This window comes from Bacillus sp. AFS077874, from assembly GCF_002566505.1.
Classification (GTDB): Bacteria; Bacillota; Bacilli; order Bacillales; family Bacillaceae_G; genus Gottfriedia.
On the sequence record NZ_NUYF01000010.1, the window covers coordinates 189,534 to 271,317 of the forward strand.

Sequence of the window (81,784 nt, forward strand, 5' to 3'; positions counted from 1 at the left end):
TTCAATAACAACAGCATCAAATCTTCCCGCTTTTAATTCTTCTACCATCTCTGGAATACGGTTTCTGTTTTCAACTTTAAATCCAATCTTTTTAGAAACTTCAATTGCTTTTGTTTCTTGAATTGAACCAGCTTGTACACCGACTGTTTTTCCTTTTAAATCTTCAACACTTTTAATGTTTGAATCTTTATTTACAACTATTTCATTTTGATCAGTGAAATATGGTTCAGTAAAATCTGCATTTTTCGCACGCTCAGGTGTCTTTTTCATACCGGCCATAATAAAATCTACTTTATCTGCATTCATCGCAGTAATTAATGAGTTAAAATCAATATCTTTTACTTTAATTGTGTATCCAGTTTTTTTACCAAGCGCTTTAGCTAGATCAACATCAAACCCGACTATTTTGTCATTTTTTGTGTCAATAAATTCATAAGGCTTATAATCCGCACTTGTTCCTAAGATTAAGGTTTTATCATCTGACTTGTTACAAGCAGATAACATTCCAATTGATAATGCTGATGCAGCTAAAACTCCGACTATTTTTTTCATTAATGCTTCCCCCTAATTTTTGTAAAATTCAAACTTATTATTTCTATTATCTTTTTTAGTATTCTATTAAACAACCATTTTTTTCGAATGAATAATTATTCTACAAAATGAATTTTAACACATACTAATAAATATGCAACTATATTTTTCAGTATTTCGACAAAAAAATTAGATATAGCTTAATTTTACAGGGATATTATAATAAAATTTTTTTTATTAATATTCATTATGTTTATATATTTATTCATTCAATTGAATGAGTTTATTGTTATTAGACTTTTCAAATCTTTCAAAAAGTTTTCGACAAATCTCGCAAATCACTACATTTTTTATGAGTGAATACTTGAATCCCCCCAAATTTAAGCGTTTTCAACATTATTCTTAAAAAAAATACCATTTTGGAAATGGTATTTTCATAAAAATGATTACATTATTCATTTATAAATTATTTTATTATATTAAAACTTCCTCTTCTATTACTACATCAACAACCTTATTCTCCTTATAATAAAAGGAATAATGATGATTTTGCTCGTTTTTTAATAGTATTGGAAGAAAATAAGGAATACACTCACCTACTCCTTGATTTTTTACATCTAATACCCAATCAATTTTTTTCCAATCTAAAATTCCTTCATCTGTTTTTAAAGGCGTATCATATTTTAAGCGATTAGAAACCTCGGCCAGGAATACATACATACCTCCGAAATCCGCATCTTCTTCATGCCAGGTCACTTTACCTTTATAAGTTATATCTTTCAACTCAATCTGTATTCCGGTTTCTTCTGCAATCTCTCTTTGAACGGATCTTTCGATTGTTTCCCCTTTTTCTATTTTTCCACCAACACCATTCCAAATTCCCATTGTAGGAGCATTTATACGATTTAACATTAATAGTTCATCATTTCGTTTGATAAAACATAAAGTATATTTCACAAATTCCCACTTACCTTTCAAACATTTTAGCAAATTTTATTTCTATTAATTATGGCATAATTTGCTATTAATTTGTTTGCAAAACAACTTTACTAATTATTTAGAATATTTTAAAATTTAATTAATATATTAGAACTACAAAGGAGAGGTGTGTTGTGGATCAATCAAATATTATCGATTTAAACCAGTATAGAAAATTTAAAAAACATAGATCAGAATCCTTCGCTTTTCGCGTAAAATTTGATGAAACGGCATATAAGGATGCATTAATGTTATTAATTTTTACATGCTCTTTAGCTGTATTATCTTTCTTTTTTATCTTTTATTTTATTTACAAAATAATTAATTAAAACGCTTCATTTGAATTATAGTTTACATAATAATAATATTATGTACAAAAAAAGTACAAAAATTTATGNNCATAAATTTTTGTACTTTTTAATTAAATTTCTTCACAAAATTGATCGAAGTAATTTTGAAGTTTTTGAATGACTTGCATTGGATCATGACCTTCAATTTCATGACGCTCAACCATCGCTACAAGCTCACCGTCTTTTAAAAGTGCAAATGACGGAGATGATGGTGCTTTACCAGTAAAAAATTCACGAGCTCTTGCAGTAGCTTCTTTATCTTGCCCAGCAAACACAGTTACTAATTGGTCAGGTCTTGCATCATAGTGCACTGAATGTGCTGCTGCAGGACGAGCAATACCACCAGCACAACCACATACTGAGTTTACCATTACAAGTGTAGTGCCTTTCTTTTCTAGAGCTTGCTCTACTTCCTCAGGTGTTTTTAACTCTGCATAACCAGCCGCTACGATTTCTTGACGTGCAGTATGGACAACATCATTCATAAAAAAATTAAAATTCATATTCATTTCATCTACTCCTTACATGCTTTTTTTCATCTTACCAATTTAGCGGCTATTAATTCAAGCTTTTGAACCTGCTAGTTTTATTATTTCAAATGAATCTTTTAACGCCGTAATTATTCATCCACTAACTCTACAATTAAATTCGGTAAATGAGCTAATGTAGATATGGCGTATTGGTAATCTTCATTTAATTCTTCAACAACACGTATAACAGTGACGAAAGGATTTTTTACGACAAACTGATCAATCTTTTCCACATCACCTGCAATAAATAAAACTTTTGCATCAATTTTATTTTTTAATCCGATTGAATGTAATGTGGATAATACATTTTTCATTAGCTCTTCTTCTTGCTCACTAGCACCTTCTAATATTATACAGTCCCAACTTAATAACTTAAGCTGATCAAAAAGAAGTTCGTCCATATCTCTCCCTCCATATCGCTTGTTTATACAAATATATGAGGAAATGAACGAAAGCATACTTTAATAGTATGAAATCAAAAAACTCTAATATTTAAGCTTCTCCGATGCCAAATGCCAATACTACTAAGAAGAAGAAAATGCATGTGACAATATTTAGGACTACGCCAAGAATAATATTTGTAAGTTTTTTTGAGAGGAATGCAAAAATTACCCCTGTTACTGATAAGATTAAGAAACATAAAAGGAATATGCCTAGTTGTTGAGGGTGATCATTAATAAAAAGAGCTATAACTATACTGATACCAACCATCATTAAAGAAAGCCAACCAAATTTATTCAATATAACTCACCATCCTAGCTATTTTTATTCTTACATTAAATGTATCACAATTTGTTACTGGAAATGAATGGAAAAAATACTTAATCTTACAAAAAAAGAACGCTTATTTGCGTTCTTTTAAGAATTAACAGTTAATTTTGTATCCGATTCAACCTTGACTGCATTTCTTTTTTGAAAAAGTCGATTTACAAAATACATCATTGGAAAACTTATAAAAGCGATTGCACTAATAATAACAAATCCACGTCCGCCATTTTCATATCCGAAGTAAGCTAATAAACTTCCACCAAGCGCTGGACCGAAAACGAAACCGAGTTTTGAGAATCCCATTGCCCCAAAATAAGTTCCCTTTAATTCTTCTGGAGCAAGCTGATCGACAAATACATCTGTAAATGTAAATGCAAATATTTCGCCTACAGTTAACACTATCATAACGATTGCTAATAAGAAAAAGTTTGTAAATAATCCAAATCCAGCAACAGCTAAACTAACAATCACATTACCAATCATCATCGATACAGTAGGTGAAAAATTCTTCATTCTACTTACAATTGGGAATTGAAGTATGACTACAGTTACTGCATTGATTGTTGTCAAATACGCATACAGTTTAACCCCATTATGAAACTGTGGTGCATTCGCAAAATATTGAGACATTGTTGAAAAGCTTTGTGAATAACCGAGTCCATAAAAACAGATTGTTAGAATCGTTAAAGCAAAGATGATATCCTTACGTAAAATTGAAAACGACGCCTTCATCGAAACTTTGTTAGATGCTGAAGCAGACTTACCTTCTCCAATTTTATACTTTGATAACATAAATAATAATGTTAAACCATAAAAAAAGTACACAATCCCAGATAATACAAATGGCAATGTGCTTTTTGAGCTTCCTAGATATAAACCAACTAAAGGACCTACTGCAACTCCAACATTAATAGCGGCATATCGCAAATTAAAGACTAACAGTTTTGATTTCTCGTCGGTTAAATCAGAAAGTAAAGCTCTTGAAGAAGGTTCGAAAAATGATGAACAAATATTTAAGATCGAGTTCAGCACAAAAAACCAGGCGAATGAATTTCCTAGTCCAAAACCAACTAATGTAATAGACCATAAGAAAATACTCGATAATAAAATAGTTTTCCTTCCAATACGATCAGAAAGAGTTCCTCCTATAAAACTGAAAAATACCCCTAAAAAAGATGAAACTGTTAACATAAGCCCAACCATTGCAGGTGAGATATGTTTAACTGAAGTTAAATAAATAGCTAAAAACGGCATACTTACTGTGCTAGCAAATCTAACGAATAACGTTCCAATAACGATATTCCAAGCAACAGGATGTACGGCAGATAAATTTTTAAACATCTTATCCCCCCTAATTCTCTAAGATGTCACATATTTGTAAATTATCTTACAAATGTTACAGTTTGTAAAGATTTTAGTTCAGGGATCTAAAATTGAGCTGGAGGTTGTGTAAAGGAAAAAGGTATAGCATGAAGCCATGGAAAAGAGGGCTATAGAGAAGAGGAGTGATATCCTATTCCCTATTGTTTTTCATATTTCGATACAGATTGTCTTTTAATATTGCCATGAATCGGTTTTTACTATTATCAATCACTTCGAAGCCGTATTTGCGGTATAAGTTGTGAGCATCTCTTGTTTTAAGCATGAATGTCCTTACTGTTGATAGTTTTTCATAACCCATGATTTCTTCCATAAGCCATTTTGATAAGCCTTGTTTACGGTATTCTGGGAGAATAAATACGTCTGCTAAATAAGCAAATGTGACGCCATCTGATACTACTCTTGCGAAGCCTACTTGGGTAGAATCACTTTCTCCTGGTTTCCCCGTGTAAACACCAAAACAGAATGATCCTTTGATAAATCGATCAATATATTCGTAAGGAATTTCATTTGCCCAATATGATTCTTTGTCTAAAAAGTTATAAATAACGTCTCTGTTTAATAATTCTTTATTCGTTGATATGTAATAACCATTTTGTTCAACTAGCATAAATTCCACCTCCACCCATTTTTAAAAAATACAGAATTTTATAATTATTAATTTTATCATAAATCACTAAAAAAGAGCTATTTTATAATTCAGGATAGAGGCTCAATTTTATTGAAAAAATAACTTGTTTAATTACATGGGGTATCTCGATGGCGTTTGTCATTATGCGTGATTTTATTTTTCCTTTATTATAGATAATTTGCGTAATTCATCACTATTTTTGTACACAGAAGAAAGAATTTAGAAAAAACCTAATTGAATGGGTCTATTTTCGACTATTATTAAGTTAAAATACGATAACCGGTATGGGTAATTTCTTATTTTATTTGCGATACTGTGGGATTTAATTGCAGTTTCACTAATTTTAATTGCAATTTTGCTTTTTTTAATTGCGGTTTTGCTATTTTTATTTGCAGATTCTCTATTTTTATTTGCACCTACACTTTTAATTGCTGTTTTACTAATTTTATTTGCAGTTTCCCTATTTTTATTTGCAGATTCTCTATCTTTATTTGCACCTCCCACGACGATCAAAATAACATAAAAAAAGAGGCCGCCCTAATGACAACCTCTTTCGTTTATAAATTAATATACATTCGTATTTTCTTTTGTTGTATTTTCTAGGATTTCTTTTACTCTTCCTAAGAATTTACCACAAATGAATCCATCAAGTACACGGTGATCAAGTGATAAGCATAGGTTAACCATATCACGAACACCAATCATTCCGTTTACAACAGCTGGACGTTTTACGATGCTTTCAATTTGTAAAATTGCAGCTTGTGGGTAGTTAATGATACCCGCGCTTTGAACACTACCAAATGATCCAGTGTTATTTACTGTGAATGTGCCACCTTGCATTTCGTCTGATTTTAATTTACCAGTACGAACTTTTGTAGCTAATTCAGTAATTTCACGTGCGATACCTTTGATTGTTTTCTCATCAGCATTTTTAATTACTGGAACAAATAATGCATCGTCTGTTGCAACAGCGATCGATAAGTTAATATCTTTCTTTTGGATGATTTTGTCTCCAGCCCACATTGAATTAATCATTGGGTATTCTTTAAGTGCTTGCGCTACAGCTTTAACAAAGAATGCGAAGAATGTTAAAGAGAAGCCTTCTTTTTTCTTGAAAGAATCTTTCAGGCTGTTTCTGTAATTTACTAAGTTTGTAACATCTACTTCGATCATCATCCAAGCATGTGGAGCTTCATGTTTACTACGTAACATATTTGATGCAATTGCTTTACGTACGCCTGTAACTGGAATTTCAATATCACCAACTGCTGTTGGAATAACAGGTGCTGGTGCTGCAGCAGGTGCTGTCGCTACTTGGGCAGCAGGAGCAGTTTGTGCTACAACTGGTTGAGCTGGAGCTTCAACTGCAACAGGTGCTGGTGCCGCTTGTGGTACACCATTTGCGATTGCATTTAAAACGTCTTTTCGAGTAACTCGACCTTCATTTCCTGTACCTGGAATTAATGAAAGATCAAGATTATTTTCTTGTGCTAAACGAAGTACAGCTGGAGAAAAACGTACTTTACCAGACTCATCAGTTTTAGCAATAGTTTGAACCGGTGCAGCAGCTACAGGAGTTTGTGCTGGTGCTACAGGTGCTACTTTTTCAGCTGGTTTAGTTTCTTCGATTGTTGTAGCAGCCACTTCACTAGAAGCTCCTTCAACTTCAATCGTACAAATGATTTCACCAACAGCTAAAGTTTCACCTTCATTTGCGATTAATTCTTTAATCACACCAGAAAATGAAGATGGTACTTCAGCATTAACTTTATCTGTCATAACTTCAGCAAGTGGATCGTATTTATTTACACGATCTCCTACTTTTACTAACCAAGTACTGATTGTACCCTCTGTTACACTTTCACCTAATTGAGGCATTTTAATATTTTCGATCATCATTATGTCCCCCTTTTTCAAACAGTGCCATTAAAATGCTGCAAGTTCTCTAGCCGCTTTTTCTACTTTATCTGGATTAACCATGAAGAATTTTTCCATTGTTGGAGAATAAGGCATTGCCGGAACATCAGGGCCAGCAAGGCGTGCGATTGGCGCATCTAATTCAAATAAGCAATTTTCAGCAATAATTGCTGCAACTTCGCTCATTATACTTCCTTCTTTATTATCTTCAGTTACTAATAAAACTTTTCCTGTTTTAGAAGCAGCTTCGATAATAGATTCTTTATCTAATGGATAAATTGTACGTAAGTCTAAAACATGTACAGAAATACCATCTTGAGCTAATTTTTCAGCAGCTTGAAGAGCAAAATGTACACATAATCCATAAGTGATGATTGTGATATCTTCACCTTCACGTTTTACATCAGCTTTTCCAATTGGAAGTACATAATCAGTTTCAGGTACTTCACCTTTAATTAAACGATAAGCACGTTTATGCTCAAAGAAAATTACTGGGTCGTTATCACGAATTGCTGCTTTTAATAAACCTTTTACATCATAAGGAGTAGAAGGCATTACAATTTTTAATCCTGGTTGACCTGCAAATACCTTCTCAACAGATTGAGAGTGATATAGTGCACCGTGTACACCGCCTCCATAAGGAGCACGAATTGTAATAGGACAAGTCCAGTCATTGTTTGAACGATAACGAATTCTTGATGCCTCAGAAATAATTTGGTTTACTGCAGGCATAATGAAATCAGCAAATTGCATTTCAGCTACTGGTCTAAGTCCGTACATTGCAGCACCAATACCAACACCAGCAATTGCAGATTCTGCAAGTGGTGTATCTAATACACGATCCTCACCAAATTGATCATAAAGACCGTGAGTCGCTTTAAATACTCCACCTTTTAATCCAACGTCTTCCCCTAATACAAATACCTTTGGATCGCGTTCCATTTCCTCTTTTAACGCTAAAGTTACTGCATCAATATAAGACATTACTGCCATATTGTCCTACCCCCTCTTATTCTTCGTAAACAAACTTCAATGCATGCTCAGGTGCTGCATATGGAGCGTTTTCTGCGTAGTCAGTTGCTTCATCAACGATCGCACGAATTTTTGTATCTAATTCTTTTTCTATATCTTCTGTTAATACACCAACTTCATGAAGGTATTTCGCAAATGTAAACAAGCAATCTTTGCTTTTTGCTTCTTCTACTTCTTCACGAGAACGGTAAATACGATCATCATCATCACTTGAGTGTGCAGTTAGTCGATAAGATACAGCTTCGATTAATGTTGGACCTTCTCCACGACGAGCACGGTCAACTGCTTCTTTTGTTACACGATAAACTTCTAAAGGATCATTTCCATCAACAGTGAAACCAGGCATACCGTATCCAATTGCACGATCAGATACTTTTTCACATGCTAATTGCTTCTCAATAGGTACTGAGATAGCATATTTGTTATTTTCACACATGAAAATTACTGGTAACTTATGTACACCAGCAAAGTTTGCACCTTCATGGAAATCACCTTGGTTAGAAGAACCTTCACCAAATGAAACCCATGAGACAATGTCTTTACCTTCCATTTTTGCAGCTAGTGATACACCTACAGCGTGAGGTACTTGAGTTGTAACTGGAGATGAACCTGTAACGATACGATTTTTCTTTTGTCCAAAATGACCTGGCATTTGACGTCCACCAGAGTTTGGATCTTCTGCTTTTGCAAAACCAGAAAGCATTAATTCTTTTGCTGTCATTCCGAATTGTAAAACAACACCCATATCACGGTAATATGGTAATACGTAATCTTTTGTATTATCTAATGCATAAGCTGATCCAACTTGAGCTGCTTCTTGACCTTGACAAGAAATAACGAACGGAATTTTACCAGCACGATTTAATAACCACATACGCTCATCAATTCGACGTGCCATTAGCATTGTTTCATACATACTAAGAACGTCATCATTTGATAGACCAAGCTGTTCATGACGGTTTGAAGTTGTAACCTTTTCCATAAATATCCCCCTTTTACCACATACATGTGTGGAAGCGTTTTAAATCATTATAGTGATGAAATGTAGAGATTGCTCTCTACATTTCAATTTTTTAAATTAAGAGTGAATTGCTAATCCTTCTACAGCAAGTGCTGCTTCTCCAATAGCTTCAGATAATGAAGGATGTGGATGAATTGTATGAGAAATTTCCCAAGCAGTTGCATCTAATACTCGTGCTAAACCAGCTTCAGAGATCATATCAGTTACATGAGGTCCAATCATATGAACACCAAGAAGATCATTCGTCTCTTCATCAACAATTATTTTAACAAATCCATCATGCTCACCATAAACTAAAGCTTTACCGATTGCACGGAATGAGAATTTTCCTTTTTTAACTGTATAACCTTTTTCTTTTGCTTCACGCTCAGTTAAACCAACAGATGCAACTTCTGGATTACTATAAACACACTTACTAACCATTGTTGGATCTAATGGAAGTGGTGAATTGCCTACAATATGCTCAACTGCAATTGTACCTTCTCTAGAAGCAACATGTGCTAATTGTAAGCCACCAATTACATCACCAATCGCATAAATATGTGTTTCTTTAGTTTGGTAATTAGCATTTGTTTGAATAAATCCATTTTCAACTACGATCTCAGTATTTTCTAAACCGATTCCTTCAACATTCGCTTGACGGCCAACAGATACTAACATTTTTTCAGCAGTGAAAGATTTCTCAGTATCTTTGTGAAGTGCATTAATTCTTACACCGTTATCGATTACTAAAGTTTCAGCTAAAACTTTTGCATCAGTAACTAATTTAATTCCTTTTTTCTTTAATAATCTAGTCATTTCTTTAGAAATTTCTTCGTCTTCTAAAGGTAAAATTGTTTTACTATACTCGATTACTGTTACCTCAACACCAAAATCTGCTAACATTGAAGCCCACTCAATACCGATTACACCGCCACCAACGATAATAATTGACTCAGGAAGTGACTCCATTTTTAACGCCTCATCAGATGACATTACATGCTCACCATCAATAGTTAATCCAGGTAAAGACTTTGGTCTTGAACCAGTTGCGACTAATACGTTCTTAGGAATTAGCATTTCGTTCTCGCTACCATCGTTCATTTCTACTGAAATTGTTCCTGGCATTGGAGAGAAGATTGAAGGACCTAAAATACGTCCTAAACCATTGTATACATCAATTTTCCCTTGTTTCATTAAGTGCTCAACACCTTTATGAAGCCCGGCTACGATATTTTCTTTTCTTTGTTGTACTTTGCTAAAGTTTAATGTTACGCCTGATGTTTCAACACCAAACTCTTCACTTTTCTTAGCAGTTGAAAAAACTTCTGCACTACGTAATAATGCTTTACTTGGGATACATCCTGCATGTAAGCAAGTTCCACCTAGTTTATTTTTTTCTACTACCGCTACTTTTAATCCTAATTGAGAAGCACGAATAGCAGCTACATAGCCGCCTGTACCGCCACCGAGTACGACTAAATCATATTCTGTTGCCATGATGAAATTCTCCTCACATTTATACTAAAGATTTAACTGCAAATTCTCCAGGATAGATTTTTGCTTCTTCTTCTTCTCGAAGTACGCGAAGTGCACCTTCACAAAGAGCTTGAAGTTCATTTTCACCTGGTAAAACAATTACACGTGCCATCCATTTAACTCTTTTTGTTATTTCATTAACGATAAAATCACTATAAGCAATTCCACCTGTTAATATAATTGCATCAATATTGCCTTCAAGTACAGCTGCCGCACTTCCAATTTCTTTTGCGACTTGGTAAGCCATTGCTTCATATACTAATGCAGCTTTTTCGTCACCATCTTCAATCATGTTTTCGACTTTAATTGCATCTGCTGTTCCAAGATAGCTAACTAATCCACCTTGACCAACCATCATTTTTTGAACTTCGTTAATATAGTAGTCACCAGAGTAACAAAGTTTGATTAAATCACCAATTGGTACAGTTCCAGCACGCTCTGGACTGAAAGGTCCTTCACCATCTAAACCGTTATTAACGTCAATTACGCGTCCTTTCTTATGAGCACCAACACTCACACCTCCACCCATATGGGCGATGATAAGGTTTAAATCGTTATATGACTGTTCTAACTGTTTTGATACTTTTCGTGCTACAGCTTTTTGGTTTAAAGCATGGAAAACACTTCTTCTTTCCATAAGTGATTGTCCACTGATTCTTGCAACTGGATCTAATTCATCAACAACTACTGGATCAACGATAAATGCTGGGATGTTTAATCCTTGTGCAATCTCATTAGCAATGATTCCACCAAGATTTGAAGCATGCTGGCCACTATAACCAATTTTCAAATCTTCTAACATGATTTCATTTACTGCATAAGTTCCACCTTCGATTGGTCTAAGTAGTCCACCTCGACCACAAACTGCACTTAATTTAGAAATGTTAATGCCTTCTTTGTGTAATACCTCTAAAATAACATTTTTTCTAAATTCATATTGATCAATTATTGTTTTGTATTTATTTAATTCTTCATCGTCATGGCGTATTGTTTGTTCAAAAATTGGTTTTTCATCATCAAATACACCAACCTTTGTGGATGTGCTGCCAGGATTAATTACTAAAATACGATGCATTGTCAACACTCTCCCTTCTAAGTTTACCTTACCTTTATAACTAGAAAGAAAGAGGTACTATTACTTCACTCTTTCTTTCCATCTAAAAAATAAAGGAATGTTAATTAAATTTTATTCGGTCAATTATCTTCTGCTTAAGATGTTGTGACCATTTGATAAGAATTGGCTACGAGATTTTGCCATTGTAGCAATACGCTCTTCAGCTAAACGGTCTGCAGCTAAATAAGTTGGAATACCGTCACGTTTTGAAATTTCAATAACTTTTGCAATGTTATCGTATAAGCCTTCAACTTTTTTCATTGCACGGTCGTAGTTATATCCGTATAACTCATCAGCAACGTTGATTACTCCACCAGAGTTGATTACATAGTCAGGAGCATAAACGATACCTAATTCATGGATTAAATCACCATGACGAGTTTCTTTTAATTGGTTATTTGCAGAACCTGCAATAACTTTCGCTTTTAATTGTGGGATAGTTTTATCATTAATTGTTGCACCTAAAGCACATGGTGCATAAATATCACATTCTACTCCATAAATATCATCTGGATCTACTGCTGTAGCGCCAAATGCTTCTACTGCACGTTGTACAGCTTCTTTATTAATATCAGTTACGATTAATTGAGCGCCTTCTTCATGTAAGTACTCGCAAAGGCTGTAAGCAACATTACCAACACCTTGGATTGCAACTTTTTTACCTTCTAAGCTGTCAGTACCAAACGCTTCTTTTGCAGCAGCTTTCATACCACGGTAAACACCAAATGCAGTAACTGGAGATGGATTACCTGAAGAACCGAATGATGGTGAAATACCAGTTACATAATCAGTTTCTTCGTGGATTAAATCCATATCAGCAACAGTAGTACCTACGTCCTCAGCAGTAATATATCGACCATTTAAGCCTTGGATATAACGACCAAATGCACGGAACATTGCTTCGTTTTTATCTTTACGTGGATCACCGATGATTACAGTTTTTCCTCCACCTAAGTTTAAGCCAGCAGCAGCATTTTTATAAGTCATACCTTTTGCTAAACGTAGAGCATCTTCAATTGCAGCTTCTTCTGATTCGTAAGTCCACATTCTTGTTCCACCTAAAGCTGGACCTAATGTAGTATCGTGGATCGCAATAATTGCTTTTAATCCTGATTCTTTATCTTGGCAGAAAACAACTTGCTCATAGTCATAAGTTTCTAAGTATTTGAAGATTTCCATGTAATAACAGCTCCCTTAAAATGTGTAAGTTTAGTTTTTAGAATTACATATAGCTAATGCTAATGAATATAATTTTGTCATTGCAGAGTCAGAACGCGATGTTAAAACAATCGGTGCCTTTGCTCCAGCAATAAGTGCAGCCACTTCTGAGTTAGCCATAAAGACTAAAGATTTATATAAAATATTTCCAGTTTCTATTGTCGGTACTAATAAAATATCAGCTTGCCCAGCAACTTCTCCAGTTAAGCCTTTATGTTTAGCTGCTTCAACAGAAATGGCATTATCAAGCGCTAATGGTCCATCAACAATACAATTTTTAATTTGTCCTCTTGTATTCATGACAGTTAATGATGCTGCATCTAGTGTTGCTTGCATTGCAGGATTTACTACTTCAACAGCTGCTAGTACAGCAACTTTAGGGGTTTCTATTCCTACTTTCCTTGCAATTTCAACACTGTTTTCAATAATTTTCACCTTTTGATCTAACGTAGGTGCTATGTTCATCGCAGCATCTGTTACGATTACTGCATTTTCTCTACCTGGTACATCGAATATTGCAACATGTGATAAAACACTTTTATCTCTTAAACCATATTCTTTGTTCAATACTTCCTTTAGAAGAACTGAAGATGAAAGATTACCTTTCATTACAATTGAAGCTTCACCAGAGCGAACAGCTACAACTGCACTTTTAGCAGCCTCTTTGTTTGAATGAGTATGAACAATTTTTAGTCTTTCTGCAAATTGTTCGTTTTTTAATAAATCTTCATACATTTCATAGATCGCTTGCTCGTTTCCGAAAAGTAAAAAGTTTGCTAAATCATTATCTAACGCAATTGAAACTGCTTCTTTTACTTCGAAGTCCTCAGCTACAGCTACAGCAACAGTTTGCCTAGAATGATTTTTCGCACGTAACATTATATCTGTTAAATTCATTGAAAGCCCTTCCTTTCATCCCCCTGCACTATATAAAGCAATTTGCGTGCCAACTTTCCAAAAAGGATAAAACTATTTTAAAAATAGTTGAAAAGCCTTACATAACCAACATTCTAGTACCAGGTACTAGTAACACCAATAAATCTATTCTACAACAATATTTTGAAAAATGACAGTAATTGTATGCAAAAATGTTCATAGCACGCAAATTATTGCGTGCTATTTTTTGCAGTGTGGTATTTTTCCAATTTATAATACAAATTCCTTACTGATATTCCAAGCTCTTTTGCTGACCTTGTTTTATTGCCATTATTTTTCATTAATATCTTTTCAATAATTTCACCTTCATAATTTATAACCATTTCATCAAGGGAGCTTATTTCTTCAGTATGAACTTCGTTATGATGAACAGTTTGTTCTTGCTTAACTTGTACAATCGCTGATAAATGTTCCGGTAAGATTTGCTTTTCATTAAATTTCATAAATATAACTGCTCTACCTAGCACATTTTCCAATTCCCTAACATTACCAGGCCAATTGTAACTTTTTAATTTATTTAATGCTGATAAAGAGATCCCCTCAACATTTCGACCGTAGTCCTGATTAATTTTTGCTAATAACCTTTCGCCAATTGGTAAAATATCTTCAATTCGATCCTTTAGCGCAGGAATAATAATAGGAAGTTTATTTAACCGATAATAAAGATCTTCTCGAAACTTTCCTTCAATGATTGCTTCCTCGAGATGAACATTCGTCGCAGCAATCACTCGCACATTTATAGGAATAGACTTTGTCCCACCAACACGTCTTATTTCTTTCTCTTGTAGGACCCTTAATAGTTTGGCTTGCATCGCAGGTGATAATTCTCCAATTTCATCTAAGAAAATACTACCATTATTAGCTTCTTCAAAAAGTCCTCTTTTCCCACCACGTTTCGCGCCAGAAAAAGCACCTTCTTCATAACCAAATAATTCACTTTCTAATAAAGTTTCAGAAATCGCAGCACAATTCACACGAACGAATTTATTATATTTGCGATCGCTTTCATTATGAATCGCGTGAGCAAACAATTCTTTTCCTGTTCCAGATTCCCCACGTAGTAAAACCGTAGCAGGAGTGCTCGCAGCTAATTTAGCCTGCATGATCGCTAAACTGATTCCTTCAGATTCACCAGCTATATCCTCGAATGAATATTTTGCCTCTAATGTTCTAATAATTTGACGTGCTCTATGTAATTCATTCGTTAACTGTGAAATTTCTGAAACATCATGAATTACTCCAACACTGCCTTTTAATTCTCCGTCTACAATTACTGGAGCTACATTAACTAGTACATCACGATTTTGCTTTCCGACTTTCATGCGTACTCCACGAACTGCTTGTTTTGTTTTCAACACTTTTAAATGAACACTTTCACCTTCAGCAATATCAATCGTTGCATGTTTACCTAGTACTTGTTCACTTGATAGTCCAGTCAGTCTTGTGTATGCCGGATTAATAATAATTCCATTTCCTTTTTCATCTACAACTGAAATTGCTTCATCCGAACTTTGAATGACTGCTTCAAGCATGCTATAAACTTCTTTTAAATTTGTAACCTCTTCTGCTAAATCGATTACTTCAGTATCATCTTTAAAAACAGAAATTGCACCTTCAAGTTCACCATCTTCTCGAAAGATTGGAATTCGAGTCGTAAAAATCTTACTTCCATTAATTAAAATATGCTCTTGATTAATTTCCTTCTTTTTCGTTTGAAGAACCCGAGGTAATTTACTAGTTGGGACAACATCCAATATATACCTACCAATCGCAGCATCTTTATCAGTATGTAACATTCTTTCTGCAGAGCGATTAAATAAAAGAATTTTTCCCCATTTATCAACAACAATCATCCCATCATGAGTGTTGTCCAAAATTAGTTCTTGTTGTCTTTTTTTATTATTGATTAAATTAAAAAGTGATTCTTTTTCTTGAACAAGATCAGATATCATTTTTGCAACAGAACCTGGAATCACTAAAGTATTCTTAGCTTTAAACTCGATTATTTCCTGGTATATGGTTTCATCTCCAGTAGTATTAATGACAACATCAATCTCTTCGTTTAAATTAGACTTCCAATCCTTTAGTATTGGAATATGTAAGCTTTTAGCAAATTCTAAACCTTTAGCCTCTTTTATCATATCTACTACTGCAACAACATGAAATAAATCAGAATGTGATAGAAGTTTTAAAACAGCTGTACCTCCAGTTCCCATTCCAACGATCATTACGTTTTGTTTCATCTTAGTTCACCTACTAATTTCAACAAATTATTAAACACATTAGACTATTATATATATAAAGTCATTCTTTCGTCTATTTCAAATGTTTTATAAGTCTTGACAACACTATCCTTGTATAAGATTATGAAGAAAGAGAATTTCGTAAATTTATTGTTACTTTTATCGGAGGAATTAATAAACATGAAAGAATCATTTACACGTATGTTAGCATTCGTTGTGATTGTTGTACCAATAGCTTTAGCAGTTATCGGAATTAAATTACTTCGTGATACGGTATTTCTAATCCATTCTTTTGGCATTCCAAATCTTCCATTGCAATTATTAATCGGACTTGTTTCATTAGGAGTCGGTTTTTATTTAGTCGGAAGCTTTGTCTTATTTAGAGATCGTAAACGAAACAAAGTTCAAGGCAGATTTTTAAAAAGATAAGTTTTGTGAGAGTTTAACTTAGGGTCTCATTAAAACCAAAAGATAAATAACAAAACAAAAAAAGTGCTGATGAGAGCACTTTTTTTATTTACTAAGAAGTTGACTTCTGACTTGGAAAGCTAGCTCTGGATAGTCAGTAATAATCGCCGTACATTTAACTTCAAATAATCGTTTCATAACAGCTGGTTCATTGATTGTATACGGTCTTACGGCTATGTGATGTTCCATCGTTTCTTCTATTTGTTCATCAGTAATTATACGATAATTAGGATGAATTGCATTTGCTTTATAATCTTCAGCAATCTTCCAAGGTTCTTTACTTCTTCTATTAAACAGAACTGCTGTTTCAATATCCGGTGCCATCAAGTGGAATTTAAGCATACTTTTATGGTTAAAGGAAGATAAAACGATTCTTTTTTCATACTCATATGAACGGATTAAATTTATTACTCGTTCCTCAAGTCCATGGTATTCGATTTTATCATTTTTCAATTCAACATTGATACTAAAGTTATTTCCTTTTGCCCAATCAAATACTTCTTTTAAAGTAGGGATCGTGCATCCTTTAAATTGACGTTTAAATCGATAGCTTGCGTCAAATTGCTTTAATTCAGCTAAAGAATAATCTTTAACGAAACCTTTACCGTTAGTTGTACGATTTATTGTTTCATCATGAATTACAACGATTTCACCATCTTTTGATAAGTGTACATCTAACTCTATTCCGTCTGCCCCTAAATCTTCACATGCCATAAAAGAAACCATTGTATTTTCTGGGTAGGTTCCTGCAGCACCTCTATGACCAATAATATCAACCACTCAAATTCCCCCCTTGTTGAGAAAATATGTACTTTCTTCTTTTTCTTATTGTATACTAATTTTACGAAACTAAGGAGGATTATTATGCGACCATTGCAAATTTCGCCTGAAACGGCAATTTTACTTTCTAAGAAGTTAAACGTTCCTTTAGAACAAATTATGCATATGCCACAGCATATATTAATGAAAAAGTTGATGGAATTAGATTTGTCTAAAAGCGAAGAAGCTTCTGAGAATAATGAATCTAAATAGTAAATGTAAGCAGAAGTAGTTTTTCTACTTCTTTTTTTGCACCTTTTTTATTAAATTTAATCCTAAATTACATTTTTATGTAAAATTGTACAAATAATTAACAATTATGAGCTAATTTTAATTTAAACTTCCTTTCATATTAATTAGTTTTCAAGTAAAATGTAATGTATTGTGTATATTTTATAACGAAAAGTATTTATGGAGGTATTTTTAAATGTTACCTGATTGGTTAATTGGTTTGATCATGGGGATGGTAGAAGGATTAACAGAATTTTTACCGGTTTCTTCTACTGGTCATATGATTTTAGTTGCTGATTTATTAAATTTCACAGGAGAGAAAGCTTCATTTTTTGAAGTAATTGTTCAACTCGGTTCAATTCTAGCAGTAGTTGTTGTTTTTTGGAAACGACTATGGTCAGTACTAGGGGTTAAATCAGATGGTTATAGACAAACGAACCTCAACTTAATTCATATTATTATCGGTGCTATTCCAGCCGGGATTGTAGGGCTTATATTCCATGATTTCATTAAAGATGTTTTATTCTCACCTAAAACTGTTGTAATCGGATTAGTAGCAGGCGGTATTTTATTAATTGTTGCTGAAAAAGTTTCTAAACATCCTAAATCATCTGATTTAGATCACATCTCATATAAACAAGCTTTTATTATTGGTTGCTTCCAAATGCTAGCTTTATGGCCAGGATTTTCACGATCAGGCTCTACAATAGCTGGGGGATTATTATTTGGATTAGATCGAAAAACTTCTGCAGAATTTACTTTTATTTTAGCAGTACCAATGATGATTGCAGCAAGTGGATTAGATTTTGTTAAAAATATCGATATTTTAAGTGCTTCAGATCTACCATTATTCGCAACTGGATTCATCACTGCATTCGTAGTTGCATTACTTGCGATCGTTTCCTTCCTAAAATTATTAGAGAAAGTAAAACTAACAGGTTTTGCAGTTTATCGTTTTATTGTAGCGATTGTTTTTACGATTGTATTCATATTTTAATTAAAACTACAAAGTGATAGGACAACCATATTGGTATGTCCTATCTTTTTTATTTGTATCTTCAATTCATCAGATTATTTTACGAATGGAAAAAGGCTATTCGTACAACGTATACGAATAGCCTTTGTAATATATATGTTAGTTATTTAAATTTAAAAATTGTTGTCTATTGGCGAAAGCCCTACCTCTCTTTCGCAATTCGGCTCCAGGGCCGTTCCATTAGGCAGCTTGTTTCACAACAATCTTCACTAACAGACACTACTACTCATTTTTAAATAAGGTTGAAATAGCTGACGCGTCATGGAATACGTCCAATTTTCTCCCAAATTTCGTAGTAATAATATCGTGTATCTAAACCTTTCAGTGGCGCAGTGAATATTATAGCATACTAAAAATTATTAGGCAAACTAATTTTTATAAAATATAAATTTAATGGATACTATTTTTCACTGTCGTTAAGAAAATTCATATAAAATATTGTTCCTTCATTGATGTAGTAATGTGAACATTTATTTAATGATGAAATTATCATTTTTTGGATGATCTATCAAGGTTTTAAATGTTAATATGTTTGAGCAATTTCATGATTCCAATAACATTAGTAATGATTTTATTAGAAGTTAAAGAACTATTTTTAGAAAACAATTTCGATTGTTTAGTTTAATAAATGTTCAATATCAATTGACCTACAAGCTGATTAATATACAATAGTTAGGTGACTCTAAGTAAAAGCTATCTGATAAGGGTTTATCGCAGCCATTTTTTGATGAAAAAGTTGATTGGAACAAAAGGGATGCTCGACTCCTATGGGATTAGCGGGAAGGCTAAAGANNGCCCCATGGAAAGCGAGCATCCTGTAGTGGAAATCAACATCACTCTACTCCTTTTACGAAAAATTGGTAATTTAATTGACATGGTTGTTTTTCAAAAACAAATGAAAACGTTGTCTACAATAGACAACGTTTCCTTTTTACAAATAATATAATTGCTAATGCGAAAAAGTACCGAAGATCTCATAAGAAGTTATTCGCTAAGAGAAATGTCTGTGGAATCACTATTAGAAGTTAATCGGGATTTAATTTTCTGAATAATTAGTTATAAAAATAAATTAAGATGCTTTATGTTCTAAACGTAATTTATCAGCAACCATTGCAATAAATTCTGAATTTGTTGGTTTTGCCTTTGACATTGAAATAGTATAACCAAATAATGTAGAAATACTATCGATATTTCCACGGCTCCAAGCTACTTCAATCGCATGTCGAATTGCACGTTCAACTCGGCTAGCTGTTGTATTAAACTTTTTAGCGATATCTGGATATAAAACTTTTGTAATTGAACCTAGAAGCTCAATATCGTTATATACCATTGAAATCGCTTCACGTAAGTACATATATCCTTTAATATGAGCAGGTACCCCAATTTCATGGATGATACTTGTGATACTAGCATCTAAGTTACGTGGCTTGCTTTCGTAATTAGAAACTAAAGAAGGTGCATTACGTTTAGTTACCGCACTACCCTTTCCAACTACTTGACGGATATTGCTGATTAAATGCTCCATATCAAATGGTTTTAAGATAAAATATGATGCACCAAGGTCAACAGCTTTTTTAGTAACATCCTCTTGACCAAATGCTGTTAGCATAATAACGTTTGGAATTTTTTCAACTAAGCCAGCGCGTAAACGATCTAAAACCGCTAATCCATCTAAATGTGGCATAATAATATCTAGGACTAGTACATCTGGCTTTTTATCCTTCACTAGAGGTAAGCAGTCTTGTCCATTAAACGCAACCCCAACCACTTCCATATCTGTTTGTGCGTTAATGTAGTTTTCTAACATAATAACAAGTTCTTTATTATCATCAACTAATAATACTTTAATTTTCTCCACGCCCGTTCCTCCCTACATCCTCTATAGTGAATTTTCATTACTTATTACCGATAATTTCGACAATAAAAATTTATTTCCTGTTTTTATTATAAATTCTGAATATTTTTATTAATATAGATAGTTTTCTTCAATTTCTTCTAGCATTCGACTATTGCGTTAAAAACTACTATGTATTAAGTCGAATTCTACATATAATTCATTATATAAAAAATGAAATAGTATGTAAATTTATAATTTTTAATATAAATTTACAATTCTGTAACATTAAGCGTCATATCAACTTTCCTCCACATTAAAATTTTTTTAATCTTTCGATGTTGCTAATAATATACTACCATTTTTTTCCTTTTTTGACTTATTTTTAACAAAATACACTACAAAATATTTAATAATTGTATGATCAGTGTTGAAATCAATTCATAAAGGGAAAGGGTATTTTTGAGTATTTTCTGTGCTATCCATATAATGAGCTTTACTTCCAAAGGATACTTAACACTTATGAGAGATGCAATGTAGCCCTTTGAGCGCTATTAAAGAAGTGACGAGTAGGAAGATAACTCATTACAAAAATCGAGCATTCTGAAGTATAAATAAACATAAAAAATACACCTACATAATTTGATAGGTGTATTTTTTAAATCAAGAAGCCTTTTTATTTTGATAATCATAAATCGGGACTTTAGCCTCATCAAGCATCCACTCAATATGAACCCCATATCCACTAGTCGAATCATTTACAAAAACATGTGTAACTGCTCCGATTAATTTTCCATTTTGAATGATTGGTGAGCCGCTCATTCCTTGTACAATACCGCCAGTTTCTTTAAGTAAACGTTTATCAGTAACCTTTAAAATAATTCCTTTAGTGGAAGGGAATTTTTGTTGAATACTGCTTACTATTTCTATGTCAAATGCTTCTACTTTATTATCATGTATTACGGTTAGTATTTTAGCAGGACCTTTTTTCACTTCATTTGATAATGCAATTGGTAATGGTTGTGACATGATCCCATTGTCTATTTTATTGTTAACTTTACCGAATATGCCAAATGGACTATTTGAAGTGATATTACCAATCGTTCCACGATCTAAAGCAAAATGTGCTATTTTTTCTCCTGGTGAGCCATCTGCACCTTTTTCAATTGCAGTCACTGTTGAATAGACGATATGTCCATCTTCTACTTCAATGGCTTTTCTCGTATCGCTATCAGAGATAACATGTCCTAGTGCACCATATTTTAATGAATTAGGTTCAATGAATGTCATCGTGCCAATACCAGAAGCAGAATCTCTTATATATAATCCAATTCGATAGCTATTATGACCTTGGTCCCGAATAGGTTGTAACATTTTTGTGTAATACTTGCCCTCGCGTTTTACAGTGATTTTTATAGGTTTACCATACTTTCCTGCTTTTTGAATAAACGGTAATACATCTGACATTTTTTCGATTTGTTTACCATTCATTTTTATTATCATGTCTCCAACTTTAATTCCGGCAATTTCGCCTGGAGACTTTTGTCCCGAACTAGTATTTACTAAATGATGTCCAACGACTAAGACACCTACTGAGTTAAGTTTTACTCCTATTGACTGTCCCCCTGGTATTATTCTTAAACTGTTTAATACTTTAACATCTACCTTTTTACTTGGTAATTCATTCATACCAAGTGCTACATTAACAATTTCTTGTTGATCCTTATTTTTTATGGTAGATGAAAACACATTATTTTGATTTATATTAAACACGCCAATACCAACTATAAATAAAAGGAGAAGAATTTTTATTATTCGATGAACATTTATATTTTTCACAAGCGAATCACTCTCCTTAGCGCCAAATTTCATTTTTTTAATTCGTGGCTATGTAGTTAATGTTAGCTTTGCAAAAGCAAAATATGATTGTAAAAATATGATAGATTCTTTAACGTATAATGTTGTATTAGTATGTTTCATTTAGCATTTTCCAATTACTAATTTATCAATAATTCCCATAAAAAAAAGAGAATATTTAATGTATAGAAAAAAATTTCCATCATTAAACATTCTCTTTATGTTCATTGAGATTGGTATTTTGCAGAAGCTGCCTGATCGATCAATTCTTTAGCGTGTTGAATCGTTACATCTGTAATTTCAACTCCAGCGATCATCCTTGCAATTTCATTAATTTTTTGATCATTTCGTAATGGTGTAACAGAAGTTTTCGTTCGATTTCCATCAATTAATTTGGCGATAAATAAATGCGTATCTGCCATAGAAGCAACTTGTGGTAAATGAGTTATACACAGAACTTGAGAATCAATGGATACCTTGTGTATTTTTTCCGCTATTGCTTGCGCTACTCTTCCACTAACCCCTGTATCAACTTCATCAAATATAATTGACGTAATCCCCTGATGCTTCGTGAAAATGCTCTTTAAGGCTAGGAACATCCTTGACAGTTCTCCGCCAGATGCAACCTTTGCTAATGGCTTTAAAGGCTCACCTGGGTTTGTTGAAATATAAAACTCTACAAAATCAAAGCCATCTTTTTTAAACTTAATATGTTGTTCATCTATAATTGGATCTGATTCTTGTCCTTCTTCAACATCAAACATAATTTCAAAGGTTGTTTTTTCCATATAAAGCTCTTTTAATTCTTTATGTATATCAGCAGTTAATTTGATTGCTAATTCTTTTCTTTTATTTGAAAGAGTCTTACCAGCTTTAATTAGCTTGATTTTCACATTATCTAAGTCTTTTTGTAACTTCTCGATATGCATATCTTTATGCTGAATAGTATCCAACTCTTGTTCGATATCTTCTGCGTATTTTAAGATATCAGCAACACTGTGCCCATATTTCTTTTTTAACATAGAGATCTCACTTAAACGAGTTTCAATTTCGTTTAATCTATTTGGATCATATTCCATTTGTTCGATAGCATCACGTAATCGATACGATATATCCTCTAATAAGTAATAGCTACTACTGATTCCTTCATGCATTTCTTTAATGTCATTATCGATATTCGTTACTGACTCTAAAGAATACATACTCGACCTGACCGAATCTAATCCTGATCCATCCTGGGATAAACCTTGATATGCTTCAACTAAAGACTTATAAATACGTTCAAAATTAGAAATTTTGAGTCTTTCTTCCATCAGCTGATCGTCTTCATTTTCTTGCAAATTCGCATTTTGTATTTCAGTTAGCTGGAATTGAATTAAATCCAACCTATGAGCCATTTGTTGTTCATTTTCAGTTAATTGCTTTAACTGTTTTTTTAAGTCTGTATAGTTATTAAAAATATTTTGATATTCAGTATACAAAGGAGCAATTGCTTTTTCATCATATTGTTGTAACATCGGTAAATGATGTTCTTGGTCCATTAAATCTTGGCTCTCATGTTGCCCATGAATATCAACAAGTAAACCACCAATTTCCTTAAGTATAGAAGTTGTCACTAATTTCCCATTGATGCGGCATACACTTTTACCAGATGAAGTAATATCTCTTTTTAAAATAATCATTTCATCTTCAATGTCAAAGCCTAATTCTCTGCATCTTGAATAAATTAGATGATTCTCATTTTCGATATGAAATAAGCCTTCAATTTCTGCTTTTTCAGTATCATATCTTACGAATTCTGCAGATCCACGACCACCAAGTAACAGACCGATAGCGTCAATTATAATCGACTTCCCCGCTCCTGTTTCACCACTTAGTACAGTTAAACCCTTTTCAAATGAAATGGAAACTTCCTCAATGATTGCAAAATTTTTAATGATAATTTCAGATAACAATGAGTTTCTCTCCTCTTTTTAAAACCATTCTCCTATTGAAGCATGTCAATAAATTTTTCTTTTAAATCCTCAGCATCTACAGGTGTACGACAAATGATTAAGATCGTATCATCACCACAGATTGTACCCATAATTTCTGACCAATCTAAATGATCAATTAATGCACCAACTGCATTTGCATTACCAGGCAATGTTTTCATTACAATTAAATGACTTGAACTATCAATTTTAATAAATGAATCAATTAAAAGTCTTTTTAATTTTTGTAACGGATTAAATCGTTGATCTGCAGGTAAGCTATATTTATATCGACCATCAGATAACGGTACTTTTACTAAATGTAGTTCTTTTATATCACGTGAAATCGTTGCTTGGGTTACTTTAAACCCTAAGTCTCTTAGTGATTGTACTAATTCATCTTGTGTTTCTACTTCATTTTTTGCGATAATTTCTCGTATTTTTATATGACGCTGACCTTTATTCATAATACACCTCTTTGCAAATTCCGACAAATATCTTACTTAAAGAATATCTTATCTAATCTACTCGTTATTGTATATATTTTTTTAAACGTTTTCATAAAATGCATTTTTTAGCATAATTTTTTTACCTTAATTTGAAAAAAGGAGAAAAAGGAAACCTATTTGGTTTCCTTTTTATTATTTTACCTTCTTTAATTCAGTATGTGCTTCATTTACAATTTCCATTGGTAATCGATTTAACTCGCTATTTCCAATTTCCTTTGAACCTTCCCAATGAAGATGAATTAAAAATTCAATATTACCGTCTCCACCAGTTATTGGAGAAAAAGTTAAAGCTTTTATATCATATCCTTGGCGAAGCGCAAAATCGATCATCATTTCGATCACTTGTTCATGCACTTTTGGATCGCGTACAATCCCCTTTTTACCAACTTGCTCTCTACCGGCTTCAAATTGTGGTTTTATTAACGCGACAACATCACTTGAAGGTACTAATAATGTTTTTAAGACTGGTAAAATCAAACGTAACGAAATAAAGGATACGTCAATTGAAGCAAATTGAGGTAAACCTTCAATTAAATCTTCTGGTTTAACATAACGAAAATTTGTTCGTTCCATTACAACAACACGTTCATCTTGCCTTAATTTCCAGGCAAGTTGATTGTATCCAACATCAAGAGCATATGATTTTTTTGCCCCATTTTGAAGTGCACAATCCGTAAATCCACCTGTCGAAGAACCAATATCAATCATAATTTTATCTTTAACTGATAGATCGAATGTGTTTATAGCTTTTTCTAATTTGTATCCTCCACGGCTTACATAAGGCATAACTTCACCTTTAATTTGTAAAGGGAGTTCAATATCTATTTTTTCTCCAGGCTTATCTAATCTTTGTTCGTTTGTATAGACAAGTCCTGCCATAATTGCTCGTTTAGCTTTTTCACGTGTTTCGATTAAACCACGATCTACTAAAAGTACGTCTACTCGTTCCTTTTTTGCCATTTAAATGTCATCCTCTTATTTATTACAAACCATTTCACGGATTTTCTTAACCGATTCATCTTTTGTTAAATGAATTTCATCAAGTAACTTATCAACATCACCGTGTTCAACAAACAAATCCGGTATACCTATACGTTCTACGCGGACGTTTTGAAAATTATTTGAACTTGCAAATTCTAAAACAGCACTTCCAAAACCACCTTGTAATACTGCTTCTTCAATCGTTAAAATCGGTTTTCCGTCCTTAAAGATATCATTTAACATTGCAGTATCCATTGGTTTAATAAATCTTGCGTTTACTACTTTAACAGAAATATTTTCTTTCTCTAAATCATCCGCTGCATCCATTGCCATTTTAATTGTTGTTCCAAACGTTAAGATAACTGCATCAGAACCTTCTCTTAATACTTCCCATGATCCAATCGGAATTTCTTTTAATTGCTCATCCATTGGTACGCCGATACCATTCCCTCTAGGGAAACGTAGCGCAATTGGACCATCGTCGTATTGAATTGCAGTGTTTACCATATGTTGTCCTTCATTCTCATCTTTAGGCATCATTAAAACTAAATTTGGTATATGACGTAGGAAGGCAATATCAAACACACCTTGATGAGTTTCACCGTCTGCACCTACTAAACCTGCACGATCGATTCCAATGAATACATTTAAATTTTGTCTACAAATATCATGTAACACTTGGTCGTATGCTCTTTGAAGGAATGTTGAATAAATTGCTAAAAACGGCTTCATTCCTTGCGTTGCTAAACCAGCTGCTACTGTTGCCGCATGCTGCTCTGCAATACCGACATCAAAAATTCGGTCAGGTAATTGAGCTTGGAAATTTTCCAATTTTGAACCGACTGGCATTGCAGGAGTAATCGCTACGATTCGCTCATCTTTTAGTGCTAATTTTAATACAGTATCACTAACAAGTTTACTCCAAGCTGGAGGTGCTTTATCCGGCTTAATTAACTTCCCAGATTCTACTTTATAAGGACCTGTGCCATGCCAAGTTCCAATATCATCACTTTCTGCTGGCTTATATCCTTTTCCTTTTTTCGTTAGTACATGTACTATTACCGGGCCTTTAGTTTTCTTGGCATATTCAAGGGATTCAAATAAGTCTTCAAAATTATGACCATCAACTGGTCCAAAATAAGTGAAACCCATCTCCTCAAAAAACATTCCCTGTGTAACTAAGTATTTAAGGCTATCTTTTAATTTTTTTGATGTACTTGATAGTTTATCCCCGATTCCAGGAATTTTTTTGATCACACCTTCAAGTTCACCTTTAGCCCAACGGTATTTCCCAGTTGTTCTCAACCTTCCTAAAATGCTATGTAAAGCACCTACGTTCGGAGCTATAGACATTTCATTATCATTTAAAATAACGATGACATCTTTTTGTTCATGTCCAATATGATTCATTGCTTCAAGAGCCATCCCACCAGTTAATGCACCATCTCCGATAATCGGAATAATGTATTCACCAGTTTTTTTAATATCTCTAGCAATAGCCATCCCCATTGCCGCAGATAGTGAAGTCGAACTGTGTCCAGTTTCCCATACATCATGCTCACTTTCATTTCGCTTAGGAAAGCCACATAATCCTTTAAATTGTCTAAGTGTTGTAAATTCTTTTGCGCGACCAGTTAATATTTTATGAACATACGATTGATGTCCTACATCCCATAAAAATTTGTCTTTAGGCGAATTAAAGACTTTATGTAATGCAATCGTTAATTCAACAACTCCTAAATTTGGCGCAATATGACCACCTGTCTCAGAAAGCTGTTGAATAAGAAATTTACGAATTTCTTCACTTAATACTTCTAATTCACCGTTCGTTTTATTTTTTAAAAAGCTCGGATTTTCAATTGTCGTAAGATCCATCTTGGATCACTCACCTTCCTAGATGTTAAATCTATATAAATAATTCATTATTATGTAATTTTATCTATAAAATGATTTTACCATACTTGTAGTTAAACGCTAGTTTCTTAAATGACTAACTCTTAACACCATGTATCATAATACCATTTTTATTAAAATCTGTTTAATGTTTTTTATTTTTATAGAACAAAATTATGAATAATTTATTTGCAAAATGAAAAGAAAGCCGCTAGCACATATGTGTTAACGGCCTACATTTCTGTATATTTTATTAACATCATTAGCGATTATTAAGTAGTTACATTATACATAAATGAATAAATCTATTCAATGGACATGGAATTAATTACATAATCAAAGTTTAAAAACTGCGATTTTCAACAAAATCACAAATTGAGATTAAGTAGTCATCTTTAATCCCACATGCTCGAACATGTTGTTTAGCTTCAGTAATAAATGTATGAAGCCTTTCTTTAGCACCCTCGACTGAATACAGCTTAACATAAGTAGTTTTATCATTTTCTATATCACTACCAACTGGCTTACCAAGTACTTCTTCATCACCTATTACGTCTAAAATATCATCTTGTATTTGAAATGCGATACCGAGTTTATAAGCAAATTGCGTTAGGTGAGATAATTGTTCGGCTGTTGCTTTTGAAATAATTGCACCTGCAATAACTGGATACATTAGCATTTTCCCCGTTTTTCTTTCATGGATATATTGCAATTCTTCTCCACTAAGCTCTTTACTTTCACCTTCCATATCTGCTACCTGACCAGCAACCATACCTTCAGGACCTGCAGCAATCGCTAATTCACTAATTAATTGTAGCTTCACTTGATCAGACACATGAAAATCATTCATTTCCGTAATTAATTTAAATGCGTATGTCAATAAGCCATCACCTGCTAATACCGCAAGATCTTCGCCAAATACTTTATGATTAGTCGGTTTTCCTCTTCGAAAATCATCATCATCCATACATGGTAAATCATCATGAATTAATGAATAAGTATGAATCATTTCTAAAGCACATGCAGGTTTTATCCCTATTAATGGGTCATTACCAAATGCATCTAGCGTTGCGAAAAGTAAAAGAGGTCTAATTCTTTTCCCTCCACCTTGTAATGAATAGGACATAGATTCTTTTAATTTTTCTGGTGCTTTTAATCTTTCAACCGATTTAATCATTTCATCATTTACTAGTCTACTGGAATACTCCATAAAATCTTTGAAAGTGTTCATATTATTCCTCCTCAACAGTAAAAGGAGTTTGTTCACCCTGTTCATTTAATATAGAAGTCATTTGTTTTTCAACTTTAGTAAGCTTCTCTTGACAAATTTGAGATAGTTTTATACCTTCTTGAAAGTATTCGATCGCTTTTTCAAGTGGTACGTCACCTTGCTCTAATTTTTGTACGATCATTTCAATTTCTTTTATTGCTTCTTCAAAAGAACGCTCATTTTGTGACAATTGATTCACTCTCCTTTTACTTCAAGTACTTCACAATTTAATTTCCCATCGGTCATTTGTAATTGGAATCGGTCTCCGCTTTTTGCTTGTTTAACCGATTTCATTAATTCGTTATCATTTTTATATGCTAATGAATAACCTCTGGCCATAACTTTTAATGGGCTAAGTGCATCTAGTGTATGAACTACTCTTTCCATTTCAAATTTCTTTTGGGTAATTAGGCGATTAAATTCTTTTTGTAAAGCATTATGTAATTGCTGGTGCTTTTGCTTTTCAAGCTGAACTCTATTACTTGGATGATGAATAAGTAGAGACGAATTTAGTTCTTTATGTTTGTTTATTTTAGACTTAACAATTTCATTTATTGATGTATGTAAACGTTCATTAATGCGGTCAAATTGCTCTTGTTTTGGATGGAAAAGTGAATTTGGATATCGAAAAACATAAGCATCTTGAACAGCCTTTAATTGCGTTTTTTTTCGTTCAATAATAGTATCCATCGCTTTATTGAGTCTTGATTTTCGAACTGTAAATTGCTCAAGTATTTCTCTTTGGCTTAACGAAACTAATTCTGCTGCAGCAGTTGGTGTAGGCGCCCTTAGATCAGCGACATAATCAGCAATTGTCGTATCCGTCTCGTGACCCACAGCGGAAATGATTGGGATTTTTGATTCAAAGATCGCTCTCGCTACTATTTCTTCGTTAAATGCCCAGAGTTCCTCAATTGATCCTCCGCCTCGTCCGACTATTAACACATCTATTTCTTTCATTTTACCTGCTGTTTCAATTGATTTCACAATCGACGCTTTCGCCCCTTCACCTTGTACAAGGGTCGGAATTACAACTATTTTCCCAATCGGGTATCTTCGTTGAATCGTTGTAATGATATCGCGAACAGCAGCACCGGTTGGTGAAGTAACAACCCCGATTACACTAGGAAAAGAAGGAATCTTTTTCTTAAATTTCTGATCAAAGAGTCCTTCTTCTAATAGTTTTTTCTTCAATTGTTCATAAGCTACAAAGAGACCGCCAACCCCATCAGGTTGCATGTCTCTTATGTAGATTTGATAGCTACCAGATCCTGGGTATACATTTATTTCACCTTGTACAATAACCTGCATACCATCGGTTGGTTGAAATGCGATATTTGCATTATAGGATTGAAACATGACCGCTGCAATTCTAGCACCATCATCTTTTAACGTAAAATAATAATGACCGCTAGATGAATGACGTTTAAAATTTGAGATTTCTCCACGGAGAAGTATATTTTGCAAATTACGATCCGCTTGAAATTTTGCTTTTAAATATTTAGTTAATGCGGTAACAGTAACTGGTAGCTTTTCCGTCATGCATAGCCCTTCTTTCATTCTTACAAAGCAATAAGATTAAAGTTTAGTACTCAAATTTAATTTACTATCAATTTGAGAAGCTGCTTTTAACGTATTATGAAGTAGCATTGTAATTGTCATTGGACCTACTCCACCTGGTACAGGCGTAATATAACCAGCAACATTTTTTACATCTTCAAAATTTACGTCTCCGCATAATTTGCCATTTTCGTCTCTATTCATTCCGACGTCAATCACAATTGCTCCCTCTTTAACATAATCAGCTGTAATTAATTTCGCTACACCAATCGCAACAATTAAAATATCAGCCTGCTTTGTAATATTTTTTAGATTAGTTGTACGTGAATGTGTATAAGTAACCGTTGCATTTTCATTTAAGAATAGTTGTCCAACTGGTTTCCCTACAATATTACTACGTCCAATAACAACGACATGTTTTCCACTAATCGGAATATTTGTATTTTCTATTAATTTTAATATACCAAAAGGAGTACAAGGTAGTAATGAATCTTGATTCGTCATCATTCTTCCAATATTAATTGGATGAAATCCATCAACATCTTTTAATGGAGAAATTGTTTCAATTACTTTCTTTTCTGAGATATGAGCAGGTAATGGCAACTGAACTAAAATACCATGAATTGACTCATCATCGTTTAATTTGTTTACAACGGATAATAACTCATCTTCAGTAACTGTTTCAGGTAATTCAATTACTTCAGAGTACATTCCTAATTCATTACATGCTTTATGCTTCGAATTCACATATGTTCTTGAAGCAGAATTATTTCCAACTAAAACAACTGCTAAACCTGGTGTAACACCTTGATTTTTTAATTCTGAAACACCATTCTTTAATTCCTCACGAATTGATACTGAAACTTCTTTACCATTAATTAATGTTGCTACCATTTTAGTTTCCCCCTATGCATATAAACAATCTATCTATTTAGAATTTTGATAATACCGCATTGATAAATTTACTAGAATCATCATCACCGTAAACTTTAGCAATTTCAATCGCTTCATTGATTGCTACACTTTTTGGAACATCCTCTAAGTAAGTAATTTCTACTAGAGCGATTCTAAGGATATTGCGATCAACGTTACCTAAACGATCAATCGTCCAGCTTTCGATATTTGAAGCTAATTGTTCGTCAATCACTTCTTTATGACTAACAAAATTTGTTACAATTGACTCTAAAAAAGCATCTTGTTTTTCTTCAGCTTCTTCTAATACATGCTCTAATGCATCTGAAGCATTCGCTTCACTTAAATCCATTTGGAATAATGTTTGTAATGCAAGTTCCCTTGCTTTTCTACGTTTCATCAAAATAATAAACTCCTTTAAGCTAAATTCATCATTCGTTGCATAGGTAATAACGAATTCTAATTTTGTATAGTAACACGTTATTTTACCACTTTTTTTAATAAGTTCCAACGACTGTCTGTATTAACTCTAATTTTTATTATTATTAACGTTTCTAAGCAAACTCAATACTTTAAACTGTTTTCTACATTTTAACTTAAAATCCAATAAAATAACAGATTAATGTTTGTGTTTTTTTAAAAAAAATTCCTTTTTCTTACTTTAAAATAATATTTATACAAGAAAACACGAACATTCAAATAGATAGATTAAGAAAATGCGGGATTAAAGGGGGTACAAAAGATTTTCAGGAAATAAAAAAGACTTTCCAACTAATACCAAATTTTATGATCTTTCCTGTCCTTCCTGATTCCTAAGCCATTCATGTTCCAGTATGCTGTATAAATAAGTATCTCTCCAGCCGTCTCTTAATAATAGATCTTCTCGCATTTTACCTTCTAAATTTAATCCGCATTTTTCAAGTACTTTTGCTGATGCAATATTTCTAACATCACATGTCGCAAATATTCGATGAAGCTTAAAATTTTTAAATCCAAATGAAATGACTTCTTTAGTAACTTCACTAGCAAAACCCATGCCCCAATAGTTCGGATGAATTATATACCCTATTTCACCTATTTGATTAATTTCATCCCTAATATTAAACTCGATTGATCCGATTAATTCATCGGATTTCTTTTCTATTATTGTAAATGCAAATCTAGTCCTATTTATTTGCTTCATATCTTCTAGTATTTTATGAATGAATTCCTTAGTCTCACTCTCCGTATTTGGACCCCATGGCTGAAATTGACATACAACTAATTGTGATGCATATTTATGTACTTGCTGCCAATCATTTTCAACAAATTCCCGTAAGTTTGTTCGATTTGTGCTCAAATTTAAGATCATATTGTCACCTTTTTCTATTTCATTTATAAATAAATTTTAACACATTTCAAAATATTTAATCAGTTCATAAGAACCGGACAAAGGATACACCAAAATGAAAGAACTGCAAAGACTGTCCTTACTTCTTATCTAGCAAAACAAAAAAAGAGCCTCTATTAGATAGAGACTCTTTTTTATAAGATTAAAGTTCAATTGGAGCTTCCTGCTCAGGTTTCGTATCGAATTGAACTCCTACTACGTGAACATTTACTTCAGATAATTCAAGACCTGTCATCGTTAATAATGCTTGACGAATATTGTCTTGTACATTACCTGCTACAGTTGGGATTGACTTACCAAATTTAACTAGAATGTATACATCGATTGTAATTCGATCTTCTGATAAATCAACTCGGACACCTTTACCGTGATATTTCTTACCGATAATTTCAGAAATACCAGATGCTAGGTTTCCACGCATGCTTGAAACACCTTCAACTTCAGCAGCTGCAATACCAGCAATTACTTCGATTACTTCAGGTGCGATTTCTACTCGACCTAATGTCGCAGTACCCATTTCTAAAATTTGATTTTCGTTCATACAGATCCCTCCACTTTATCCTTTAACAAGCGCATGCTCCTCAAGGAATTTAGTATTATACTTCCCTTTTACGAAGATTTCATTTTGCAATAAATTTAAATGGAATGGAATTGTTGTGTAAATTCCTTCTACCACAAATTCTTCAAGTGCTCTTATCATTATAGCAATTGCTTCTTCTCTTGTCTTGCCATGCACGATAACTTTCGCAATCATTGAATCATAATATGGCGGAATTGTGTACCCGCTATATACAGCAGAATCAACACGAACATTCGGACCACCTGGTGGTAAATACGAATTGATTTTACCAGGAGACGGCATGAAGTTTTTATCTGGATTTTCTGCATTAATACGACATTCAATAGACCAACCTTTTAATGACACGTCTGATTGAGTCATTTTTAATGGATGACCTTTAGCAATTAATAATTGTTGCTTAATAAGATCAATACCAGAAATATATTCAGTTACAGGATGCTCAACTTGAATACGTGTGTTCATCTCCATAAAGAAGAAGTTTTTAGTATGTGGTTCATAAATAAACTCAACAGTACCTGCACCCCAGTAATTTACTGCTTCAGCTGCACGAACAGCTGCTTGACCCATTTTTTGACGAGTTTCTTCGTCTAAGACAGGAGATGGCGCTTCTTCTACTAATTTTTGAAGACGACGTTGAATTGTGCAATCACGTTCTCCAAGATGAATCGTATTACCATGTTCATCTGCTAAAACTTGAATTTCAACATGTCTAAAATCTGTAATGTATCTTTCAAGATATACACCCGGATTACCGAAAGCTGTTTGAGCTTCTTGTTGAGTAATTTGTATACCTTTTTCAAGTTCAGCTTCATCTTTTGCTACACGGATCCCTTTACCTCCGCCACCAGCTGTAGCTTTGATAATAACTGGATAACCGATTTCTGCAGCAATCTTTTTACCATCTTCAACACTTTGAATAATACCTTGTGAACCAGGTACTACTGGTACTCCTGCTTCTTTCATTGTTTCACGAGCAACGTCTTTTGTACCCATTTTAGAAATAGAATCAGCCGTTGGTCCAATGAATTTCACATTGCACTCTGTACATAATTCTGCAAAACTAGCATTTTCTGATAAGAAACCATAACCAGGATGGATTCCGTCACAACCAGTTAATTTTGCAATACTAATGATATTAGTCATATTTAAATAACTATCTTTTGATAATTTAGGACCGACACAATAAGCTTCATCAGCCATTTGAACATGTAATGCTTCTTTATCTCCTTCAGAGTAAATAGCAACTGTTTCAATGTTTAATTCTTTACATGCTCGAATAATACGAATGGCGATTTCTCCTCGATTCGCTATTAAAACCTTTTTCATTTCTTCACCTTCTCTAGTAAAGTACTGTTAATTTTGTAGATATTAGGCCTTTACCAAGAATAATGGTTGACCGTATTCTACTAATTGACCATTTTTAGCTAGAACTTCAACGATTTCGCCTTCAATTTCAGCTTCAATTTCATTAAATAACTTCATTGCTTCAACGATACAAACGATTGAATCGTTTTTAATACGATCACCTATAGATACGTATTCTTTTGCATCAGGAGATGGAGATGCGTAGAAAGTACCTACCATCGGTGATGTAATTTTATGTAAGTTACTTGTATCTTCTTTTTCCACTACAGGTGCAGCAACTTCTGCAGCAACTGGTCTTTCTAAAGTTGCAACTGGAGCAGATGTAACAACAGGAGCTACCTCTTGGTGTACAACTGGAGCAGATGTAACAACAGTTGTTTGTCCACCTTTTTTAATTTTAACGATAGCACCATTATCCTCAAATTCGAATTCATTTATTGTTGATTGATCGATTAACTTAATTAATTCTCTAATTTCATGAATTTTCATTCTGTTCACCCCTTAAGACATATAGTCTAATCTTATAACCTAATACTAAACTTTTCAACAAATTATTTTAACCAAAGTAATGCCTAATTATTTTTAGCTATTTTACAAGGAATATTTATATATTATTCCTTACCAAAAATAATTCAATATAAACTATTATAACAGGGAAAACCAAAGACAGAAAGTGCACAGGAATTAGGAATAATCCTAAAATTCACATTAATTATTTATATGATTATTAAAAAAAATGAAGAGCCAGTAGTTAATCACTCTGGCAACAGGCGATTTAAACAATGGGAAGCCTTTTATTTTGGCTATTACTTACATTATGTTCTTCTAAATAGGTACTTAGTTGATTTTTCGTTACAGTAAATAACCTCACGGGGGCTTCATTTATTGTGGAAAATTGGTCAAACCTTTTATACAAAATGATAGCCAGTAGAATGAATTCTACTGGCTTTGTTCAACAAATTATTTAACTTGGAATTTTACAACTACTAATTTTTCACCTAAGACACTTCTTGTCATTTGAATAATGTCATTCGCTGCTTTTCTACTTGGTTTTGCAGATGTTACATCTACTTTTACTTCATCTTTGTCAGAACGAACTAGTGCATCTTTATAGCCAGCTTCTTTAATCATAGATTCAACATCTGATTCTAATGCAGTTAATTTTTGAAGTTCGTTCATATTCGTGAATGCTTCACTCTTCTCTTGTGCTGATGCAGTTGCTGAGTCAACAGTAGCTTTATATTCATCAATTAATTGACTTCTTTGATCTTCTTGTTCCATACGTTGTTTTAAGAATACTTCACTAGTAGAATTTTCTTTGGAAGCTGTTTCTTTATCGTTTTGTTTAGAAGTATCTGAGTTTTGTTTAGATGTATCTGTTTTAGAATCCGTTTTCTTAGTATCTTTAGGAGTTGAGTCTAATGAATCTGTATTTGTGCTATTATTCATGTTCATAAAACTCGTTGTTTTTAAATTATCAGGTGTCGTAACATAATAAACTGATAATACAACTACTAAACTTAACATTGTTAATAACCAAATTGTTTGTTTTTTCATTTAACTTTTACCTTCTTCCTCTTATTTTTTTGGTTGTACAGAGACACGATAGCTTGGTACATCAAGTAATCGTGTTACAGCTTCTCGAATCATTTGCTTTACTTCAAGGTTTTCTGCGCCTTTAGCAATAACGAGTACACCTCTAATTCTTGGCATTTCAGTTTCGGCTATAACAGGTTCTTGTTTATCACCGTTATCAATAATGACTACTTGCTCTTCTTGTGATTGATCATCAATATTTCGTTTCCCACCTTGTTTATCTGTTTCCTCAGTTTCTTGAGAACGATTCGTTTTATTTGTTTGATAAACGTTCTTTCCACTACCTTCAAGATTTACTACTACTTTTACATTACTTACACCAGCCATATTATTTAATGTCTCTGTTAGCTGCTGCTCGTATTTTGTTTCATATTCTTCCATTTTGTTTGATGATGATTTTCCACCATCACTTCCAAGAGTCTCAACAGCTTGTTCATTATTTTTTGGTGTTCCACTCGTTTCTGTGGAAATAGGTGAAAGCATTGAATTCGTTTTTTGATTTGTATTAGCAAATAGACTGCTTGCAATCATCCAACAAACCCCGAGTCCCAGTAGAGCTAGTACATATTTTCTCGTCAGTTTAAATGGACTTTTTTCTTTGTCAGAAGAGGTTTTGTCATCGCCATTTCCTTTTAGAAAGTCTGCTAATTTTATTGGTGGAATCTTTTTCTTCATTTGTCATTACTCCCCTCCTTCCATCTTGACTTCGATTTGCTTGTCCTCAAGCTCCCATTTATTTGCTAAAAAAGTTTGTAACTCTTGTTGTTTAATTATTTCATCGGCTGTCTGAACTGGCTGATCGGTATTAATTGATACTTCTTGAACAGGTTCTACATTGCTTGTCTCATCTTTTTTAGCGCCAACGTAAACGATTACTTTAGAAAGATCCTGAGCTGTTTTGACTGTATTAACTCCATCTTTTACTTGTAAATCCACATTTGTAATGACCTGTTCAAATTCTTTTGTAAAGCTTTTTTCAACGTCCTTTTTCATTTGGACAGCCATTTGTTTTAATATATATGCACGTTCTGCTTCTTGTATTTCATTTTTCTTATTATTTATTTCATTTTTTATTTCGCCATTTGCTTCATACGTTTTAGACTGGTACCCAGCTAGCACTTCTTTTATATTTACTCTGAATAATTGAAAAATTGGTTGGAGCATCATGACAATTAATAATAGACTGGCTACAAATCGTACATATTTTGCTAAGCCGGTATTTGGAATTAACATCATAATGACGGTTGCAACTAATATATAGACGATAATATTTGAAACCCAGTGTATAAAGAATTCCATTTTTTCACCTACCTAAACATGACGACAATGTTTCCTGCCGCTATTATTAAAGTCATACTTAAGAAAAACATTAATGAAACAATTGATAAACAAACAAATAAATAAGTTACACTTTTTCCGATCGTATCAATCGTGCTAATGATATTTTTACTTCCAACTGGTTGTAAAATCGCCGCTGAGAATTTATAAATTAAAGCTAAAACTAATATTTTAATAGCTGGGAATACAACGATTGCTAATAAAGTAACTAAACCTACAATCCCAACTGTATTTTTTAATAATAAGGACGCACTAATAACTGTATCTGTAACGTCTGCAAAAACTTTACCAACAACCGGAACAAAATTACTTGTTACAAATTTAGCTGTTTTTACTGCTACCCCATCCGAAACGGCAGTCGTCAAACCTTGTACACTTAATACCCCTAAAAAAATAGTTAAAAAGATTCCTAGTACACCTACAGCAACATTTCTTATTAATGAAGCAAGTTTTGTCACCTTTAACTCATCATTTATAATGCTTACAATGCTTAAAATTGTAGATACAAGAATTAAAGGTAGTACAAAATACGTCACTAGTAATCCACTGGTGTGCATTAAAAAAATTAAGATTGGATGGAAAACGCCAACGGATATGACACCACCTGATGTCGCAATCAAAGCTAGTAAAATAGGTATTAGTGCTCGTAAAAAATCAATCATGACTGTAATTGCATCTTGGGTGGCCTGCGTGGCAACATAGAAACTATTTAATGCAAAAACGACTAATACTAGAAAAATCACATTATCAGCAATCTTACTAACCGTACTCTTCTCAAATGCATTTTGTAATGATTGGAGTAAAGAGCTAAAAATAACTAACATAATTAAGATTCCTAATATTTTCCCATTACTTAATAACTCAAAAAATATATATTTAGCAAATGCAATAAACCATTCTTGCAATGAAAATTTCTTTTCTCCCTTTATAAATTGGATAAAGTCCCCTTTTTGACTTTCTGGTAAAAAGCCACCATATTGATGAACAACTTCATCCCAATATTGTTGAACTTCATCGATCCCTAACTTTTGTATTTGTTCATTTACTATCTCAGCAGGTGGAGGAGAAGCTTGTACAATTCTTGGTACTAAAAAAAAGAGAGTAAAGAAAAGAAGAAAAACTTTCATCCTTTTTGACATAATGTCCTCCTTTCCTTACATCTAAGAAATTTTTGGTAAAAAACTTAAAATTGTTTCAATTAAAGCTGTTAAAATCGGTACTGCAAGAACCAAAATGAGTACTTTTCCCCCTAGTTCAATCTTGGAAGCAATTGCCCCTTGGCCTGCATCTTTCGTAATTTGAACGCCAAATTCAGCTATGTATGCGATCCCAATTATTTTTAATAAAGTTTCAACATACACATTTTTAATACTCGCTTGATTTGCTAGCTTTTGAATTTGATCTAATAAGAATTGCACCTTATCTAATAAAAATAAAAACAAAACACAGCTTATAAAAACAGTTATTGCTAAAGTAAAATTATTCATTTTAAATTGATTTAATAGAAGAATGACAAATGTCGCAGCTAAACCAATGCCAACAATTTGGATGATTTCCAAAGACTCTCACCCCTAATCTAATGAAATAGAAATACATCCCTAACTTTATTAAAAAGATCACCAGCTTTAGTGATCACTTGAAGAAATACGATAATGAATGCAGTTATAATCGTCCAAGTAGCAAACTCTTCCTGTCCGGCTTTCTTTAAGACGGCATGGATAATTGCAGCAATTACTCCAATCCCAGCTATCTGAAACATCAGTGCATAATTTGTAATCAATTTAAATTCCTCCTACAAGAGTAATATAACGATTAATATTCCACTTAAAACGCCTAACATTTTAGACATTCGTTCATAACTGCCCTGTGAATCGATTGCTTCTTGCTCTTCTCTTTCCAAATGTTTTAGTGCTAAAATGATTTGTTTTTGTTGTGAATATTTATCATGCATACCAATCGTCTCACCAAATTGTAGTAACACTTGTATGTCTGACTCTTTAATCGAGACAGTTTTTGCATATTTCATTAATGAATTTTCCCAAGCCTCTTTCGCTGATAATGCACTCGTTTCAAGTTGAATTGCAAAATCCTTTAAACAACTATTAATCGGTCCTTTCAATTGACTCGAAATTCTTCTAAACGCTTCTTGAAGTGGCAATTGACTATACATTACCTCTGCTTCAAGTGATTGGAGAGCCAACTTCCAGCCCCTTAATTCTTTTGTTCGTTCTGATAATCTACCGGCAAAATAAAATCCAAGCCAGCTTGTTGAAAAAATGATAATAAGTGCTCCAATCCACCTCATCTAAAGCACCGCCCTCGGATGAAATAAACTAGTGAAATCCTTATTTTTAATATCCGTAACAGTACCAGGTGACGGAAAATTTGAAATTTCAATAAATCGTTCAAATGTCCCATTTTGAAACAAAGGCAAAAGAGAAGGGCGTTTTCTAATTTCCTCAAGAGAATAGCCATGGACGGTTACTATTAATTGAACACCGGCAAAGATCGCTTCTAAAATTGCATCAACATCTTCCTTTTTTCCAATTTCGTCTACAAGAATGACATGAGGACTCATCGACCTTACAAGCATCATCATTCCTTCAGCCTTTGGACATGCATCTAATACATCTATTCTTTCACCAAATGTATATTGAGGAACCCCTTTAACTGAACCTGCTATCTCAGATCGCTCGTCAACTATGCCTACTTTCCCAGGCCTTATTCCCCTTATGGCATCGCCTTGACTCACTACTCTAGCAAAATCCCTAAGTAATGTTGTTTTCCCTGCTTGTGGCGGGCCAATCAGCATAGTGTTTTTCCATCTTCCTTCATAAACATACTTTACAAATGGACTAGCTATTCCTACTTTTTCTTTTGCAATCCGAAAATTATAAGAACTAATATCTCGAATCATTTTAACCATTCCATTTTCGGTTACAACGCGACCAGCTAACCCGACTCGATGCCCACCTTTAATTGTGATATAGCCTTTTTTCAATTCTTCCTCAATCGTATAAATTGAAAATTGACTTAACTTTCCAAGAATCTGCCCGCCTTCTTCTTCTGTTAGGATATAAGGTATAAAATTGGACTGATTATTAGAAATCACTTCAACTGGACGCCCAATTCTTAACCTTAATTCCTCGACTTGATGTAAGTCTCCATATGAACGCTGTAACTTTTCTTTAATTAATGTAGGTAATACGTTGAAAACCTCTTCCATAAAAGGTCACATCCTATCATTTAAAAACTGCCAACAATATTAAAAACACACCACAAACTACTAAAACTAATCGAATAGGATCCAATTTAGATGCAACCCCTATAATTCCAATAGCCATTGTTGAAATGAGAATTATAGGTCCGACAGTTGCCAAAACACTATTTACTGCCAAGGCTTTCTTAATGTCGTTTAAATACAAAATTGTAAAAGCAGCAATCAATTCTACACTTCCACCAAAAACTCTAAGCATTCCCATACTTAGAACAGCTCGATCCATTGAATCAATCCAATCCTTCATAGCTACACACCTTTTTTCATTCTTTTTTATTACTAATATGCTGAACATGTCCATTTCAGAAGACAAACATTAATTCGAAGGCACAAAAAAGAGAGAAGTCGTATAACTTCTCTCTTTAGACTTGCTTATGAATGGTTGGTGTGTATCTGAAAAAGTAAATATGAAATAACTTACTCATGACAGGCCGTAATAGTAATCACCATGACTATATCTTCATTGTCTAACGATAAGATTCTCAAACAAAATTAAAATATAATATAAACAAAAAAGATTATTACCATAATAACTTGCAATACCGCTTTTGCTAATGAACTACTAATAAAAGAGACAACTGTCGCCCATGCAGATTTTATTGACTCTTTCGTATTCTTCCCTTGTAATTTCTCAGCAATAAAAACAGATATGAATGGGACAATAATTAAGCCAAAGGGAGGAAAAACAAACGATCCAACGATTACAGCTAAACACCCTACTCTTTCACCAGTTTTTGTACTACCGTATTTTTTAAGAAAATATTTATTAGCTAGAATATCCGCTAGAAAAATAACAGCTGTAAAAATCAGCATAATAATCCAAAACGATATATTTAAATTAGTTTTATTAATACCAAAGTAATAAATTAAAAACCCTACCCATAATACTGGTACACCTGGAATTATTGGTTTGATTAGCGCAATAAACGCCAATGCAAAACAAATGATAATCAATGTCCAAAGAACTATTGATGTAACCATTTAATCACCCTTACTTATTTAAATTTGTTAATAAGAAAAAAGAGACACTTAAAATAAGTGCCTCCATTTTACATTTAATTAAGATTTTGCACGTGAAACGTAGCTAGCTTCAGTTGTGTTAATAATTAATACTTCGCCTTCATTAATGAAGATTGGTACTTGTACTACTAAACCAGTTTCCATTGTAGCTGGTTTTGTAACGTTAGAAGCAGTATCACCTTTAATACCTGGTTCAGTTTCAACTACTTTTAGATCAACAGTGTTTGGTAATTCAACACCTAAAATTTCACTTTCAAAAGTCATGATATAAACTTCCATATTTTCTTTAAGGAATTTTAATTCACGTTCAATATTTGCTTCTGGTAATTCAATTTGCTCATAAGACTCATTGTCCATGAATACATGTTGGTTACCATTAGCATATAAATATTGCATTTTACGGTTTTGAATATGTGCTTTTGCTACTTTCTCACCAGCACGGAATGTTTTTTCTTGTACAGCACCTGTACGTAGGTTACGAAGTTTTGAACGTACGAATGCAGCACCTTTACCTGGTTTAACGTGTTGGAAATCTATTACTTGCCAAAGTCCACCGTCAGTTTCAATTGTTAAACCTGTACGAAAATCATTTACTGAAATCATTAAATATCCTCCTAAAAAATGAAATGGTTCTATAAGTATGTATTGTGTAAAAAAGAACCATTTCTCTTACCATGAATTTCTTTTACAACTTTATATCATAAAGTAAAATACGCTTTTTGGGTAGTTCTAATTTCTAATCTAATGAAATCTTATAAAATGATTAGATTTTTTGGTGAAGACATTAAGTTTTCGTTACCACCAGTTTTAACGATTAAATCATCTTCTATACGAACTCCACCTAGATTTGGAATATAAATACCTGGTTCACAAGTTACGATCATATTTGGCTCTAATACTGTATCAGAACGGAATGATACGCCAGGTCCCTCATGAACTTCTAGACCAATACCATGGCCAGTTCCATGTCCATAATATTCTCCATAACCTTTTTCCGTAATATAATCACGAGTTAAAGCATCAGCTTCTTTACCTGTAATACCTGCTTTAATCCCATTAACACCACGTAATTGAGCTTCAAGAACGATATCATAAATTTTCTTCAAATCAGAATGAGGCTCACCTACAGAAACTGTTCTAGTCATATCTGACACATAACCTTTATAGTATGCACCAAAATCTAACGTTACAAAATCACCAGTTTCAATTACTTTTTCTGATGCTACACCGTGAGGAAGCGCAGAACGAGTACCAGAAGCTACGATTGTATCAAATGATGATGAAGTAGCACCTAATTTACGCATAAAAAATTCTAACTCATTCGATACTTCTAATTCAGTAACACCTGGACGGATAAATCCTAAAATATGATCAAAAGCAGATTCTGCAATTTTAGCAGCTTCTTTAATGATTGAAATCTCTGCATCCGTTTTAATTAAGCGTAATTTTTCAATTAATCCACTTACAGGAACTAATTCTGCTTTTCCTACTTTGCGGTATGAACCAAATTCTGTAAACGTAACATGATCTTGTTCAAATCCTAGTTTTGCTACGCCAAATTTCTCAGTTAAAGCTGCAACTTCAGCTGGGATTGAACCTTCATGTTTAACTATCTCATAACCTTCACATTGGCTAGTAGCTTGTTCAATATAGCGGAAATCAGTAATGAATAAAGCTTTGTCCTGTGTAATTAATGCAACACCAGCAGAACCTGTGAAGTTCGTCATGTAACGTCTGTTGTATGTACTAGTAACTAATAATGCGTCTAATCCTTTTTCTACTAAAGCTTCACGTAACTTTTTAATTTTTTCCATTGTTTCTCTCTCCCCTACTAATCTTTTTTAACGCACTTAACCCTAGATCATATCCATACACACCTAAACCAACGATTTGCCCTACAGTTACAGCTGCTAAAACTGAAGTATGTCGGAACTCTTCTCTTTTATGTATATTTGAAATGTGTACTTCAATAGTTGGCACGGTAATACTTGCAATTGCATCACGAATTGCATAACTATAATGAGTAAATGCGCCAGGATTAAACAGAATCCCATCATAGACTTTATTTGCCGCATGCAGTTGATCGATTAATTCACCTTCATGATTCGATTGAAAGCAATCAATCGTATCCCCATCTTCATGTGCAAGCGATGATAAATGATCCTCAATATCCTTTAATGTAGTTGAACCATAGATAGAAACTTCTCTCTGACCGAGCATATTTAGATTAGGTCCATTCAATAATAAAAACTTAGCCATTTTAAAAGTCTCCACCCATCATTTTTCGCATATTTATCCCAAATACACATATCTTGGAATACCCAAGGTTTATTTTATCATAGGCCAGACTATTTTGAATAGCCACGCAAATATGCCTTTTGCTCTTGAAATGCAAAAGAAACAGAATATGCAATAAAAGTTCCGTATAAAATGAATAAACAGATTGTAGTAACTGTCGTATCAGACGAGTAATCCTTAATTGCTTTTAAATCGAATGCTATTTTACCAAGAAGAATAAAAACAATAACCCATAGGAGTAATCCAAAAAATATACCTGGCAGAACTCCGTTAAATTTTCTACCGATAAAATAAAATATAAAAGCAATAATAATTGATATAATCCCAATACCAACTATAGAAATTAAGTTTTCAATATAACCATTTGCCCATTTTCCAAGTTTAATTCTTTCTAAAACAAAATTTGGACCAATTTGAGTAAAGTCAAAATAACTTAGTACTAACAAAACAGAAGACCAAAATATGCCACCAAAAAACCCAATACTTGCAATCTTATTAAAGTTCTTATTCCCTTTTGAATCACCATCGCCACCTTGGATTAGGTATTCATTTTGACTTTTACTCTGATTTTGATCTTGGTTTTGATTATTTTCTTGACCCTGCATATCCTTTTCTTGTTCTTGATCCTGATCTTGCTTTTTTTCTTGTTCTTTATCTTTTTCCTGCATTTAACATTTCCCTTTCCATACATTGCTAAATATCTCTGAGTATTATGTCCAACAAAGAAATTTTTAATGTGATTCCGATTTTTTATTAGAAAATTAAAAATATTATGATTATTATTTAGATTTTCCTACTTCTTACTTGCACCATTATTATGCTTACATTTACAATAGATAGTAATAGATAAAAAACAAGTTTAGGTTGGTGCAACATGAGAGAGAAAAATAAAGCAGTTTATGGGGGTCAAGCAATCGTAGAGGGCGTAATGTTTGGTGGCAAAACACATACAGTCTCTGCTATCCGCAGGACAAATGAAGAAATTCAATATTATGAAGAACCGATACATATAAATCGGACAATGCAAAAATTAAAGAAAATTCCTTTAGTCCGTGGTGTAGTCGCGATTATACAAGCAAGTATTAATGGATCCAAGCATTTAAATTACTCAACTGAAAGATACGGAATTGATCCAAAAGATGATGAGAAAATTGCCATTGAGCGTGAAAAACAAAAAGGTACGCTTGCAACTTATCTCGGACTCTCATTACTAGCCGTTTTATCATTTTTAGTTGGAAAAGTTATTTTTACACTTGTACCAGTACTACTAGCAGCAACACTGAAACCAATATTTGAAACCGATTTTCAACAAGTCGTAATAGAAAGTATCTTAAAACTAGGTTTTTTATTAATTTATATTTACTTAGTTTCATTGACTCCATTTATAAAAAGAGTGTTTATGTATCACGGTGCCGAGCATAAAGTGATTAATGCATATGAAAACAATATTCCTTTAACGATTGAAGGAGTCCAATCACAATCTCGACTTCATTATCGTTGTGGAAGCAGCTTTATCCTATTTACTGTAATTGTTGGTATGTTCATATACTTCTTAGTTCCAACAAGCCCACTATGGTTAAGAATTGTCGATCGACTTTTATTAATTCCAGTCGTTATAGGTGTTTCGTTCGAAGTTCTTCAATTAACAAATAAAGTTCGAAATATTCCTATATTAAGATGGGTAGGTTACCCTGGATTATGGCTTCAATTATTAACAACTAAAGAACCATCTGATGATCAAGTTGAAGTTTCAATCGCTTCATTTAACCGACTTTTAGAAGTGGAAAAAAATAACAATAAATAATTGACAGAATTTTATAAAAAATATCAACTTATTGGATAAAATGTAATAAACTATAAGAAACAATATTTTTCTAATACATTATCTACTCTTCACCATAGGAGGTGCTTAAAGTGAATCAAAAAGTGTACACATCAATATTTTATGGAATAATAGCATTAGCACTTTTTGGCTTAATTGCTCAGTTGATAAACGATCCAGCAAAATTATTACAACGATTTTTGTTTATTGGATTAATCCTTTTAATTATTTATTTTATTTATAGAGTTTTTTCATCTTCAAACAGTCAAAGAAGCCATCAAGACTCCTATCGTAAGGCTGCAAAACAAACTATAAAAAAATATAACACTCAAAAATCTAGCTCGTTTAAAAAATCGATTAACAAATCAAAGCCCACTTCAAGAAAAAGTACCTCCACGCCTTTGTTAAAAAAACGATCAAAGGATGCAAGTCACTTAACTGTGATTGAGGGTGAAAAGGGCAAAAAGAAAGACCGTGCTTCCTACTAAGCACGGTCTTTCTTTTTGGACAATTTAATCAATCTAAAGACCATTAATTTGAAAGTAAAAGACTGTGCTCTATTTCGAAACACAGTCTTCTTATTTTTTTGAATTCGATTGCTCTTCATTCGATTTTTGAATATATTTTAATGCTTCAATTCGATTTTTATCTTCTTCAAAGAATTGTACAAGTTCTCCTATTCGATCAATCGCTTCCCAACTCATATGATGTTCCATTCCTTCAACATCTTGATAAATTAAGTTTTCATCCACACCAATAATTCTTAAGAATTGCTCAAGTAATACATGACGATAGACAAGTTTTTTTCCCATTTTTTTACCTTTTTCGGTTAGGATTAACCCTCTATATTTTTCATAAATTAAGTAATCGTCTTTATCTAGTTTTTGCACCATTTTGGTTACTGACGATGGGTGTACTGATAATGCTTCAGCAATATCAGATACACGAGCATACCCTTTATCTTCAATTAAAAGGTAAATTTGTTCAATATAATCTTCCATACTAGGTGTGGGCATGTTCTTCCTCCAATACACTCATTCAAACTTTATTCCGTTACAATAAGCATCAATAAAATGATACAACACATAAACCAAAAGTGCAATTAACATGAACACATTTAAATGATAATAGATCTTCATTCTGTATAAGAGTATGATGAAAATAATAAGAGTGTACCTAGAAAATAGATACACTTCATTATGTAAAATATTGAATTTCTCCATTTGGAAAATACTTTTTTATATAACCCGAAATGGTCTCTTCAATTGAAGCAGCCTCTTCCTTTTGATAAACATATTTTCCAATTCCATATTTACCCCATTTATATTTCCTTTTCTCTTCATCCATTTCAAGTTTAGTATTAGGATACCTCTCTAAAATCACCTTTTTGGCAGGCTTAGTAAACCGATGCTGTATAAGCTCAAATGTCATCTTCTCATTTGCCAATTCACCTAATGCATCCTTTAATCGAATAAAAAGCTCCTCATAGCCCTCTTCCCAATCTTCATGCATATAAATCGGTGCAACAATAAACCCAAATGGATATCCTGCATATGCAACTTTTTTCGCGGCTTCTATTCTCTCATCAAATGAACCAGTTCCGGGTTCGAAGTTTTTGATAACATACCTAGAATTTATACTGAATCTGAATGTTGTTTTTCCATTATGTTTTGCATCAAGTAAATGATCTACATGTGGAAATTTCGTTACAAATCGTAAACGACCGTATTCTGTTTCACCAATAAATTCAATCGTTTTCTTTAGAGAATGTGTTAAATAATCTATGCCAACTATATCAGAAGTACACGCAGCCTCAAACCGTGTAATCTCAGGCTCGCGTTCCTTTATATATTTCTGGGCTTGCTCAAAAATATCCTCTAAATTTACATATACCCGAATATAAGGCTTGGAACCAAGCGTTGTTTGTAAGTAGCAATAATGACAATGCCCCATACAGCCAGTAGCAAGAGGAATTGCATATTCCGCTGAAGGTTTAGATGTTTCAAACTTTAGAGTCTTACGCAACCCGACTACTAAAGTAGACTTAGCGATCCGGTATTTTTCCACATCATTTTCACCAGGTAAATTTCGAATTTGATTATGGGATGTTGTTTCTCTTATTTCTAAACCCATCTGCTCAAATTTCTCCTTTAATTCCTTTCCTAACGGATACTCTAAAGCTTGGGGCTCGAAATAAACAAGCTTTGGTATAAAAGGCTTCATATAATCTACTCCTTCTCCACTTTTTTGTTTAGTATTAACCACGATAATAATTAAAACAGTGGAAAAGGTAGGAAGTTTCTCTTGTGAATTTTAATTGCACTTTGACCATTTTTATTTGCACTTCTAATTTTTTTGCACTCTCACCTCATTTATTTGCACCTTTACTTCTTTTATTTGCACTTCTACAATTATCCTAATTTATTCACTTCTCTCCCCCAAAACTCAATGCAAAAAAAAAAGAAAGCCAAAAAGGCTTTCAATAAAAAACTACTTACGTAAATTCCATTCCTCAGTACCATATTTAGTAGCAGCTAAATCCTGTACTTCCTTCTCTTGAGCCTCTGTTAATTCATAAGATACTAACTCGATATCTAAGCCAATTTCGAAGCCTTTTTCAAATGCTTCATACAGGTCAGCCATTGTTTTAGGTGTAGAACTTTCTGCATTGATCCAAGTTGCACGATCTAAGAATCGTTTTTTCATTCTCTCTCTCACAGCGTCTGAAGAGAAAATATATAAGTCATATAACATATCAACATCAATATTTAAAGGAATTGAACCGTGCTGAAGAATTGAGCCCTTTTGTCTCGTTTGAGCACTTCCAGCAATTTTTTTATCATTTACAACTACTTCATACCATGATGGCGCATCAAAACAAACGGCACTTGCTGGGTTTTTTAATTCATTTTTTTCTTCAGCAGTTTTTGGTACAGAAAAAGAAGCATCTAAACCAAGTAGCTTGTACCCTTCTAAAATCCCCATTGAAATCACTCGATATGCTTCTGTAACAGATACTGGCATATTTGGGTAGCTTTCTGGGACAATTACGCTATAAGTTAATTCATCGTGATGAAGCACGCTTCTTCCACCGGTTTGGCGTCTTACGAAATCACCATTGTATTTTTTTAATGCTTCTAAGCTTATTTCTTGGTTTTTTTGGAAATATCCGATTGTTACAGTAGGATTTTCCCATTCATAGAAACGCAGTGTTGGAAGAAAACCTTCTTCACTTTGCCACTTGATTAAGCATTCATCAAGAGCCATATTATAGCTACCTGATTTTACTCCGCTATTAATAAAATACCACTTTGTCTTTGTCATGTTGAAAATCTCCTCATTTTTCGATAAATTTTTACTTTTTTAATGAAAGTTTCTTGCACAATCCTACTAGAGAATTATAATAAGATAAGTAGGTAATTGAAAGGTGTTGAAAAATTTGAGTCAGTTTTTACCAATAATTTTTGTCGTACTAGGTATCATTGTATACTCAACAGTTATGTATTTCTACCAAAAACGTTTAATTAAAACGTTAAGTGAGGAAGAATTTCGTGCTGGCTACCGTAAAGCTCAGCTAATTGACTTACGTGATCAAGAAGATTTTAAGAACGGCCATATATTAGGTGCTCGTAATATTCCGTTCGCACAATTAAAAACGCGTTCAAAAGAAATTCGTAAAGATCAGGCAGTCTATTTATATGATCAAATGGGCGTTCGTCCAGGACAAGCTGCACGTATTTTACGTAAACAAGGTGTAACAGAACTTTACCAACTTAAAGGCGGCTACAAACTTTGGTCTGGTAAAATTAAAAAAGGTTTATAATCCATTTAATAATGAAAAAACTACTTCATTTTTTTGAAGTAGTTTTTTTAGTTTTATGTAGAAGTCATTAAAACCAAGCTCAAGGACGATTTTATTCTTTATGAGTTTTTGGTTTAGCGTATTTCTCGCCTTTTGTATCTACCTTTATCGACTCGATGATTACTGGAGTAACAGGTTTTTCCATTGAATCCACTTCAACTGCGTCAATTTTCTTAACAATATCGATTCCTTCTGTCACTTTACCAAATGAAGCATATTGCCCATCTAGGTCAGGTGTATCGTTTGCCATTATGAAAAATTGACTTCCAGCACTATTTGGATCACCAGTTCGTGCCATAGATAGTACACCTGTTGTATGTTTCAAGTTATTTTTAAAACCGTTTGATGTAAATTCTCCATCAATTGCATATCCTGGGCCACCGCCACCAGTTCCCTTAGGATCGCCACCTTGAATTACGAAGTCTCTAACAACTCGATGGAATGTTAATCCATTATAAAAGCCTTTGTTTGCTAGTGATATAAAATTATCTACTGTATTTGGTGCAATATTAGGATATAATTCAGCTTTAATGACACCGTAATCCTTTACCTTTATTGTTGCAATTGGTAATTTCCCATGTTTTTTACCATTTGCAGATTTTTCATTATTGTTACCACATGCTGCTAATAAGCTGATTGTTAATACAAGACAGCTTATTAAAATTGCCCTTATTGATCTTTTTAACATTTTTACTACTCCTCCTCTTTCATTTTTAGTTTACCAAATTTGACCATGTATTTTCTATAGTTTCGAAAAATTGGGAATTTTTACACAGACCAAGTTAGTTCACTTAAATAAAAAACTGCTACTCAAATATGAAATGAATAACAGTTTCTTTAATTGATTTATCCAACTCGTTTAGAGGGTTCATCGATTTTATTTTTTGTAAATGGAAACCACCAATTCCATTTTCCAAATAACTGCATTAAGCTAGGAACTAAAACTAAACGAACGATTGTAGCATCCAAGAAAATGGCTATAGCAATCCCAATTCCCATCTGTTTAACAGGTACCATATCAGTAAAAGCAAATGCCCCTGTAATAACAATCATAATGGATGCCGCTGATGTGATAATACGGCTCGTCGATACTAACCCTTCTCTTGTTGAATAAGTATTATCTCCCGATTCATAGTATAGCTCTTGCATTTTCGACATTAAAAATACTTCATAGTCCATACTTAAACCGAAAACTAATCCAAAGACAAACACTGGCAAAATCAACATGATATCAGATTGAGGTAAGCCAAAATTACCACCTTGGAATAGCCAAGTAATGATTCCAAACGTTGCACTTAAAGATAATACATTCATTAAGATCGCTTTGATTGGAATGATAATGGACCTAAATGCAATCATTAATATGATAAAAGTACTAACCATGATTACAAGTAAACCGTATACAATATTATCTGTAATTTCATCAAATAATTCTTGTTCAAATTTCACTTGACCACCTATAGTATAGTCAAGTCCTTCAATTTTCCCATTGTATTTATCTTCAAAATCTCTTACCCATTGCTTCCCTTTTTCTGATTTTGGATCAGAATTCAAGAATACTTGAATATAAGTTTTATTCTTTTTAATATAGGCATCAATCGCAGGCTGAATTTTTGATGCGTTTGGAGATTTTAAAGCAGGTATTAATTGCTGAGCGTTTAAATTAACTGCATTCAACACACTTTTAACTTCATAAACATTTTTGTCATCTTCAAGCTTTTTCTGTATTTTATCTAATGCATTTACATTATTTTGCTTTAAAAAGTCCGTATTAGATTCTAGTACAATTGAGATTGTTCCATGTTTTTGAGCTTCCGGAAGAAAAGCTTTTTGATATTTTTCATAATTAATTCTCGACGTTGCATCCTTTGGTAATGCATCAATTGTAGGGATATTTAAGTGCACATCCCTAATTGGAATGACGAAAAGACCTAAAATGATTAATGATGTTAGTGCCATGATGATTGGTCTTTTCATAACGAAATTTGCAAATTTTCTCCAAACTGCTTGTTGTTGGTCTTGGCTTCGATTCGCAATGGATTTTAACGTACCTTTATTAATATTTTTACCAAGAGCTGAAAGGACTGCTGGTAAAAGAGTTAAAGATAAAAATAAACTAACTAATACAACAACTGCACCACTTATTGCGACACTTCTAAATAAATCAATATTTATGAAGTACAGAGCTGATAACCCTATAAATACGCAAATACCAGAAAAAATAATCGCTCTACCTGCAGTTGCAAACGTTATACTAATTGCTTCTTTCACTGTTGAATGGTTCTGTAATTCAGTCTTATAACGGCTTACGAATAATAAGGCAAAATCGATTGATAATGCTAAGCCAATCATCGGTGCAACATTTAAGACAAAGATTGATAAGTCAACATGCTTACCTATAAAGAATAAAATTCCAAATGTACTTAAAATACTTATCATACCGATTATAATTGGAATTGCAGATGCAACTAAACTTCCAAATGCAAAAAATAGGACGATAAACGCAATCGGTACACCGATCATCTCTGCTTTCTTTAAGTCTTCTTGACTAGTTTTATTCATTACATCACTAATGATTGTAAATCCAGTTGTCCCTACCTTTACAGTATCATTTGAAAAAGACTCTACTTTTTTTGCAAATTTATTGTTTAGATCAACAAGCTTATCGTGATCCTTCTCATTATATAAAAGAGATAAGTAGGCAATATTATCTTTTTTCATACCCGGATTTATTAGAGGATGATGAAATTGTTTTATATTCTTTTCCTTTTGAACTTCCTTCACAATCCGTTCAATATCAGATTGGAAATCGACGCTTGTGGCACCCTTTTTTCGCTCGAGAATAATGATGAGTGAATCTGGCGATTGTTCAAATTCTTTTTCTAGCACATTCTTAGCTTTTTCATACTCTCCAGGTGTCCTAAAACCATCTCCATCTAAAATGCCAGGTAAATGCTTCGAATAAATACCTAGAATGATTGAAAATATAGCTAAAATTGCAATAACAATATACCGGAATTGATAAATCGATCGACCCACCTTTTTCCAAGCACTATTTTCACTTACTGTACTTTTCATTCTTCCACTCCTTATTTACATATCCTACCAATATCTTATCAAACTGATGTAAATTCGCCTATTGATTTATATTTTGAGTCAGAAAATAGAGAAAGAAAACTCTCTCGATTAAAGTCTTAAAGCGAAGACGCAGAGGGTAGTTGCCACCCCGTCGTAAAGCCTACTCGTTGCCATTGATCTTTTATCAATGTGTAAAAAAACGCCCATAATATAAATCTAATGATTTATATTAGAGCGTTAAAATTTTGAAACTATGATGGCAATGATGATTCCAATTAATGCTCCAACAACAACTTCATATGAAGTATGACCTACTAGTTCATTTAATGCTTTATAATTTTTAATTCTTCCATGAAAAAAATCATTTAATAACTTTGCATGTTTACTAACTGCCAATCTTACACCTGAAGCATCATACATAATAATCGTCGCAAAAATTGCTGAGATTGCGAAAGTAACATTTCCAAAACCTTCTGTTAATCCAACACTTAATGCTAATCCAGTAACTGTCGAGGAATGTGAACTTGGCATACCACCTGAAGCAAAAAACTTAGATATATCAAATTCTTTTTCTTTAAATAAATGGATAATGACCTTTAAAAACTGCGCAATAAACCACGCTATAATAGCTGAAATTAATGGCTCGTTATGATGAATTGTCAAAAGGAACCTCCTTTAGGTGTAACTAATTGTTATTCCATTATTATCTTTCTTAAATAATTGTATATTCATTAATAGCTTATAAGAACAAAATTATTTTTGTTAAATATTAAAATGTAAAACAGATTTACTTTTGTACCAATATTAGTATGTTTTTTACTTATTATTTTTATTTAATAGTTGACAAATAATGGAGAACTTCAATCACATAATACAAGATTATGAAATATATAAATTTTTAATAAATTATCATTTTTGAAATTGACAATTCATATAATTCTGATAGACTTAGTTGTAATTAAATTCTAGGAGGAAGCTCATGAGCCAAACCAACGACTTAACACCCATCATTGAGGTCGTGGAATCATTACTTAATGGTTTAAGATTTGGAACAATCACATTAGTCGTTCAAGATGGGAGAATTATTCAAGTAGAAAAACAAGAAAAAATACGATTAAAGTAAATAGGGTTCCTGCTGACTAGAAAACCTAGAGGCAGCTCAAGTCTACGTATGAAAAATGTAGATTTGAGCTGCCTTTTCTTTTTAGGATAACTTGGCTTCTTATGTCAATTGGAGGAAAAGAAAATGAGATTTGAAAATTGGAATGAGAAAAGTATACCTGACTTTTCGATTGATAATGAAACAAAAGGTGCACTTGAAGTACTCGAATGGGCTTACAAAACCTATGGTGATGATCTAGTTTATGCTTGTAGCTTTGGAGTTGAGGGAATCTTATTAATTGATTTAATTTCAAAAGTAAAACCTGATGCAAAGGTTGTTTTCTTAGAGACCGGCCTACATTTCAAGGAAACTTATGAATTAATAGACCGCGTGCAAGCTAAATATCCAAGCTTACAAATAGAAAAGAAAACGCCAAGTCTAACTTTAGAAGAGCAAGCTAGTATTCATGGAGATGAGTTATGGAAGCGTGAACCAAATAAGTGCTGTAATATTCGCAAAATCTTACCACTTCAAGAAGCTCTAAAAGGTGCTCCAGCCTGGGTGTCAGGCTTAAGAAGGGAACAATCTCCTTCAAGACAAAAAACAGAATTTCTTAATCTTGATAATAAGTTCAGTTCAATTAAAATTTGCCCCTTAATCCATTGGACTTGGAAGGAAGTTTGGCGATATGTATATTACAAAAATCTCCCATACAATCCATTACACGATATAGGGTACCCAAGTATTGGTTGCGAGGTATGTACATTACCCGCTTCAAATTCTTCAGATAGCCGATCTGGTCGTTGGTCTGGTTCACAGAAAACTGAATGTGGATTACATGATTAGTTGTCTATATTAGATGCTAAAAAATGAAAGTTTATTCTTACTAACTATTAAAATAGGAAATTTTAAGGAGTGTTTAGAAATGAGTTTACCCCCACATGGCGGAGTCTTAATTAATCGATTTAATCCAGAAGTTACTGTTAAGGATGGTTTGAAGGAAATTCCTTTAGATTTAATTGCGTTAAGTGATCTAGAGTTAATTGGAAATGGAGCTTATAGTCCCCTAACTGGTTATTTAGGAAAGGATGATTATGAGCAAGTCGTAAGCACAATGAGATTAAAAGACGGGACTGTATGGAGTATTCCAATTACCCTTCCTGTGAGTGGACAAATAGCTAGCAATCTAAAACTAGGAGAACAAGTTAAACTAACTTTTGAAAATAATGTGTATGGATTGTTAAAGATTGATGATATTTATACACCTAACAAATTACTTGAGGCACAGTTTGTTTATGGTACTACTGACACAAACCACCCTGGAGTAGCAAAAATGTATTCCCGTGGTGATGTTTATTTAGGTGGCGAAGTAACTATTATTAGACAAATTAATCGTCCTCAATTTACTGAACATTATTTAAGTCCAAAAGAAACGAGAGAAAAATTTGCATCATTAAATTGGAAGAAAATAGTTGGGTTTCAAACTCGTAATCCAGTTCATCGTGCCCATGAATATATTCAGAAAACCGCACTAGAAATTGTAGATGGTTTGTTCTTAAACCCATTAGTTGGAGAGACAAAATCGGACGATATTCCTGCAGAAGTCCGAATGAAAAGCTATAAAGTCTTACTTCAAAACTATTATCCTACAGATCGAGTATTTTTAGCCGTATTCCCTGCCGCTATGCGATATGCGGGACCGAGAGAAGCTGTGTTCCATTCGATTGTTAGAAAAAATTATGGCTGCACACATTTTATTGTTGGGCGTGATCATGCTGGCGTTGGCAATTACTACGGAACTTATGATGCACAAAAAATCTTTCAAAATTTTTCGCAAGATGAATTAGCAATCTCTCTCCTATTCTTTGAAAATAGTTTCTATTGCACAAAGTGCGAGAATATGGCATCAACCAAAACATGCCCGCATGGTAGCGAGCATCACGTAACTTTATCAGGTACGAAGGTTCGTGAAATGCTAAAAAAAGGTGAACTTCCTCCTTCTGCTTTTAGTAGAAAAGAAGTTGTTGAAGTACTAATTGAAGGTTTAAAAGAACCTGAATCAATTTCTGTAGAATAGGAGAAAAGTTGAATGTCTAAAAATATAGTTTGGCATCAAGCTAGTATTTCAAAAGAAGACCGTCGTCAAAAAAACAATCACCACAGCTGTATTTTATGGTTTACTGGTTTATCTGCTTCAGGTAAATCGACGATTGCTAACGAGATAGCAAAAGCTTTATACCATCTTAATGTTCAACAATACGTATTAGATGGTGATAATATTCGTCACGGCTTAAACAAAGATCTAGGTTTCACTGATTTTGACAGAACCGAAAACATAAGACGAATTGGTGAAGTAGCAAAACTTTTTGTTGATAACGGGCAAATTGTCTTAACGGCTTTTATCTCCCCTTTTATTGCTGATCGAAATATCGTTCGGTCATTAGTCGAACAAGACGAGTTTATTGAAGTTTACGTAGAATGCCCCGTTGAAACTTGTGAGAGTAGAGATCCGAAAGGACTTTATAAAAAAGCAAAAAATGGAGAAATTCAAAACTTTACGGGGATCAGCTCTCCGTATGAGGCACCAATAAATCCAGAAATTACATTAAATACTGATAAGCAATCCGTACAAGAATGTGTTGAAACAATACTTCAATTTTTAAAGAGTAAAAATTATATTGGGTAAGGTGATGTTCGATGGCATTTGAAAAAATTTGGAAAGACAATCTTAAGCTAAATGAAACTGAAAAAAAGAAACTCGTTAAAGATGGACTTAAAATTTATGATGACATCCCCTACTATGCTGAAAATGGGTTTGAATCAATTCCAAAAGATCAATGGGATTTATTCAAGTGGGCTGGATGCTATTTACAAAAACCAAAGGAAGCCGGATATTTTATGATGCGAGTTAATGTTCCGTCTGGCATATTAACAAATGAACAGCTTATAACATTAGCAGAAATCGCTCGTGATTATGGTCGAGATGTATATGATATTACAACCCGACAAGCGATCCAATTTCATTGGTTAACAATTGATCAAATACCAGATATTTTCACTCGTTTAGAAAAAGTTGGGCTATCTAGCGCTGGTGCATGTGGTGATATTACACGTAATATCGTAGGAAATCCACTTGCAGGGATCGATCCGAATGAATTATTTGATACTACACCAATCGTAAAGGAAATTTATGAATTCTTTCAGTTTAATGAAGAGTTCTCCAATCTGCCTAGAAAATATAAAATGTCGATCAGTACTAATAAAAATAATGCATCAAATGCAGAAATTAACTGCATTTCATTTATTCCGGCTATTAAAGAAATTGACGGCAAAGAAACTTCTGGTTTCCATTTAAAAGTTGGTGGTGGGCTTTCTTCCGCTCCACATTTAGCTCAAGAACTAGATGTTTTCTTGTTACCACATCAAGTGAAGGAAATTGCAATCGCCGTTACTACAATCTTTAGAGATTATGGGTACCGTGAGAAACGCCATCACTCTCGTTTAAAGTTTTTAGTCGCTGATTGGGGCGTTGAAAAGTTTAAAGAAGTTTTAGAAGGATATACAGGTAAGCTATTAACAAAAGGAACTGGCTTTGAAGAGTCATGGAATGCAGGATATTTTTATGGAGTTCATCCACAAAAGCAAGAAGGACTAAATTATGTTGGATTAAGTATACCTGTTGGAAGATTGCATTCTAAGGAAGTTTTTGAGTTAGCTAGAATTGTTAAAAAATACGGTAATGGTGAAATACGTAATTGTAATTCACAAAATTTAATTTTGCCAAATATTCCAGCAGAAAATATTGATGAATTATTGAAAGAACCAATACTTGAAAAATTCACGCCAATACCGCCAAAATTTATTGGTTACTCTGTTGCTTGTACCGGAAATGAATACTGCAATTTAGCTTTAGTCGAAACGAAGGCTCGTATGAAGGATACCGCTTCTTATTTAGATGAAAAAATTAATTTAGATGTACCTGTAAGAATTCATATGGTTGGTTGCCCTAACTCTTGTGGTCAAAGAGCAATTGCTGATATAGGACTTCAAGGAATTAAGGCTCGTAATGAGAAAAAAGAATTAGTAGAGGCTTTTGAAATCTATGTAGGTGGAACATTAGCCAACGGTGGTAAATTAAATGAAAAATTAAAAGGGAAGGTTGAATCCCCTGCCCTTCACCTAGTATTAGAAAAATTCTTGCAGCACTTTAGCGAAAATAAACTACCTTCAGAAACCTTTTTAGATTATGTTTCAAGAGTTGGAATTGAAGAATTACAAACCTATTTAACTTCCATTCTTGAAACTGTCAATGCATCTTAAAGAAAGTCGGTGACCTATGTTTTTATATCGATTTGAGGCAACAATCGAAAGCCGTATCGTTCCTATTGTTATATTAGCAAGTGATGATGAAAAAGCATTTAAACTAGTTGATACAGAACTTGAAAAGTTTTATGTTAAGAAACCGGACGTTAAAGAACTACTGATGTATGAAAAAAAGAAAGTTAGTCAAAGTGGTGGATTTGTTTTAGATTTAGAAGTTTTAAGTAAACGATGATGATGAGGTGTGTGGAATGATTGGAAAAGTTTATTTAGTTGGTGCTGGACCAGGAGATGTTGATCTAATTACTGTAAAAGGACTAAAGTGCATTCAAAATGCAGATGTCATTATATATGACCGACTAGTTAATAAGGAACTATTAGAGTATGCAAAAGAATCCGTCGAATTAATATACGCTGGTAAACTCCCAAACTACCATGCATTAAAACAAGAAACAATAAATGCTTTCTTAGTGAAGTATGCAAAAAAAGGAAAAAACGTAGTTCGATTAAAAGGTGGAGATCCTTTCATTTTTGGTCGTGGTGGGGAAGAAGCAACTTATCTTGTAGAACGTGGTGTCTCCTTTGAAATCGTTCCTGGCATTACATCAGGTATAGCAGCTCCAGCTTATGCTGGTATACCTGTCACACATCGTGATTATAGTAGTTCCTTTGCTTTTGTAACAGGTCATTGCAAAGAAGAGGATACCGTTAAATGGGCCTCTTTAGCAAAAGGCATTGACACACTAGCAATTTATATGGGAGTTAATAACTTACCGTATATTCGTCACCAACTAATTTCAAATGGAAAACATCAAGACACACCCGTTGCCCTGATTCACTATGGTACTACTGAACAACAGCGAACTGTCATTAGTACATTAAAAAATGTAATAACAGACGTTGAAAAAGAAAAAATAACCAATCCTAGTATGATTATCGTAGGAGAAGTCGTTAAATTACACCATCAATTACAATGGTTTGAGACTAACTATAACGTGATCACTGAACAGAAAAACATTAATTATTCTAGTCTATAAATTCTCCCTAAAAATGGAATGAGGTGCTTTAGAATGGATGCAATCTTATATGTATGTCATGGAAGCCGTGTAAAATCGGCTGTCCATTCAGCCATACAATTTGTTAAAAAAGTACAAAAACAAATCGATTGCCCTGTTCAAGAAATTAGTTTTATTGAACTCGCAGAACCATCAATTTCAGTAGGATTAGAGAATTGTTTGCGTAAAGGAGCAAAATCGGTAACAGTATTGCCGGTTTTACTCCTTTCTGCAAATCATGCAAAGGTGGATATTCCTCTTGAAATCGCGAAATTTCAAAAGGAATATCCACACATAAAAATAAAAATTGCCACTCCAATCGGAATACACAAAAATATGATCGAATTAATCCAAAAGCGAATAAATGAAAAGGTTAAGCATTTAATAAAGCCAACTAAAATACTACTAGTTGGACGAGGAAGTAGTGATCCATTAACGATAAATGATTTCAATTCAATCGTTAAACTCCTTGAAGCAAATTTAAAGCATCCTGTTCTCCCCGCTTTTATGGCCGTTTCAAAGCCGTCGATTCACGAATCTTGGAATCAGCTATTGACAGAAAAAAATCATCAAGTAATAATCGTTCCATATTTATTTTTTTCAGGAACTCTTATGAATGAATTAAAAGATAAAATAAATTCGTTACCTCTAGAAATGCAATATAACTGGATATTATGTGAAACCTTAGGGTACGATCACTTAATTACATCAATTTTTAATGAAAGAATACTTGAAGCTCAAACAAAGGAATTATATACAATAAAATAAAAGCTCTTGTTTCCTCAAATAGAGAACAAGAGCTTTTATTTTTCGTTTATTTACTTTCAACTTTAATAAAATTTGTTGGTTGGTAAGTTGGAAGAGTCTGTAAGAATCGATTAATCCTTTTTGTAGCTTCAATTAATTGATTTAATGAAGTTGCATAAGAACATCGAATAAACCCTTCACCACAATCTCCAAAAACATTTCCCGGGACTACCGCTACTCTCTCTTTTAATAATAATTGTTCAGCGAACTCCTCTGATGTTAAGCCCGTATTCTGTATTGATGGGAATACATAAAAAGCTCCACCTGGAAGATGACATGATAATCCAATTTCTTGAAGAGATTGCACAAGGAAATTACGACGTTGCATATAACTGCGTCGCATTGCTTCTACATCATGATCTCCATTTCGAAGTGCTTCAACTGCAGCATGTTGTGACATAGTTGGTGCACACATAATTGCATATTGATGAACTTTAAGCATATGAGAAATAATGTCCGAAGGTGCTGCAACAATTCCAAGTCTCCAGCCTGTCATTGCAAATGTTTTAGAAAATCCAGAAATTAAAATTGTATGGTCTCGCATTCCTTCGATATTTGCAAAGCTTGTATATTCGCCATCATAAACAAGCTCAGCATAAATTTCATCAGAAATGACAATTAAATTATGTTTTTTAACAAATACGGCTAAATCCTCTAATAATTCTTTTTCTAGTAGAGTACCAGTTGGATTATTAGGATTACAAAGTAAGATCGCTTTTGTTTTCGGTGTAAGTTTCTTTTTCAACGCTTGAAGATTGATTTTAAACTCTTCTTCTCCCGTCGTTGATAAATGAACTGGAACACCGCCTGCTAGTGAAACTAAAGGAGCATATGAAACAAAGCATGGATCAATAACGATTACTTCGTCCCCAGGATTTAAAATTGTTCTTAAAGCAATATCAATCCCTTGACTTGCCCCTACTGTTATAATTAATTCATCTTCTGGACTATAATGCACATCAAATTTCTTAGCAAAATAACGACTTACTTCCTGACGTAATTCTAGCAGTCCAGCATTTGACGTGTATGCCGTATGTCCTGTTTCTAACGAATAAATACTAGCTTCCCTAACATTCCAAGGCGTGACAAAATCAGGTTCACCTACTCCAAGTGAAATGACATTATCCATACTAGCCGCTAAATCAAAAAATTTTCGAATCCCAGATGGTTGTAGTGTAGTTACTGTATTTGATAAATTAAATTTACTCATGGCGTGATCACCATACGCTTATCACTTTGTTTTTGACCGTATACGATACTATCATGTTTATAACGTTTTAAAATAAAATGGGTAGTCGTTGATAAGATAGATTCTAAAGTCGATAGTTTTTGGGATACAAATGATGCAATTGATGTCATTGTTTTCCCTTCAACTACAACTGATAGGTCATATGTTCCGGACATTAAATAAACTGATTTAACTTCTGGGTATAAATAGATTTTTTCAGCAATCTCATCAAACCCTACGCCACGTTTTGGAGCTACTTTTACATCAATCATAGCAGTTATACTTTCTTGAACTGGAACTTTTCCCCAATCAATAAGCGTAATATATTGAAGAATAATACGATCGTTTTCAAATTTTGTTAATATATCAGCTACCTCTTCTTCTGTAGCTCCAATCATTTTTGCTATCACGTCATTACTTAAGCGTCCATTTTGTTCAATACACTGAAGTAATTGTATTTCTTTTTCTGTCATATTCTTATACTCCTTATGTATTCCATTTTATGGAATTACGTTAGTTGTTCATTCTATTCATCTATATTTAATTAAATTAGTTAGATGACACTTTTGAGAAGAATTCTTCATAAATAACTTGTACTGCATTTTTCTCGTCGTATGATTTTACTCCAAACATCATACTTACTTCAGAAGAACCTTGGTTTATCATTTCAATATTTATTCCCGCATTTGCTAACGCCTTACTCGCTCTTGCAGTAGTACCAACATTATGACGCATCCCCTCACCTACTAACATGATCAAAGCAAGGTCTCTTTCAACGACCACATGGTCAGCATCTAATTCATCTTGGATCCGATTAATAATTTGAAGTTCTAATTCAACTGGTAATTGATTTTGACGAATAATAATCGAAATATCGTCAATTCCACTTGGCTGATGCTCATATGAAATCTGATAATCCTCAAGTATTTGCAATAATTTACGCCCAAATCCTATTTCTCTGTTCATTAAATACTTGCTTATATATATACTACAAAATCCATTATCACTCGCGATCCCAATTAAAGGACCGTTTGATAACGTACGTTCCTTAACGATTCGTGTACCGGGAGCTATTGGATTATTCGTATTTTTAATGTTTACTGGAATTCCAGCTTGAAAGGCAGGGATCAATGCTTCGTCATGAAATACGTTAAAGCCTGCATATGATAACTCTCTCATTTCTCGATAAGTTAATTCCTTAATTTCCTTTGGATTACGAATAATCGTAGGATTTACAGAAAAAACTGCATCAACATCAGTAAAGTTTTCATATAAAGTAGCTTTAACTCCGTTGGCAACAACAGAACCAGTAATATCTGAGCCACTGCGAGAAAATGTAACGATATGTCCATCTTCTGAATAGCCAAAAAATCCTGGGAAAATAAGAATTCCAGATTTTTTTCTCAATTCAAATAAGTTCTCATAGCTTTTCGCTAAAACTTGGGCATGTCCTGGTTCATTTGTAACAAATAAACCTGCTTCTTTTGGATTAATATAACTTGCCTCAAGTTCTTTTAACTGAAAATATGACGCTACTAATCTAGCACAATTATCTTCCCCACATGCCATAACAGCATCCATATATCTTGCAGGATGATCCTTTTCACTACTTAAAGAAAGTTCGATACCTAGTGAAATTTCATTCATAATATCCTCAGATAAACCTAATCCATTTGCAATTTCAGAATACCTTTGAATAATTTGATGGAATTCTTTCGAATAATCCTTTCCCTGTAGAGCAAGTTGTGCGCAACTAATTAGTAAATCGGTAACTTTGATATCATCTGGAAATCTTTTACCTGGTGCAGATACAACGATAATTTTACGCTCAACATCTGATGTAACAATCTGAAATACTTTTTCAATTTGTCCCGAAGTGGCTAATGAAGACCCACCAAATTTTACGATTTTCATTTTTATTACCCCTAATTTAGTTAATTTTCAGTTAAAAATAATGTAACAATTATCCTCCTTATGTGAGAAAAAATCAACACCAAATAATAAGTTTTTTGAGAAATTTTAGTATGTTACAAAAAGAATTTGATATTGTTGTGGGTATTTATTCAATCAAGTGAAAAGAATGGCAATAAGAAATTGTAGATTCTTTAGGGTATAGTTTAGGTTTATTAAAAGCAAGGAATTAAATATAGATAATGGAGAAAGCAAGGGTAAAGGTATACTAGTAGTTTTTAAAGACTCTATTACTCTTTAGCCCCTCCTCCTCCCCAGTTCTTCTTTTATGCCTTATATTACTTTTGATCCTTTTTAATATTGTATAAAAATGCAATTAAAAATAATTTTAAAAATATTTAATTTTTTTAGGTGCGTATTAATAGCCAGTTTTTAAATTTAACTGAAAATTCACACTAGGGCAAAGTAACTTTAACAATCCTTCCCTATGCTTAGTAAGTAACCTACTAGCGATTTAGGAGGGAGAATATATTGAATTGGAACGCATTGAAAAAAGCAGTTCTTGCTTTTGTTCTTACGACTACAGTATCTGCAGGAGTATTTATGGTTTCTGGTAATCCGGCTGCTAGAAACATTCCTATTAACACCAAGAAAGATAAGAACCGTTTCATTCAAGTACAATTACTTGGCATTAATGATTTTCATGGACAATTAGATACGACTCGAAAATTTAACGGCAGATATGTTGGCGGAGTAGCATATCTTTCCGCATATTTGAATCAGAAGAAAAAAGAAAACAAAAACACTATTTTAGTTCATGCTGGTGACATGGTTGGTGGAAGTCCTCCAATCTCTTCATTTCTTCAGGATGAACCTACAATTGAAGTATTAAACAAGATGGGTTTTGACTATGGGACTCTAGGAAATCATGAATTCGATCGTGGTGTGAATGAAATGTTGAGGTTGATCCGAGGAGGAAACAATCAAAAAACTGGTTATTTTACTGGGGCAAATTTTCCGTATATATGTGCCAACGTTATCGACGATAAAACTGGTAAGACCCTTCTGCCTCCATACAGTATAAAAAATATTAATGGCGTACCGATTGGATTTATTGGCGTCGTAATTAAAGATACTCCAAAGATTGCACCACCAAATAAAACAGATGGCGTAAAGTTTATTGATGAAGTAAAAGCAATCAATCATTCAGTAAAAACACTTAAAAAACAAGGTGTAAAAACGATTGTAGTGCTGGCACATAATGGTGGAAATCAGTCCAAAGTAAATGGAAATGCTACAGGTGAAATCGTTAGAATGGCAAAAAAAATGGATGATGAAGTTGACGTAATAATTTCTGGACATACACATACTTATCTTAACAAAGAAGTAGACGGAAAGCTGATTGTTCAATCTTACTCTTATGGAACATCTTTCTCCGATATTCAGTTAACAATTGATCCTAATACGAAAGAAATTGTAAACAAAAAGGCACGTATAAAAATGGTCTACCAAGATGTTATTAAACCAGATCTTGAAATTAAAAAAATGATACAAAATTATGAATCTAAAATTGAACCGATCGTAAATAAAGTCGTTGGAAAAGCTGTAAACGACATTTTAAGTAAGAAGAATCATAATGGAGAATCTAGTTTAGGAAATATGATTGCAGATTCACAACGACTTGCAATGAAGTCTGATTTCGCATTTATGAACTTTAGTGGAATACGTGCTGATCTTCCAAAAGGGGATGTAACTTTGGATGAATTGTTCACGATCCAACCCTTTAAAATTAAACTCGTTAAAATGACATTAACTGGTCAACAAATCCGGGAACTTCTCAATCAGCAATGGCAGGAACATAATAGTGTTCGGATGCTACAAATATCAGGTTTAAAATATACTTGGGATAATACAAAAGATTCTGGTCAAAAAGTGATTAATATCATGCGAACAGATGGTACCCCAATTAACCCACAAACTAGTTATACTGTCACTACTAATAGCTATCTTGCTAATGGCGGTGACAATTTCTCGATATTTCTATCAGGTAAAAATAAAGTAGTAGGTAAAACAGACTTTGATGCATTTGAAGATTATGTGAAGGAACAAAAGCAACCATTGGTCCAGGCATTTGATGGTCGGATCAATCGGATTAAATAGATATTAAGACGTTCCAAAAACACGGTTGCATTTTGATCAGATTCTATATTACTATTCAGAAATATGTCCATAAAAAAAGTTCCCTTCGATGAGGGAACTTTTTGATTTATGCTTTAATATAACGTAATACAGGTTTACGAGCTGCTAAAGTTTCGTCAAGACGACTTACAACAGTTGTATGTGGAGCCTCTTGAACGATTTCTGGATTTTCTTCAGCTTCTTTAGCAATTGTAATCATTGCATCGACGAACGCATCTAAAGTTTCTTTCGATTCTGTTTCAGTTGGTTCAATCATGATACACTCTTCCACGTTTAAAGGGAAGTAGATTGTTGGTGGGTGGTAACCAAAGTCTAATAGGCGTTTAGCAATATCTAAAGTACGAACACCTAATTTCTTTTGACGTTTTCCACTTAAAACGAACTCATGCTTACAATGACGATCGAATGGTAGATCGAAATGAGGCTCTAAACGACGCATCATGTAGTTAGCGTTTAGTACCGCATCTTCAGTTACTTGTTTTAATCCTTCAGGACCCATTGAACGAATATAAGTATATGCTCTTACATTAATTCCAAAGTTTCCGAAGAAAGGTTTAACACGACCAATTGTTTCTGGACGGTCTGAATTTAATACGTACTCATCTCCGACCTTCTCAACGATTGGTGCTGGTAAGTAAGGAATTAAATCTGCTTTAACTCCAACAGGACCAGAACCAGGACCACCTCCACCGTGAGGACCAGTGAATGTTTTATGAAGATTTAAGTGAACTACGTCAAATCCCATGTCTCCTGGGCGTGCTTTACTTAATACAGCATTTAAGTTTGCTCCATCATAGTAAACTTTACCACCAGCAGCGTGGATGATCTCAGAGATTTCATAAATATCTTCTTCGAAAAGACCTAATGTATTAGGGTTTGTAAGCATTAATGCTGCAACATTCTCATCAACTACACGACGTAAATCATCAAGGTCAACTAAACCTTTTTCATTAGATTTAACAGTGATTGTTTCAAAGCCTGCTACAGTAGCTGATGCTGGGTTTGTACCGTGAGCAGAGTCAGGTACGATTACTTTAGTACGGTTGAAGTCACCGCGGCTTTCGTGATAAGCACGGATAATCATTAATCCAGTCCACTCACCATGTGCACCTGCAGCTGGCTGTAACGTTACTTCATCCATACCAGTAATTTCTTTTAATTCTTGTTGAAGCTCATGCATTAATTCAAGAGCACCTTGCACTGTATATTCATCTTGAAGTGGATGAATATGTGCAAAACCTGCGAAACGTGCTACAGCTTCATTGATTTTTGGATTGTATTTCATCGTACATGATCCAAGTGGATAGAACCCTGAATCTAAACCATGATTACGTTTAGATAACGCAGTATAATGGCGCATTAAATCTAATTCAGAAACCTCTGGTAATTCCGCTTTTTCTTTACGGATATACGCACTTGGAATAACTTCATTAATATCAATTTCTTCTACATCCATTGTAGGAAGACTATATGCAATACGACCTTCTTTACTTATCTCAAAAACTAACGGTTGATCCTTCAGCATGTTGAATCCCCTTTCCGTCTACTAATAATGCTAATTCTTCTACAAATGTATCAATATGTTGTTTAGAACGTAATTCAGTTACTGCGATTAGCATATGATTTGCCATAGTAGGTTCAACTTTTGCTAAGTCATAACCACCGATAATTTTCTTAGTAAATAATTGTTTATTGACTTCAGATACGTTTTGTTTTACATCAATTACAAGTTCGTTGAATGCAGCACCTTGGAATACAACTGAGATACCGTTTTCAATTAATTTTTTCTTCATATATTGAGTACGAGCAATATTTTGCATTGCCATTTCTACAGCACCATTTTTTCCAAGAGCTGTCATTGCAACTGAAGCTGCTAATGCATTAAGCGCTTGGTTAGAACAAATATTTGAAGTTGCTTTATCACGACGGATATGTTGTTCACGAGCTTGAAGTGTTAATACAAATCCGCGACGACCTTCACCATCAACAGTTTGACCAACTAAGCGACCTGGCATTTTACGCATTAATTTAGTAGTAGTTGCAAAGTATCCGCAGTGAGGTCCACCAAATTGAGTAGGAATACCAAATGTTTGCGCGTCACCAGCAACGATATCTGCTCCAAATTCACCTGGAGGAGTTAAAGCTGCTAATGCTAATGGGTTACTTGAAACAACGAATAAACTTTTACCAGTATGTGCAATTGGTTCGATTTCAGCTAATTCTTCTACTTGTCCATAGAAGTTAGGATATTGAACAACAACACATGCTACATTGTCATTCATTTCATTTTTTAATTCTTCAATATCAGTTCTTCCATCTTTAATGCCAATTTCAACAACCTCTAAGTGTTGACCTTTAGCATAAGATAAGATAACTTCACGTGATTGTGGATGAACACCTTTTGATACTAAAATACGTTTTTTACCATTGTGACCTGCTGCTAAAGTAGTTGCTTCTGCTAAAGAAGTACCACCGTCATACATTGACGAGTTTGCTACATCCATACCTGTTAATTCACAAATCATTGTTTGGAATTCAAAAATTGCTTGAAGTTCACCTTGAGAAATCTCAGGTTGATATGGAGTGTAAGCTGTATAGAACTCTGAACGTGAAATTACATGATCTACAACAGTTGGTAAGTAGTGATCATAAACACCCGCTCCTAAGAAAGATACATACTCTTTTAAATTGGCATTTTTATTAGCTAATTCAGTTAATTCTTTTAATAAATCAGATTCAGATTTTGCTTTTTTAATATTTAATAATCCATTAAATCGAACTTTTTCAGGAATATCACTAAATAATTCATCAACTGATGAAACACCTACTACTTTTAACATCTCTTGACGATCTTGCTCTGTCGTTGGTAAATAACGATGCATTAAGGTAATCCCCTTTCTCCCCCTAGTTACTTCTTCTCTCTTTTGTAAAATGGTTTTGAAACTACTACTGCTTTTAATTTTTTATTTCGAATTTCAACTTCAAGTTCAGTACCTAAAGCAGAAAATTCAGATTTGATTAATGCAAGTCCAATATTTTTCTTTAATGTTGGAGATTGCGTACCACTTGTTACTTCACCAATTACTTCCCCGTTTACATATACAGGATAGTGAGTTCTTGGAATACCTTTGTCAATCATTTCAATTCCAACAAGTTTACGAGGTACACCTTGCTCTTTTTGATTTTTCAGAACTTCTTTACCGAAGAAATCTTCTTCTTTATTTAATTTCACAGCAAAGCCGATACCAGCTTCTAATGGAGTAATGTCTTTAGTTAGCTCTTGACCATATAATGCTAGAGCTGCTTCGAAACGAAGTGTATCACGAGCACCTAATCCACATGGTTTTAAACCGTCTTCCTTACCTGCTTCTAAAAGTAAAGTCCAAAGCTTAGAAGCATCTTCTGCAGCTAAGTATAATTCGTATCCATCTTCACCTGTGTAGCCTGTACGTGAAACTAAAACATTTAAATCACCAATTAATACATTATCTTTGAAAGTAAAATATTTAATATCAGCAACGTTCTCATTCGTTAAACGTTGTAAAATTGCAACAGATTTTGGCCCTTGAAGAGCTAATTGTGCAACTTCATTACTTTTATTAACTACTTTTACATCACCTTCAACATGTGAAATTAACCATGCGAAATCTTTTTCAATATTAGACGCATTTACAACTAATAAATAGTGTTCATCGTTATACTTATAAACTAGTAAGTCGTCTACCGTTCCAGCATTTTCATAGCACATTGCTGTATATAATGCGCCTTCTTCATTTAATTTTGAAATATCATTTGTCATCATTTTTTGTAAATATTTAAGACTATCTTTACCAGTTACTTCAATTTCTCCCATGTGAGAAACATCAAATAAACCAGCTGCTGTACGAACAGCTTCGTGTTCTTCTTTAATGCTCGAAAATTGCACAGGTAGCTCCCAGCCACCAAAATCAATTGTTTTACCACCTAATACTTTGTAATCTTCAAACAATGGTGTGCGTAATAAAGTCGTCATGTAGCCATTTCCCCCTTATCTACATGCTAGCATGATGGAAAACTAAATTAATAGTTCGTCCAGCTAACCATTAAATAATTTACATATTTTGTATATTTTCGGAAAAACTAGTAGAAAACAAGAAAATATTATCAAACTATATTAGTTAACTGTTTTTTCTTAACAATAAGAGTTTTTTGTTTAATAAAAGAATAATAAATTTTTACTTTTTTCTACACTATTATCCTAACATTAAACGACAAGTTTCAGCAATATCAAAGTGAATTTTTTTAAAAATAAAACAACGAACATTATAGCAGTAATTTTACTATAACGTTCATGATTAACCAATATAAAAATGAAATAGGTGAGGTTTACATGTCAATTGAGATTAAATTCCATACAGAATGGCAAGAAGAGTTCATAGATAAGCTTGAGAATGATGGACCATGGTCAAATTGGGAGAATTATAAGCTTGCCTATCATACTTCTACAAAATTAGCAATTCCATCTTTTACAGGTATGATTGCTCCTACTCATTTACCAAATTTAACGCCACTTCCTCATCAATTAGATGTAGCTACGACTGTAATTGAAAAAATGAATGGAAAAGCAATTTTAGCTGACGAAGTAGGATTAGGTAAAACAGTTGAGGCAGGTTTAATTTTAAAAGAATACATGATTCGTGGTTTAGTTAATAAGGTACTTATACTAGTTCCTGCATCACTTGTATCACAGTGGACCTTTGAATTAAATACAAAATTTCATATTCCAGCAATCGCACAACAAAAAAAGAACTATGTCTGGGATAGCTGTGATGTTGTTGTATCATCTATTGATACCGCAAAAAGAGATCCTCATCGAGAAAAAATATTAGGTATCAACTATGATCTCGTCATTATCGATGAAGCTCATAAACTTAAAAATAATAAAACAAAAAACTATGAGTTTGTACAACATCTTAAAAAGAAATATTGTTTACTGCTTACTGCTACACCAGTTCAAAATAACATAGAAGAAATTTTCCATTTAGTTTCTTTATTAAAACCTGGCCATTTAGGAAATAAATCTAGTTTTGAAGAATATTTTTCTGCTAAGAACCGCTCACTAGAGCATGAAGACTTATTACGAGAACTAATCGGAAAAGTAATGGTTCGAAATCGTAGACAAGATACAGGCATCGAGTGGACAAAGCGAAAGGTAGAAACAGTATTAATTAATTTTAATGAAGAAGAACAAAAGCTTTATGATTTAATCGATGAATGGCAGAAATCACAATATACTGGGGTAACCTCAGCATTCTCCTTTTTAACATTTAAGCGTGAGGCTTGTAGTAGTCGTGAAGCTGTTTATGTATCAATGAAAAAAATGCTTCAAAGATTTGAAAAAGAAAATATTGATATTAACGATCCTTATATCGAGAAAATTTTTCATCAAATTAATCAAATTACGTCTAATTCAAAAGCAAATAAAGTAATTGAACTAATTAAAAAAATAAATGATAAAGTAATTATTTTTACTGAATATCGTGCAACGCAGTTGTATTTGCAATGGTTATTAAAGCAAAACGGTATTACATCTGTACCATTTCGGGGTGGTTTTAAACGAGGTAAGAAAGATTGGATGAAAGAATTATTTAAAAATCGTGTACAGGTGCTAATAGCAACCGAAGCTGGTGGTGAAGGTATTAACTTACAATTTTGTTCAAATATGATTAATTATGACCTTCCTTGGAATCCTATGAGGCTAGAACAAAGAATAGGACGTATACATCGACTTGGACAAACAGAGGATGTAAGTATTTATAACTTTGCGACCGTTGGCTCAATTGAAGAACACATACTAAGACTACTTTATGAAAAAATCAATTTATTTGAGCGTGTCATTGGTGAACTGGATGATATTCTAACTAGAATTCCTTATAAAGATTTTGAAGCTCATATGAATGAAATATTTATTCACTCTAAAACTGAAGGCGAAATGAAAATTAAAATGGAAAATTTAACGTCAATCATTCAATTACAGCAACATAAACAAGCAGGTGATAGTTATGCAGCAACATGAAATCCATGATTATATCGAATACTTTTTCAGACATAATGATTGTGAAATTCTACAGAAAACACCAACATATTTAGAAATACAATTAACAATTGAGATGGATAAAAAATTAATGAATCGTCCTTTCTATTGGCATTATTTAGAAAAAACAGGCGGTATCCCAAATCCAATGAAGTTAACATTGATTACAGATAGTGATAATGCACCTGAAGATCTTAAAGGTGAACAAATTCATTTTGGGTCGCCCCGCCTTCACCAAATTTTCTCAATCGTTAATGATCTAGGACAGTCAATTAGACTTTATGAAGACACAAAAGCACCTATGGGCCAACAAATTGCATTACACCCTTGGTTAGCTGTTAACTATCAGGTTTCTTTTACATGTGATCATAAAAAAGATTATTTATATTCTTTTGGAATCCATTTAATTTCCGGAAGAATTATTGAAGATTTTCATACAAAACTTGAAAAAATCCAATTCAACTCTAAAATACCTGATTTTTGTTATTCCATGTCACCTTTGATAAAACCAATAAGTGGTTTAAATCGAATGGAACAATTACTTCGAAACATAATTGAAAAAGAAGATACGTTATGGGCTGAAGAAGCAAGGAATAGATGGCAACATGATTTAGATTTATTAAATCAATTTTATGAAGCTGATGAAGAAAAACCTGAAAATTACCATGTTGAATTCAATGCACTGAAAGAACTTTACGAACCAATTATTCATGTTGATGCAATTAATGGTGGGCTTTTTTATCTATCACCAAACACAATGAATAAGTTAAATTAAAGGAGGCTTTTATGTGGGGATTAGGGAAAGAGGGATATCTAAGCGATTGTTCCTCTCTCCTTTTCTTTCTACTGCCAAAAAATAAAGACTGACTTCTTTAATTGAAATCAGTCTTATTAACTAAATACTTTTCTTTTCTTTGTCTTTACGATTTTGAACTTTTTTCATTAATAAAGCTAGACTTAATGGTAACATTCCAAACATGTTAGTAGAAAATGGTGCCTTCAACTCTTCTTTTTCTTGTTTTATTGAATCACGTTTTTCTTTTGGTTGATCGATATAATTAATAAATTGTTCTGTCATATATTTTACATAATCATTTGTTTTCAATAGAAATCACCTTACTTTCTTATCACTTATTTCTACTATCTCCTCCTTTTGAATAATTTAAACAGTCAATGATTTCCAACGCAATTTCAATTGGTGTTAAATTATTCGTTGAAATTTCATAATCTGCTTTTTTATATTGTGATTCTCTCTTTTGAAACAGTTCCGTTAGTTCTTCAATCGTTCGATTTACAGCATTTGGTCGGTTAGAATCCAAATGGATTCTTTCGTATATTATTTCAATTGGAGTTTCAAGATAAATTATTTTGCCAGTTTCTTTCATATATCCAATGTTTTCATCACGAAGAATGATTCCACCACCTGTTGAAGTGATCATTTTTTTTGATGGTAAATTTTTTAATACTTGTGTTTCTATATCGCGAAAACCGCTTTCACCAAACTCATTAAACAATTCTGGTATGCTTTTGCCTGTTTGAAAAACAATCTCCTCGTCTAAATCAATAAATTTTTTATTTACTCTTTTAGCTAATTCCTTTCCAACAGTCGTCTTACCACACCCCATAAATCCTACTAAATAAATTGATTCCATTTCATCCTCCAAATTAATCGATCCAATCCGATACTTGATTTGTACTTTTTTTATATTTAAATTGAACTACATATTTTTTTATTTTTGAATTACTACTAGTTAAAGTTACATGATATTCATCATTTGCAACTAAATAAGTATTCAATATAATTTTTGTATTATTATAATACTTTACTGTATTTCCTTGAAGTGGTAAATTACCATGTTTTAAATCGTAAATTGCTTGTGAATGTACCCGGTCTAGTTTGTTTTGATTTCTCGTATAAGAATAAAAGGTATTGAACGAATGAAAAATATCTATTTGTATTAGAAAAAAAATTAGTAAAATATTTATCATAAAGATCGTGTAAGGTAAATACACTCCATTTTCACCAAGTATTTTAAATTTAATTGATAAACATCCGAATAGTTTTTTCATAAATTCCACCATTTAAATCGATTACTTTTACTAGGATTTGCCTTTCACTTATTTGTTCAAACTTTATATCCCTTATATTCTGAAGTACGATTTCATGTCCTAATCCAAGCCTTTGTCGACGAATAATCGTTGCATATTTTCGATAACTAATCGTAACTTGATTAAACTCTTCAAAAAGAAGAAGGTCGGAATGAACTGTAAAACCTATACTTTTGTTTGCCTCTTTTTGAACTTCTTTTATAAAATTGTCTAATTCTAATCTATTTACGGATTCATAACTGTAATTTCGTTTAACAAAGCTTTTTATACTTGAAGTGGATATAGAAATAATCATTAAAAATAAAACAAGTGAAAAAAGTGTTTCGAGTAAAGTAAACCCTTTTTCATTCTTTAATTTCTTCACATATTTCACTTTCCTTTTTTCGATCAGTCCAAGTAACACAAATCGAATTAAAATTATTTCTAGCGTTTATTATTACGAAAAACTCTCTGCCATTCTTTGTATAGAAGCCCTCTTTAAAATCTTCTCTGTTCATAAAATAAAGATGAACCATATCTGTTAATAAGTCATCTGCCATATGGCTAATCGTTATGTTATCTTTTTCTTGTAAAAATAATGACATTGAAGGAACGATCATAATACAAAAAATAATTAGTAAGTTTAAAGAAATAACTGCCTCTATAAATGTAAATCCTTTTTCATTTCCGATCATATTTAAATCGACCACTTCCTAAATAAAAAGTAACGATATATTCAGCTTTTTTATATTTAATTGAAATCGTTCCAGAGCTTGAGATATTACCATCGGAGTTAAATCTTAATGGAGGTTTTAACGTAAGGTTAGTTATCTTAATTGATTTGTCAAAATTTCGAATGACTACAGGAGGATTTAGTAAATTATCTTCCATTTCATATTTATTTTGATAAAAGATAATCCTAGTAGGAATTTGTTTTATTATTGCGTTCCTTTGTGCAAGAAAAATATCATTTTGAAGCATTTGAATAAATAATGTTAACTTTTGTTCATCTTCAATCTTCCTAACTTGATTGATCGGTAAAATTAATAACAATATCATTATTGAAAGGACTAATAACATCTCAACAAATGTAAAACCAAACGAATTATCCACCCTTTTTTTAAGGTATTGATACGGTTCCAGTTGCTTTGTCATACGATAATTCAACTTTATTATTGCATTTATATGATGTTATATAGCCCTGTTCTTTTAAGACTGATAAACTCTCAGGTAATTGTTCATTTTCTAATCGATATGATTCAACACTTGACTGAACCATTTTTTGAAGTGCAGAGCATCCTTTCGTTTGAATCGACTGTTGCTGTTTTCCTAAATTTGGTATCACTAGTAATAAAAGAAGTGAAATGATAAATAAAACAATTAACATTTCAATTAGCGTAAATCCTTTTTCATTCAAACTAACTCCTCCTAGATATTGTTCATCAATTGAAACATAGGAAACAAGATGGCTATATACAGTGATAGAATACTTGATGAAATTAAGATTAAAATAATTGGCTGAATGATCCTTATCGATCTGTGAAAATAAGCTTCTATACTCTCCTTTAAATAATCAGCATAATCAGCAAGTTCTTTACTAAGGGTACTATTGTTCATCCCATGTTCAATCACAAATATTATATCTCTATGGAATGCACGTTCATTTTTAAATGCTTCTTGCATAGAAATTCCGTTTAATATTTGATTGTAGAAAACTACTGCTTTTTCTTTAATAAATGCCCTACTATCATTATTCTGCATTGTTTTTAGTGCATCAACTATGGGAAAACCAGCATGTAATAATATGCTTAACTGCATTGAAAATTCATAAGTATTCATCGTAATTAAATACTTCCTAACTAACGGGATTTGAATTAATTTATCCATCCTCTCGTTTGAATTTAATTTATTAATTGCAAATAAGTATCCATAGACGGTCAAACCAATTAGGAAAAGGGAAGAAAACATAATTGAAGGTAATTTTTTTATAACTTGAAGATAGATGAAAATAAAAGAGTTCTGATTAGAATGGAATGTTGAAAATAGCATTTCATATTGGGGAATGATTATATTTCTAAACAAAAACAAAATTAGCAACAATATTGTGATTAAAAAAAAAGGATATCCCATGATTTTTCTTATGTAAGCTCTATGTTGAATCTTTTTTGTAAGCATATAACTGCCTTCACCTAGCGCTAAGGACAAATCACCATGCTTTTCTGCATAATACAAGTAAACGAGCACATCTTGATGAAGGCCAAGCATTTTAGCAAAATCGATGAATGATCCTCCTTCCACCAAAGCTATTTTAGCTTTATAAATCAATTCTTTTAGGTCATCTGGGAATTGAATCGTTAAGAATTCAATTGCTTGTATTAAAGGATAACCTTTTTGTAAAAGTTCTCCTAATATTTTTAATAACTTAGCCTGTTCAATATAAGTTAATTTTCTTTTATTAAAAAATTTATCCATAGATTACACTTCGGTCCAAATGTTTGTTATCAATAAAACCTAATGCATAACCTTTAATGAGTTGATCATTTAAAGTAGATAATTGAACTTCTTCTTGTATCCCTCTAAATTCATTAATAACCGAATTTAGAGCATTCCCATATAGCAATTCATATACCCCTAATCTTCTGTGATTTCGATTTACAAAACAATTTGGTTCACAATCCCCTTCACAAAAACGGCATTTTATTGGAACTAATCTTTGAGAAACGATAGCAACCATTGCCTGAAATAGTTCCTCCTTTGGAATTCCAAGCTCTAACATTCGATATAATGCACCTTTTGTGTTATTAGAATGAATTGTCGTTAATACTAAATGACCGGTCAATGCTGCCCGAACGGCAATTTTCGCAGTTTCTTCATCCCTAATCTCTCCTACCATTACTATATCCGGATCAGATCTAAGAATAGCCTTTAATCCAGTTGCATATGTTAAGCCTGCTTTTTCGTTAACTTGGACTTGAAAATATTCATCAGATTTCCTTTCTATCGGATCCTCTAAAGTGATAATATTTCTTTCTATGTCTTTTTTAGCTGACTGTAATAAGGAATACAGCGTTGTTGTTTTCCCGCAGCCTGTTGGACCTGTAAACATCATTAGCCCATGTGAATGATGTAATAAAGACAAAAGCTTACGAGTTGTAGATGGGAATAAAGAAAGACTTTCTATTGGAGCAATTTTTTGTTGGGGATGAATACGAATAACCATAGATTCATCAATAATGGTTGGTAAAGTGGCCAAGCGAAGTGATAATAAAATTTCATTAATGTTAACAACTAAAATTCCAGTCTGTGGTCGTCTAATTTCTCCTATATCCATACTTCCTAAAAACTTCAAATGCATGATGATCCTCTTAGACTTCTCTTTATTTATTCGTTGAATCAGTTTTAACTCACCATCCACACGAAAAAAAATTTGTACATCATCTTTTTTTGGTAATAAATGAATATCCGATGCCCCAAAATGGCAAGCTTTTTTTAGAAGTTCTTCGACCATTGTTTCTACTGATACCATTTTTAGTCCCCCTTTCTATATGAGTAATTATATTTTTGTTTCCCTCAGCTATCAAATCATGAAAATTTGGTAACTAAACGTAAATATTAAATTTAGCTAAAATTTTTTTACAAACTAAAGTTAATTTACCGAAATAACGTACAAGAAAATCAAATATATAGCATAAAACAAAAAGTATGTTTTCAAATCATGTATAGAAAATCATTAAATAAGAAAAATAATATCAGATATGGTTTATTTCATTATCTCTAGAATCAATTTAGAATTGTATTAATACATTGTTTACAATTGTAACTTTCTTATTTTATAATAATGAATGGGTAGAAATTTTTTATGGGGGGATTTAGGATGGATCGAATGTTCCGCGTTCTAGGATTCTGGACAGCTATATTTACGGTAATGTTCTTTGTTGGACATATGTCAGCAGCTGCACTTATTTTTGCATGTCAAACAGCATTTTTCGTAGTATTAGGCTATCTAAAGCTTTCTGAGCGAATGTACATCTATATCTTTGGCGCATACTTAACTGTGTTCTTTATTGGATTTACATATTATAGTACTTTCTTATTAGTACCAGGCTTTAGTGAATAATAGAAAAACCAGTCATATGACTGGTTTTTTTATTTGTATTCATTTAATGAAATCAATTCAATCAACTTAGTAAGATCGTTTGTTGACATACCTTTTGTTTGTAATAGCCATTGGAAGGAATCGCTTATTCCCCCAGGCATAATTAAAGATTGTACAGCTCTATTTTGTTTATATTCGCTTGAAAATGGATTTGACTGAGCATGCGTAATAAGCCAATTTAAAATACCAAAATCTAATATTGCATCTCTTTGGTTAGAAAAGTATAGATTTTCGATATGATTCTGTAATCCGAACTTTTTTAATTCATCCCAATGAATATGAGTTGTAATGTCCATATGCCCTAAATGCTCTAGTATATTTGATTTCATTTCATGCTTGTAATAACCGCGCAAACTTCCCTTAATTCGATGGGGTGCATCCCATTCTTCCCTCGTAAAACCATAATCAACAGTTAAAATGATTCCTTTACTAATTTTCGATTGTAAAAGGCCATATACTTTTTCCATACCAACAGGAATTTCAACTCTTTGCCCATTTTTCCCAACAAAATTGTATCTACTTAGAAAATCACTGATTTCACCATCTTGTATTTTAACAAGATTTTCTTTCAGATTATTTTGTCCATCAATTACAATTACTACCTCATGCCATTCGTTTTGATTAAATTCAACTACTCGAACAGGTAAAGCATCAAACAATTCATTTGAAAATACCATTCCATTATTGATTTGCCCGATTTCTACTATATTTGAGAAGTATTTACAATTCAAATGGTTCGCCAATAATTCTTTTTGTAATTTACGATGATATTGGCTTGCATCTATAAGATAGTAAGTTAAATTATGATAAATTTCAGGCTCTTTTTTTTCACAGTACGAAAGAAAGGCTGCGGCGAATCTGCCATTTCCACCACCAACTTCAATAAAAAAAGGTTGGATTAGGTTATTCTTAACAAACCGACAAAATGATGCTGCAATTACTTCTCCATATACTGAACCTACTGAGCTTGTTGTATAGAAATCACCTTTTCGTCCAATTTTTTCATTTGCCATTTGATAATAACCTTTTTCATGATCATATAGCACTAACGAAATAAATTGTTCGTATGTAATAAAACCTTTTTTGCTGTTATTTATCGCATTAATAATTATGTTTTTCATCAAATTACCTATTATAAAAATGGATTATATCTTTTCTCATCACCAATCGTTGTAGTTTCTCCATGACCACTACATACAACGACATCATCCGGTAAAGAAAGAAGTTTACCTTTTATACTTCTAATCAACTGATCGTGATCCCCTCCAGGTAAATCAGTTCGTCCAATGCTTCCTTCAAATAATGCATCACCAGAAAATACTGTCTTTATTTCTTTACAATAAAATGAAACACTGCCTGGTGAATGGCCTGGAGTTTCAAAAATTGAAAATAAGAAAGGACCAATTTCCATTTTACCTTCTTTTTCAATCAAGTGATCTGCTTCCCTTGCAAAAATTGATTGATTTCTCATAAATAACTCAGAACCATTTTTTTGTCCATCTGTTAGCCAATCTGCTTCATATTTATGAATATAAACGGGTATATTATATTCATCACGCACATCATCAACAGCCCCAATATGATCAAAATGAGCATGGGTTAAAAGAATTGCTAATGGCTTTAATTTATTTTCTTCAATAACATTAAAGATTACATGTGCTTCTTCTCCCGGATCAAAAATAATCGCTTCATTCATATCATTACTTAAGATATAACAATTAGTTTGTAATGGACCTAATGGTAATTGTAAAACATTCATATTCATACCCTGCTTTCTTTTTAATCTATATAATACTATATCATAATTTTGTTTTAGCACTTAATTTCAAATAGACAATTGTTCACAAAAGTTTTACAATAATAATGATGTGATAGCAAACAGGGGTTGCTTGAAGAAATTTATAGGGGGTTTACAATGGGTACAGTTATTATTTTTATACTAGTAGCTATTCTATGTGTTCCAGCATTAATAGGATCATTAAAGAATAAGAACTTTTTAGCTGTTTTTTGGTCTGGTGTTACATTAGTTTTATTTGCTTGGTTTGCCATTATGACAATTTTACATAACGGTTATCCACCAGCGCACTTATAAAATTTATTTTATTATGCAACGAACAAATTTCTACATATAGAAAACATGTTCTAAAATAAAAAAGCTGACAAATTTGTCAGCTTTTTTATTTTAAAGATGATTGGATATTTTCTAAATTAAATAATGATGCTAACAGAATTGGAAACGTCTCGGAAAAAATGGATTCAAACATAGAAAGTGGCAATGGGTTTATTCCTTTACCTAATTCAAGTGTAAATCCTGGTTTCCGAAAATCTTGTATATACCAATCCTTATAACCTGCATGGCTATCAATTGTTTTTACTGCCTTATACGGGCTGATACTAGAAAAATAATTGGCATAGACTTCCGAGATAGGCGGTTCAAGATTGTCATAGCCCCAATAAAATTCTTTACCTTGAGTATGCAAAGCCAAAAGAAGATCAAATTTCCTTTCAATTGCTAAATTACTCATAGCGATTGTTTCTGGTTCAGTTAATGGAGCATCTCCAGGGTAGTCTCTAGGAGAGAATGTTTTTTGTTTCTTTCTTTCTTTTTCAAACTCCCAATGTGCAGGAAATTGATTGTTTAAATCAACACCTCTTATATTTGCTTTCCATCCAGTAAACCCATCATTTCCTTCGTTAATTTTATGAACAAATTTCATATAATCACTTTGTTCAACAGCTCCATTTATAACTAAATTTACCCCATCAGGATTAACCATAGGGACAATCGACAACGTATTCTCATTAAATAAAGCTACTAATTCTTTATGAAATGGCAACTCCTCAGTTGTTAAAGTGTTACATATCCAAAATAGCATTTTCATGATTACACAAGTTGTAATCCATTCATTTGCATGAAACGATCCATTCCAATGTACCTTTCTATGTCCATTTCCAATTTGAATCTCATATATAGGCTGATTTAAAACGCTGTTTCCAATCGTATTTAGACGAAGAAAAGGAAATTCTTGTACTAATAAACTAATATCTTTTGAAAGTTCATTAAAATCGTATCTTCTTGGATGAAAGGATAATGGCCGATTGTTTTTATACAAAATTTTCACCTCATCAGTTATTTTCTAGTTAATTGTATGTAATTAAAATAAAGAAAAGCACTTTCGTTTAAGAAGTGCTTATTTTAGCGTATTAACAATGTCATATTAAATTAATAAAGCTTCGTGAGATTCTCGGGGCTCCTGTGGGATTAACAGAACGGCTAAGAGAAGGGGCTAAAAGACTTGCAGGACAAAGGTGGCAAGGTAGCTACAAAATCTCGCTACACTTAAAGGCAAGCATCCTGTAGTGGAAAGAAACATGATATTACTTTTTTTGAGTAATTTTATGATTCCAATAACACTAGAAATGTTTTTTTCAGAAGTTAAAAAGTTATAAGCTAATTTTTAGAAAAACAAATTCAATTGATTAGTTTAATTAATGTTAGATATTAATTGACCTACAAACTGATTAATAAACAACTGTTAGGTTACTCTAAGTAAAGGCTATTTGATTAGGATTTATGACATACTTTTTTTATGAATAAGTTATTGGAACAAAAGGTGTGCTCGACTCCTATGGGATAAGAGGGAAGGCTAAAGACCCCGCAGGCTTGCCGAGGAGGCGAAAGAATCTCGTCCCATGGAAAGCGAGCATC

88 protein-coding genes and 1 pseudogene (1 of these 89 running past the window's edge) are annotated in these 81,784 nt (G+C 32.9%); 19 read left to right on the forward strand and 70 right to left on the reverse strand.

Annotated elements, in window-relative coordinates; genetic code table 11:
• From COJ46_RS12205 to COJ46_RS12285, 16 genes are all read right to left on the reverse strand, one after another.
• On the reverse strand, window positions 1–552 hold the 5' portion of the coding sequence (locus tag COJ46_RS12205; RefSeq protein WP_097974531.1) for a transporter substrate-binding domain-containing protein. Its footprint begins 204 nt before the window's first position; the window shows 552 of its 756 coding nt (coding positions 1–552); the start codon lies at window positions 550–552; its stop codon lies off the left edge, out of view.
• 453 nt (window positions 553–1,005) lie between these two features.
• Window positions 1,006–1,488, reverse strand: a complete 483-nt coding sequence (locus COJ46_RS12210; protein WP_286133473.1) for an NUDIX hydrolase — start codon at window positions 1,486–1,488, stop codon at window positions 1,006–1,008.
• A gap of 442 nt (window positions 1,489–1,930) precedes the next feature.
• On the reverse strand, window positions 1,931–2,368 hold the full coding sequence (locus COJ46_RS12220; RefSeq protein WP_097974528.1) for a BrxA/BrxB family bacilliredoxin: 438 nt from the start codon (window positions 2,366–2,368) through the stop codon (window positions 1,931–1,933).
• A 110-nt stretch (window positions 2,369–2,478) separates the two neighbouring features.
• Complete coding sequence (locus COJ46_RS12225; protein WP_097974526.1) at window positions 2,479–2,790, reverse strand: hypothetical protein; 312 nt, start codon at window positions 2,788–2,790, stop codon at window positions 2,479–2,481.
• A gap of 91 nt (window positions 2,791–2,881) precedes the next feature.
• A complete protein-coding gene (locus COJ46_RS12230) occupies window positions 2,882–3,130 on the reverse strand; it encodes a hypothetical protein (protein WP_097974524.1) in 249 nt (82 codons plus the stop codon).
• Window positions 3,131–3,247: 117 nt separating this feature from the next.
• Window positions 3,248–4,498: an MDR family MFS transporter gene (locus COJ46_RS12235; RefSeq protein ID WP_097974522.1), complete on the reverse strand. Its 1,251-nt coding sequence runs from the start codon at window positions 4,496–4,498 to the stop codon at window positions 3,248–3,250.
• Window positions 4,499–4,670: 172 nt separating this feature from the next.
• Window positions 4,671–5,147 carry a GNAT family N-acetyltransferase gene (locus COJ46_RS12240; RefSeq protein WP_097974521.1) on the reverse strand — a complete coding sequence of 159 codons (477 nt, stop codon included), beginning with the start codon at window positions 5,145–5,147 and terminating at the stop codon, window positions 4,671–4,673.
• A 240-nt stretch (window positions 5,148–5,387) separates the two neighbouring features.
• Window positions 5,388–5,672: a hypothetical protein gene (locus tag COJ46_RS12245; RefSeq protein ID WP_141437766.1), complete on the reverse strand. Its 285-nt coding sequence runs from the start codon at window positions 5,670–5,672 to the stop codon at window positions 5,388–5,390.
• A 60-nt stretch (window positions 5,673–5,732) separates the two neighbouring features.
• Window positions 5,733–7,067, reverse strand: a complete 1,335-nt coding sequence (locus COJ46_RS12250) for a dihydrolipoamide acetyltransferase family protein (protein ID WP_097974517.1) — start codon at window positions 7,065–7,067, stop codon at window positions 5,733–5,735.
• Between the two features lie 27 nt (window positions 7,068–7,094).
• Window positions 7,095–8,078, reverse strand: a complete 984-nt coding sequence (locus COJ46_RS12255) for an alpha-ketoacid dehydrogenase subunit beta (protein WP_025671106.1) — start codon at window positions 8,076–8,078, stop codon at window positions 7,095–7,097.
• Between the two features lie 16 nt (window positions 8,079–8,094).
• On the reverse strand, window positions 8,095–9,099 hold the full coding sequence (locus tag COJ46_RS12260; RefSeq protein ID WP_097974515.1) for a thiamine pyrophosphate-dependent dehydrogenase E1 component subunit alpha: 1,005 nt from the start codon (window positions 9,097–9,099) through the stop codon (window positions 8,095–8,097).
• A 96-nt stretch (window positions 9,100–9,195) separates the two neighbouring features.
• Window positions 9,196–10,617: a dihydrolipoyl dehydrogenase gene (gene lpdA / locus COJ46_RS12265; protein WP_097974513.1), complete on the reverse strand. Its 1,422-nt coding sequence runs from the start codon at window positions 10,615–10,617 to the stop codon at window positions 9,196–9,198.
• 19 nt (window positions 10,618–10,636) lie between these two features.
• Window positions 10,637–11,737, reverse strand: a complete 1,101-nt coding sequence (gene buk / locus COJ46_RS12270) for a butyrate kinase (protein WP_176522468.1) — start codon at window positions 11,735–11,737, stop codon at window positions 10,637–10,639.
• Window positions 11,738–11,854: 117 nt separating this feature from the next.
• The gene (gene bcd / locus COJ46_RS12275; RefSeq protein ID WP_097974510.1) at window positions 11,855–12,949 is read right to left on the reverse strand and encodes a branched-chain amino acid dehydrogenase; all 1,095 of its coding nucleotides are present in this window, start codon (window positions 12,947–12,949) and stop codon (window positions 11,855–11,857) included.
• A gap of 30 nt (window positions 12,950–12,979) precedes the next feature.
• Window positions 12,980–13,885, reverse strand: a complete 906-nt coding sequence (gene yqiS / locus COJ46_RS12280) for a phosphate butyryltransferase (RefSeq protein WP_097974508.1) — start codon at window positions 13,883–13,885, stop codon at window positions 12,980–12,982.
• Window positions 13,886–14,094: 209 nt separating this feature from the next.
• Entirely contained in the window at window positions 14,095–16,167 is a 2,073-nt protein-coding gene (locus COJ46_RS12285; protein ID WP_097974506.1) for a sigma 54-interacting transcriptional regulator, read from the reverse strand.
• A gap of 180 nt (window positions 16,168–16,347) precedes the next feature.
• Here COJ46_RS12285 and COJ46_RS12290 point away from each other — a divergent pair, with 180 nt between their 5' ends.
• On the forward strand, window positions 16,348–16,596 hold the full coding sequence (locus tag COJ46_RS12290; RefSeq protein ID WP_069034062.1) for a DUF2627 domain-containing protein: 249 nt from the start codon (window positions 16,348–16,350) through the stop codon (window positions 16,594–16,596).
• 84 nt (window positions 16,597–16,680) lie between these two features.
• On the opposite strand, the gene COJ46_RS12295 is transcribed toward COJ46_RS12290, so the two are convergent.
• Complete coding sequence (locus COJ46_RS12295) at window positions 16,681–17,415, reverse strand: glycerophosphodiester phosphodiesterase (protein WP_286145506.1); 735 nt, start codon at window positions 17,413–17,415, stop codon at window positions 16,681–16,683.
• An 84-nt stretch (window positions 17,416–17,499) separates the two neighbouring features.
• On the opposite strand from COJ46_RS12295, the gene COJ46_RS12300 reads away from it, so the two are divergent.
• Both COJ46_RS12300 and bacA read left to right on the forward strand, forming a co-directional pair.
• Complete coding sequence (locus COJ46_RS12300; protein ID WP_097974503.1) at window positions 17,500–17,667, forward strand: YycC family protein; 168 nt, start codon at window positions 17,500–17,502, stop codon at window positions 17,665–17,667.
• Between the two features lie 214 nt (window positions 17,668–17,881).
• Complete coding sequence (bacA, locus tag COJ46_RS12305; protein WP_097974501.1) at window positions 17,882–18,682, forward strand: undecaprenyl-diphosphate phosphatase; 801 nt, start codon at window positions 17,882–17,884, stop codon at window positions 18,680–18,682.
• Between the two features lie 1,108 nt (window positions 18,683–19,790).
• Here the strand turns inward: bacA and spo0A are convergent.
• The 29 genes and pseudogenes from spo0A to COJ46_RS12455 form a co-directional block, all read right to left on the reverse strand.
• On the reverse strand, window positions 19,791–20,579 hold the full coding sequence (gene spo0A / locus COJ46_RS12315; protein WP_069034065.1) for a sporulation transcription factor Spo0A: 789 nt from the start codon (window positions 20,577–20,579) through the stop codon (window positions 19,791–19,793).
• 639 nt (window positions 20,580–21,218) lie between these two features.
• Window positions 21,219–22,328 (reverse strand): annotated as a pseudogene (gene spoIVB, locus COJ46_RS12320) (SpoIVB peptidase); the annotation flags it as partial.
• 308 nt (window positions 22,329–22,636) lie between these two features.
• Complete coding sequence (recN, locus tag COJ46_RS12325; RefSeq protein ID WP_098565975.1) at window positions 22,637–24,367, reverse strand: DNA repair protein RecN; 1,731 nt, start codon at window positions 24,365–24,367, stop codon at window positions 22,637–22,639.
• A 32-nt stretch (window positions 24,368–24,399) separates the two neighbouring features.
• Window positions 24,400–24,852: a transcriptional regulator AhrC/ArgR gene (ahrC, locus tag COJ46_RS12330; RefSeq protein WP_069034068.1), complete on the reverse strand. Its 453-nt coding sequence runs from the start codon at window positions 24,850–24,852 to the stop codon at window positions 24,400–24,402.
• A 174-nt stretch (window positions 24,853–25,026) separates the two neighbouring features.
• Window positions 25,027–25,854: a TlyA family RNA methyltransferase gene (locus tag COJ46_RS12335; protein ID WP_097978572.1), complete on the reverse strand. Its 828-nt coding sequence runs from the start codon at window positions 25,852–25,854 to the stop codon at window positions 25,027–25,029.
• Window positions 25,855–25,869: 15 nt separating this feature from the next.
• Window positions 25,870–27,750 (reverse strand): 1-deoxy-D-xylulose-5-phosphate synthase, encoded by a 1,881-nt coding sequence (gene dxs / locus COJ46_RS12340; protein WP_097978571.1) that lies wholly within the window; start codon window positions 27,748–27,750, stop codon window positions 25,870–25,872.
• Between the two features lie 361 nt (window positions 27,751–28,111).
• Complete coding sequence (locus tag COJ46_RS12345; RefSeq protein ID WP_097978570.1) at window positions 28,112–28,999, reverse strand: polyprenyl synthetase family protein; 888 nt, start codon at window positions 28,997–28,999, stop codon at window positions 28,112–28,114.
• 1 nt (window position 29,000) lies between these two features.
• Window positions 29,001–29,228 (reverse strand): exodeoxyribonuclease VII small subunit, encoded by a 228-nt coding sequence (locus tag COJ46_RS12350; RefSeq protein WP_387327302.1) that lies wholly within the window; start codon window positions 29,226–29,228, stop codon window positions 29,001–29,003.
• 5 nt (window positions 29,229–29,233) lie between these two features.
• The gene (gene xseA / locus COJ46_RS12355; protein ID WP_098565976.1) at window positions 29,234–30,580 is read right to left on the reverse strand and encodes an exodeoxyribonuclease VII large subunit; all 1,347 of its coding nucleotides are present in this window, start codon (window positions 30,578–30,580) and stop codon (window positions 29,234–29,236) included.
• A 36-nt stretch (window positions 30,581–30,616) separates the two neighbouring features.
• Window positions 30,617–31,492 carry a bifunctional methylenetetrahydrofolate dehydrogenase/methenyltetrahydrofolate cyclohydrolase FolD gene (gene folD / locus COJ46_RS12360; protein WP_097978568.1) on the reverse strand — a complete coding sequence of 292 codons (876 nt, stop codon included), beginning with the start codon at window positions 31,490–31,492 and terminating at the stop codon, window positions 30,617–30,619.
• Window positions 31,493–31,529: 37 nt separating this feature from the next.
• Window positions 31,530–31,910 carry a transcription antitermination factor NusB gene (gene nusB / locus COJ46_RS12365; protein WP_098565985.1) on the reverse strand — a complete coding sequence of 127 codons (381 nt, stop codon included), beginning with the start codon at window positions 31,908–31,910 and terminating at the stop codon, window positions 31,530–31,532.
• Between the two features lie 384 nt (window positions 31,911–32,294).
• Entirely contained in the window at window positions 32,295–32,861 is a 567-nt protein-coding gene (locus COJ46_RS12370) for a GNAT family N-acetyltransferase (protein WP_097978567.1), read from the reverse strand.
• A gap of 181 nt (window positions 32,862–33,042) precedes the next feature.
• On the reverse strand, window positions 33,043–33,441 hold the full coding sequence (locus COJ46_RS12375; RefSeq protein WP_056475162.1) for an Asp23/Gls24 family envelope stress response protein: 399 nt from the start codon (window positions 33,439–33,441) through the stop codon (window positions 33,043–33,045).
• A gap of 15 nt (window positions 33,442–33,456) precedes the next feature.
• Window positions 33,457–34,806 carry an acetyl-CoA carboxylase biotin carboxylase subunit gene (accC, locus tag COJ46_RS12380; protein ID WP_097978566.1) on the reverse strand — a complete coding sequence of 450 codons (1,350 nt, stop codon included), beginning with the start codon at window positions 34,804–34,806 and terminating at the stop codon, window positions 33,457–33,459.
• A gap of 42 nt (window positions 34,807–34,848) precedes the next feature.
• Window positions 34,849–35,334, reverse strand: coding sequence for an acetyl-CoA carboxylase biotin carboxyl carrier protein (gene accB, locus COJ46_RS12385; RefSeq protein WP_097978565.1), 486 nt, complete (start codon window positions 35,332–35,334; stop codon window positions 34,849–34,851).
• A 471-nt stretch (window positions 35,335–35,805) separates the two neighbouring features.
• Window positions 35,806–36,402 carry a SpoIIIAH-like family protein gene (locus COJ46_RS12390; RefSeq protein ID WP_097978564.1) on the reverse strand — a complete coding sequence of 199 codons (597 nt, stop codon included), beginning with the start codon at window positions 36,400–36,402 and terminating at the stop codon, window positions 35,806–35,808.
• Between the two features lie 21 nt (window positions 36,403–36,423).
• Window positions 36,424–37,116 (reverse strand): stage III sporulation protein AG, encoded by a 693-nt coding sequence (gene spoIIIAG, locus COJ46_RS12395; RefSeq protein WP_098565977.1) that lies wholly within the window; start codon window positions 37,114–37,116, stop codon window positions 36,424–36,426.
• 6 nt (window positions 37,117–37,122) lie between these two features.
• On the reverse strand, window positions 37,123–37,740 hold the full coding sequence (gene spoIIIAF, locus COJ46_RS12400; RefSeq protein ID WP_098565978.1) for a stage III sporulation protein AF: 618 nt from the start codon (window positions 37,738–37,740) through the stop codon (window positions 37,123–37,125).
• Window positions 37,741–37,748: 8 nt separating this feature from the next.
• A complete protein-coding gene (gene spoIIIAE / locus COJ46_RS12405) occupies window positions 37,749–38,918 on the reverse strand; it encodes a stage III sporulation protein AE (RefSeq protein WP_097978561.1) in 1,170 nt (389 codons plus the stop codon).
• A gap of 21 nt (window positions 38,919–38,939) precedes the next feature.
• Window positions 38,940–39,329: a stage III sporulation protein AD gene (gene spoIIIAD / locus COJ46_RS12410; protein ID WP_069034314.1), complete on the reverse strand. Its 390-nt coding sequence runs from the start codon at window positions 39,327–39,329 to the stop codon at window positions 38,940–38,942.
• A 26-nt stretch (window positions 39,330–39,355) separates the two neighbouring features.
• Window positions 39,356–39,559 (reverse strand): stage III sporulation protein AC, encoded by a 204-nt coding sequence (gene spoIIIAC / locus COJ46_RS12415; RefSeq protein ID WP_088072847.1) that lies wholly within the window; start codon window positions 39,557–39,559, stop codon window positions 39,356–39,358.
• A gap of 12 nt (window positions 39,560–39,571) precedes the next feature.
• Window positions 39,572–40,084 carry a stage III sporulation protein SpoIIIAB gene (gene spoIIIAB, locus COJ46_RS12420; protein WP_025672205.1) on the reverse strand — a complete coding sequence of 171 codons (513 nt, stop codon included), beginning with the start codon at window positions 40,082–40,084 and terminating at the stop codon, window positions 39,572–39,574.
• Window positions 40,085–41,005 carry a stage III sporulation protein AA gene (spoIIIAA, locus tag COJ46_RS12425; protein ID WP_097978560.1) on the reverse strand — a complete coding sequence of 307 codons (921 nt, stop codon included), beginning with the start codon at window positions 41,003–41,005 and terminating at the stop codon, window positions 40,085–40,087.
• Window positions 41,006–41,021: 16 nt separating this feature from the next.
• Window positions 41,022–41,303, reverse strand: coding sequence for a YqhV family protein (locus tag COJ46_RS12430; RefSeq protein ID WP_025672203.1), 282 nt, complete (start codon window positions 41,301–41,303; stop codon window positions 41,022–41,024).
• A 245-nt stretch (window positions 41,304–41,548) separates the two neighbouring features.
• On the reverse strand, window positions 41,549–42,037 hold the full coding sequence (locus COJ46_RS12435) for a DUF456 domain-containing protein (RefSeq protein ID WP_097978559.1): 489 nt from the start codon (window positions 42,035–42,037) through the stop codon (window positions 41,549–41,551).
• Between the two features lie 78 nt (window positions 42,038–42,115).
• Entirely contained in the window at window positions 42,116–42,679 is a 564-nt protein-coding gene (gene efp, locus COJ46_RS12440; protein ID WP_056475139.1) for an elongation factor P, read from the reverse strand.
• 149 nt (window positions 42,680–42,828) lie between these two features.
• Complete coding sequence (locus tag COJ46_RS12445; RefSeq protein ID WP_097978558.1) at window positions 42,829–43,890, reverse strand: M24 family metallopeptidase; 1,062 nt, start codon at window positions 43,888–43,890, stop codon at window positions 42,829–42,831.
• Complete coding sequence (gene aroQ / locus COJ46_RS12450; RefSeq protein WP_097978557.1) at window positions 43,877–44,335, reverse strand: type II 3-dehydroquinate dehydratase; 459 nt, start codon at window positions 44,333–44,335, stop codon at window positions 43,877–43,879. The genes COJ46_RS12445 and aroQ overlap by 14 nt, the downstream gene beginning before the upstream one ends.
• An 89-nt stretch (window positions 44,336–44,424) precedes the next feature.
• Window positions 44,425–45,042, reverse strand: coding sequence for a YqhR family membrane protein (locus COJ46_RS12455; protein ID WP_097978556.1), 618 nt, complete (start codon window positions 45,040–45,042; stop codon window positions 44,425–44,427).
• 206 nt (window positions 45,043–45,248) lie between these two features.
• On the opposite strand from COJ46_RS12455, the gene COJ46_RS12460 reads away from it, so the two are divergent.
• Both COJ46_RS12460 and COJ46_RS12465 read left to right on the forward strand, forming a co-directional pair.
• Window positions 45,249–46,178 (forward strand): DUF1385 domain-containing protein, encoded by a 930-nt coding sequence (locus COJ46_RS12460; protein ID WP_097978555.1) that lies wholly within the window; start codon window positions 45,249–45,251, stop codon window positions 46,176–46,178.
• Window positions 46,179–46,288: 110 nt separating this feature from the next.
• Entirely contained in the window at window positions 46,289–46,684 is a 396-nt protein-coding gene (locus COJ46_RS12465) for an SA1362 family protein (protein ID WP_097978554.1), read from the forward strand.
• Window positions 46,685–46,774: 90 nt separating this feature from the next.
• Here the strand turns inward: COJ46_RS12465 and mntR are convergent, their stop codons facing one another.
• The 3 genes from mntR to COJ46_RS12480 all read right to left on the reverse strand — a co-directional run bounded on the left by mntR (window position 46,775) and on the right by COJ46_RS12480 (window position 49,520).
• Window positions 46,775–47,212: a transcriptional regulator MntR gene (gene mntR, locus COJ46_RS12470; RefSeq protein WP_097978553.1), complete on the reverse strand. Its 438-nt coding sequence runs from the start codon at window positions 47,210–47,212 to the stop codon at window positions 46,775–46,777.
• A 181-nt stretch (window positions 47,213–47,393) separates the two neighbouring features.
• Window positions 47,394–48,419, reverse strand: coding sequence for a spore photoproduct lyase (splB, locus tag COJ46_RS12475; protein WP_098428810.1), 1,026 nt, complete (start codon window positions 48,417–48,419; stop codon window positions 47,394–47,396).
• Between the two features lie 267 nt (window positions 48,420–48,686).
• The gene (locus COJ46_RS12480; RefSeq protein ID WP_097978551.1) at window positions 48,687–49,520 is read right to left on the reverse strand and encodes a lipoate--protein ligase family protein; all 834 of its coding nucleotides are present in this window, start codon (window positions 49,518–49,520) and stop codon (window positions 48,687–48,689) included.
• 175 nt (window positions 49,521–49,695) lie between these two features.
• On the opposite strand from COJ46_RS12480, the gene COJ46_RS12485 reads away from it, so the two are divergent.
• The gene (locus COJ46_RS12485) at window positions 49,696–50,019 is read left to right on the forward strand and encodes a rhodanese-like domain-containing protein (protein ID WP_082459617.1); all 324 of its coding nucleotides are present in this window, start codon (window positions 49,696–49,698) and stop codon (window positions 50,017–50,019) included.
• A 91-nt stretch (window positions 50,020–50,110) separates the two neighbouring features.
• Here the strand turns inward: COJ46_RS12485 and COJ46_RS12490 are convergent, their stop codons facing one another.
• From COJ46_RS12490 to COJ46_RS12500, 3 genes are all read right to left on the reverse strand, one after another.
• On the reverse strand, window positions 50,111–50,746 hold the full coding sequence (locus COJ46_RS12490; protein ID WP_097978550.1) for a peptidylprolyl isomerase: 636 nt from the start codon (window positions 50,744–50,746) through the stop codon (window positions 50,111–50,113).
• A gap of 158 nt (window positions 50,747–50,904) precedes the next feature.
• Window positions 50,905–53,136 (reverse strand): MMPL family transporter, encoded by a 2,232-nt coding sequence (locus tag COJ46_RS12495; RefSeq protein WP_098565979.1) that lies wholly within the window; start codon window positions 53,134–53,136, stop codon window positions 50,905–50,907.
• Window positions 53,137–53,373: 237 nt separating this feature from the next.
• Window positions 53,374–53,799, reverse strand: a complete 426-nt coding sequence (locus COJ46_RS12500) for a divergent PAP2 family protein (protein WP_286133646.1) — start codon at window positions 53,797–53,799, stop codon at window positions 53,374–53,376.
• A gap of 316 nt (window positions 53,800–54,115) precedes the next feature.
• Here COJ46_RS12500 and COJ46_RS12505 point away from each other — a divergent pair, with 316 nt between their 5' ends.
• The 8 genes from COJ46_RS12505 to COJ46_RS12540 all read left to right on the forward strand — a co-directional run bounded on the left by COJ46_RS12505 (window position 54,116) and on the right by COJ46_RS12540 (window position 60,381).
• Complete coding sequence (locus tag COJ46_RS12505) at window positions 54,116–54,259, forward strand: YezD family protein (protein WP_097978548.1); 144 nt, start codon at window positions 54,116–54,118, stop codon at window positions 54,257–54,259.
• Between the two features lie 123 nt (window positions 54,260–54,382).
• Complete coding sequence (locus COJ46_RS12510) at window positions 54,383–55,084, forward strand: phosphoadenylyl-sulfate reductase (RefSeq protein ID WP_097978547.1); 702 nt, start codon at window positions 54,383–54,385, stop codon at window positions 55,082–55,084.
• 79 nt (window positions 55,085–55,163) lie between these two features.
• A complete protein-coding gene (gene sat, locus COJ46_RS12515) occupies window positions 55,164–56,315 on the forward strand; it encodes a sulfate adenylyltransferase (protein WP_098565980.1) in 1,152 nt (383 codons plus the stop codon).
• A 12-nt stretch (window positions 56,316–56,327) separates the two neighbouring features.
• Window positions 56,328–56,924: an adenylyl-sulfate kinase gene (gene cysC / locus COJ46_RS12520; protein ID WP_097978545.1), complete on the forward strand. Its 597-nt coding sequence runs from the start codon at window positions 56,328–56,330 to the stop codon at window positions 56,922–56,924.
• An 11-nt stretch (window positions 56,925–56,935) separates the two neighbouring features.
• Entirely contained in the window at window positions 56,936–58,558 is a 1,623-nt protein-coding gene (locus COJ46_RS12525; protein WP_097978544.1) for a nitrite/sulfite reductase, read from the forward strand.
• Between the two features lie 16 nt (window positions 58,559–58,574).
• Complete coding sequence (locus COJ46_RS12530) at window positions 58,575–58,793, forward strand: DUF3906 family protein (RefSeq protein WP_097978543.1); 219 nt, start codon at window positions 58,575–58,577, stop codon at window positions 58,791–58,793.
• Between the two features lie 16 nt (window positions 58,794–58,809).
• On the forward strand, window positions 58,810–59,595 hold the full coding sequence (gene cobA / locus COJ46_RS12535) for a uroporphyrinogen-III C-methyltransferase (protein WP_141437835.1): 786 nt from the start codon (window positions 58,810–58,812) through the stop codon (window positions 59,593–59,595).
• A gap of 33 nt (window positions 59,596–59,628) precedes the next feature.
• The gene (locus COJ46_RS12540; protein ID WP_176522651.1) at window positions 59,629–60,381 is read left to right on the forward strand and encodes a sirohydrochlorin chelatase; all 753 of its coding nucleotides are present in this window, start codon (window positions 59,629–59,631) and stop codon (window positions 60,379–60,381) included.
• Between the two features lie 46 nt (window positions 60,382–60,427).
• Here COJ46_RS12540 and COJ46_RS12545 read toward each other — a convergent pair whose 3' ends face one another.
• The 3 genes from COJ46_RS12545 to COJ46_RS12555 all read right to left on the reverse strand — a co-directional run bounded on the left by COJ46_RS12545 (window position 60,428) and on the right by COJ46_RS12555 (window position 63,562).
• Window positions 60,428–61,630: an aminotransferase gene (locus tag COJ46_RS12545; RefSeq protein WP_097978541.1), complete on the reverse strand. Its 1,203-nt coding sequence runs from the start codon at window positions 61,628–61,630 to the stop codon at window positions 60,428–60,430.
• Window positions 61,627–62,121: an Lrp/AsnC family transcriptional regulator gene (locus COJ46_RS12550; protein WP_056475086.1), complete on the reverse strand. Its 495-nt coding sequence runs from the start codon at window positions 62,119–62,121 to the stop codon at window positions 61,627–61,629. Before COJ46_RS12550 ends, COJ46_RS12545 begins: the two co-directional genes overlap by 4 nt.
• Before the next feature lie 76 nt (window positions 62,122–62,197).
• Window positions 62,198–63,562 carry an aspartate kinase gene (locus tag COJ46_RS12555; RefSeq protein WP_097978540.1) on the reverse strand — a complete coding sequence of 455 codons (1,365 nt, stop codon included), beginning with the start codon at window positions 63,560–63,562 and terminating at the stop codon, window positions 62,198–62,200.
• 600 nt (window positions 63,563–64,162) lie between these two features.
• On the opposite strand from COJ46_RS12555, the gene COJ46_RS12560 reads away from it, so the two are divergent.
• A complete protein-coding gene (locus COJ46_RS12560) occupies window positions 64,163–65,719 on the forward strand; it encodes a bifunctional metallophosphatase/5'-nucleotidase (protein ID WP_097978574.1) in 1,557 nt (518 codons plus the stop codon).
• 106 nt (window positions 65,720–65,825) lie between these two features.
• Here COJ46_RS12560 and gcvPB read toward each other — a convergent pair whose 3' ends face one another.
• Genes gcvPB through gcvT form a run of 3 tightly spaced genes read right to left on the reverse strand, consistent with a single transcriptional unit; the run spans window position 65,826 to window position 69,770 of the window.
• Entirely contained in the window at window positions 65,826–67,283 is a 1,458-nt protein-coding gene (gcvPB, locus tag COJ46_RS12565; RefSeq protein ID WP_097978539.1) for an aminomethyl-transferring glycine dehydrogenase subunit GcvPB, read from the reverse strand.
• A complete protein-coding gene (gene gcvPA, locus COJ46_RS12570; protein WP_097978538.1) occupies window positions 67,255–68,640 on the reverse strand; it encodes an aminomethyl-transferring glycine dehydrogenase subunit GcvPA in 1,386 nt (461 codons plus the stop codon). The genes gcvPB and gcvPA overlap by 29 nt, the downstream gene beginning before the upstream one ends.
• A gap of 26 nt (window positions 68,641–68,666) precedes the next feature.
• Window positions 68,667–69,770 (reverse strand): glycine cleavage system aminomethyltransferase GcvT, encoded by a 1,104-nt coding sequence (gene gcvT / locus COJ46_RS12575; RefSeq protein ID WP_069034110.1) that lies wholly within the window; start codon window positions 69,768–69,770, stop codon window positions 68,667–68,669.
• 357 nt (window positions 69,771–70,127) lie between these two features.
• Between gcvT and COJ46_RS12580 the strand changes: the two genes are divergently transcribed.
• Window positions 70,128–71,813, forward strand: coding sequence for a DEAD/DEAH box helicase (locus COJ46_RS12580; RefSeq protein ID WP_097978537.1), 1,686 nt, complete (start codon window positions 70,128–70,130; stop codon window positions 71,811–71,813).
• On the forward strand, window positions 71,800–72,606 hold the full coding sequence (locus COJ46_RS12585) for a YqhG family protein (protein ID WP_097978536.1): 807 nt from the start codon (window positions 71,800–71,802) through the stop codon (window positions 72,604–72,606). The genes COJ46_RS12580 and COJ46_RS12585 overlap by 14 nt, the downstream gene beginning before the upstream one ends.
• A gap of 120 nt (window positions 72,607–72,726) precedes the next feature.
• Here COJ46_RS12585 and COJ46_RS12590 read toward each other — a convergent pair whose 3' ends face one another.
• Genes COJ46_RS12590 through comGA form a run of 9 tightly spaced genes read right to left on the reverse strand, consistent with a single transcriptional unit; the run spans window position 72,727 to window position 77,445 of the window.
• Window positions 72,727–72,936: a YqzE family protein gene (locus tag COJ46_RS12590; RefSeq protein ID WP_069034113.1), complete on the reverse strand. Its 210-nt coding sequence runs from the start codon at window positions 72,934–72,936 to the stop codon at window positions 72,727–72,729.
• A gap of 22 nt (window positions 72,937–72,958) precedes the next feature.
• A complete protein-coding gene (locus COJ46_RS12595; protein WP_097978535.1) occupies window positions 72,959–73,483 on the reverse strand; it encodes a shikimate kinase in 525 nt (174 codons plus the stop codon).
• 13 nt (window positions 73,484–73,496) lie between these two features.
• Window positions 73,497–73,901 (reverse strand): hypothetical protein, encoded by a 405-nt coding sequence (locus COJ46_RS12600; RefSeq protein WP_097978534.1) that lies wholly within the window; start codon window positions 73,899–73,901, stop codon window positions 73,497–73,499.
• Window positions 73,870–74,304, reverse strand: a complete 435-nt coding sequence (comGF, locus tag COJ46_RS12605; protein WP_098565981.1) for a competence type IV pilus minor pilin ComGF — start codon at window positions 74,302–74,304, stop codon at window positions 73,870–73,872. Before comGF ends, COJ46_RS12600 begins: the two co-directional genes overlap by 32 nt.
• A complete protein-coding gene (locus COJ46_RS12610) occupies window positions 74,285–74,614 on the reverse strand; it encodes a hypothetical protein (RefSeq protein WP_097978532.1) in 330 nt (109 codons plus the stop codon). The genes comGF and COJ46_RS12610 overlap by 20 nt, the downstream gene beginning before the upstream one ends.
• Complete coding sequence (gene comGD / locus COJ46_RS12615) at window positions 74,601–75,074, reverse strand: competence type IV pilus minor pilin ComGD (RefSeq protein ID WP_141437834.1); 474 nt, start codon at window positions 75,072–75,074, stop codon at window positions 74,601–74,603. Before comGD ends, COJ46_RS12610 begins: the two co-directional genes overlap by 14 nt.
• Entirely contained in the window at window positions 75,040–75,336 is a 297-nt protein-coding gene (gene comGC / locus COJ46_RS12620) for a competence type IV pilus major pilin ComGC (protein WP_088010965.1), read from the reverse strand. Before comGC ends, comGD begins: the two co-directional genes overlap by 35 nt.
• A gap of 11 nt (window positions 75,337–75,347) precedes the next feature.
• Window positions 75,348–76,391, reverse strand: a complete 1,044-nt coding sequence (comGB, locus tag COJ46_RS12625; protein WP_097978530.1) for a competence type IV pilus assembly protein ComGB — start codon at window positions 76,389–76,391, stop codon at window positions 75,348–75,350.
• A complete protein-coding gene (gene comGA / locus COJ46_RS12630) occupies window positions 76,384–77,445 on the reverse strand; it encodes a competence type IV pilus ATPase ComGA (protein ID WP_097978529.1) in 1,062 nt (353 codons plus the stop codon). The genes comGB and comGA overlap by 8 nt, the downstream gene beginning before the upstream one ends.
• 348 nt (window positions 77,446–77,793) lie before the next feature.
• On the opposite strand from comGA, the gene COJ46_RS12635 reads away from it, so the two are divergent.
• Window positions 77,794–78,036, forward strand: a complete 243-nt coding sequence (locus COJ46_RS12635; protein WP_056475051.1) for a DUF2626 domain-containing protein — start codon at window positions 77,794–77,796, stop codon at window positions 78,034–78,036.
• Window positions 78,037–78,065: 29 nt separating this feature from the next.
• On the opposite strand, the gene COJ46_RS12640 is transcribed toward COJ46_RS12635, so the two are convergent.
• The gene (locus tag COJ46_RS12640; RefSeq protein WP_098565982.1) at window positions 78,066–79,196 is read right to left on the reverse strand and encodes an SAM-dependent methyltransferase; all 1,131 of its coding nucleotides are present in this window, start codon (window positions 79,194–79,196) and stop codon (window positions 78,066–78,068) included.
• An 11-nt stretch (window positions 79,197–79,207) separates the two neighbouring features.
• Window positions 79,208–79,834: an MBL fold metallo-hydrolase gene (locus tag COJ46_RS12645; protein ID WP_097978527.1), complete on the reverse strand. Its 627-nt coding sequence runs from the start codon at window positions 79,832–79,834 to the stop codon at window positions 79,208–79,210.
• Window positions 79,835–79,990: 156 nt separating this feature from the next.
• On the opposite strand from COJ46_RS12645, the gene COJ46_RS12650 reads away from it, so the two are divergent.
• The gene (locus COJ46_RS12650) at window positions 79,991–80,167 is read left to right on the forward strand and encodes a DUF2759 domain-containing protein (protein ID WP_097978526.1); all 177 of its coding nucleotides are present in this window, start codon (window positions 79,991–79,993) and stop codon (window positions 80,165–80,167) included.
• Between the two features lie 85 nt (window positions 80,168–80,252).
• On the opposite strand, the gene COJ46_RS12655 is transcribed toward COJ46_RS12650, so the two are convergent.
• Entirely contained in the window at window positions 80,253–81,188 is a 936-nt protein-coding gene (locus COJ46_RS12655) for a M14 family metallopeptidase (protein WP_176522650.1), read from the reverse strand.
• Window positions 81,189–81,784 lie beyond the last annotated feature (596 nt).

Coding starts and splice junctions, on each gene's coding strand:
- COJ46_RS12390 (WP_097978564.1), bottom strand. CDS start 36,402: ATGAAAAAACAAACAATTTGGTTATTAACAATGTTAAGTTTAGTAGTT.
- COJ46_RS12545 (WP_097978541.1), bottom strand. CDS start 61,630: ATGAGTAAATTTAATTTATCAAATACAGTAACTACACTACAACCATCT.
- cysC (WP_097978545.1), top strand. CDS start 56,328: ATGTCTAAAAATATAGTTTGGCATCAAGCTAGTATTTCAAAAGAAGAC.
- COJ46_RS12550 (WP_056475086.1), bottom strand. CDS start 62,121: ATGACAGAAAAAGAAATACAATTACTTCAGTGTATTGAACAAAATGGA.
- gcvPA (WP_097978538.1), bottom strand. CDS start 68,640: ATGCATCGTTATTTACCAACGACAGAGCAAGATCGTCAAGAGATGTTA.
- COJ46_RS12490 (WP_097978550.1), bottom strand. CDS start 50,746: ATGTTAAAAAGATCAATAAGGGCAATTTTAATAAGCTGTCTTGTATTA.
- COJ46_RS12640 (WP_098565982.1), bottom strand. CDS start 79,196: ATGAAAAACATAATTATTAATGCGATAAATAACAGCAAAAAAGGTTTT.
- COJ46_RS12485 (WP_082459617.1), top strand. CDS start 49,696: ATGTATTTCTACCAAAAACGTTTAATTAAAACGTTAAGTGAGGAAGAA.
- aroQ (WP_097978557.1), bottom strand. CDS start 44,335: ATGGCTAAGTTTTTATTATTGAATGGACCTAATCTAAATATGCTCGGT.
- ahrC (WP_069034068.1), bottom strand. CDS start 24,852: ATGAATAAAGGTCAGCGTCATATAAAAATACGAGAAATTATCGCAAAA.
- COJ46_RS12435 (WP_097978559.1), bottom strand. CDS start 42,037: ATGGTTACATCAATAGTTCTTTGGACATTGATTATCATTTGTTTTGCA.
- COJ46_RS12445 (WP_097978558.1), bottom strand. CDS start 43,890: ATGGAAAAAATTAAAAAGTTACGTGAAGCTTTAGTAGAAAAAGGATTA.
- accC (WP_097978566.1), bottom strand. CDS start 34,806: ATGAAAAAGGTTTTAATAGCGAATCGAGGAGAAATCGCCATTCGTATT.
- COJ46_RS12530 (WP_097978543.1), top strand. CDS start 58,575: ATGTTTTTATATCGATTTGAGGCAACAATCGAAAGCCGTATCGTTCCT.
- xseA (WP_098565976.1), bottom strand. CDS start 30,580: ATGACGGAAAAGCTACCAGTTACTGTTACCGCATTAACTAAATATTTA.
- COJ46_RS12555 (WP_097978540.1), bottom strand. CDS start 63,562: ATGAAAATCGTAAAATTTGGTGGGTCTTCATTAGCCACTTCGGGACAA.
- COJ46_RS12595 (WP_097978535.1), bottom strand. CDS start 73,483: ATGGAATCAATTTATTTAGTAGGATTTATGGGGTGTGGTAAGACGACT.
- COJ46_RS12650 (WP_097978526.1), top strand. CDS start 79,991: ATGGGTACAGTTATTATTTTTATACTAGTAGCTATTCTATGTGTTCCA.
- COJ46_RS12255 (WP_025671106.1), bottom strand. CDS start 8,078: ATGGCAGTAATGTCTTATATTGATGCAGTAACTTTAGCGTTAAAAGAG.
- gcvT (WP_069034110.1), bottom strand. CDS start 69,770: ATGACGACTTTATTACGCACACCATTGTTTGAAGATTACAAAGTATTA.
- COJ46_RS12495 (WP_098565979.1), bottom strand. CDS start 53,136: ATGAAAAGTACAGTAAGTGAAAATAGTGCTTGGAAAAAGGTGGGTCGA.
- COJ46_RS12635 (WP_056475051.1), top strand. CDS start 77,794: ATGGATCGAATGTTCCGCGTTCTAGGATTCTGGACAGCTATATTTACG.
- COJ46_RS12370 (WP_097978567.1), bottom strand. CDS start 32,861: ATGATCTTAAATTTGAGCACAAATCGAACAAACTTACGGGAATTTGTT.
- COJ46_RS12220 (WP_097974528.1), bottom strand. CDS start 2,368: ATGAATATGAATTTTAATTTTTTTATGAATGATGTTGTCCATACTGCA.
- COJ46_RS12510 (WP_097978547.1), top strand. CDS start 54,383: ATGAGATTTGAAAATTGGAATGAGAAAAGTATACCTGACTTTTCGATT.
- spoIIIAA (WP_097978560.1), bottom strand. CDS start 41,005: ATGGAAGAGGTTTTCAACGTATTACCTACATTAATTAAAGAAAAGTTA.
- COJ46_RS12480 (WP_097978551.1), bottom strand. CDS start 49,520: ATGACAAAGACAAAGTGGTATTTTATTAATAGCGGAGTAAAATCAGGT.
- COJ46_RS12580 (WP_097978537.1), top strand. CDS start 70,128: ATGTCAATTGAGATTAAATTCCATACAGAATGGCAAGAAGAGTTCATA.
- COJ46_RS12375 (WP_056475162.1), bottom strand. CDS start 33,441: ATGAACGAAAATCAAATTTTAGAAATGGGTACTGCGACATTAGGTCGA.
- nusB (WP_098565985.1), bottom strand. CDS start 31,910: ATGAAACGTAGAAAAGCAAGGGAACTTGCATTACAAACATTATTCCAA.
- COJ46_RS12260 (WP_097974515.1), bottom strand. CDS start 9,099: ATGGAAAAGGTTACAACTTCAAACCGTCATGAACAGCTTGGTCTATCA.
- COJ46_RS12285 (WP_097974506.1), bottom strand. CDS start 16,167: ATGAAACAAAACGTAATGATCGTTGGAATGGGAACTGGAGGTACAGCT.
- dxs (WP_097978571.1), bottom strand. CDS start 27,750: ATGGATCTTACGACAATTGAAAATCCGAGCTTTTTAAAAAATAAAACG.
- gcvPB (WP_097978539.1), bottom strand. CDS start 67,283: ATGCTGAAGGATCAACCGTTAGTTTTTGAGATAAGTAAAGAAGGTCGT.
- COJ46_RS12610 (WP_097978532.1), bottom strand. CDS start 74,614: ATGATCGGAAATGAAAAAGGATTTACATTTATAGAGGCAGTTATTTCT.
- accB (WP_097978565.1), bottom strand. CDS start 35,334: ATGAAAATTCATGAAATTAGAGAATTAATTAAGTTAATCGATCAATCA.
- COJ46_RS12585 (WP_097978536.1), top strand. CDS start 71,800: ATGCAGCAACATGAAATCCATGATTATATCGAATACTTTTTCAGACAT.
- COJ46_RS12505 (WP_097978548.1), top strand. CDS start 54,116: ATGAGCCAAACCAACGACTTAACACCCATCATTGAGGTCGTGGAATCA.
- spoIIIAB (WP_025672205.1), bottom strand. CDS start 40,084: ATGAGGTGGATTGGAGCACTTATTATCATTTTTTCAACAAGCTGGCTT.
- COJ46_RS12290 (WP_069034062.1), top strand. CDS start 16,348: ATGAAAGAATCATTTACACGTATGTTAGCATTCGTTGTGATTGTTGTA.
- cobA (WP_141437835.1), top strand. CDS start 58,810: ATGATTGGAAAAGTTTATTTAGTTGGTGCTGGACCAGGAGATGTTGAT.
- folD (WP_097978568.1), bottom strand. CDS start 31,492: ATGGTAGCAACATTAATTAATGGTAAAGAAGTTTCAGTATCAATTCGT.
- splB (WP_098428810.1), bottom strand. CDS start 48,419: ATGAAGCCTTTTATACCAAAGCTTGTTTATTTCGAGCCCCAAGCTTTA.
- spoIIIAF (WP_098565978.1), bottom strand. CDS start 37,740: ATGGAATTCTTTATACACTGGGTTTCAAATATTATCGTCTATATATTA.
- COJ46_RS12560 (WP_097978574.1), top strand. CDS start 64,163: ATGGTTTCTGGTAATCCGGCTGCTAGAAACATTCCTATTAACACCAAG.
- spoIIIAG (WP_098565977.1), bottom strand. CDS start 37,116: ATGAAGAAAAAGATTCCACCAATAAAATTAGCAGACTTTCTAAAAGGA.
- COJ46_RS12430 (WP_025672203.1), bottom strand. CDS start 41,303: ATGAAGGATTGGATTGATTCAATGGATCGAGCTGTTCTAAGTATGGGA.
- COJ46_RS12525 (WP_097978544.1), top strand. CDS start 56,936: ATGGCATTTGAAAAAATTTGGAAAGACAATCTTAAGCTAAATGAAACT.
- spoIIIAE (WP_097978561.1), bottom strand. CDS start 38,918: ATGTCAAAAAGGATGAAAGTTTTTCTTCTTTTCTTTACTCTCTTTTTT.
- COJ46_RS12335 (WP_097978572.1), bottom strand. CDS start 25,854: ATGGCAAAAAAGGAACGAGTAGACGTACTTTTAGTAGATCGTGGTTTA.
- COJ46_RS12240 (WP_097974521.1), bottom strand. CDS start 5,147: ATGCTAGTTGAACAAAATGGTTATTACATATCAACGAATAAAGAATTA.
- COJ46_RS12225 (WP_097974526.1), bottom strand. CDS start 2,790: ATGGACGAACTTCTTTTTGATCAGCTTAAGTTATTAAGTTGGGACTGT.
- yqiS (WP_097974508.1), bottom strand. CDS start 13,885: ATGAATTTAACAGATATAATGTTACGTGCGAAAAATCATTCTAGGCAA.
- COJ46_RS12540 (WP_176522651.1), top strand. CDS start 59,629: ATGGATGCAATCTTATATGTATGTCATGGAAGCCGTGTAAAATCGGCT.
- comGB (WP_097978530.1), bottom strand. CDS start 76,391: ATGGATAAATTTTTTAATAAAAGAAAATTAACTTATATTGAACAGGCT.
- COJ46_RS12250 (WP_097974517.1), bottom strand. CDS start 7,067: ATGATGATCGAAAATATTAAAATGCCTCAATTAGGTGAAAGTGTAACA.
- COJ46_RS12455 (WP_097978556.1), bottom strand. CDS start 45,042: ATGCAGGAAAAAGATAAAGAACAAGAAAAAAAGCAAGATCAGGATCAA.
- efp (WP_056475139.1), bottom strand. CDS start 42,679: ATGATTTCAGTAAATGATTTTCGTACAGGTTTAACAATTGAAACTGAC.
- COJ46_RS12300 (WP_097974503.1), top strand. CDS start 17,500: ATGCGACCATTGCAAATTTCGCCTGAAACGGCAATTTTACTTTCTAAG.
- bcd (WP_097974510.1), bottom strand. CDS start 12,949: ATGGAAATCTTCAAATACTTAGAAACTTATGACTATGAGCAAGTTGTT.
- COJ46_RS12345 (WP_097978570.1), bottom strand. CDS start 28,999: ATGAACACTTTCAAAGATTTTATGGAGTATTCCAGTAGACTAGTAAAT.
- comGD (WP_141437834.1), bottom strand. CDS start 75,074: ATGACAAAGCAACTGGAACCGTATCAATACCTTAAAAAAAGGGTGGAT.
- COJ46_RS12600 (WP_097978534.1), bottom strand. CDS start 73,901: ATGAAAAAACTATTCGGATGTTTATCAATTAAATTTAAAATACTTGGT.
- comGA (WP_097978529.1), bottom strand. CDS start 77,445: ATGGTATCAGTAGAAACAATGGTCGAAGAACTTCTAAAAAAAGCTTGC.
- sat (WP_098565980.1), top strand. CDS start 55,164: ATGAGTTTACCCCCACATGGCGGAGTCTTAATTAATCGATTTAATCCA.
- COJ46_RS12460 (WP_097978555.1), top strand. CDS start 45,249: ATGAGAGAGAAAAATAAAGCAGTTTATGGGGGTCAAGCAATCGTAGAG.
- bacA (WP_097974501.1), top strand. CDS start 17,882: ATGTTACCTGATTGGTTAATTGGTTTGATCATGGGGATGGTAGAAGGA.
- COJ46_RS12235 (WP_097974522.1), bottom strand. CDS start 4,498: ATGTTTAAAAATTTATCTGCCGTACATCCTGTTGCTTGGAATATCGTT.
- lpdA (WP_097974513.1), bottom strand. CDS start 10,617: ATGGCAACAGAATATGATTTAGTCGTACTCGGTGGCGGTACAGGCGGC.
- COJ46_RS12645 (WP_097978527.1), bottom strand. CDS start 79,834: ATGAATGTTTTACAATTACCATTAGGTCCATTACAAACTAATTGTTAT.
- mntR (WP_097978553.1), bottom strand. CDS start 47,212: ATGCCCACACCTAGTATGGAAGATTATATTGAACAAATTTACCTTTTA.